Below are 111260 nucleotides of genomic sequence, written 5' to 3' on the forward strand. Positions count from 1 at the left end.
CTCTACCTGCTGATCACGATGGCCCCCTTCGCCCTGCTCGCCCCGGTGATCGGCCCCCTGCTGGACCGGCTGCCGCACGGCCGCCGGGCCGCCATGGCGATGGCGATGCTCGCCCGCGCCGTCCTGGCCTGGACGATGGCCGGGGTGATCACCGGCGGCGGCCTCGCGCTCTACCCGGAGGCGCTGGGCGTGCTGGTCGCCTCCAAGGCGTACGGGGTGGTGCGCAGCGTGGTGGTGCCGCGGCTGCTGCCGAGCCGGCTGTCCCTGGTCAAGGCGAACTCCCGGGTCACCCTGGCCGGGCTGCTGGCCACCGGCGTGGCCGCCGGGGTGGGCGGGCTGCTGCACCTGATCGGGCCCGGCTGGCCGCTGCGCGGCGCGTTCCTGGTGTTCGTGGTCGGCACCCTGATGGCCTTCCACCTGCCGCACGAGGTCGACTCGGCGAAGGGCGAGCAGCGGGCCGTCCTGCACGCCGAGGTGCACGGCGAGGGCTCCCACCTCCTGCCCCACCGCACCCCGCCGGTCAAGGCCTCGCTGCGCACCGTCGGCCCGTCCGTGGTGCTGGCGCTGCGGGCCATGTCGGCGATGAAGTGGCTGGTCGGCTTCCTGGTGATGTTCCTGGCGTTCCTGCTGCGCACCGACCCGATCGGCGGACTGCGGCCGACCCTCGCCCTGGGCCTGGTGGCGCTGGCGGCGGGCACCGGCAACGCGCTGGGCTCGGTGCTGGGCTCCTGGCTGCGCACCCGGGGCCCGGAGGCGACGGTCACCGCGATGCTGCTGCTGGCCACCTGCGTGACGGCGGCGGCCGCGCTCTGGTACGGCGTGGTGACGGTGGTGCTGGTGGCGGGGGTGTCCGGGATGGCGGCCTCGCTGGGCAAGCTGGCCCTGGACGCGCTGATCCAGCGGGACGTCCCGGAGGCGGTGCGCACCTCGGCGTTCGCCCGCTCGGAGACGCTGATGCAGCTGTCCTGGGTGGCGGGCGGCGCGGTCGGCATCCTGCTGCCGCTGAACGGGGTGCTGGGCCTGTCGGTGGCCGCCGCGGTGGTCGGGCTGGTGCTGCTGTGGACGGCCCGCACCCTGCTGCGGGTGGGCCTGCGGCGGCGTCAGGCCGCGCCCCGGGTGGCCTGAGCGGCCGGTCGGGCCGCCCGCCCGGCAACACGCGGTGGCCACCCCCGCGTAGCGTGATCGCCCCGGCCCGGTAGATTCTGACCCATGAGCCTCAATCCCCGTGTCATCGCCGCCCTCGGCGCCGTCGTCGTGGTCGGCGCCGGCACGGTCGGCGGGTCCATCGCCGTCGCGTCCGACAAGCAGGAGATGAACGACCACCGCGTCACCCTGACGGTCGGCCGCTCCTCCTCGGCCCACGACCCGTTCTGCTACAACGACGGCAAGCCGCTGTCCGACGCCGACCAGGAGAAGTGCCTGGCGGACGCGAACAAGGCCTCCAAGGACGGCACCCTGCCGGGCTCCGACGTCAAGCTGAGCGACCGCGTCGGCATCGGCGTCTCCCCGCAGGTGGCGGACCAGGGCTGGATGGCGCTCAGCAACGGCGGCGGGGCGACCGGCAGCCGGCAGTTCCTGATCTCGGCCTACAGCAAGACCTCCACGTTCTCCGGCCTCCACCCGGCCGGCAGCGTGCTGAACAACAACGGGCAGCCGACGGTCATCACGGTGTTCGAGGGCGAGAAGGGCCTCGAGAACCCGACCGCCATCTGGTACTTCCAGCTGAACCCGCAGGACAGCTGACGGTCCTGCGATGACCGCGCAGACCGCGCCCGCCGTCACCGGCGCGCAGCACGAGCAGTCGGGCCCCGTACCGGCCCGGCTGCTCGTCGTCGTCGCGGTCCCGGCCGAGGCCGAGGCCGTCCTGCGCGGACTGCCCGGCCCCGCCGAGGCGCTGCCGCTGCCCGGCGGCGGGCTGTGGCGCTGCCCGGCGGCCGCCGTGGACGTGCTGGCGGCCGGCGTCGGCCCGGCGGCCGCCGCGGCCGGCGCCTCCGCCGCGCTGGCGGCGCGCCGCTACGCCCTGGCCGTCTCGGCCGGGATCGCCGGCGGCTTCGCCCCGCACGCCCCGGTCGGCGCCACCGTGCTGGCCGACGCGATCGTGGCCGCCGACCTCGGCGCCGAGACCGCGGAGGGCTTCGCCGACGTCGCCGAGCTGGGCTTCGGCACCGCCCGGCACACCCCGCCCCCGGCCGTCCTCGCGGCGGCCGTGAAGTCCCTGGACACGCCCGTCGTCGGCCCGGTGCTGACCGTCTCCACCGTCACCGGCAGCGCCGAGCGGGCCGCCGCGCTGGCCGCCCGTCACCCGGGCGCCGCGGCCGAGGCGATGGAGGGCTTCGGCGTGGCCGAGGCCGCCGCCCGGCACGGCGTGCCCGCCCTGGAACTGCGGACGGTGTCCAACCCCGTGGGCCCGCGCGACCGGGCCGCCTGGCGGATCGGCGAGGCCCTCGCCGCCCTGGAGCGGGCCTTCGCCGCGCTGCCCGTCCCCGTACTCATCGAGGAGGCCGGCCGTGGCTGAACGGCTGAGCATCGCGTACTCGCCCTGCCCGAACGACACCTTCGTCTTCCACGCCTGGGCGCACGGCCTGGTGCCCGGGGCGGACGCCCCCGAGGTGACCTTCGCCGACATCGACGTCACCAACGGCCTGGCCGAGCGCGGCGAACTCGACGTGCTGAAGATCAGCTACGGCGCGCTGCCGTGGGTCCTCGACGAGTACGCCCTGCTGCCCTGCGGCGGCGCGCTCGGGCGCGGCTGCGGCCCGCTGGTGCTCACCCTGCCGGGCGTCGACTCCCCCGAGGCACTGGCCGGCAGGACCGTCGCCGTCCCCTCCGAGCGCTCCACCGCCTACCTGCTGTTCCGGCTCTGGGCCGCGAAGGCCGTGCCGGGCGGCTTCGGCGAGATCGTCGTCCTGCCGTTCCACGAGATCATGCCCGCCGTCCGGGACGGCCGGGTGGACGCCGGCCTGGTCATCCACGAGGCCCGCTTCACCTACCAGCAGTACGGGCTGCACAGCCTCGCCGACATGGGCGAGGCCTGGGAGCGGGAGACCGGCCACCCGATCCCGCTCGGCGCGATCGTCGCCAGGCGTTCGCTCGGCGCCGAGCGGCTGCACGCCCTCGCCGAGACCGTCCGGGCCTCCGTCCGGCAGGCGTGGGCGGACCCCGCCGCCAGCCGGGAGTACGTGCTGGCGCACGCCCAGGAGATGGACCCGGACGTCGCCGACCAGCACATCGGGCTGTACGTCACCGAGTTCACCGAGGACCTCGGCGACGAGGGCTACGAGGCCGTCCGCGCGCTGCTCACCCGGGCCGCGGCGGAGGGGCTGGTGCCCCCGCTCGACCCGGGTGCGCTCGCGTTCCGGCCGTCCTGACCGGCCCCGGTCCTCGGACCGCCCGCACGTCTCACACCACTCGCACGGCTCGCACCGCGCGCACGGCTCGTACGCCTCACACGTCGAACTGGTCGGCCACCGCGCGCAGCAGGCCGGCCAGCTTCTGGCCGGTCGGCTTGGCCGGGTAGCGGCCGTGCTGGAGGCCCGGCAGCACCGCGTCCAGCGTGGTGATCAGGTCCTGGACGATCGGCGCCATGTCGTCGGCGCTGCGGCGCTGGGCGGCGGCCACCGAGGGCATCGCCTCCAGCAGCTGCACGGCCATCGCCTGGTCGCCGCGGTGGCCGGCGACCACGCCGAACTCGACCCGCTGGCCCGGCTTCAGCGACGTGATGCCGGCGGGCAGCGCCTTGGTGTGCACGAAGACGTCGCCGCCGTCGTCGCGCGACAGGAAGCCGAAGCCCTTCGTCTCGTTGAACCACTTGACCTGGCCGGTGGGCATCTCGAACAGTCCTCGAATGGGTGTGAGGGATTCCCGGCCCGGGCCGGGGATCACGGGGTGATGGGGAAACTGCGGCCGATCTCGACTCGGCGCCCGCGGGCGCTCACGGTCGGCACGCTGTCGGGAGCAGACTAACGGTCCGTCACGGCCTCATCCGCGTACCGCGAGGGATCGGCGGTCCAGGATCCGCTCGGGGCGGTGCGGACGCGGGGATCTCGCGCACACGGGCGACCCGGTCCTGGCACGGCCGGGGCGCGGCTCTGCACTGTCCATCGGCTCACACCCCCGGATCAGAGGACACGGGGCGCACCAGTCGCACCCCTCGGCATCCCGGGCATACCCCCGCTCAGCAGGGATCAAAACGCATCGCTGCCGGAAAACTGCGCAACGTGACCGGTCCGCTCCGGCGGACCGGCCCGGCGGCCGCTCTGCGAGACTGGTGGCAGCACAGCCCACCCCGAGGAGCGAGCAGTCGTGAGCAGCCAGAGCGCCGACCCCGGCGACGCGTACGTCAAGGCCGGGACGATCGTCTTCGGCGTCGGCGCGCTCGTCACGCTGGCCACCTTCGTGCCGCTGTTCCTGCACCTGACACGGCTGCCGACCGCCGCGTACTGGCTCAGCATGCTGATGCCGGCCGGCTTCCTGTGCGCGCTCGTCGGGCTGCTCCTGAACGCCCGGGCCCAGCGCCGCCGGGTACAGCCGTAGCGGTCCCTCAGCCCAGGTGCCCGGCGAGCCAGGCCGGGAAGGCGGTGAGGTCCGCCAGCACCACGTCGGCGCCCGCCGCGCGCAGCTCGTCCGCGCCGAACGGGCCGGTGGCCACCGCCACGGCGACGGCGTCCGCGTGCCTGGCGCCGCGGATGTCGCCGAGGTGGTCGCCGACGTAGACGCTCGCGCCGTGCGCGCGCAGCGCCTCCCCCTTGGTCTCCGCCCACAGGTCGCCGACCACCGCGTCCGCCGTCAGCCCGGCGTGCTCCAGGTGGAGGACGGCGTTCGGCTCGTACTTGCCGGTGATGACCGCGACCCGGCCGCCGTGCCCGCGCACCGCCTCGACGGCCTCGTGCGCGCCGGGCAGGGCCACGGTCGGGGCGAAGGCGTGGTCGCGGTAGAGCGTGCGGTAGCGGGTCGCGATCTCGTCCAGGTGCTCGGCCGGGAACCAGTTGCGCAGCTCGTCCAGCAGCGGCGGGCCGAGCCGGGTGACCACCAGGTCGGCGTCGATGAAGGCGCCGGTCTCGGCGGCGAGCGCCAGGTAGGTGGCGTGGATACCCGGCCGGGTGTCCAGCAGCGTCATGTCGAGGTCGAAGCCGACGGTGAGCGGGGCGGGCGCGGACGAGGTATCGGGCATGCCGCCAGGCTATCCAACCGATCGCCGCACCCGCCCCGGGCGCCGATCGGGCACTTAGCGGAAATCCACCCACCAATCCGGACATAATCGACGCACCCCGAAGCCCCGGCCGCCCGAGGACCCCGCCGATGCACCGCACCGCCCGCCGCACCCAGCTCACCCGTCGCGCCCTGCTCACCGGCCTCGGCGCGGCCGCCCTGGCCGGGTGCACCGGACGGCATCCGGCCGCGCCGACCACGGACGGCGTGGAGACGGCGGCGCAGCCCTCCCCCGCCCCGCTGCCGCAGGTCACCGTGACCGCCGCGACCGGCCCGGTCCTGGTCCCGGGCGCGCCGATGCGGGTGGTCGTGCTGGACACCGACGCCCTGGACTCGGCGCTGACCCTCGGCATCACGCCGGTCGGCGCCGCGCTCCCGGCCGGGGACACCGGCTTCCCGGACTACTGGCCGGCCTCCCGGGTGGCCGGCATCCGCCTGGTCGGCCCGGCCGGCGCCCCCGACCTGGCCGCCGTCCGCGCGCTGCGGCCGGACCTGCTGCTCTCCAACCAGACCCGCGACGGCGACCGGTACGAGCAACTGCGGGAGATCGCCCCGACCGTGCTCAGCCAGACCACCGGGGCGCCGTGGAAGGCCGACTTCCAGCTGCACGCGCAGGCGTTGAGCCGGGAGGCGGCCGCGGCGGCCTTCGTCGCCGCGTACCAGAAGCACGCGGGCCAGGTGGCGCAGGCGCTGTCGGCGGCCAAGCTGTCGGGGCGCAAGGTGAGCCTGGTGCGGTTCACGGCGGGCGGCGGGGTGCGGATGTTCGGGCGGCAGAGCTTCCCGGGGATCGTGCTCGCGGACGCGGGGGTGGCGCGGCCGGACGCGCAGAACACCGACCAGTCCGACGTCGAGCTGCCGCTGGACCAGCTCGCGCGCGCGGACGGCGACCTGCTGCTCTACGCCACGTACGGCGATCCGGCCGCGGCGGGCACCGCGGCGGTGCTGGCGAGCCCGGGCTGGCAGGCGCTGGGGGCGGTGCGGGCGCACCGGGCGTTCCCGGTGGACGACCAGCTGTGGTTCCAGGGCATGGGGTACACGGCCGCCAACTTCGTGCTGGACGAGCTGCAGCGCCTGCTCGGGGCCTGAGCCGGCCGGCGCCTCAGCGTGAACCCGCGTAGCGGGCCGGGGAGATGCCGACCGCGGCGGTGAAGTCCCTGGTGAGGTGGGCCTGGTCGGCGTACCCGAGCTCGGCGGCGAGCGCGGCCAGGTCCAACTCGCCGCCGGAAACCGCCCGTTGCGAGGCCTCGTGCAGCCGGGCGCGGCGCAGCACCCACTTCGGGGAGGCGCCGACGTACTCGGCGAACAGGCGCTGGAGGCGGCGCACGGGCAGGCCCGACTCCCGGGCCAGTTCGTCGACCCGGCGCAGGTCCGGCGAGCGGGTGATCCGGTCGACCAGGGCGGCGGCCTCCTCGGCGAGGGGGTCGGGCGCGGGCAGCCGGGGGCGGAGGAAGGCGTCGACGCGCCCGGCGTCCGGCGCGCCGTCGACCAACTCCTCGTTGAGCCGGTCGACTTCGGGCCCGAAGTAGTCGGCGGCGGGGACGGACCGGTCGGCGAGGTCGCTCACCGGGTGCCCGGCGAGGCCGCGGAACGCGCCGGGGAGGAACCGGACGCCCAGCACGTGCCCGGCGCCCTCCAGCCGGCGGACGAACAGCGAGCGGTCCACCCCGTACACCCGGGCCCGGGGCGCCTCCAGGACCAGGTGGACGTTGGGGTGGGAGAGCACCTTCTGCTCGTACGGGGCACGGCCGTTCAGGTCCCAGCGCACCAGCCAGTAGTACTCGACGAACCGCGCCACCTCGGGGTGCGGGGCGAGCCGCTCGACGGTGATCAGTTCGGCGGCCCGGGCGGGGTGGAGCACGCCGCGGCCGAGCTCGGGTGAGTCCATGACCGCCAGCGTAGGACGTGTCGCGTTTCTTCAAGACCGGGCGGCACCGGCCCGCGCAGGATCGGGGGCATGACCGTTCACCCGATGCACCCCTTCCTGGCCCGCGCCGCCGCCCTCGCCGCCGGAGCGGCCGCCGCCGTCCCGGCCGGGCAGCCGCTGGACGCGCCGACTCCCTGCACGGAGTTCGACACCCGGGCGCTGATCAACCACTGGGTGCTGTACACCGGGCACGGCCTGGAGCACCGGGCCCGGCGCACCGAGCTGCCCGGGGAGCTGATCGCCCGCGACTTCGCCGCCGACGCCGACTGGCGCGCGGCGTACGCGGCGCAGCTGGAGCGGGCCGTCGCGGCCTGGGAGGCGCCGGCCGCGTGGGAGGGCGAGGTCGACCTCGGCGGGTCGCCGGTGCCGGCGGTGGGGATCGCCCGGATGCTGCTCCTGGAGCTGGTGCTGCACGCCTGGGACGTCGCCGTGGCGACCGGCGGGCAGGTCGCGGTCGACGACGAACTCGCCGCGCTGGTGCGGGAGATCGCCGAGGAGAACGCCGAACTGTACCGCCAGTACGCGGGCTTCGCCGGGGCGGTCGCGCTGCCGGAGGGCGCCTGCGCGTGGGAGCACGCGCTGGCCGCCTCCGGCCGCGACCCGCGCTGGAAGGCCTAGCCCGGGGAGGCCTCGCCGGGCTCCTGCGAGGTGGTGTGCACGACCCGGTCGCAGACGTGGCACACGGCGGGGCCGCCCTGCCGCCACCAGCGGCAGGTCGGGCGGACGGCGCACGGCGGCAGCGGGCCGCCCCGGCCGTCCGCGCCGGCCTCCTGCGCGGCGCCCGCCAGCGCGTCGCCGATCGAGCACCGCTCCGCCACCCACTGACCGCAGGCCGCCCCGACGCAGGGCCCGGCGAAGCGGAATCGCGCCTCCGGCGGACGCAGGCCGGGGGCGGCGGCCCGGGCCGCGAACTCGGCGTCCACCGTCAGCGGCCGACGCAGCGCGGCGACGGTCCCGTCCGGCCGGACGATGCCGAGCAGCAGGTGGCCCGGCGCGCAGAGACTGCTCGGGCACGTCACCCCTGCCCCGGCCGCCCCGGCCTCGGCGTCGCCCACTACTTCTCCGGCGCCATGACGATCCCGATCGGACCCGGCCGCTTGATCACCGCCTCCACCGCGTCGCGCAGGCCTCCGTGCTCGCCGAACGGCACCTCGTGCAGCGGGTGCGCGAGGTCGAGCGACGCGACCTCGCTGAGGACGGCCCTGCGCACCGCCTCACCGATCCGCTCCAGCACCTCGTGCGGCAGATCCCCCTGGACGGTGACCCGCAGTCCTTCCTTGGCCATGGCGTTTCCTTCCCTCGGGGCGGTCGGCCGGCGGCCCGACGGCGCCGGCTCACCGACGACGCTGTCACCGGGCCCCGGGCCGGGCGAGCGCTGCTGGCCGATTGGAGTGAGCCGGCTACGGCCTCGCGGCGCGCTCGGCCTCGGGGGCCCGAACGGCTTCGGGAACACCCGCCGTCCGGGCTCCCGGCCGCAGGGCGAGGACCAGGACGGCCAGCCCCGCGAAGATCGCCGCCGCGACGAGGCCGGTGACGTGCAGGCTCGCGGTGAACGCCGCCCGCGCGCCGCGCAGCAGCTCCGCGCCCCGGTCGGCGGGCAGGTGCTCGGCGGCGGCGAGCGCGCCGGCCAGCGAGTCCGAGCCGCCACCCGCCCGGTCCCGGTAGACCACCGCGGCGAGCACCCCGAGCAGCGCGAAGCCGAGCGAGCCGCCGAAGTAGTTGCCGGTCTCCGACATCGACGCGGCCGAGCCGGCCCGCTCGGGCGGCACGGACCCCATGACCAGCCCGGTGCCCAGCGCGAACAGCGGCCCGGTGCCCAGCGCCAGGACGGCGATGCCGGCCATCACCAGCGGCAGCGAGCCCGGCCCGTCGACGCCGACCAGCAGCAGGGCGCCGAGCGCCGACACCGCGAGGCCGCCCGCGATCGCGGTGGTCTGCGGCACCCGCCCGGCGAGGGCCGGCGCCGTCATCGTCCCGACCGCGACGCCCAGGCCCATCGGGGCGAACAGCAGCGCCGACACGACCGGGGAGTGGCCCAGTACGCCCTGCAGGTACTGGGTCACCAGCAGGCCCGTCCCGGCCATCGCGACACCGGCGAGGACCAGCGAGACCAGCACCGCCGCGAACGGGCGGCCGCGCAGCAGGCGCAGGTCCAGCAGCGGGGTCTCCAGCCGCAGTTGCCGCCGGACGAAGACGGCGCCGACCGCCGCGCCCAGGACCAGCGCCGCCGCCGGGACGACCGCCCCGCCCGAAGTGCCCCGCACGGCCAGCTGCTTGATGCCGTAGACCGTCGGCAGCACCGCGGCGAGCGACAGCGCGACGCTGGTCGGGTCGAGCCGTCCGGCCGCGCCGCCCCGGAACTCCGGCAGCACGAACGGCCCGGCGAGCAGCAGCACCGCCATCGGCGGGACGGCGGCCAGGAAGACCGACCCCCACCAGAAGTGCTGCAGCAGCAGTCCGGCCAGCACCGGCCCGGCCGCGCCGCCGGCGAACTGGCAGGTGGCCCACAGCGCGATGGCCCGGCCGCGCTCGCGGTCGTCCCGGAACAGGTTGGTGATCAGCGCGAGGGTGGACGGGGCGAGGGTCGCCCCGGCGACGCCCAGCAGCGCCCGGACGACGATCAGCATCAGCGGCCCGGTCGCGAAGGCCGCGACGACGGACAGCGCCGCGAACGCCGCCGCGCCGCCCAGCAGCAGCCGGCGGCGGCCGATCCGGTCGCCGAGCGTGCCCATGGTGATGACCAGGCCGGCCACCATCAGCCCGTAGCCGTCGCTGATCCACAGCTGCTGGACGTTGTCGGCCCCCAGGTCGGCGCTCAGCCGGGGCAGCGCGAGGAGCAGTGCCGTCGTGTCCATCGCGACGATCAGGGTCGGCAGCATGAGGACGGCCAGTCCCAGCCGTGCCCGGGTGACTCGCATCTCGGGAACTCCGTGTTCTCTCGGGTCGTGGAGCGTTCGGACCGGGGTCGGAGCGGCCGGGCGTTTCTTGACACCGGCGCGGCCGTTCGCGGTGGCCGGAAAAGTCGTGGGAGATTTCCGCCGCGGGACGTCAAGAAGGCGGCGGCCGCTCCGACCACCCGTCGAAGGGCCCCGCCGGGGCCCGCGCACCCGAGGGAGTCCCGAGATGAAGTTCCTGATCAGCCTGCACATCAACCCGGCCGTGCTGGAGGCGCTGACCGACGAGGAGAAGGCCGCGATCGGCGCCGGCCACGGCGCGTTCATCGAGGACCTGAAGGCGTCCGGTGAGCTGATCACCACGCAGGCCCTGGTCGACCCGGCGCAGGCGGCCGTGGTGACCGTCCGCGGCGGGCAGCCGGTCGTCACCGACGGCCCGTTCCTGGAGGCCAAGGAGTTCCTCGGCGGCTTCTACCTGGTCGACTGCGAGGACCGGGAGCGCGCGATCGAGCTGGCCGCGCGCATCCCGGACGCCGCCGTCGAGGGCCTGGGTGTCGAGGTGCGGCAGGTGATGTTCTCCGACGGACACTTGGAGGCATGACAGCACCGGACTTCGAGGGCCTGCTGCGCGAGCTCGCGCCGCAGGTCCTCGGCACCTTGGTACGCCGCTACGGGCAGTTCGAGGGCTGCGAGGACGCCGTGCAGGAGGCCGTCCTCGCCGCGACCGTCCAGTGGCCCGAGGAGGGGGTGCCGGGCAGTCCGCGCGGCTGGCTGGTGACGGTCGCCTCCCGGCGGTACGTCGACCAGCTGCGCAGCGACCACGCGCGCCGCGCACGCGAGGCGGCGACGGCCGCCGAACCCGCACCGCCCGAGGACGTGCCGGACACCGACGACACGCTGCTCCTGCTGTTCCTGTGCTGCCACCCCACGCTGACCGCCGCCTCCCGGACGGCGCTCACCCTGCGGGCGGTCGGCGGGCTGACCACGGCCGAGATCGCCCGCGCGTTCCTGGTGCCGGAGGCGACGATGGCGGCCCGGATCAGCCGGGCCAAGCAGCGGATCCGGGCGGCCGGCAGCAGGTTCGAGCTGCCGGCCGGCCCGGAGCGGGAGGAGCGGCTGCGGGTCGTCCTCCAGGTGCTCTACCTGATCTTCAACGAGGGCTACACCGCCTCCTCGGGGACCGACCTCACCCGCCCGGACCTCGCGGGCGAGGCGATCCGCCTCACCCGCCTGGTGCACGCGCAGCTGCCCGAGGACGGCGAGGTCTCCGGGCTGCTCGCGCTGATGCTGCTCACCCACGCCCGCCGGGCGGCCCGGACGACGGCCGCCGGGGACCTGGTGCCGTTGGCCGAGCAGGACCGCACGGCGTGGGACGGCGCGATGGTCGAGGAGGGCACCGCCCTGGTGAAGGCCTCGCTGGCGGGCCCGGTGCTCGGCCCGTACCAGCTGCAGGCCGCGATCGCGGCCACCCACGCCGACGCGGCCGAGGCCGAGGAGACCGACTGGCGGCAGGTGCACGCGCTCTACCTGATCCTGGAGCGCATCGCGCCCAACCCGATGGTCACGCTCAACCGGGCGATCGCCCTGGCCGAGGTGGCGGGCCCGGACGCCGGGCTGGCCCTGCTGGCGGCCCTGGACGGCGACGCGCGGATGGCCGGGCACCACCGGCTGCTCTCCGTCCGGGCGCACCTGCTGGAGCGCACCGGCGACACCGCCGGGGCGTACGAGCACTACCTGCGCGCCGCGAAGGCCACGGCCAGTCTCGCCGAGCGCCGGCACCTGGAAGCCCGGGCCGGGCGGGTACGGCCGGGCCAACTGCCGTGAGAGCATCGGCGGATGCGCGGAATCGAGGTCCTGGGGACGTGCGGTGCCTGGCCGGAGGCCGGGCGGGCCGCCAGCGGCTTCCTGCTGGAGTACGACGGGTTCCGGCTGGTGCTGGACCTCGGCTACGCGACGTTCCCGCGGCTGCTGGAGCACGGCGCGGGCGGACGGGTGGACGCGGTGGTGGTCACCCATGAGCACCCCGACCACTGCGCCGACCTCAGCGCGCTGAGCCGTGCGCTGTACTTCGCGCCGGAGCGGGGCCCCCGCGTGCCGCTGTACTGCCCGCCGGGGGTGGTCGGGCGGGTGCAGGCGATGGAGCCGACCGAGGACCTGGCCGAGGTCTTCGACGTGCACGCGCTTCCGTCGAGCCACCGGGTGGGGCCGTTCCGGCTGGACGCGGCACTGCTGCCGCACCACGTGCCGCACGCGGGCGTGCGGTTGACGGCTCCGGGGCTCGCCCTCGCGTACAGCGGCGACGCGGGGCCGGGCCCGGCCCTGGCCGAACTGGCCGCGGGGGCGGACCTGTTCATCGCCGGAGCCACCCTCCAGGGCCCGTCCGACGACCCCCGGCTGATGAGCGCCGAGGACGCCGGGGCCTGGGCGGAGCGCTGCGGGGTCGGGCGCCTGCTGCTCACGCACTTCTGGCCCGGCGCCGACCGCGCCCGCTCGATCGCCGAGGCCCGGAGCCGCTTCCCGGGCGAGGTGCTCGCGGCCGAGGAGGGCATGGCCCTCCCGCTCTAACAACCCCCCAGTGCGGCAACGAGCTTGGCGTGCAGCAGGCGGACGGCCGGGGAGTGCTGGTCCGGGCGGGCGACCAGGCCGAGGCGGGAGTGCACGGCGGCGTCGGCGATCGGGACGGTCCGCAGGCCGGGGTTCTCGACCGAGGACGTGCTGAGGACGGCGACGCCCGCGCCGCGCTCGGCCAGGCGCAGGAGGGTGGCCGGGGAGCTGGCGTCGATGTCCACCCGGGCGGCGAGGCCGAGTTGGGCGCAGGAGCGCTCGTAGGCGGCGCGCAGGCCCGTCCCCGGGGAGAGGCAGAGGACCTTCTCGCCGTACAGGTCGGCGAGCCGCAGCTCCGGCCGGTCGAGGCGGTGGCCGGGCTGGACGACGGCGGCGATCGGCTCGTCGATGACGACGGTGGCCTCCAGACCGGGGCCGACCTCTCCCGCGTAGCCGATCAGTGCCAAGTCGAGCGATCCGGCCAGGACTCGGGACTGGAGCAGGTCGGAGTGGCCCTCGTGCAGGCTCAGTTCGACGCCGGGGTGGGTACGGCCCAGGTCGGCGACGGCGTCCAGGAACGGTGGGATCGAGCAGCCCATGATCATGCCGAGCCGGACCCGGCCGCGCACCGCGTCGGCGAACTCGGCGGCCGTGTACCGGATGGCGTCGAGCGTGGCCAGGGCGCTCTTGGCCAGCGGCAGGACGGCCTCGCCCGCGGGCGTGAGCCGCACCCCGCCCCGGCCGGGCCGGTCCAGCAGCTGCTGGCCCAACTCGCGCTCCAGCTTGGCCACCTGGGTGCTGATGCCGGACTGGCTCACGTGCAGCCGCGCGGCCGCGGCGGTGAAGGAACCCTCGTCGACCACGGCGGCGAAGTAGCGCAGCTGGTGCATCTCCATGACCGCTGACGATAGGCGACGGGCGGCCGCGCCCCCGCGCGGGGCAGGGGCGCGGCCGCAGCTCCTCGCCGGGCTCCTCACCGGCGAGGGGTCTCCTTCCCCCGGATCCCTTCCTTCCCGCCGGGGAGGTCGGCCTCGATGCGCTCCTTGCGCACCTGGCCGGTGACGGTCTGCTGCTCGACGCGCTCCTCGGTCACCAGCCGCACGCGCTCGACCGGGACGGCCTCGGTGCGCACGACCGCGCGCTCGGCGTGCAGGGTGACCTCGTGCTCGGCCTCCGCGATCGGCTCGCCGGACATCGCGGCGCCCCGGTTGGCGTCGGTGATGGGCTCGTGCTCGACGCGGACCTCCTCGTGCCGCACCGGCACGGTCTGCCGCTCCTCCTCGGTGACGACGTACTTGTGCAGCTTGGCGTGGCCGCTCTCGTAGCGTTCGACGCCGACGCTCATCCGCTCCTCGGACCGGGTCATCGCGCCGTCCCACCCCCGGCGATCGCCCGACCGCGCGGCGGCGGGCGTGGGGGTCACGAGGGGGGATCCGGCCGGCGCCACGGCGGGAGCAGTGGTCCCGCCACCGGCGGCGGTCCGCTCGGCGGCCCTGCCGCCGTTGCCCGTCGCGATGCCGTAGTGCTGGTAGAGGCGACGCTCCTCCCGCCGGGCCAGGTGCCCGCCCTCCTCCAGGGCGACCATCGGCGCGGCCTTGACCTTCTCCTTCGGGTACGGCACCTGCAAGTGGTCGTCGACGACCTTCGCGTCGCCGATCGGCACGAACGACTCGCTCGATCCGAACCAACCGGTCCTGACGCTGACCCACTGCGGCTTGCCAGTGGCGTCGTCGAGGTACACGTGGTCCGCCTTGCCGATCCTGACGCCCTCGGCGTCGTGAACCGGGTGGTTCAGCATGGAACGGGCCTGCTGTTGGGTGATCATCGATTCCCGCCTCCTTCGCATTCCAGCTGAGGAGCGCCTTACCTGGTCGGAGCGGGCGAAACCGGTCCAGCTGACATTCACTCAGCGTGAGGGCGGCAACGATGCGTCACTTCCGGGGGCCCGCAGATATCACTGATAGTGATGTTCAGCATCCGATCCATCTGTTGGACGGATGGACGGGCAGCCGGGAGCATGGAGACATGACGACGACGAAGACTGCACGCGAGCTGGCCGAGACCTACTTCACCGCCTGGGAGGCGGGCGACTTCGACACCATCCGGGGGCTGCTGGCCGACGACGTGGACTTCGTCGGCGCGCTCGGCACGGCCTCGGGGGTCGAGGAGGCCCTGGGCGGGCTGCGGGGGCTCGGGCAGGTGCTGGAGAAGATCGACGTGAAGGTCCGGGTGGCGGAAGGCGACGAGGTGATCACCTGGTTCGAGCTGCGCACCAGCATCGCCCCGCCGGCGCCGACCGCGAACTGGATGCACGTGGAGAACGGGAAGATCGTCCGGATCCGGGTGACCTTCGACCCGCGCGGACTGCTGGCGGGGTTCGAGAAGAAGAACTGAGCCGGCCGGCGGGGCCGCAGCCGCCACGGGGGCGGCTGCGACCTGGTCCGGTTCGACGGGCTGGGGCGAAGAACGGGGAAGGCACCCGTCCCGTACGGGTGCTGACCTTGCGCGGGAGCGGAGACCCCCGGTCGTTTCAGGTGAAGTTCCGGGCGCGGCGATCCTCGGTGTCCGGCGCCCCGGGAAGCCTCTGGCGTGACGGCCGCTCGCTCGGAGCGGCCGCACGCCACCCCAGAGGATCCCCATGCGCATCGCCGCGCTCGCAGCCGCCGCCCTGGCCGTCACCGCACTGGCCGGCCCGGCCCCGGCCACTGCCTCCCCCGCCGTCCACGGCGCCCCGCAGGCCCCGGCCGGCCGGTACCTCAACCTGCACCAGTGCGTCTACAACAGCCCGCTCGGGCGGGCCAACTTCGATCTCATGACCACCCTGGTCCCGAGCCTGGACGGCCGGTTCATCGCCGGCACGGACATCTCCGACACCCCCGCCTCCGCCGCCGTGTGCGGCCCCGGGGACGGCACCTACGAGCTCAACGTCTACACGGGCGCCGAAGGCTACGACCTCACCGCCGGGCGCTACCTGAACCTGCACCAGTGCATCTTCTGGAGCGACTACGACCAGGACCACCTCACCACGGTGGTGGGGGCCACCGACCCCAAGTTCTACACCGCCACCAATGTCTCCAACTCGCCCGACAGCCAGGTCGTTTGCGGCGGCGGGGGCGCCGACCTCCCCATTCCCCTGCTGTCGAGCGCCACACCCCTGGACCTGACCGCCGGGCACTACCTGAACCTGCACCAGTGCATGTACTACTTCGACCGTTACCACGACCACATGACGACCTTCGCCCCGAGCCAGGACGGGCGGTTCAAGGCCGGGACGAACATCTCCAACACCCCCGACACGCAGCCCTCCTGCGGTCAGGGCGACGGGCAGTACCAGTTCGTCCCGATCCTCTCGGGCGTCAAGTCCTTCCGCATCGCCTGACGCCCCCGGCGCACCCGGCCTCGCACCGGCCCCGTCGACGCGGGGCCGGTCTCACCCGGCCCCGGGCCCCCCGAACAGCTCGTCCAGGTGGTGCCGGAGGATCGCCAGCGCCTGCTCGCCGTCCCGCTGCCCGCCCAGCACGCTCGACCCCAGCCCGTTCACCATCGCCAGCAGCCCGGCCGCCGCCATCTCGACGTCCCGCTCCGGCGCGATCTCCCCGGCCTCCCGCGCCGCCCTCAACTGCTTGGCCAGGAAGCCCTCCAGGACGGCCGGCGGCTGCGCGGCCTGCTTCGCCAGCACCTCCGGGTCGTTCAGCACCAGCGTGTAGTACGCCGCGTACGTCCGCGTGATCCGGCGGCTCTCGGCATCGGTCGGCAGGATGCAGGACAGGACCGCCGTCACCACCGCCCGGGGGGCGCGCGCCTCGCCGATCCACCGTTCCATCCGGGCCTGCAGCTGCGCGCCGAGCCGGGCCAGGGCGTCCAGCAGCAGGCCCTCCTTCGTCGTGAAGTAGTACTGCACGAGCCGCAGCGAGACGCCCGCCTCGGTCGCGACGGCCCGCATGCTGGCCGACTGCAGGCCCTCGGTGTCGGCGATGCGCAGCAGGGCCTCGGCGATCTGCCGCCGCCGCTCCTCGTGGTCGGCCTTCCCGGTCATCCTCACCCTCCACGATCCGATCCTGGTACACCCGTATCATGCATGTGATACACATGTACCATGCGAATCAGCGAGTTCAGGAACAGCAAGGCCGAAGCCCGCTACCGCACCGCCTACGAGCGTGCCCTCGCCCGGCTCTGGCGCGGCGAACGGACCTCGGTCGACATCACCACCGGCTTCGGCACCACCCGCGTCCACCGCGCCGGGACCGCCCACGGCGAGCCGATCGTGCTGCTCCCCGGCTCCGGCGGCAACTCCCTGATGTGGCACGCCTACATCGAGCCCCTCGCCGCCCGACACCCCGTCATCGCCGTCGACACCCTCGGCGAACCGGGCGCCGGGGTGCAGACCTCCCCCGTCCGCGACGCCCACGACGCCGCCGACTGGCTCGAAGAACTCCTCGCCGCCCTCGACGTCCCCGCCGCCCACCTCGTCGGCTGCTCCTACGGCGGCTGGATCGCCCTCCACCACCAGATCCGCCACCCCGGCCGCACCGCCACCCTCACCCTGGTCGACTCGGCCGGCCTCGCCGACCTCCGCCCCGGCTTCTACCGCTGGCTCGTCCTCGGCGGCATGGCCGCCATGGCCCCGCGGCGCCTGCGCCACCGCCTCGCCCACCGGCTCGGCAACAGCGCCCTGCTGGACGACGAGCTGATGACCCTGCTCCGCGCCTCCACCGGCTTCCGCCGTCGTCTCCCCCTCGCCACCACCCTCACCGACGACGAACTCCGCGCCGTCAGCGCCCCCGTCCTCGCCCTCCTCGGTGAACGCAGCGCCCTCCACGACGCCCCCAGCACCGCCGAACGCCTCCACCGCCTGCTCCCGGCCGCCGAGATCCACACCGTCCCCGGCGCCGGCCACTCCCTCACCACCGACGACCCGGCCGCCGTCCTCGCCGCCGTCCTCAGCGCGGCCTCCCGCCGGGCGAGTTGACCGCCGCCGGACGCGGTTTCGGCCAGCGCCTCACACCGATGGCGCGCGAGGCACCCTTGCCCCGCCCGGACGCGCGCCGCTTCCATGGCCGCATGGGCCGACGAGACCTCGTTCTTCTGACCGATCACAGCTCGACCGAGGGCACTCGGGACGCGATGGCCGCGGCCGTCCGGCGACTGACCGGCCGCGAGCCCGTCCACCTGGACGCGCGGCACTTCATGACGGACGGCACCGGCACCGGCACCGGCCGGATCGAGGCGGACGGCGACGGCCTCGCCCGGCTGGAGGCCGAAGGGCGCGTGGTCACCACGGACACGGTGGTCGTCTACGAGATCCCGCCCCACCGGCGCCCCGCGTTCGCCCACTGCCAGCGGCGGCTGCGGGCGTCCGGCGTCCGCTCGCTCGGCACCGACGCCGAGGCCTGGCGCGCGGCGACCGAGAAGGACCGTACGGTCGCCTGCTTCGACCGGGACGGCGTCCCGCACATGCCCACGATCACGCTCCCCTCCCGGCCGAGCCCGGAAGCCGCCGCGGCCGCCTTCGAACGGCTCGGCGGCGACGTCTGGGCCAGGCCGTGCGTCGGGATGGGCGGCGACGACGTCTTCCACGTCACCACACACGCCCAACTCGCCGCCGCCGCGCGGCACTACGCCGGCCTCGACACGGCCTGGCTGATCGCCCGGGACGCCCGGAACTTCACCCCGGACGGGCAGCGCCACCAGTACCGGGTGGTCGTCCTCGGCGGCCGGGTCGTCCGCGCGGTGGAGCACGTCCAGGCGGACCCGGACGCGCCGTGCAACGAGTGCCAGGGCGCCGTCTCCACTCTGCTGGAGGTCGACGAACTCCCGCCCGGCCTCGCGGAGTTGGCAGTCTCGGCGACCAAGTCCATCGGTCTCCCGCTGGCCGGCGTCGACCTCGCCGCCGAGAGCGGCGGGGTGGTCTTCGAGGTCAACGTCCACCCGGCGTTCGGCCACGACCGCGGAGTGGAACAGATCGCCGTCCCCTACGTGGCCGCGCACCTGCGGCCCTGAACCCGGCCCTGCTACGACGGGCGGCGGCGCAGGCTCAGCAGCAGCAGGACGACGGCCGTGATCACGGCCGAGGTGCGCAGGACGCCCGGGGCCATCGACCAGCTGAACTGGCCCAGCGGGGCGCCCGTCTGCACGCCCGCGCCGCCGCCCGCGCCACCGGCACCGCCGGCCTGCTTGGCGTGCTGCATCGCGAACAGCGTGCTCGCGCTCATCGTGGCCAGCGGGATCCCGATGATGACGAACTTGCGCATCAGGTCCGAGAGTTGGCGGGACAGGTAGCCGAGGCCCCAGCCCGCCAGCATGGCCGGGAAGAAGCCGGAGACCGCGCCGCCGACCAGCAGGCCGCAGGAGAGCAGGATCAGCGGGGACGGCTTGCGGGCACCCTTGGCCGGGCCCGGCTTCGCCTTCGCCGCGGGCGCGACCCTGGCCGCCGTCTGCTTCCGCTGCTTCTTCCCCGCCCCCGCCACCGGCGCGGCCTCGACCGGTGGGGCCTCCTCGCCGGCGCGCTGCTCGGGGATCGGCCTCGGCGCGGGCTCCGGCGCGTCCGAGAAGTCGAAGACGGTCATGCTCCACGGGCCGTGGCTCTGCACACCGGAGGGCGGCAGCGCGTCGGCCGCCCGGTCCTGCGGCCCGGCGACGCCCGGCAGGTCCAGCGACACCTGCCGCAGGCCGCCCGCGCTCGCCGCCGGCGGGTCGTACACGCTGTCGTCAGCGGCGGCAGCCGGCGGAGCAACCGGAGGAGCCGGAGGAACAGCCGGGACGGCCGGCACGCCCTCGCCCGCCCCCGAAGCGCCGGAACGGCCACTCCACGGCCCGCTCTTGCGCCACCACTCGCCGTCCGTCATCACCGACACCCCGCCTCGCCCGGCTCGCCCCTGACAGCGCGGCCGCCCACCGAACCGCCCTCGGCGTGACGCTACCCACCCTGCCCCCGACCACGCGAGTCCGGCCGGTCCGGTACGGTCCCGGCCGCACGAGGACACCCCGCCGTCCGCCCGCCCGACTAACCTAGGTCGAATGACCACACAGCAGGGCCCTCGACGCCAGGGCAGGTCCGCCCCCGGCCCCCGCACCCTCGCCGAGGAGCTGCGCGCCCGCCCCGACGACGCGCTCGCCGCCCTGCTGCGCTCCCGGCCCGACCTGCTGAACCCCGTCCCCGGCGACCTCACCCAGCTGTCCGCCCGGCTCTCCTCCCGCGCCTCCGCGCTGCGCGCCCTGGAGCGGCTGGACCGCTTCACCCTGCAGGTCGCCGAGGCGCTGGCGACCGCCCCGGACGGCACCGGCCTGGCCACCGTCCGCACCCTGCTGACCGGCCCGGCCAAGGTCAAGCCGCACCCCGGCGCCACCCCGCTCACCCCCGCCGACCGCTCGGCCGTCGCCGCCGCCCTGCCCCGCGCGATCGCCACCCTGCGCGACCGGGCGCTGCTGTGGGGCCCGGACAACGGCCTGCGGCTGGTCCTCGCCGTCCGCGAGGCGCTGGCCCCGACCGCCGCCAACCCCGGCCGCACCGGCCTCGGCCCGACCTTCGGCGAGGCCACCGCGGGCATGTCCCCGGCCCGGCTGCAGCAGTTGCTCGCCTCCGCCGGGCAGCCCGCCACCCCCGACCCGGTCACCGCCGTCGCCGCGCTCACCGACCTCCTCACCGACCGCGCCCGCTGCGCCGCGCTGCTGGAGACCGCCCCCGAGCCGGCGCTGCGGCTGCTGGAGCGCCTGGTCTGGGGCCCGCCCACCGGCACCGTCCCGGACGCCACCCGCCCGGTCACCGCCGAGGACGCGCAGAGCCCGGTCGAGTGGCTGCTCGCCCGCGGCCTGCTGCTGCCGAGCAGCCCCGGCAGCGTCGTGCTGCCGCGCGAACTCGCCCTGCACCTGCGCGGCGGCCGCACCCACCGCACCGTCGAGCCCGTCCAGCCGGAGCCCGCACCCGCCGCGCCGCCGCGCGACCCGCACACCGTGGACGCCGCCGCGGCCGGCCAGGCGCACACCGCCGTGCGGACCGTCGAGGAGCTGCTGGAGGCCTGGGGCCTGACCCCGCCGCCCACCCTGCGCGCCGGCGGCCTCGGCGTGCGCGACCTCAAGCGCACCGCCCAGACCCTGGAGACCACCGAGCAGCTGGCCGCGTTCTGGCTCGAACTCGCCTACACCGCGGGCCTGCTGGCCCCGGACGGCGAGGCCGACGAGTGCTGGGCGCCCACCCCGGGCTACGACGCCTGGCTGCAGCTGGACACCGCCGAGCGCTGGTCCGTCCTGGCCGGCGCCTGGCTCGCCGCCACCCGCGTGCCCGCCCTCACCGGCACCCCGGACGGCAAGGGCAAGCCGCGCGCCGCCCTCGGCCCCGAACTGGACCGCACCCTGGCGCCGTCCGTGCGCCGCGCCGCCCTCGCCCTGCTCGCCGAACTGCCGCCCGGCACCCCCGCCACCGCCGCCGAGCTGCTGCCCACCCTGCGCTGGCAGCGCCCGCTGCGCGGCGGCCCGACCGGCCCGGACGGCCACGAGCTGCGCGACAGCCTCACCGCCTGGACGCTCGCCGAGGCCGAACTCCTCGGCATCACCGGCCGCGGCGCCCTCGCCGCCCCCGCCCGCGCCCTGCTCACCGCCGAGTCCGACCCGGCCGAGGTGCTGGCCCCGCTGCTGCCGCAGCCGCTGGACCACGTGATCCTCCAGCCGGACCTCACCGCGATCGCCCCCGGCCCGCTGCTCACCCCGCTCGCCCAGGCGCTGGCGCTGTGCGCCGACGTCGAGTCCAAGGGCGGCGCCACCGTCTACCGCTTCACCCCGGCGTCCGTGCGCCGCGCCCTCGACGCCGGACGCACCGCCGCCGATCTGCAGGGCTTCCTGGCGCAGCACAGCCGCACGCCCGTCCCGCAGCCGCTCGGCTACCTGATCGACGACGTGGCCCGCCGCCACGGCATCCTGCGGGTCGGCGCCGCCTCCTCGTACCTGCGCTGCGACGACCCCTCGCTGCTGAACGAGGTCCTCGCCGACCGCCGGGCCGCCGAGCTGCGGCTGCGCCTGCTCGCCCCGACCGTCCTCGCCGCCCAGGCCGCCCCCGACGTCCTGCTCGCCACGCTGCGCGCGATGGGCTACGCGCCCGCCGCCGAGTCCGCCGAGGGAGACGTGCTGATCACCCGCCCGGACAGCCACCGCACCCCGCCCCGCGCGGCGCCGGTGCCCGTCCCGGACGGCCCGCCCACCCCGGACGACACCCTGCTCGCCGCCGCCGTCAAGGCCGTCCGGGCCGGCGACCGCGCCGCCACCGCCACCCGCCGCGAGCCCGTCCCCGACCCGCGCGCGCTGCCCCGCACCGCCGCCGCCGAGACCCTGGCCGCCCTGCAGACCGCCGTCCTGCTCGGCGAGCGGATGTGGATCGGCTACCTCAACGCCGAGGGCATCGCCAGCCAGCGCATCATCGACCCGGTCAAGGTCGAAGGCGGCTTCGTCACCGCCTTCGACCACCACGCGGACGAGCTGCGCACCTTCGCCCTGCACCGCATCACGGGCGTCGCGGAGCTCGACGAATAGCGGCTCAGTGCGCGGTCGCCTCCTTGAACTTCTCCTTGACCGCCTGGTCCGCCACGCTGCCGATCTGCCCCTGCCCGACCGGCAGCTCGCCGCCGCCGACCTGGTCGGCGATCAGGAACCCGGGCGCCGCCAGCAGCCCGCCGGGGCCCTCGCCGATGCCCGCGAGGGCGTGGGCGGAGCCGGCCGAGGAGGCGGTGGCCGCGAAGGCCGTGCCCGCGAGGGCGAGGGCGGTGAGAACACGCTTCGAAGTCTTCATGGCCTGCTCAACGAGCGGGTACGGACCGTGGTCACTCGGAGCGGTTGACGGGCGGGCGCACCCGGCGTAGTCCGGGAACAGGGGGTTCGCGAGAAGGAGGATCCACCATGCTCGGCGAACTGATCGGCGAATTCCAGGGCGAGGACACCGGCCGGCGGGTCATCGGCTCGGCCGAGGGGCACCCGATCGTCGAGGTGTCCTTCCGGGGCACCGGCAGCTACTACGGCATCACCGTCAACACGCTCGGCACCTACGAGTCCGAGCTCCGCGCCGACGGCTCCCTCTACGGCGAGGGCCAGGGCGTCGACATGACCGCCGACGGCCAGGGCGTCACCTGGCACGGCAGCGGCGTCGGCCACTTCACCGCGGACGGCGGCACCAGCTTCCGCGGCGCGCTGTTCTTCTCCACCGTGTCGCCCCAGCTCGAACGCCTCAACGGCGTCGTCGGCATGTTCGAGTACGAGACCGACGCGGGCGGCAAGTCCACCGGCAAGTTCTACGAGTGGAAGTAGCCCGTACGCGCTTCCCGCGGAATGCGCGACACTGGAGGGTCTGCGCCAATCCAGACTGTCAGCCAGTGGAGGGCTCCCCCGCGTGAACGACGGACCGCTCATCGTCCAGAGCGACAAAACTCTTCTCCTGGAGATCGACCACCCCAGGGCCGCCGACTGCCGTCGCGCCATCGCGCCGTTCGCCGAGTTGGAGCGGGCGCCCGAGCACGTGCACACGTACCGGGTGACGCCGCTCGGGCTGTGGAACGCGCGGGCGGCCGGGCACGACGCCGAGCAGGTGGTGGACGCCCTGGTGACGTACTCGCGCTACCCGGTGCCGCACGCGCTGCTGGTGGACGTGGCCGACACCATGGGCCGGTACGGGCGGCTCCAGCTGCTCAAGCACCCGACGCACGGCCTGGTGCTCACCACCACCGACCGGCCGGTGCTGGAGGAGGTGCTGCGCTCCAAGAAGATCGTCCCGCTGGTCGGCGCCCGGGTCGATCCGGACACCGTGGTCGTGCACCCCTCCGAGCGCGGCCAGATCAAGCAGGTGCTGCTCAAACTCGGCTGGCCCGCCGAGGACTTCGCCGGGTACGTGGACGGCGAGGCGCACCCCATCCGCCTGGAGGAGGACGGCTGGCAGCTGCGCCCGTACCAGGCGCAGGCCGTCGAGGGCTTCTGGCACGGCGGCTCGGGCGTCGTCGTGCTGCCCTGCGGCGCCGGCAAGACGCTGGTCGGCGCGGCCGCGATGGCGCACGCCAAGTCGACCACGCTGATCCTGGTCACCAACACCGTCTCGGCCCGCCAGTGGAAGCACGAGCTGGTCAAGCGCACCTCGCTCACCGAGGACGAGATCGGCGAGTACAGCGGCACCCGCAAGGAGATCCGCCCGGTCACCATCGCCACCTACCAGGTGATGACCACCAAGCGGAAGGGCGTGTACGCGCACCTGGAGCTGTTCGACGCCCGCAACTGGGGCCTGGTCGTCTACGACGAGGTGCACCTGCTGCCCGCGCCGGTGTTCAAGTTCACCGCCGACCTGCAGGCCCGCCGCCGGCTCGGCCTGACCGCCACGCTGGTGCGCGAGGACGGCCGCGAGGGCGACGTGTTCAGCCTGATCGGCCCCAAGCGCTTCGACGCGCCGTGGAAGGAGATCGAGGCGCAGGGCTACATCGCGCCCGCCGACTGCTGCGAGGTGCGGGTCACCCTGACCGACTCCGAGCGGCTCGCCTACGCGACCGCCGAGCCGGAGGAGCGCTACCGCTTCTGCGCCACCACCGCGACCAAGCGGCGGGTGGTGGAGGCGCTGGTCAAGAAGCACGAGAAGGACCAGACGCTGATCATCGGCCAGTACATCGACCAGCTGGACGAGCTCGGCGAGGCCCTGGACGCCCCGGTGATCAAGGGCGAGACCAGCAACGCCCAGCGCGAGAAGCTCTTCGACGCGTTCCGGAACAAGGAGATCGGCGTCCTGGTGGTCTCCAAGGTCGCGAACTTCTCCATCGACCTGCCCGAGGCGACGGTCGCCATCCAGGTCTCCGGGACCTTCGGCTCCCGTCAGGAGGAGGCCCAGCGCCTCGGCCGCGTGCTGCGCCCCAAGGCGGACGGCCACGCGGCCCACTTCTACTCGGTGGTCGCCCGGGACACCGTGGACCAGGACTTCGCCGCCCACCGGCAGCGCTTCCTGGCCGAGCAGGGCTACGCGTACCGCATCATCGACGCGGACGACGTCCTGTAGGACGACCCGTCAGAGGTCTCAGTAGACACCGTCGCGCCCGAGGAAGATCACGCGCGCGGCGGTGTCCAGGGCGATCCCGACGTTGCGGACGGCGGTGCTCAGCGGGTTGCGGCGGCGGCCCGGCAGGGCGGTGGCGCCGGCCGGGGCGGTGCGGGTTTCGTTTCGGCTGCTCATGTCTTCCACGGTAGGCACCCGACCGGCCCACGGCATCACTCCAAAGGCCGCATCCACCGAGGCGTCCGTCCTCCTCCAGGTGTACGGACGGCCCCGAGACCTGCGGGGCTGGAACCCTGAGACGGACGGGTCTAAGATCGTCCGCCTGCCCCCTCCCGCACCGTGGTACCTGCTGAAGTCCCGCAGGCAGCCGGGGGAGGTCCCGACCGCTCGGCAACCGGTCGGCCGTCCCCACTGTGAGCTCCATCGATCCGCTGCGCCCGCCACCGGGGCAGCCGGGAAGGTTCGCTGTGCCCGCCACCCCCACCACCGACCCCCTCCAGCGCGAACGCGACCACCTGGCCGCGTCCCGGTCCGCGCTGCGGGCGATGCGCGAGGACGTCCAGTCGCTCGACATCCGCGACGTGACCGGCACCTGGGTCACCGCCGTCGTCCTCCAGAACCAGATCGAGGCCAGGATCGCCGCCCTGGCCGACCTCGCCGACACCCCGCTGTTCTTCGGCCGGCTCGACTACCTGCACGCGATCAGCGAGGAGCTCAGCGAGGGCGGCGGCGGGGAGAGCTTCTACATCGGCCGCCGGCACGTCCACGACGCGGACGGCGACCCGATGGTGATCGACTGGCGCGCGCCGGTCTCCCAGCCCTTCTACCGGGCCAGCCGCACCGACCCGCAGGACGTCGAGCGCCGCCGCCGCTTCGGCTACACCGGCGGCGAGCTCACCGCGTACGAGGACGAGCACCTCTCCGACCCGGAGGAGTCGGACACCGCCTCCGCCCTGCTCGCCGCCGAGATCGAGAAGCCCCGCGTCGGCCCGATGCGCGACATCGTCGCCACCATCCAGCCCGAGCAGGACGAGATCGTCCGCTCCGACGTGACGGGCACCATCTGCGTCCAGGGGGCGCCCGGCACCGGGAAGACGGCCGTCGGCCTGCACCGCGTCGCCTACCTGCTGTACGCCCACCGCGAGCGCCTGGCCCGCACCGGCACCCTGGTGATCGGGCCGAACAACGCCTTCCTCTCCTACATCGAGCAGGTGCTGCCCGCCCTCGGCGAGCTCGACGTCGCCCAGGCCACCGTGCAGCAGCTGGTCGGCCACGTCGAGGTGCGCGGCGAGGACACCCCGCAGGCGGCCCGGCTGAAGGGCGACGCCCGGATGGCCGAGGTGCTGCGCCGGGCCGTCCGGTCCGGCATCACGCTGCCCACCGAGCCCTGCGTGGTGGTCCGCGGCTCCCGCCGCTGGCGCGTCCCGGCGTACGAACTGGCCGAGATCATCGAGGAGTTGAAGGGCCGCGAGACCCGCTACGGCGCCGCCCGGGACGCCCTGGCGCAGCGCATCGCGCACGCCGTGCTGGTGAAGATGGAGCAGGGCGGCGAGGCCCCGGACGACCGGGTGCAGGACGCGGTGGCCCGCAACAGCGCGGTCAAGGCCGTGGTCAAGGAGTGCTGGCCGGCCGTCGACCCGGCCAAGCTGGTGCTGCGGCTGCTCTCCGACCCGGAGTTCCTGGCCGGGTGCGCCGAGGGCGTGCTCACCCCCGAGGAGCAGCAGGCGGTGCTGTGGCCCAAGCCCGGCCGCTCGGTGAAGACCGCCCGCTGGACGCAGGCCGACGCCGTCCTGGTGGACGAGGCGACGGACCTGGTGCAGCGCACCCCCTCGCTCGGGCACGTGGTGCTGGACGAGGCCCAGGACCTCTCCCCGATGCAGTACCGCGCGGTCGGCCGCCGCTGCACCACCGGCTCGGCGACCGTCCTCGGCGACCTCGCCCAGGGCACCACCCCGTGGGCGACGGCGAGTTGGCCCGACGCGCTGCGCCACCTGGGCAAGCCGGAGGCGCACGTCGAGGAGCTGACCAAGGGCTTCCGGGTGCCGGAGGAGGTCATCGCCTACGCCTCCCGACTGCTCCCGGCGATCGCCCCGGGCCTGGCCCCGGCCACCTCCGTCCGTGACGCCCCGGGGTCGCTGACGGTCCGCCGGGTGTCCGAGGACGAGCGGACGCGGGCCGTCCTGGCCGCCTGCCGGGAGGCCCTGGAGCACGAGGGCTCGATCGGCCTGATCGCCGCCGACGCCCGCGTCCCGCTGCTCGGCGAGGCGCTGGCCGCGGCCGGCCTGCCGTACCTGTCCCCGGGGACGGAGACCAGTGCCGAGGCCCGGCTCACCCTGGTGCCGGCCTCGCTCGCGAAGGGCCTGGAGTACGACTACGTGGTGCTGGACGAGCCGGCCGCGGTGATCGCGGGCGAGCCGGACGAGCGGACCGGCCTGCGCCGGCTGTACGTGGCGCTGACCCGTGCCGTCTCCGGCCTGACGGTGCTGCACGCCGAGCCGCTGCCGGAGCAGCTGCGGTAGCCGAGGAGGGGCCGGCCCCGGAGGACCGGCCCCGTGCTCAGCCGTCGATCAGCGCCCGCCACTCGGCGACCTTGGCCGCGTCCACCGGCGTGTGCCAGCCGTCCGCCCGGACCGCGCCGCCGACGTGGAAGGCGTCGAAGCCCTCCGCCCGCAGCTCCTTCAGGTGCTCGGCCCGCAGGCCGCCGCCGATCAGGATCCGCGGGGTGTAGCCGGGCTCGCCCTTGCGGGCCAGCTCGGCCGACAGCACCTCGCGCCCGGCGTCCACCCCGGCGGCCGCGCCGGAGGTGAGGAAGGTGTCCAGGCCGGACAGCGCGGGCAGCGCGGCCACGGCGGCGCGCAGGGCGGCCCGGTCGGCGCTGTGGTCGATCGCCCGGTGGAAGGTCCAGCGGCAGCCGGCCACCGCCTCGGCGACGGCCGTGGTGGCGGCCAGGTCGACGCCGCCCCGGGCGTCGAGGAAGCCGAAGACGAACTCCTCGGCGCCCTCGGCCCGCAGCGCGGCGGCGCGGGCGCGCAGCTCGTCCAGGTCGCCGGGGGCGAAGCCGTCCCGGACGCGGAGCATGACGCGCAGCGGGATCGCGACGGCGGCCCGGATCCGGGCGAAGTCCTCGACGGACGGGGTGAGCCCGTCCGCGGCCATGTCGGTGACCAGTTCGAGCCGGTCGGCGCCGCCCGACTCGGCGGCCTGGGCGTCCTGGGGCGTCAGCGCGATGACTTCGAAAATTGGTCTAGACATATCGGATAGCCTGCCACATCGCACCGAACGCGGCGAGCCCCCGGCACCCGGCCGGGGGCTCGCCCGCTCATCCGACGATCAGACGCTCATACGCTTCACGCGCCCACCCACTTCACGCGCCCACCCGCTCGGGCCGCCGCCGCCCCAGCCCGTACGCCACCAGCGCCACCATCGCCAGCACGATCACCACCGGCGCCGCCGTCTGCGCCAGGTGCGAGATCCCGCGCGACTCGCGCCAGATGTTGAACAGGCTGCCCGGCGCCGTCACCGCCAGCACCGCCACGCCCACCGCGGCCGGCACCCGCCGCCCGCGCAGCGCGGTCAGGGCCAGCACCAGCGGGGCGGCCAGCATCAGCACGAACCACTGCCGGTCCACCGGGAAGTTCGTGTCGTCCCAGCGCTGGGCCGTCTCCAGCAGCGCGCCCGCGACCACCGAGGCCACCACCAGGCCGCCCGACCGCAGCGAGGGCCGGGGCAGCAGGTCGGCGGGCGCCGCGAGCAGCAGCAGCGCGGCGAACACGAACGGCAGCGTGGCCATCCCGATGTAGCCCGGCCACCAGAGGTCCGCGAACCGCGAGTCGACGAAGGCCCCGCCCAGCTCACCCAGTGCCAGCACGCCGAGGAACAGCGCGAGCCCGCGCGCCGCCGTCCACCGCCCCAGCGCGGCCGCCACCACGAGCAGCATGGCGCCCACCGGCTGGAGGAACACCTCCGCGTACGCGGAGAGCGAGTCGTTCCAGGTGAGCAGGAAGGTCACCCGGTCCGGATCGGCCAGCCACGGCACCAGCGCCGCCCCGGCCACCGCACCGGCGATCATCGGCGCGACCAGCGCCAGCAGCCGGCCCGCCGCCGTGGAGCCCGTCAGCCCGGCCCGCACCCGCAGGCCGTACAGCGCCAGGTCGAACACCTCGCGGGCGACGGCCGAGCGCCCGGCGTGCGCCGTGGTGTCCGCGAACACCGCGGCCAGTTCCTCCCCGCGCTCGCGGCGGTAGCCGGCCGGGTACAGCTGGAGCACGGCCCGCAGTGCGGCCGAGGGTGCGGCGGGCGCACCGATCGTCGGCGTGGTCATGTGGAGCTCCCCCCTGCCGCGGCGCGGCCCTGCGGCCCCGCGTTCCCCCGCAGCATCGATCGGACCTTGGAGAGGCGGCGCTCCGCCTCGGTGGCGACCGCCCGCAGCCGCTCGGCCTCGGTGGTCAGCGCGACCCGCCCGGCGTCGGTCAGCGCGTAGCTGCGGCGGGCGCGGCCGTCCACGATCTCCTCCGCGGCGACCTCGATCAGGCCCTGCTGGAGCAGCCGGTCGAGCGCGCCGTACAGGGTGCCGGTGCGCATCTTCACCCGGCCGTCCGAGATCGCGGCGATCTCCTGGATGAGCGCGTAGCCGTGTCTGGGGGCATCGGCCAGGGCGGTGAGCAGCAGCAGCGTCGGCTCCTGCATGGAGCGTTCTGTCATACGACTACATATATCGCCGAACGGCATATCTGTCCAGGGGCGCCCGCCCGACACAATGGGCCCATGCCGACCGACGAACCCGAGCGCGCCCCCGCCGCCACCGACGACCTGCTCGCCGCCTGGACCGCCCTGCTGCACCGCTGCGCCGCCACCGTCGACCCCGAGCCGTACGGGCGGGAGCTGCTGCGCCGCTGGTCCGAGCCGCAGCGCCGCTACCACACCGCCGACCACCTGCGCGCGGTGCTCCGGCACGTCGACGACCTCGCCGACCACGCCGCCGACCCGGACGCCGTCCGCCTCGCCGCCTGGTTCCACGACGCCGTCTACCGGCCCGACCGCAGCGAGAACGAGGAGCGCAGCGCCGCCCTGGCCGTCCGCGCGCTGACCGCCGCCGGCCTGCCCGCCGAACGCGTCGCCGAGGTCGAGCGGCTGGTCCTACTGACCGTCACCCACGACCCGGCCCCCGGCGACCGCGACGGCGAGGTGCTGTGCGACGCCGACCTCGCCGTCCTCGGCGGCCCCGCCGAGGCGTACGCCGGCTACGCGGCCGCCGTCCGCGAGGAGTACGGCTTCGTCCCCGCACCGGACTTCCGGGCCGGCCGGGCCGCCGTGCTGCGCCACCTGCTGGCGCTCCCGGCCCTGTTCCGCACCCCGGCCGCCCACGCCCGCTTCACGGCCGCCGCCCGCGCCAATCTCACGGCCGAGCTCGGAACCCTCTAGCTCAGCTCCCCCACCGGGGCCACCACCGCGCCCCGCTTGCCGCACACCCAGTGCGGCTCGGGGCCCAGCTCGGGCTCGACGCTCAGCGCGTGCGGGTCGCCGTCGTCCGCGCAGTCGGTGCACAGCGGCCACCGCCCGTACGCCTCCAGCAGCGCGTCCTGGACGTCCTGGGCGACCAGCCCGAGCACGTACTCGGTGCCGGCCGGCCACTGCTCCAGCCACCAGCGGCGATGGGTGACGGCCTGTTCCACCAGCGAGACGACGGCGGCGTCCGCCACGTCCCGCGCGGTGAGGTCGGCCAGGATCCGGGCCCGCGCGTGGTGCAGGGCGGTCTCGATGTCGTCGGAAGCCATCCGTCCATTCTCCGTGAGACCGGGAAACGCCGCGTGGGCGGCTCCCCGAAGGGAACCGCCCACGCGGACGAGGAACCAGCCGATCCGATCGGAACCGATCAGGATCAGAAGTCCATGTCACCGCCCGGCATGCCGCCGCCGGCGGCCGCGGCGGCCTTCTCCGGCTTGTCGGCGATGACGGCCTCGGTGGTGAGGAACAGCGCCGCGATGGAGGCGGCGTTCTGCAGCGCGGAGCGGGTGACCTTGGCCGGGTCGATGATGCCCGCGGCGACCAGGTCGACGTACTCGTTGGTGGCGGCGTTCAGGCCGTGACCGGCGGGGAGGTTGCGCACCTTCTCCACCACGACGCCACCCTCGAGGCCGGCGTTGGTCGCGATCTGCTTGATCGGGGCCTCGAGCGCGACCTTGACGATGTTGGCACCGGTGGCCTCGTCGCCGTCCAGCTCCAGCTTGTCGAAGGCGACACCGGCCTGCAGCAGGGCGACGCCACCACCGGCGACGATGCCCTCCTCGACGGCGGCCTTGGCGTTGCGGACGGCGTCCTCGATGCGGTGCTTGCGCTCCTTGAGCTCCACCTCGGTGGCCGCGCCGGCCTTGATGACGGCCACGCCGCCGGCCAGCTTGGCGAGGCGCTCCTGGAGCTTCTCGCGGTCGTAGTCCGAGTCGCTGTTCTCGATCTCGGCGCGGATCTGGTTCACGCGGCCCGCGACCTGCTCGCTGTCGCCGCCACCGTCGACGATGGTGGTCTCGTCCTTGGTGATGACCACCTTGCGGGCGGTGCCCAGCAGGTCGATGCCGGCGTTCTCCAGCTTGAGGCCGACCTCCTCGGAGATCACGGTGCCACCGGTGAGGATGGCGATGTCGCCGAGCATGGCCTTGCGGCGGTCGCCGAAGCCCGGGGCCTTGACGGCGACGGACTTGAAGGTGCCGCGGATCTTGTTCACGACCAGGGTCGACAGGGCCTCGCCCTCGACGTCCTCGGCGATGATGACGAGCGGCTTGCCGCTCTGCATGACCTTCTCCAGCAGCGGGAGCAGGTCCTTGACCGAGCCGATCTTGGAGTTGGCGATGAGGATGTACGGGTCCTCGAAGGTCGCCTCCATGCGCTCCAGGTCGGTGGCGAAGTAGGCGGAGATGTAGCCCTTGTCGAAGCGCATGCCCTCGGTGAGCTCGAGCTCCAGGCCGAAGGTGTTGCTCTCCTCGACGGTGATGACGCCTTCCTTGCCGACCTTGTCCATGGCCTCGGCGATGAGCTCGCCGATCTGGGTGTCGGCGGCGGAGATGGAGGCGGTGGAGGCGATCTGCTCCTTGGTCTCCACGTCCTTGGCCTGGGCCAGCAGCTGGTCCGAGACGGCGGCGACGGCCTTCTCGATGCCGCGCTTCAGGGCCATCGGGTTGGCGCCGGCGGCGACGTTGCGCAGACCCTCGCGAACCAGGGCCTGGGCGAGCACGGTGGCGGTGGTGGTGCCGTCACCCGCGACGTCGTCCGTCTTCTTGGCGACCTCCTTGACGAGCTCCGCGCCGATCTTCTCGTACGGGTCCTCGAGCTCGATCTCCTTGGCGATGGAGACACCGTCGTTGGTGATCGTGGGGGCGCCCCACTTCTTCTCCAGCACGACGTTGCGGCCCTTGGGGCCGAGCGTGACCTTCACCGCGTCGGCGAGCTGGTTCATGCCACGCTCAAGGCCGCGGCGAGCTTCCTCATCAAAGGCGATGATCTTGGCCATCAGAAGTGGTCCTCCGGGACACGGTCGACTGCTCGGACCAAGGGGTGCCCGCGACGGACGGCCCTGGTGCGCGGAGGTCCATTCCCTGCCGCTCCCGGGGGCCTCACCGACCCGGTCCGCTGTCACTCTCACACTGTGAGTGCTAACGCCAATGATTAGCACTCCGGGTGGTCGAGTGCAAGCCCAATCGGCAAGCCCGCGAGCCGCCGCCCCGGCTCCCGCGCCCCCGCCGCGAACACGCCGACGGGCCCGTACGACGCGTGTCGTACGGGCCCGTCGAGAAGCGAGTGGTCACCAGCCGTGGGCCGTGCCGAGCTCCTGGGGGTCGGAAGGGGTCAGCCCTCCACCGCAGCGCGGACCATGTCCGCCTGCGGGCCCTTCTGTCCCTGAGAGATCTCGAACTCGACCCGCTGGCCCTCCTCGAGGGTGCGGTAGCCGTCCATCTGGATCGCGCTGTAGTGGACGAAGACGTCCGCACCACCGTCGACCGCGATGAAGCCGTAGCCCTTCTCCGCGTTGAACCACTTGACGGTGCCCTGAGCCATTCCGAACTCCCCTAGTGCTGTGCTGGCCCTTCACGCGCCCGCAGGTAGCGGGCCCGGGTCTGGAGGCCGGCCCGGGGAACCCCCCCTGGGCGCAGCCGTGGACGCGCCATCCCGGCCCGGTTCGCCGGGCGCGGTGATGAACGTCGACCGCGGCTGAATGTATCCGGATCGACGCCCTCTGCAACAGGGCCAAAGGCCGGGAATTCCGGCGGTCCGTCAAGGGACAAGGTCGAACGAATCGGGAGGAAATCGGAATATCGCGCCGGACAGAGCGGACGAATTACCCCAGAACGCTGCCGGAATTCTGACATCTGCCTGACATGTTTCACGGCCCCGAAGCGGGCCGGCCCCTCGGCCGGGCCCCGCCCCGGCGAATCGTGGGGGGAACCCCCGGTTCCCAGCCGAGGCACACTCTACTCCCACTCGGGGCGGAAATATTCCCGCCGAAATGCAGCCGGCCGCCCGCGCGCACGGAGAACGGAATTCCGTACGCGCGAACGGCCGGTCGAGGGCCTTTCCGGGCCCGGGGCGGGTGGAAAGGGCGGCTCGGAAGCGTGGCTTGAATGCGTTGCTCGAAAGCGCGGCTCAGCAGCCGCCGGCCACCGCCGGAATGATCGAGACGCTGGCGCCGTCCCCGACCTCGGTCGCCAGGCCCTCGGCGAAGCGCACGTCGTCGTCGTTCACGTAGACGTTCACGAACCGGCGCAGCTTGCCGGTGTCGTCCAGGACGCGCGCGGCGATGCCCGCGTGGTTCTTCTCCAGGTCGGCGATCACCTCGCCCAGGGTGGCGCCCTCGGCGGTCACCTCGGCGGCGCCGCCGGTGTAGGTGCGCAGGATGGTGGGGATGCGGACGTTGGCGCTCATGGCTCTCCTATCGGGGTGGTTCAGGCGGACGCGAGGCCGGCGTCGCGGAAGGACTCCAGCGTCGGGCGGATGACGGCGGTCATCCCGGCGTCGGAGACGGCGTCCAGCGTCTTCAGGCCGTCGCCGGTGTTGATCGCGACGGTCTCCTTGGCCGGGTCCAGTCGACCCGTCTCGACCAACTTCTTCAGCACGCCCACGGTCACCCCGCCCGCGGTCTCGGCGAAGATGCCCTCGGTCCGCGCCAGCAGCCGGATCGCCGCCACGACCTCGGCGTCGGTGACGTCCTCGACCGCGCCGCCGGTGCGGCGGGCGATGTCCAGCACGTACGGGCCGTCCGCCGGGTTGCCGATCGCCAGCGACTTGGCGATGGTGTCCGGCTTCACCGGCCTGATCACGTCCCGGCCGTCCTTGAACGCGGTCGACACCGGCGAACAGCCCTCGGCCTGGGCGCCGAAGATCCGGTACGGCCGGTCCTCGACCAGGCCGAGCTTGATCAGCTCCTGCAGCCCCTTGTCGATCTTGGTCAGCTGCGAGCCCGAGGCGACCGGGATCACGATCTGCTCCGGCAGCCGCCAGCCGAGCTGCTCGCAGATCTCGTACGCCAGCGTCTTCGAGCCCTCGCCGTAGTACGGCCGCAGGTTGACGTTGACGAAGCCCCAGCCCTCGCCGGCCGGGTCCCCGATCAGCTCCGAGCAGAAGCGGTTCACGTCGTCGTAGTTGCCCTCGATGCCCACCAGTTCGCCGCCGTACACGCCGGCCATCACGACCTTGCCCTGCTCCAGGTCGTGCGGGATGAACACGCAGGAACGGAAGCCGGCCCTGGCCGCCGCCGCGCCCACCGCCCCGGCCAGGTTGCCGGTCGACGAGCAGGACAGCGTGGTGTAGCCGAACGCCCGCGCCGCCTCGATCGCGCAGGCCACCACCCGGTCCTTGAACGAGTGCGTCGGGTTCCCCGAGTCGTCCTTGACGTGCAGCGGCGCCGTGAAACCGAGCTCCCGGCCCAGGTTGTCGGCCTTCACCAGCGGGGTCCAGCCGGGGTTCAGGTTGGGCTTCTCGGCCACGTCGGCCGGCACCGGCAGCAGCGGCGCGTAACGCCAGATCGAGGCGGGCCCGGCCTCGATCCGCTTGCGCAGCTCCTCGGCGGCGGCACTGCCGAAGTCGTACGCGATCTCCAGCGGCCCGAAGCACTCCAGGCAGGCGAAGCTCGGACCGAGCGGGAAGCGGGTGCCGCACTCCCGACAGGACAGCGCTGCGGCGGGGCCGAGGTCCACGGAAAGGGGTACGGCGGTGTCGATAGCCATGATGGCGAGGCCTCTCTCCTCATCTTCCCCGCGGCGCGGTCGCGCCACAGGCCGGAATTGGCACCTGTCCCGCCGGGGCCTGTCGACGACAGCCGCGCGAGAAGGTTGCCGGGACGTCAACGGGCCGTTCCCTCAGTCCCTCTGGATGAGCTTGTGAAATTGTGGTGGTGCGTGGGCGGCGACCCCGACGTGCGATGGTCCGACCGCTGTACGAAGACTGTATCCGAAGGCGACAAACCCGAAAGGGACTGTCCGCCACGCGAGATGACGCGTCCCACCCGACCCCGCCGAGGAGATTGCCGTGCCCGCCGAACCGACTCCCGAGCTCCTCCCGCCGGTGGCGTCCTGGCTGCGCCGCCGCTCGTGGAGCGCGGCCGACCGGCCGGTCCGCACCCTCCTCCAGGCCAAGGAGCGCACCGGCCAGACCGTCAGCGTCGTCCTGCCCGCGCTCGACGAGGAGGCCACCGTCGGCGACATCGTCCGCACCGTCCGGCGCGAACTGATGGAACGCCTCCCGCTGGTCGACGAACTCGTGGTGGTCGACTCCGGCTCCACCGACGCCACCGCCGCCGTCGCCGCCGAGGCCGGCGCCCGGGTGGAGCACCGCGACGCCGTCCTCCCCCGGCTGCCCGCCGTCCCCGGCAAGGGCGAGGTGCTCTGGCGCTCCCTCCTGGTCACCCGCGGCAGCATCGTCTGCTTCGTCGACGCCGACCTGCGCGAGTTCGACCCCGCCTTCGTCTCCGGCATCCTCGGCCCGCTGCTCACCGAACCGGACATCCAGCTGGTCAAGGCCATGTACGACCGCCCCCTCGAGACGGACTCCGGGGCGGTCGTGCCGGCCGGCGGCGGCCGGGTCACCGAACTCGTGGCCCGCCCGCTGCTCAACCTGCACTGGCCGGAACTCGCCGGTTTCGTCCAGCCCCTCGGCGGCGAGTACGCGGCCCGCCGCTCACTGCTCGAACGGCTGCCCTTCCCCACCGGCTACGGCGTCGAACTCGGCCTGCTGGTCGACGCGTTGGAGCTGGTCGGGCTGGACGCCCTGGCCCAGGTCGACGTCGGCGTCCGGCACCACCGCCACCAGGACGGCCAGGCCCTCGGCCGGATGGCCGCCACCATCTACCGCACCGCCCTGGAACGCCTCGACCGCACCCACCGGCTCAAGGCCTCCGCCGACCTCGTCCACCCCCTGCTCACCCAGTTCACCCGCGACCCGGAGACCCGCGGCTTCACCGCCCACACCCACCCCGTCACCGCCCTCGAACGCCCCCCGATGCACACCGTCCCCGAGTACGCGACCCGGCGTTGAAGGGTTTGCGGAATCCGAACGACGGCAACATCCCAACCATGGGCGATCTCACGACCGAACGTTCGAGTACGACCGGAACCGCCCCCGTCCTGGTGGCCTCCAATCGGGGACCGGTGTCCTTCGGCACCGCCGACGACGGCTCGCTGACCCTGCGCCGCGGCGGCGGCGGCCTGGTCTCCGGCCTCTCCGCCATCGGCGACCCGAACGCCGTCTGGGTCTGCGCCGCCCTCGGCGACGCCGACCGCAGAGCCGCCCGCGAAGCCCCCCACGGCCGCCTCGACCTGGCCGGCCACGACGTCGGCGGCCAGGCCGTCCGGATGCTCGACATCGACCCCGAGACCTTCTCCCGCGCCTACAACGGCGTCGCCAACTCCACCCTCTGGTTCGTCCACCACCTGCTCTACGCCACGCCCACCGCGCCCTCCTTCGACGCCGGCTTCCGCACCGAGTGGGCGGCCTACGAGGCCTACAACGCGGCCTTCGCCGACGCCCTGGCCGCCGAAGCCGCCGGGAACGCCGCCGTCCTGGTGCAGGACTACCACCTCTCGCTGGCCCCCGCCCTGCTCCGCGCCCGGCGCCCCGACCTGCGGATCGGCCACTTCTCGCACACCCCCTGGGCCCCGCCCGAGTACTACCGGCTGCTGCCCGACGACGTCGCCCGGGCCGTGCTCACCGGCATCCTCGGCGCCGACCGGGCCGGCTTCCTCACCGAGCGCTGGGCCCGCGCCTTCGCCGCCTGCTGCGAGGCCGTCCTCGGCGCCACCGTCGACCACGACGCGCTCACCGTCACCCACGAGGGCCGCACCACCCGCCTCGGCGTGCACGCGCTCGGCGCCGACGCCGACTTCCTGCGCGAACGCGCCCACCGCCCCGACGTCGACGAGCGCCTCGCCGCCCTGCGCGCGGCCGTGGGCGAGCGCCGCACCGTCGTCCGGGTCGACCGCACCGAGCTGAGCAAGAACATCGTCCGCGGCCTCCAGGCCTACCGGCACCTGCTGCGCACCCGCCCCGAGTGGCACGACCGGGTGGTGCACATCGCCTTCGCCTACCCCTCGCGCACCGACCTCGCCGAGTACCGCGCGTACACGGCCGCCGTCCGGCGGCTCGCCGAGGAGATCGACGCCGAGTTCGCCACCCCCGGCTGGCAGCCGCTGATCCTGCACGTCGACGACGACTTCCCGCGCTCGCTGGCCGCCTACCGGCTGGCCGACGTCGCCCTGGTCAACCCCATCCGGGACGGCATGAACCTGGTCGCCAAGGAGGTGCCGGTCGTCTCCGACCACGGCTGCGCCCTGGTGCTCTCCCGCGAGGCCGGCGCCCACGCCGAACTCGCCGAGGACGCGCTGAGCGTCAACCCGTACGACGTCATCGCCACCGCCGACGCCCTGCACGCCGGCCTCACCATGCCCGCCGGGGAGCGCGCCGACCGCACCAAGCGCCTGGCCGCGGCGGCCACCGCGCTGCCCCCGCAGCAGTGGTTCCTCGACCAGCTCAACGCGCTCTGACCGCCTCCCCCAGGGCGCTCAGCAGCTCCACCACGCCCTCGGGCCCGTCGACCACCACGTCCGCCCGGTCGGCGAGCTCGCGCACCGGCGCGTCCCCGACCGCCCCGGCGCACACCAGCACGCCGGCCAGGCCCTGCGCGCGCAGTTCCTCCACCGCCGCGAAGGCCGCCAGGTCCCCGAGGTCGTCCCCCGCGTAGAGCACCGAACGGGCGCCGCGCTCCCGCAGGAAGTCGGTCAGCGCGGCCCCCTTGTCCACCCCCGGCGGCCGCAGCTCCAGCACCAGCCGCCCCGGCTCCACCACCAGCCCGTGCGCGGCGGCCAGTTCGCCCACCGGCGCGCGCAACAGCTCCAGCGCCCGCTCCGGCGCCGCCGTCCGCCGGGTGTGCACGGCCAGCGAGCGGCCCTTGTCCTCCACCCAGGTCCCCTCGGGCGCCCCCGCCGCGGCCAGGACGTCCGGCAGGGCCGCCCGCGCCCGGGCCACCCCGGGGTGCACCTGCGGCGCCGACAGCTCGCCGCCCTCCCAGCGCTCGGCGCCGTAGTGCCCCAGCACCACCACGCCCGGCACCCCGGCCAGGCCCCCGTACTCCACCGCCAGCCCGGCCGGCCGGCCGGTCACCACCGCCACGGCCCCCACCGCCGAGGCCAGGCCGCGCAGGGCGTCCAGCACCCCGGGGTGCGCCCGCGCCGCGCTCGGATCGGCCACGATCGGCGCCAGCGTCCCGTCGAAGTCCAGCGCGATGACGGCGTCCCCCGGCGCCGCCAGGATGGCCCGCACCCCGTCCCGCCCGGCCTCGGTGGCCGGCGTCCACGTCTCCTCGAATCCCATGCCCAGGCCATACCCCGCGGCCCGCGGCGGCTACCGCGCGGCCCGGCGGGCCTCCCGGACCCGGCGCAGCCGGTTCACCAGGACCGGCGCGTGGGCCAGCGCCTCCTGGCGGTCCAGCAGCGCGTTCAGCAGCTGGTAGTAGCGGGTCGACGAGAGCCCCAGCTCCTCCCGGATCGCCCGCTCCTTCGCCCCCGCCGTGCGCCACTGCCGCCCTTCCAGCGCCAGCACCGCCCGGTCCCGCTCGGTCAGCTCGCCCACCGCAGCCCTCCTCCGTCCTCGGCCCGCGGTGCCATTCTCGCGCCGACCGCCGACCGCCGACCGCTGCCCGCTGCCCGCTGCCCGGCCCGCGCTACTGCTTCCGGACCCGGGCCGCCTCCTTGACCGCCGCCTCCTGGAGCTCGGTGAGGACCTGCTTCGCGTCCCCGGTCACCGCCTGCCCGATCCCGGCCTTGATCCGGTTGCTGACGTCGCCCCAGGCCGGGTCCCCGAACGGGTAGAAGCTCGCGTTGGTCAGCCCGGACGCGAACTGCTTGAGGTCCTCGTGCTTCGGGTCGGTGGTCATCTGGTTGAACGCGTCCTGGGTGACGGGCAGCAGGTTGTACTGCTCGTCGAACTTCAGCTGGTTGTCCTTGTTGTAGACGAAGCTGATGAACTTCTTGATCTCGTTCTTGTGCCCGTTGGCCTTGAACGCCATCATCCAGTCCGCGACGCCGAGGCTGCCGGTCTTGCCGACGCCGTCCTTCCTGGGGATCGGCGCGGTGCCGAAGTCGATCTTCCCGGCGGTGGCCATCCGCAGCAGCGTCGGGTGCCCGTTCAGCATCGCGACCTTCCCGGCCGCGAAGTCCTGGAACACCGGTGTGCGGTTCATCTTGCCGGGCTCGGGGTAGGTCAGTCCGGTGCTCACCAGGTTGCTCTTCAGCCAGCTGAAGGTCGCCTGGTTCTGCGTGCTGTCGATGGTGTAGTTGCCGACGTCGTCGGAGAGGCTTCCGCCGCCGCTGAGCGTCCACAGCATCGACTCGGCGGGCGCCTCCTCCGGGCCGAGCGGCAGCCCGTACGGGGTCACGCCGGGCACCTTGGCCTTGATCTTCTCGGCCGCCTGCCGCAGTTCGTTCCAGGTGGTCGGCGGCTGCGTGATGCCGGCCTGGCGGAAGACGTTCTTGTTGTAGAACAGCACGCGCGAGGAGGACACGAACGGGATGCCGTACTGCGTGCCGAGGACCTGGCCGGCGTGCGCGAAGTTGTCGAGGAACTTGGCCTGGGTGTCCATCGAGAGCACGTCCGCCGCCGGGTACAGCCGCTCCGCGGCGACCTGGTCGGCGAAGCCGCCGGTCTGCAGCAGGTCCGGGGACTTCCCGGCCGCGATCATGTCGTCGACCTTCTTGCCGATGTCCGTCCAGCTGTCGACCTCGACGTCGACCTTGATGCCGGGGTTGGCGGCCGTGAAGGCCTTGGCGACCTCGTCCCAGTAGTGCTTGGAGCTGGTCTCGACGTTCTCCCCGTAGTCGGCGGCGACCAGCTTGAGGGTCACCGGGCCGTCGCCCTGCCCACCGCAGGCGCTGACCGCGGTGAGCACCAGTGCTCCGGCCAGCGCGGTGCCGAGCACACGAACGGAAACGTGGGCGCGCCTGTTCAACGCGGGTACCGCCTTCGGGGGGAGGAACGCGGCCGGACCGGGAAGACCGGGGAATCCGACAGGGGGGAGGCGCAACACTGCCAAATCCACCGCGCAGTGGTCCACACCACTCAGGGGTACCCGCCGAGTAGTTATCGAAGTGCGGAGGGTCATTGCACGATGCGCAACAGCGGGTGAACACCGGGCGACCCCGGCGCCCTCCGGAGCCCCCGCCACAAAGCCGCACAGACCCGCCGCAGCTGCGACAAAGCTCACCCATGATGGACCAGACCAATCCGACAACTGGACTAGACCTCTTCGACCCGGCCAAGGGAAACTGTCCCCGTGAAGCACGTCATCGCACTCGATGTAGGCGGCACCGGCATGAAGGCCGCGCTGCTCGCCCAGGACGGCTCCGTGCTGTTCGAGGCACGCCGACCGACCGGGCGGGAGCACGGCACGGACGCCGTCGTCGCCGCCATCCTCGACTTCGCCGCCGACCTCGCGGACGAGGGCCGGGCCCGCTTCGGCGTCGCCCCGCTCGCCGCCGGCGTCGCCGTCCCGGGCACGATCGACGAGAAGAACGGCATCGCGGTCTACTCGGCGAACCTCGGCTGGCGCGACCTCCCGCTGCGCAAGCTGCTCGGCGAGCGCCTGGCCGGCCCCGGCGGCTCCGCGATCCCGGTGGCGCTCGGCCACGACGTGCGCTCCGGCGGCCTCGCCGAGGGCCGGCTCGGCGCCGGCCGGGGCGTGGGCCGCTTCCTGTTCATCGCCCTCGGCACCGGCATCGCCGGCGCCATCGGCATCGACGGCCGGATCGAGGCCGGCGCGCACGGCTACGGCGGCGAGATCGGCCACGTCGTGGTCCGCCCCGGCGGCCCCCGGTGCGGCTGCGGCGCCCGCGGCTGCCTGGAGACCCTGGCCTCCGCCTCCGCCGTCTCCCGCGCCTGGGCCGAGGCCACCGGCGACCCCGACGCCGACGCGGCATCCTGCGCCGCCGCGGTGGACGCCGGGGACGACCGCGCGCTCGCGGTCTGGCAACGGGCCGTCGACGCCCTGGCGGACGGCATCGTGCTGGCCCAGAGCCTGCTCGACCCGTCCACCGTGATCGTCGGCGGCGGGCTGGCCGAGGCCGGGGACACGCTCTTCACCCCGCTGCGCGCGGCGGTCACCGAGCGCCTGACCTTCCAGATGCCCCCTGAGGTCGTACCCGCCATGCTCAAAGACACCGCCGCATCCCTCGGCGCGGGCCTGCTCGCCTGGGATCTGCTCACCTTGGAGGTGACCGCGTGACCACCGCGGACCGTGACCGTACCGCCCTGGCCGGCGCCCGCCTGGTCCTGCCCGGCGGCGTCGTCGAGGGCGACCGCATCAGCGTCGAGGGCGACCGCATCGCGGGCCTCGGCGGCGCGAGCGAGCCCGGCGACCTCGACCTGACCGGGTACACCGTCGTGCCCGGCTTCGTCGACCTGCACGTCCACGGCGGCGGCGGCGCCTCCTACGCCTCCGGCATCGCCGAGGAGGCCCTGCGTGCCGCCCGCACCCACCTCGAACACGGCACCACCACCACGATCGCCTCCACCGTCACCGGCGAGATCGACGAGGTCGCCCGCCAGGCCGCCGTCCTCTCCGAACTCGTCGAGGACGGCATCCTGGCCGGCATCCACTTCGAGGGCCCGTTCATCTCCCACAACCGCTGCGGCGCCCACCGCCCCGACCTGCTGCGCGACCCCGACCCGACCCTGGTGCGCAAGCTCGTCGACGCCGCCCGCGGCCACGCCAGGATGGTCACCCTCGCCCCCGAACTCCCCGGCGGCCTCGACTCGGTGCGCATGCTCGCCGACCTCGGCATCATCGCCGCGGTCGGCCACACCGACTCCGACTACGCCACCACCCTGGAGGCGATCGACGCCGGCGCCACCGTCGCCACCCACCTGTTCAACGCCATGCCCGCCATCGCCCACCGCGCACCGGGCCCCATCGTCGCCCTGCTCGAGGACGAGCGGGTCACCGTCGAGCTGATCAACGACGGCGTGCACCTGCACCCCTCCGTCCTCGACCTCGCCTACGGCACCGCCGGCGCCGACCGGGTCGCCCTGATCACCGACGCGATGGGCGCCGCCGGCATGGGCGACGGCCTCTACCCCCTCGGCCCGCTCCAGGTCGAGGTCAAGGACGGCGTCGCCCGGCTGGTCGAGGGCGGCTCCATCGCCGGCTCCACCCTCACCCTGGACGTGGCCTTCAAGCGCTCGGTGACGGTCAACCGGCTGAGCCTGAACCAGGCCGTCGAGTCGCTCTGCGCCACCCCGGCCCGGCTGCTCGGCCTCGCCGACTCGATCGGCTCGCTGGAGACCGGCAAGCTCGCCGACCTGGTCGTGGTCGACTCCGAGAGCTACGACCTGGTCGCCGTCATGCGCCGCGGCCGGTGGATCCGCGGCGGCGACGCCTTCGCCACCGTCAAGCCGGCCTGACGAACGGCACCGGCCGCCCGTCCCCACCGGGGAAGGGCGGCCGTCGTCGTGTCCGGGGGCCGGATCGGGCGTCAGCTGCTCGGCTCGACGGTGATCTGGTCGATCAGCACCGAGGCGCCGCCCGGCGCCGCCAGGGTGACGCTGTTCTGGCCCGCCTGCAGCTGCGGGAGTATGTACGTGCTGAACCACGAGGACGCCGGGTCCTTGCCCGGGACGTAGTTCCGGTACGTGACGCCGCTCGGCCAGTCCTTGCCGTTGACCGACGCCGCGCCCTTCACGTCCCCGCCGGGGTTGTTGTAGTGGATCGTCAGCTTGTACGTCCCGGCCGCCGCGACCTGGCCGTTCCAGGTCACCGTGCCGCCCTGCTGCAGCGTCAGGTAGCTGCCGTCCGCCGACTTCGCGCCCTTCACGCTGTTGCCGGACGGCGCGTTCTGCGCCTGCAGCTGGCCCGCGTCCACGGTCGACGGCCCGGAGGTCGCGCTCGCCGAGGGCGAGGCGGACGGCGTGCCGGTGGCGGTCGGCGCCGCGCTGGTCGGGGCCGGCGGCGCGGCGGTCGTGGTGCCGCCCTTGGCGCTCTTGTCGCCGTCCCCGGTGGACAGCGCGATCCCGGCCCCGATCGCGATCGCCGCGACCACGGCGACCGCGCCGATCACCGCGCCCCGGCTGCGCCCGCTGCTGCTCGGCCGCTCGTCCCCCGGCTGCGGCCGGGAGTGCTCGGCGTAGCGGTTCTGCGTCTGGGTCGGCGCGGCACCGTACTCGGGCTGCTGCGGCGGGTACTGCTGCGGCTGCCCGCCCGGACCGCCCTGGTGCTGGTACGGGGCCTGCTGCTGGTACGGCGGCTGCTGCCCGCGCGGCTGGCCGCCCTGCTGGTACGGCTGGCCGTACTGTGCGCGGCCGACCTCCATCGGGCGGTTGTACGACGTCCGGGGCACGCCCTGCTGCGGCTCGCCGGGCTGCGCGGGCGCACCCTCGGCCGGGCGGTACAGGTAGCCGAACGGGTCGTCGTCCTGCGGGGCACCGCCCCCCTGGCCCTCGGGCACTCCGTTGCTGCCGGCGGTCGTCACGGTGCTCTACTCCCCCATCCGGTGCGCACCGCCGGGCTTCGGGCCGGCCGTGCGGATCGTGGACGCTGTCGTTCCCGCGAACCCTACCTGCCGCACCTGACGACCGGGAAAGAACCCTTGACAACTCGCGGGTAACCTGCGCGCCCCCGACGCAACCCCGGCCCGCGGCAGCGCCCGCGCGCCAGCCCGCTCGCTAGCCCGCGCGCCGGTGCGAGCGCTCGCCCCGCGCCCCGCGCACCGCCCCGCCGCGCGCCCGCTTCTCGTCGTACATCCGCTCGTCCGCGGTGTGCAGCACCTCCTCGATGCTCATCCCGCAGCCGGCCCAGCCGATCCCGAGGCTCACCCCGACCCGCATCCCCCTCCCGTCGATCCGCATCGGCGGGATGATCGCGTTGCGCAGCCGGTGGGCCAGGTCCTTGGCCTCCTCGCGCCCGATGCCGTCCGCGAGCACCACGAACTCGTCGCCGCCGAGCCTGGCCACCGTGTCGCCGTCCCGGACGGCCCCGCTGAGCCGCCGGGCGACCTCGACCAGCACCGAGTCGCCCGCGTTGTGCCCGAACCGGTCGTTGATCGACTTGAAGCCGTCCAGGTCGCAGAAGATCACCGCGAGGCCCTTGTCGGCCGGCACCGCGGCCCCCCGGAACGGCGCCGACCAGGCCTCGCCGCCCGGCCCGTGGTCGTCCGGGACGACCGCGTGCACGTGCTCCCCGTAGCCCGGCGGCAGGTCGGCGAGCGGCCGCCCGTCCGCCGAGCCGTAGTCGTGGCCCGCGCCGCCGTACGGGTCCGCGCCCTCGAGCCCGTCGTAGGCCGGGTGCGCGCCGTACGGGTCGGCCGGGTAGTCCGTCCGGTAGCCGTACGCCGGCTGGTACGCCGGCTCGACCGGGCCGCCGGCGGCGCCGACCGGCGCGCCCGAGGGCACCTCGGCGCACAGCCGGCGGGCCAGCCGGGCCTTGAGCTCGGCGCCGTTGGGCAGGCCGGTGAGCGCGTCGTGGCTGGCCCGGTGGGCGAGCTGCAGCTCGTGCCGCTTGCGGTCCTCGATGTCCTCGACGTGGGTGAGCAGGAAGCTCGGGCCCTCGGCCGCGTCCGCCACGATCGAGTTGCGCAGGCAGACCCACTGGTAGCCGCCGTCCCGCCGGGACAGCCGCAGCTCCGCCCGGCCGCTCTCGGCGCTGGTGCGCTCCAGCAGGGCCCGGTCGTCCGGGTGCACGAGGTCGGCGAAGCTCTGCTGGCGCAGCACCGCGCGCGGGCGGCCGAGGAGCCGGCAGAGCGCGTCGTTGACCCTGGTCAGCTGGCCGCGCCCGGCGCCGTGCAGCTCGGTGATGGCCATCCCGCTGGGCGCGTACTCGAAGGCCTGGCGGAAGCTCTCCTCGCTGGCCCGCAGCGCCTGCTGCTCCTTCTCCAGCCGGGCCAGCGCGCGCTGCATCTCGGCCCGCAGCCGGGCGTTGCCGATCGCGATGGAGGCCTGCAGGGAGAACATCTCCAGCGCCTCGCGGGTCCACGCGCCGGGCCGCTTGCCGCTGCGCGGGCGGTCCACCGAGAGCACGCCGAGCAGGTCGCCGCCGGCGCTGTACATCGGGGCGAGCAGGCCGTCCGCGGGGTGCCAGTCGTTGGCGTAGACGGGCATCGGCCCGTCCCCGATCCAGCGCGGGATGTCGCTGGCGACGGCCCAGCCGCGGTCGTACGGGAGGAAGCGCAGGGTGCCCCAGTGGTCGCTGACGCCGAGCAGCCGGTCCCAGGACTCCCGGGAGCCGACCTGGCCGAGCAGCACGGACGGGCCGCCCATGGTGCTCTCCTCCAGCTCCCAGACGGCCGCCACCACCAGGTCGCCGTCCGGCCGCACCAGGCTCACCGCGGCGGCGTCGAATCCGAGTCCGTGCACCGCGCCCTCGACGACGGCCTGCAGCGTGCCCGCCAGGCTGCGGGCAGCGTTGAGGTCCGCCACGACCCGGTGCAAGGTGCGGAGGGTCGCGAGACGGACGTACGGCTCCGACTCGGCTTCCATGCGGGGGCTCCCCGGCTGCTTCGGATAGTTCTTGATTGGTTATCGTCCGATTGCCAGAAGAACTGAATCACAGGGAGCACAGCGTTCGGCACGCTCGGTCAGCAATAGGCCACTACTTGTGACTTAAATCACACGACACTAATGCACCCTTAATCAGTTCATCCGCCCCATAGCGGGCATCAAGCGCTATCGGAACATTTCCGGTGGTCGACCGCATGGGCCGCGCCCTGAAGCCCACTGCCGCCCGGCAGGCCCCTCCCTTCACTCCTGAGAGTGAGCTCGGCCACCCGGCGTGACCGCGCGACTGCGCCGGTGGTCCTACGACCAGGGCCCGATACCGCCCCACCGGAGCGACGACTACCGTGCGGTACGTGTACCCGTCCCCGCAGCCCGAAGCTGCCTCCCACGCCACGCCCGACGAGTTCCGGGCAGCACTCTCCCAGCTCGCCGCCGGCGTGAGCCTGGTGACCGTCCACGACCCGGAGGACGGCGAGGACGTCGGCATGACCGCGACGTCCTTCCTCTCCGTGTCGCTGGAGCCGCCGCTGGTGCTGATCTCGGTGCGCGAGGACTCCCGGATGGACGAGGTGCTCTCCCGGACGGACGGCTGGGCGGTCTCGGTGCTCACCGAGGGGCAGAAGACGATCGGTTCCCGCTTCGCCATGAAGGGCCGGCTCAGCGACCGGCTGCTCTTCGCGGACACCCCGCACCGCCGCGGCCCGCACACCGGTGCCCCGCTGATCGAGGGCGCGCTCGCCACCGTCGAGTGCCGCACCGAGCAGCGGATACCCGCTGGCGACCACACGCTGCTGGTCGGCCGCGTCCTGGAAGCCACCGTCCCCGACCCCGGCGGCCGCCCGCTGCTCTACTTCCGCGGCGGCTACCGCACCCTCGGCTGAGCCCGCGCGCCGCTACTCGCCGCGCGGCGCCTGGCGCCCCTGCTTCAGCTCGGAGCGGTGCCGCTTGTTGAACAGCCGCCGCTCGACCATCCCCCGGCTCGGCCTGGTCGCCCGCCGGGTCTTCGGCGGAGGCGCGCACGCCTCGCCCAGCACCGCCGCCAGCCGGGCCGCGGCCGCCTCCCGGTTGCGCCACTGCGAGCGGAACTCCGAGGCGTGGATCACCAGCACCCGGCCGTCCACCAGCCGGCCGGCCAGCCGCTCCAGGGCACGCTCGCGCCACACCTCGGGCAGCGCCTTCGAGGACGCCAGGTCGAAGCGCAGCTCGACCTTGGAGTCGGAGGTGTTGACGTGCTGGCCACCGGGGCCGGAGGAACGCGAGAAGCGCCAGACGAGCTCGGCGTCGGGGACGACCACCGACCCCCGTACGCGGATGGGCTCGGGCATGCGCCCATCATCCCAAGCCCGCCCCCGCCAGGTCACCCGGTTATCCGGTTATCCGGTACTCGCCCGCTCGCCTCCGGCTCGGGGCGGGGCGGTTACCCGCACGGTCCCCGAGCCCCGACAATGGCCTACGTGATCGAGCTCGGCTACTCCCTCTCCAACCGCTTCCCCGACCCCCCGCAGACGGACTACCGCACCGCCTCCGTCCACGCGCTGCGGTACGACCTGTTCTGCGGCGACGTCTACCTGGACGCCGAGGGCGCCGAACTGTCCACCGCCTGGGGCTGGGTGCCCGTCCTGGACTTCGCCTGGGCGCTGTGCGACATCGCCGAGCAACTGGACCAGGACCCGGCCGGCAGCCGCGCCGCCCGGGTGCAGACCGCCGACCTCGACTTCACCCAGAACACCGAGCTGCTGCGCTTCGCCCGCCGCTTCAACTGGGTGGAGATCAGCGCGACCTGGCTGCCGGACGAGCCGCCCGCCGTCGTCCGGCACGACGAACTGCGGCGCGAGGCCCGGGACTTCCTCCAGGACACCCTCGCCGACCTGTTCGACATGCACCCGGACCTGGCCGACAATCCGGCCATCTGGTCGCTGCAGGGCCGGTTCCGCCGGATCTGACCTGCGCATTGCCCGGACTTTGCCCGTCGTTGACTCCCGGCCCGGCGGCCCGGAGATTCCGCCCTGCGGAGAATCGGCGGCCGGCGCGGAACCAAGCCACCGGAGATCCGCGTTGTCCCGGAAAACCGCGACATGCGATCGAAGGGACTGCAACCGTCATGCCTGTGAGCCTCACCAAGGGTGGCAACGTCTCGCTGACCAAGGAGGCCCCGGGCCTGTCCGCGGTCCGCGTCGGCCTGGGCTGGGACGTCCGCACCACGACCGGCGCCGAATTCGACCTCGACGCCAGCGCGATCGTGCTGAACGCGGACGGCAAGGTGCTCACCAACGCGCACTTCGTGTTCTTCAACAACACCAGCACCCCGGACAACACCGTCGTGCACACCGGCGACAACCGCACCGGTGAGGGCGTGGGCGACGACGAGTCGATCGACGTCGACCTGGCCGGCCTGCCCGCCGAGGCCGTCAAGATCACCTTCCCGGTGACCATCTACGACGGCACCGCCCGCGGCCAGAACTTCGGCCAGGTCCGCAACGCCTACATCCGCGTGGTGAACGCCGCCGGCGGCGCCGAGATCGCCCGCTACGACCTCTCCGAGGACGCCGCCACCGAGACCGCGATGATCTTCGGCGAGCTGTACCGCAACGGCGGCGAGTGGAAGTTCCGCGCGGTCGGCCAGGGCTACGCCTCCGGCCTGGCCGGCATCGCCCAGGACTTCGGCGTCCAGATCTGACCCACCCCGGTCGGACGGACCCGGCACGACTCCGAGCACCCGTCCGACGCACCCCCGGGACCACGACGGCGCGGGAGGCCCCGGGCCTCCCGCGCCGTCTCCGTCTCCGTCCCTGCCCGAGCCTCCGGTCAGCGCGAGGCGCGCAGCTCCGGCAGCTGGATCAGCTCGGTCTCGTCCTCCGGCGTCAGGTCGACCACCTCGGGCACGCCCGCCGGCCGCCCGTCCGGCTCCGGGGCCGCCACCGGTCGCCCGGCGGCCTCGGCCTTCGCCTTCGCGGCGACCGCCTCGTCGCCCACCACGTCCGCCAGGTCGGCCCGCTCGCCCAGCTCGGCGACGCTGCCCACCGCCGGCACCGGGGCCGCGGCCCGGACGGCCGCGCCGGGGGTGCGGCCGAAGAAGCTGAAGCCCTGCCCGCGCCCCTGCCCGGCCTGCGCCGGGCGCGGACGCTGCCGCTCCACCGGCGCGAGCACCGCCTTGGCCGGGACGGTCGACGCGGCGGTGTTGGCCGGCCCGCCGAGCTGCCCGACCGTCGCGGTCAGCGCCGGGCGCACCGGCGCGGGCGGCACCGGCGCGAGCCCCTCCGGAGCCTCGGCCACCGGCGCCTGCGCCGGGGTGGGCACCGTGGGCGCCACCGGCGCCGGCACGGCCACCGGCGCGGGAGCCGCGGGAGCCGGCACGGCCGGAGCCACTCGCGCGGCCGGGGCCACCGGCACGGCCGGGGCGATCCGCGACTCGGGCGCGGGCGCCCGCAGCGCGACCTCCGCGCCCGCGGTCCGCGCCCACTGCGCCTCCCGCTCCGCCGCCCGCCGCGCCAGCAGCCGCAGCACGGCCCCGGCCCGGACGAACGCGGCCGGGCTGGCCGGGTACTTGGGCCGGCTCGCGGCCAGCGCCCGCTGGGCCGCCTCGGCCTCCTTCAGCGCCTGCTCGGCCACCATCACGGCGCGCTCCCGCAGCAGCCGGGCGGTCTCCGTCTCGGCCTTCGCCAGCCGCGACTTCTCCGCCGTCAGCCGGCGCCCGAAGCGGGTGGCCCGCTCCTCGGCGACCTCCGCCGCGTACTCGGCCTCGGCCAGCTGCTCCTCGAACCGCTCCTCGGCCCGCAGCCGCTGCGCGGCGGACACCTCGGCGGCCGCCCGGGCCGTCTTGTCCCGCTGGCGCAGCAGCAGCGCGAAGCCGAGCGTCGCGATCACGGCCGCGACGCCCACCGAACGCACCAGGACGGTGTCCTGACTGAAAAGCAGGGCCGCCAGCGCGGCGACGAGAAGCACGCCGGCGGCGGTGGGGGGAAAGATCCGGCCGAGGACGGAGGAATGACGGTGGCGTCCGCGAGACATGCCAAGAAACTAGCGTGCGAATTGGGGCTCTGTCAGCCCAGGGTCCGCTTCGGCCCTTGACAGTGCGCAAGTTTTACCGCACGTGCCCGGCCTTTCACCCAAGATCACCGCGAAAGCCCTGCTCAGCGGTGGGTGGCCGCCGGGCCGCCCGGATCGTCGTGGTTCTCCGGGAGCTTGCACACGTGCTGGATCCACAGCGCCGCCGCGATCACCGCGGCCCCCGCCAGCACCGCGAGCCCGGCCGTGACCGCCTGGTCCTTGCGGGCCGACACGTCCAGCTCGCCGAGCAGGTAGATCCCGGCGCCCGCGTAGATGCCGGTGACCACCGCCGAGACCAGTGCGCTGGCCTGCCCCAGCACCACCGCCCGGGCGGCCAGCAGCGGGTCGACGCCCTTCGCGCCGGGCTGCCGCTCGCGCACCGACTTCAGCCGCGAGCGCAGCGAGAGCGCGGTCGCCAGCAGGATCACCGCCACCGCCGCCAGCACCGCCGGCGCCGCGGCCGGCACGGCCGGCAGCGTGTCCAGGGAGGCCCACAGCTTGGAGCCGGCCCAGGACAGCGCCGTCGTGGCGGCGGTGATGCCGATCAGCAGGCGGAGGCGAAGCAGCTTCACTCGGAGCGGGTCCTTCCCAAGGTCGCGGACGGAGTCCGCCGGCCGTCCGGTGGCCCGGCGCGGCGGCGCCCAGCCACCGTACCGGGCCCGGCCGGTCACTCATCTACTCGTACGGCCGGGCCCCCTGGCCGAGTTCCCCGCCCGGACCGCGAGGGGCTACTCCGGCAGCGTCAGCCGGATGTCCTCGCGCCGCTTGACGCCCTGCGCGGCCGGGCCGCCGAGCGCCTCCAGCAGTGCGTCCACCCGCCCGTGCCCCGGCACCTCGGCCTCCGGCTGGGCGTCCAGCCAGGGCGCGAGCACGAAGGCCCGCTCGTGCGAGCGCGGGTGGGGCAGCAGCAGCTGCGGGTCGTCGCTCAGGACGCCCTCGTAGGCCAGGATGTCGACGTCCAGGGTGCGCGGGCCCCAGCGGACCTCCCGGACCCGCCCGAACGCGTCCTCGATCGCGTTGCCGCGCTCCAGCAGGTCCCGCGGCGGCAGCGAGGTGCGCAGCACGACGACCGCGTTGTAGTAGTTCGGCTGCTCCTCCGGCCCGCCGACGGCCTCGGTCTCGTAGACCGAGGAGACGGCCTTGATCCGCAGCCCGGGGGTGTCGGCGAGCGCGTCGACGGCACCCTGCAGGGTGTCCAGCCGGTTGCCCAGGTTGCTGCCGAGCGCGATCACCGCGCAGTGCTGGCGGTGCAGCGTGGTGTCGGCGGAGTCCACCCGGCTCTCCAGGTCGAACGCGTTCGGCTCGGCGGTCGGGTCACTGCTGCTCATCGAAGAATTCCCTCTGCATCGGTGACCGGGCGCGCGGTGGCGGTCATGCGCGGCCCCGGTGGATGGTCACGGTCACGTCGTCGAACGGCACGGTGATCGGGGCGTCCGGCTTGTGCACGGTGACCTCGACCTCCTCGACCGCCTCGTGCTTCAGGCACTGGTCGGCGATCCGCTGCGCCAGGGTCTCGATCAGGTCGACCGGCTCCCCGGAGATGATCGCGGTGACCTCCTCGGCCACGATGCCGTAGTGCGCCGTGCGGGTGAGGTCGTCTCCGGACGCGGCGGGGCGGGTGTCCAGGTACAGCACGAGGTCGACCACGAAGGTCTGGCCCTCGATGCGCTCCCGCTCGAAGACACCGTGGTGGCCCCGGGCACGCAGCCCCCGCAGGGTGACGCGGTCCAGCAAACGAATCACTGCTCCCAGTCGGACGGGCCCCGCCCGGAGGAACGAAGCACGGACGGGCAGGGCGAAAGGCGGGCGGCGGACCCGCCACTCCGTTTCGAATCTACCCGCGAGCGCGGACAACACCCGACCGTCCTACCCGGCACGAACCGTCGCCACGCGCACCGGAATGGCGATTGACGTGAACGTTCGGTGACCACTCGGGAATTCCCCGGCGACGCCGCGGCGCGGATTCCCCGGCGCGCCCGGAACAGCCCGGGAATGCCCCCGGAATCAGTCCTCGTCCTCCTCGTCCCCGCTGGTCAGGACGGGTGAACCGTGGTGCGACCAGAGCTTCCACCCGGCCGGCGTACGGCGGAACAGATTCGTCGACACGACCTTTCCGCCGACCAGCGGTCCGAGTTCCCCCTCCTCCTCGGCCTCGCCCCCCGAGAGGATGTTCTCGGTGCACGTGACAAGGGCCACATCCCCGTGCACCTCGGCCTCGACATCGGTCAGGAAGAACTGGATGTACTCCGTGTTCATCATGATCAGCATGTACGACCGGGTCACCTGGGCCCGCCCGCGCAGCACCGGCCAGCCGGGGTGCACGCACACCACGCCGCCCTTGTCGTCGGCGTCGGCGGCGCCCAGCCAGACCTCCTCGACCGCCTCCAGGTCCCCGCGCTCCAGCGCCTCGTAGAGCGCCCGGTTCGCCGCGAGCACCGCCTCCAGGTCCGCCTCGCGGGCCCGTCCCGCGGTCCCGCCGCTCAACCTGCCGTCACCTGTCACAGACCCTCCCTCACCCCAGCCGCACGCTGCCAGGCCGCGACCACGCGGACGGCGTCCGCCGTGCCGGACACGTCGTGCACCCGTACCGCCCAGGCGCCGGCCCGCGCCGAGAGCACCGAGACGGCCGCGGTCGCGTCGTCGCGCTCCCGGGCCGGGCGCAGTTCCCCGGTTTCCGGGTCGGCGAGCAGCGTACCCAGGAACCGCTTGCGCGAAGCGGCGACGAGGACGGGGCGGCCGAGCGCGGTGAGCTCGTCCAGCCTGCCGAGCAGCGCCCAGTTGTGCTCGGCGGTCTTGGCGAAGCCGAGCCCCGGGTCGAGGATCAGCTGGTCCTCCTTGACGCCGGCCGCCAGCAGCGCGTCCATCCGCGCGGTCAGCTCGGCGACCACGTCGGCCACCACGTCCCGGTAGACGGCCAGCCGGTCCATGTCCGCGGACTGCCCGCGCCAGTGCATCACCACGAAGGGCGCGCCGGTCTCGGCGACCACCCGGGCCATCGCCGGGTCGGCGAGCCCGCCGGAGACGTCGTTGACGACCACCGCGCCGGCCTCGACGGCCCGCTCGGCGACGGAGGCCCGCATGGTGTCCACGGACACCGCCACCCCGGCGGCGGACAGCTCCCGCACCACCGGCAGCACCCGGCGCAGCTCCTCCTCCTCGGGCACCCGCTGCGAGCCGGGCCGGGTGGACTCGCCGCCGACGTCCACCAGGTCCGCGCCGCGGGCCCGCAGCGCGAGCCCGTGCGCGATCGCCTTGGCGGGGTCGTGCCAGAGCCCGCCGTCCGAGAAGGAGTCGGGCGTCACGTTGACCACGCCCATCACGGCGCAGCGGCCGAGCCGCGGCAGTCCGGCCGGCAGGGTGTACGACGGCGAATCGTTCATGACCCCATTATCGAACGGGGCCCCCGCCGAGGATTCTCGGCGGGGGCCCCGGGGCGACGCGGGCGCGGCTCAGGCGGCCTCGCCGACCTCGCGGGTCGACGGCACCGGCATCAGTCCCTCGCGCTGGCGCTTGCGGCCGAAGCGCGGCATGCCGAGGGTGATGAAGGCCTCGGCCTGCATCGCGGCGAAGCCGATCCGCGGCAGGTCCCGGGTGTTCGGGAAGACCAGGAAGCGCGGCTCCCACTCGGGCTGGAACTTGGCGTTGAACTTGTACAGCGACTCGATCTGGAACCACCGGGAGAGGAACACCAGCAGCCCGCGCCAGGCCCGCAGCACCGGCCCGGCGCCGATCCGCTCGCCGCGGGCGAGCGCCGAGCGGAACATCGCGAAGTTGAGCGACACCCGGCGGATGCCCATGGCGCCCACGGCCTGCAGGGCGGCGACGATCAGCAGCTCGTTCAGGCCGGGGTCGGCGGCGCGGTCGCGGCGCATCAGCTCCAGCGAGATGCCGTCCGGCCCCCAGGGCACGAAGTGCAGCACGGCCTTCAGGTCGTCGCCGCTCTCGCCCTCCTCCGGGGCCTTGTGGGCGGTGACGACCACGCAGTCGTCGTCCAGCGGGTCGCCGAAGCGGCCGAGGGCCATCGAGAAGCCGCGCTCGGTGTCGGTGCCGCGCCAGCGGGCGGCGGCGTCGGCGATCCGGTACTTCTCCTCGACGCTCAGCTCGGAGACCCGGCGGACCTTGCACGAGTAGCCGTTGCGCTCGATCCGCTTGACCATCTGGCGGACGTTGCGCATGGCCCGGCCGGCCAGCGAGAAGGTGGCGGTGTCGACGATCGCCTCGTCGCCCAGCTCCAGCGCGTCCAGGCCCGCCTCGCGGGTCCAGACCTCGCCGCCGACCTCGCTGCAGCCCATCACGGCCGGCACCCAGGCGTGCTCGCGGGCCTCGGCCATGAACACCTTGATCGCGCCCGGCCAGGCCTCCACGTCGCCCACCGGGTCGCCGGAGGCCAGCATCACGCCGGAGACGACGCGGTAGGAGATCGCCGCCTTGCCGGTGGGCGAGAACAGCACGCTCTTGTCGCGGCGCAGGGCGAAGTAGCCGAGCGAGTCGCGCTCGCCGTGCCGCTTCAGCAGCTCGCGGACCTTCTCCTCGTCCTCCACCGTCAGCACCGGCTTCGGCTTGCTCGGGCGCAGCGCCAGGTAGGCGGTGGTGAAGGCGGTCAGCAGGCCGAGGCCGCCGAGCAGCATGGAGACCAGGTCGAACATCCGGTCGTTGCTGTAGCGCAGGGGCCCCTCGAAGCCGACCAGCCCGTACCCCACGTGCTGCAGCCGCTCGCTGAAGCCGGGGTGGCCGAGCTCGTACTTGGTGCGGGTCCAGACGATCACCAGGCCGAGCAGGACGCTGAGGGCGCCCATCACCACCAGGTTGACCACCGCGCTCCGGCGGGTGCGCGGGTCGGCCTTGGCGTAGAACTCGCGCTGGTGCACCAGCATCACCGCGAGGACGACCAGCGAGACGACCGCCGGGCCGATCTGGTGCCAGCGCACGATGTGCAGCGAGGCGCTGACCGGCAGCAGCACGCAGACCGCTCGCCAGGCCCGCCGCTTGCGCCGGCGCAGCGCGTGCGCGAGCGGCACCAGCAGGATGCCGACCATCATCGTGCCGACCGCGGCCAGGCTGGTGGTGCCGCCCGGCAGCTGCCCGGCGAAGGTGTGCATCCTGGTGTGCCGGAGCTTGGGGAACACCGCGCTCGCGATGTTCACCAGCCCGATCAGCAGGCAGGCGTAGCCGACCGCGCTGGGGAGCCAGGACCTCGGGACGGCGGCCGCCTGGTTGCGCAGCGTCTGCAGGCCGCGGCGACGGCGCGGCGGCTGCTCGGGGCTCGGCTCAACGGACACGGGGACGCTCATGGGAGTTCAGCGTAGAGGCTGCGGGGAGGTGCCCGGTCGCCCTGGTGGGCGACGCGTGATGGACCTTCATGCCTATTCCTTCATCAGGCAATGCGCATACCAAGGACCCGGAAACGGTCGGTAAACCGGGGCCGTGGTCGCGCTGCGGGTTGAGCCGGTGGCGGGAGTGGAGCGCTCGTCGCCGCGTGGCGCGACGAAGCCCTCCGGGACGCGTTACGTACGGTGGACGCCGCATTCTAGGGCGCCGGTTGCCGGCGATTCCCCCCGCCCTCCCCGGTCCGCCCGGGCGTCCGGACAGCCTAGCTGCGGTGGCCCGGCCTGACGGGCCGCCAGACGATGAAGCCTGCACCGACAGTGTCCCACCGGAAGGCCGACGGCATGGAACTGACCAGCGACGCGCTGGTGAACTCGCTGCTCGCCCTCGGCGCTGCGGCCCTCGTCACCACCCTGTGGATCTGGCCCCGGCTGGCGCGGCAGCGGCCGCTGCCGGTGCTCGGCCGGATCGGCCTGCTGACGGTCACTCAGGCGTCCGTCCTGGCCGTGCTGGCGCTGTCGGTCAACAACTCCTTCGGGTTCTACACGTCCTGGGACGACCTGCTGAACCCCGGCGGCACGCAGCTCGCGCTGACCAGCAACGAGAACCACAAGGGCGGCGCCCCGGCCGGCGACGCCCTGATCCAGCCGACCACCGAGGGCGGCCTGGAGACCGTCACCGACCTGCCCAAGGGCCCGCCCGAGGAGGTCGGCAAGGTCGAGTCGGTCCGGGTGTCCGGCAAGGAGACCGGCCTGTCCGACCAGATGTTCGTGTACCTGCCGCCCGAGTACTTCGACCCTAAGTTCGCCCTGGTCCGCTTCCCGGTGCTGGTCTCCATCGCCGGCTTCCCCGGCACGACGCTCAACCTGATGAAGGAGCTGCCGGTCGTCCGGACCGCCGCCGAGCTGCAGAAGACCGGCAAGATGCCGCCCACCATCGTGGTGCTGGCCCGGCCGACCGTCGCGCCGCCGCGCAACACCGAGTGCGTGGACGTCCCGGGCGGCCCGCGCGCCGAGACCTGGTTCGTCAAGGACGTCCCGGAGGCGCTGCGCACCACCTACCGGATCGGCCGCTCGGCCGGCTCCTGGGGCGTCTTCGGCTACTCCACCGGCGGCAGCTGCGCGATGCGCCTGGCGATGCGCTTCCCGAACGTCTACGGCAGCGCGGTGGGCCTGCACGGCGACTTCTCGGTGCACGAGGACCAGTTCACCGGCGGCAGCCTGTTCAACGGCGACAAGGCGCTGGCCCAGCAGAGCGACCTCTCCTGGCGGCTGCAGAACCTGCCGGCCCCGCAGCTGGCGATGCTGGTGGTCTCCACCCGCAAGGAGGCGGACTACCCGCAGACCGTCCGCTTCGTCGAGCAGGCCCAGCAGGTGGCCGCGGCCAACCCGCAGTTCTCCGTCGAGTCGCTGTACCTGGACGACGGCGGGCACAACTTCGACAGCTGGGTCCGGGAGCTGCCCGCCTCGCTCGAATGGGCGGGCGCGCACCTCGGCTGACGCGTGCGAGTGACTACCCGCCGGTCGGCCCGTCCGTCCGGCGGCCGGGGGGAACGTATCGCGACCGCCCGCCCGCTCCCCGCGGGCGTCGCCCCGTCCGCGCAGGAGGCACCGTGCTGAGCACCAGATCGCTGTTCGACGAGATCTACCGGAACGACCAGGCCTACCAGCTGTTCTGCAGCATCGCGGCCGGCGGCGAGGACCAGGGCGGCTGGGAGAACGAGCGGATCACCGCCCTCACCCGGGACCCGGTCCTCGCCCCGAAGGTCGCCCGGCACGGCGCCGACGAGCGCAAGCACGGCCGGATCTTCACCCAACTGCTGAACAAGCGCGGCCTGCCCAAGGTGCCCGTCCCGGACGAGGCCGACTACTGCATGCTGCTGGAGCGCCAGGGCGTCGGCCTCTCGCACGAGCGGCTGAACAGCGACGTCCCGCTGAGCGAGCGCGAGATCATCACCTACCTCGCGCACAGCCGGGTCACCGAGCAGCGCGCCGCCGAGCAGATGCGCCAGCTGGTGAAGGCCTACGCCGACAACCCGGACCTCGACCGGGCGATGCGGATGATCTCCTCGGACGAGGACGACCACCTGGCGTACTGCCACGAGGAGCTGCTGCGGCTGGTCGCGGCCGGCCACGGCCCGTACGTCCGGCACGCCCTGGAGACCTGCGCCCGGGGCGAGATCCGCACCCACCGGGACGTCGGCCTGGCGGTCACGTCCCGGATGGCGGAGATCCTGCGCTGGCCGCGCTGGCAGCTCGCCCTGGTCACCCTCGGGGTGCACGCGCTCTACCTGTACGACCGCGCCTTCGGGTGGCGCCGGATGGTCTCGCTGCGGATGCCGGAGCGCCGCAACGCGCTCGGCACCCCGGCTCCGCCGCACGCGGAGCACGGGGTGCTCTGAGGAACGGCCTACCGGCCGATGATGAGGCTCATCGCCTCGGCCCGGGTGGCGGGGTCGCGCAGCTGGCCGCGCACGCACGAGGTGATGGTCTTCGCGCCGGGCTTGCGGATGCCGCGCATCGACATGCACATGTGCTCGCACTCGACGACGACGATCGCCCCGCGCGGCTCCAGGATGCGCATCAGCGCGTCGGCCACCTGGCTGGTCAGCCGCTCCTGCACCTGCGGGCGGCGGGCGTAAACGTCGACCAGCCGGGCCAGCTTGGACAGGCCGGTGATCTTGCCGCTGGTGGACGGGATGTACCCGACGTGCGCCACGCCGCGGAACGGCACCAGGTGGTGCTCGCAGACGGACGTCAGCTCGATGTCCTTGACCAGCACCATCTCGTCGTGCCCGAGGTCGAAGGTGGTGGTGAGGACGTCCTCGGGCTCCTGCCACAGGCCCGCGAATATCTCCTTGTAGGCGCGCGCGACGCGGGCCGGGGTCTCCAGCAGACCCTCGCGGTCCGGGTCCTCACCCACGGCGAGCAGCAGCTCGCGGATGGCGTTCTCGGCCCGCTTCTGGTCGAAGGTCCCGACGGCGGGCGGACCGTCGAGCGTCACCGGGTCGATCATGCGGGCCTCGCTTAGGTGTGGGACGACTTGGGCTGGACAGCACGGATGCCGCGCCTCCAGGGTACAAACCCTGATGACGCGGCATCCATTCCGTACCGGGAGCGGTCAGCTCTCGGTCGGGCGCTCCGGGGCCTGCAGCGGCGGGAGCTTGACGATGTCGACCGGCGCGCTCTCCACGGCGGCGGCACCGTTGGTGACCGCCAGCTCCTTCGGCGACTGCACCGGCGGCCGGGTGGACGGCGTCCGCCGGGCCGAGCCGGTCCACGCCGCGCGGTGCGGGCGCTTGACGATCGGCGCGAAGATCTCGGCGATCTGCTCCTTGTTCAGGGTCTCCTTCTCCAGGAGCTCCAGGACCAGGTTGTCGAGCACGTCGCGGTTCTCGACCAGGATCTCCCAGGCCTCGTTGTGCGCGGCGTCGATGAGCTTCTTGACCTCTTCGTCCACCAGCCCGGCGACCTCTTCCGAGTAGTCGCGCTGGTGGCCCATCTCGCGGCCCAGGAACGGCTCCGAGTTGTCCGAGCCGAACTTGATCGCGCCGAGGCGCTCGGTCATGCCGTACTGGGTGACCATGGCCCGGGCCGTCGCGGTGGCCTTCTCGATGTCGTTCGAGGCACCGGTGGTCGGGTCGTGGAAGACCAGCTCCTCCGCCGCGCGCCCGCCCATCATGTAGGCCAGCTGGTCGAGCATCTCGTTGCGGGTGGTGGAGTACTTGTCCTCGTCCGGCAGCACCATGGTGTAGCCGAGGGCCCGGCCGCGGGACAGGATGGTGATCTTGTGCACCGGGTCGCTGTACTGGCAGGCCGCCGCGACCAGGGCGTGGCCGCCCTCGTGGTACGCGGTGATCTTCTTCTCCTTGTCGGACATGATCCGCGTGCGCTTCTGCGGACCGGCCACGACGCGGTCGATCGCCTCGTCCAGGATGCCGTTGTCGATCAGCTTCTTGTCCGAGCGGGCGGTCAGCAGGGCCGCCTCGTTCAGCACGTTCGACAGGTCGGCGCCGGTGAAGCCGGGGGTGCGCTTGGCGACGGCCGAGAGGTCGACGTCGGGCGCGATCGGCTTGCCCTTCTGGTGCACCTTGAGGATGTCCAGGCGGCCCTGCAGGTCGGGGCGCTCCACCGCGATCTGGCGGTCGAAGCGGCCCGGGCGCAGCAGCGCCGGGTCCAGGATGTCCGGGCGGTTGGTGGCGGCGATCAGGATCACGCCGCCCTTGACGTCGAAGCCGTCCATCTCGACCAGCAGCTGGTTGAGGGTCTGCTCGCGCTCGTCGTGGCCGCCGCCGAGGCCCGCGCCGCGGTGCCGGCCGACGGCGTCGATCTCGTCGACGAAGACGATCGCCGGGGCGTTCGCCTTGGCCTGCTCGAACAGGTCGCGGACGCGGCTGGCGCCGACGCCGACGAACATCTCGACGAAGTCCGAGCCGGAGATGGAGTAGAACGGCACCCCGGCCTCGCCCGCGACGGCGCGCGCCAGCAGGGTCTTGCCGGTGCCGGGCGGGCCGTAGAGCAGCACGCCCTTGGGGATCTTGGCGCCGACGGCCTGGAACTTGGCCGGCTCCTGCAGGAACTCCTTGATCTCGTGGAGCTCCTCGACCGCCTCGTCGGCGCCCGCGACGTCCGCGAAGGTCGTCTTCGGGGTGTCCTTGGTGAGCAGCTTGGCCTTCGACTTGCCGAACTGCATGACGCGGGAGCCGCCGCCCTGCATCTGGTTCATCAGGAAGAGGAAGACCAGGACGATGATCACGATGGGCAGCATCGACAGCATCAGGCTGACGAGGGTGCTCTGCTTCTCCGGGCTGACGGTGTAGCCCTCGGACAGCGTGTTCGGGTCCTTGTCGTTCATCTGGATCTGCAGCTTGTCGGCGATCGCCACGCCCTGGTCGCCGATGTACGACGCCTGGAACTTGCTGCCGGACGGGGCCTTGCCCGACCCGGCGGCGGGCAGCTTCGCGCCGTCCTTCAGCTGGATCTTGATCGTGTTCGAGTCACCCGTGGTGAGCTGCGCTGACTTGACATCGTGCGCGTCGATCGCCGAGATCACCTGACCGGTGTCCACCGTCTTGTAGCCGTTCGAATCCGAAACGACCTGCATCAGAACGATGACGGCGAGGACGGCCAGCACGATCCACATGATCGGCGCACGGAAGTATCGCTTGACGTCCATCCATGCGGGGCGTTGCCGCCCCGTCCCTCCTGCCACTCAACGGCGCCGTGTGGCTGTGGGCCGCGGCGCATCCGGTCGGTGCTCATGTGAAGAGCGGTTTATTGGACCGTACCGCAGTCGCGCCCGTCCATGACGGGAGCGCGGCGGCACGGCTGTGCTTCTTCCCCACCGGACAACGGGCGGGAACCACCTGCTGTTCCCACCCGTAGCCCGAACGGGGCTCTCAGCCGCCGTAGACGTGCGGGGCGAGGGTCCCGATGAAGGGGAGGTTACGCAGCTTCTCGGCGTAGTCCAGGCCGTAGCCCACCACGAACTCGTTCGGGATGTCGAAGCCGACGTACTTCACGTCGATCTCGACCTTGGCCGCGTCCGGCTTGCGCAGCAGGGTGCAGACCTCCAGCGACGCCGGGCCGCGCGAGCCCAGGTTGCCCAGCAGCCAGGACAGCGTCAGGCCCGAGTCGATGATGTCCTCGACGATCAGCACGTCCCGGCCCGCGATGTCGGTGTCGAGGTCCTTGAGGATGCGCACCACACCGGAGGACTTGGTCCCCATGCCGTACGAGGAGACGGCCATCCAGTCCATCGTGACCTGCGAGTGCAGGGCCCGGGCGAGGTCCGCCATGACCATCACGGCCCCCTTGAGGACGCCGACGATCAGCAGGTCCTTGCCTGCGTAGTCCCGGTCGATGCGCTCGGCCAGCTCCTGGAGCTTGGCGTCGATCTCGTCCTTGCTGATGAGCACCTTCGCGAGGTCAGCGCCCATGTCGTTCTGGTCCACCGGGGATACGTCCTCAAACGTTCGGGGTCTGTGTGGCCGGCGGCCGGCCACCCCTGGGCATGCCGCGCCCGTCAGTCACCCTGCCGCCGAAAGACCAGCGTGCCACACCTGCGGGTGGCCTCGACTCCCCCGGGTAGGTGCAGCGGGCCCTGGCCGCGCCATCCGGTGACCAGCAGGTCGATCGTCTCCAGGTGCCGCGCGAACAGGTCCCCGGCCGGGCAGCCCGCCCGCAGCGCGGCCCGGCGCAGCACCCGACGGCGCACCGCCGGCGGCAGCTCGGCCAGTTTCACCGCGTCCAGGGCGCCTTCGCCGGTGCGGAGGTCGCGCTCGGCCAGCGCGGCCCACTGGTCGAGGGCGTCGGCGTCGTCGCGGAACAGCCGCGCGGTGCGGGCCAGCGCCTCCACCACTCCGCCGCCCAGGTGCTTCTCCAGCACCGGCAGCACCTCGTGGCGGACCCGGGAGCGGGTGTAGGCGGGATCACAGTTGTGCGGGTCGTCCCAGACCGGGATCGACTGCGCCGAACAGGCCTGCCGGGTGGCCGCCCGGTCCAGCTCCAGCAGCGGGCGGCGGTAGCGGCCCTTCTGGGCCGGCATCCCGGCCAGCGAGCGGGCGCCCGAGCCGCGGGCCAGGCCCAGCAGCACCGTCTCGGCCTGGTCGTCGCGGGTGTGGCCGAGCAGCACCGCGATCGCGCGGTGCCGGTCGGCGGCCTCGTCCAGGGCGGCGTAGCGGGCGTCCCGGGCGGCGGCCTCCGGGCCGCCGGCCCGGCCGACCCGCACCGGGACGGCCTCGACCGGGTCCAGGCCCAGCGAGCGCAGCCGCTCGGCCACCTGGGCGGCGCGCTCGGCGGAGCCGGCCTGCAGACCGTGGTCGACGGTGACGGCGCCGACCCGCAGACCGATCTTCGGGGCCTCGAACGCGGCGGCGATGGCCAGCGCCATGGAGTCCGCGCCGCCGCTCACGGCGACCAGCACCAGCGGCGAGCCGGGGGCCGCCGGGGTGCGGGGCAGGCCGGACGGGTGCCGGGCGGCGTTGCCGATCAGCGTGGTGCCGAGCGCGGCGCCCACCAGCGGGGCGCCGGCCGGGCGCTCGCGGGGCGCACGGGCGGGCGGCGTGAAGGTGGAGCCGGCTTCGGCGGCCAGCTCGGTGAGCGAACGGCGGACGGCCAGGCGTATCGCGGCGACGGCGGGGTGAGGGCCCACGGACGACTCCTCGGCGGGAGGTGCGGACAGGACGGCGACGAGCGCGGTGGTGCCGCGCGGCCGCATGAGCGCCGCGTTACCGGGCGCTCACAGATGGTGGCAGATAGTGGCTACCCGCTACGCCACCCGCGCCCCCGGTACGACCACCGTCCCACGTTCGGGTGAATGGAGAAACGTATCTTCACGAGCGGTCTGCCCGATTGGACCACTCGTACGAGCGGGTTTGACCACCGCACGCCCCTTTTGCCGCCCGGCTCGGGGCGGCCGCGGCCCTCCGCTACCGGGCCACCCGGGCCACCCACGCGGCCGGATCGTGGATCTCGTCCTTGGTCGGCAGGGTGTTCGGGGAGGTCCACACCCGGTTGAACCCCTCCATCCCGACCCGCTCGACCACCCCGCGCACGAACACCGCGCCGTCCTGGTACTGGCGCAGCTTGGCGTCCATGCCGAGCAGCCTGCGCAGCATCAGGTCGAGCCGGTTCGCACCGCGGTCGCGGCGCTGCTGGAACTTCTCCCGGATCTCCGCGACGGTCGGCACCACGGCCGGGCCGACACCGTCCATCACCACGTCCGCGTGGCCCTCCAGCAGCGACATCACCGCCGTCAGCCGGCCCAGGATCTCCCGCTGCGCGGGCGACTGGACGATCTCCAGCAGGTTCGACGAACCGGAGCCCGAGCCGGAGCCCTCCTTGCCGCCGGTCCGCGGCAGGCCGCCGCCCAGCGCGCCGGCCGCGTCGCGCAGCCGCTCCAGCAGCGCGCCCGGATCGACGTCCGTCTCGGCCAGGAAGGACTGCACCTCGGACTGGATGTGGTCGCGCAGCCACGGCACCGCCGTGAACTGCGTCCGGTGCGTCTCCTCGTGCAGGCAGACCCAGAGCCGGAAGTCGGCCGGGTCGACGTCCAGTTCGCGCTCCACGTGGACGATGTTCGGCGCCACCAGCAGCAGCCGGCCCGGCCCGGGGCCCTCCGGGCCCGTGCGCGGCTTGTCGAACAGCGCCGCCGGGCTGTCCGGCGCCTCCAGCGAGGGCTCCGCCGGGGCGAAGGTCTCGTACTGGCCCAGCACCTTGGTGGCCAGGAACGCCAGCAGCGCCCCCACCTCGATCCCGGTGGCCTTCTCCCCCACCGAGCCGAACACCCCGGCCGCGGCGCCGCCCGTCCGGCGCGCCTGCAGCTTCTCCACCAGCGGCTGGACGACCGTCCGGAAGCCCGCCACGTTCGCCCGCACCCAGCCCGGGCGGTCCACCACCAGCACCGGCGTCGCGGTGGCGGCCGTCAGGCTGCTCGACCGCATCCCGGTGAACGCCCGGACGTGCTCCTCCGCCTCCAGGGCGTGCCGGCGCAGCTCGGCGACAACCGCCGCCGCCTCCGCCCGGCTGACCTCCGGCCCCGGCCGCACCAACCTGGTCGCGGTTGCGACCGCGAGGTTCCAGTCGACCATCTCAGCCCCGCCACTCGCGCTCGTCATGTCCTCACCGTACGTGCTCGCCTCCGCCAACGGCAGCCACCCGTCCCCCAACACCTACCCGGGGCCGGCCCCGCCCTCACCCGCCCGACGCCCGCACCCGGACCACCGTGCCCGGGCCCGCCGGGAAGCGGCCCGGTCCGGCACCCCGTCGCCCGCGGACGGTCCGCCGAGGCCGGACGGCGCCCGGGCACGCCCCGAGCCCCGTTGCCGGGCGGCGGCCACGGCCCGGCCGTCCGAAGCCCTCGTGCCACACGTCGGAACACGGGTACGGAACCCCGGCGGAGGAACCGGACCGGCTCACGTGCCCCGCCCGAAACCTCCGCCCGAACCCGCACCGGTACCGGCGGTCCCACCCCGTCGCCGGGCGACCGGGGGCCACGCCCGGGTCCGGACGGGATTCGGCCGCCCGCCGCGCGGGCAGCGCCTCGCCGTCCGGTCGGCGCCCGGCGAGGGCCCGCCGCTCGGGCGGTCAGTGGCAGCCGCAGGTGGCGAGGCGGGCGGCGATGCGGTCCATGGCGGCACGGGTGGAGTCGGCGAGGGCGGGGCTGCGGGTCATGACGGCGAAGACGAGGAGGCGGCCGTCCGCGTCGACGACGGTGCCGGCGAGGGTGTTGACCCCGCTGAGGCTGCCGGTCTTGGCGCGGATCAGTCCGGCCGCGTCGGCGGCGCCGGAGGCGGAGCCGTAGCGCTTGGCGAGGGTGCCGGTGAAGCCGGCGACCGGGAGGCCGGTGAGGACCGGGCGCAGCGCGGGGTGCTGGTCGGAGGCGGCCAGGGCGAGCAACCGGACCAGGACGGCCGGCGGGATGCCGTTGCCGGTGTGCAGGCCGCTGCCGTCGTTGAGGGTGACGCCCGCCATCGGCACGCCGAGCTTGCTGAGCTCCTGGGTGACGGCGGCGGCCGCGCCCTCGAAGCTCGCCGGCTGGTGGGCGGCGAGCGCGGCCCGGCGGGCGACCGCCTCGGCGAGCTGGTTGTCGGAGGTGGTGAGCAGCCGCTCGACCAGCCGGGCGATGGTCGGCGAGTCGACCCGGCCGAGCAGCGGCGCGTCGGCGGCGGCCGGGGCGGCGGCGGGCTTGGCCCGGCCCTCGACGGTGACGCCCTGGGCCCTGAGCAGGCCGGTGAAGGCCTCGGCGGCGGAGGCGGCCGGGTCGGCGACCCGCTTGGGCGCCTCCTCGCGGCTCTTCGGGTCGACCCTGCCCTCGTCGACCATCAGCGGCACGACCGGGGCGATGTTCGTGTCGTCGTCGTGGAACTTGTGCAGCGGGTTGCCGCTGTACAGCGAGACGTCGTAGTCGAGCGTGACGGTGGTCGTACCGGCGGCCTTGAGGGCGGCGGCGGTCTGCCGGGCGAGCGCGTCGAGGGAGGCGGGGGCGGTGTCCGGGTCGGTGGGCTGCCCGCCGATCTGCACCTGGTCGGCGGGCAGCGCGGTGAGCGTCGGGTCGCCGCCGCCGACGAGGGTGATGCTGCCGGGGGTGGTGCCCTTGACGACCCGGGTGGTCAGCCGGGTGTCGCCGGGGACGAGGGACAGGGCCGCGACGCACGTGGCCAGCTTGGTCGTGGAGGCGGGGGTGGCGGCGGTGTTCTCGCCGGAGCCGTACAGGAGTTGACCGCCGGCGGCGTCCGCGACGGCGAGGGTGACGGTGCCGAGGTTCCGGTCGGCGAGGGCGGCGGCGAGCGCCTGCTGGAGGCCCTGGGTGGTGGGGAGGGCGGCCTCGGGGCCGGTCTGCGCGGTGGCCAGGACGGCGGCCGCGGCGGGCGCGGGGCGCGCGGCGGTCGGGTCGCCCCCGCCGGGGGCGGGCGGCTCGGCCCGGCGGGTCGGGCTCGCGCCCGGGCGGGGCCTGCCCTTGTCCTTGTCCCTGTCCTGGTCGCCCTTCCTGCCGTCGTGCTCGCCCTGGCCGCCCTGGTCGTCCCGGCCCTGGTCGTCCCGGTCGCCCTGGTCCCCGCCGGCGCGCGCGGTGCTGTGGCCGCCCGGGGTCGGCGCGGGCTGCGCGTACGCACCGCCCGAGGTCAGGACCGTGCCGGCGACGAGCAGCGCCGTCCCGAACAGTCCGGCGGCCGTCCCCCTGCGGCGGCGCGCCGCCCCCACCCCTGCTCCCACCGACCGGCCCCTTTCCCGAGCACTCACTCCCGTAGGAGACACTTGGATTCTGTCAGTCCCTACCTTGGAGGAACCGTTGGAGTTCGACGTCCTTATCGAAATCCCGAAGGGCTCTCGTAACAAGTACGAGGTCGACCACGAGACCGGCCGTCTGCGGCTCGACCGGATGCTCTTCACCTCGACCCGCTACCCGGCCGACTACGGCTACGTCGAGGGCACCCTGGCGGACGACGGTGACCCGCTGGACGCCCTGGTCATCCTGGACGAGCCGACCTTCCCCGGTTGCCTGATCAAGTGCCGCGCCATCGGCATGTTCAAGATGACGGACGAGGCCGGCGGCGACGACAAGCTGCTCTGCGTCCCGGCGACGGACCCGCGCTGGGAGCACCTGCGCGACATCCACCACGTGTCGGAGTTCGACCGCCTGGAGATCCAGCACTTCTTCGAGGTCTACAAGGACCTGGAGCCGGGCAAGTCCGTCGAGGGCGCCGACTGGGTCGGCCGCGCCGAGGCCGAGGCCGAGGTCGCCGCTTCGATCAAGCGTCTGGCGGACCAGGGCGGTCACTGAGCCGTCGTTCCGACCGTTCGAGGACAGTTTCGAGGTAGGTCGGGACAGCCGGAGGCCGGGGTTCGCGGATTCGTCCGCGAACCCCGGCCTCCGCCGTTTCCGGGAGCGGGCCGCCGGCACCGCCCCGGGCGCGCCCGGGGCGGGTCAGTCGTCCAGGCGGAAGCCGACCTTCATGCACACCTGGTAGTGCTTGATCCGGCCGTCCTCCAGGTGGCCCCGGACCTGCGAGACCTCGAACCAGTCGAGGTTGCGCAGGGTCTGCGCGGCCCGGTCCACGCCGTTGCGGATCGCGGCGTCGACGCTCTCGGACGAGGATCCGACGATCTCGGTCACCCGGTACACGTGGTCACTCATGGCGGACTCCCTCAGCTGTGCGACGGCCCCCGGTCCACCGTGCACCGCCGTCCGCCCGGCCGCACCCCGGCACCGCCCGCACGGGCGTGCCCCGGAGGGCTCAGAACGCCGCCCGCACCCCGCCGACCGGGCGGCCGCCGCCGAGCAGCGGGGCCGCGCCGATCCGTTCGAGCGTGTCGTCCGCGCCGGTCACGCCGAGTCGGCGCAGCGCGGCCGCCAGCACCGGGCCGCGGGCCCGCTCGCCGCCGTCGTCGATCTTGAAGGCGAGCGCCCGTCCGTCCGGCAGGGCGACCACCTGGACGGCCTCGGCGCCCATCTTGGAGAGCGCGCCGGGGACGGCCCGCATCAGCCAGGTGTCGGCGCGGCGGGTGCCGGCCACGTACTCGGGGTGGGCGCGCATCGCGTCGGCCACCCGGCGCTGCGCGGTGCCCTCCGCGGCCAGCACCAGGGCCCGGTAGCCGCGGGCCAGGGCGGTGAGCGGGACGGCGAGCAGCGGCGCGCCGCAGCCGTCCACCCCGGCGTGCGCGGGGGCCGCGCCGGTGCTCTCCTCCAGGGCCTCGCGGGCCAGCCGCTGGATCGGGTGGGCCGGGTCGAGGTAGCTCTCGGTGTCCCAGCCGTTGGCGACGCAGGCGGCCAGCCAGCCGGCGTGCTTGCCGGAGCAGTCCATCAGGACGGGGGCGCGGCGGCCGCCGGCGGCGAGCAGCAGCTCCGCCTCGGTCTCGTCGAGCGGGAGGTCCGCCGGGGTGCGCAGGGCGCTCTCGTCCAGCCCGGCGGAGCCGAGTATCGCTCGTACACCGTCGAGGTGAAACGATTCTGCCGAGTGGCTGGACGCCGCCAGCGCCAGCAGCTCGCCCTCGATCGCCAGCCCGGCCCGCAGCGTCGCCATCGCCTGGAACGGCTTGGCGGTGGACCGGGGGAAGACCGGCGCGTCGGGGTCACCGAGCGCGAACTCGACCGAGCCGTCGGCGGCGAGCAGCACCAGCGAGCCGTGGTGACGGCCCTCGGTGAAACCCGAACGGACGACCTCGGCGAGGACGGGCGGGGTGGCGGACTGGGGCATGGCAGGGAGCCTTCCGGGGGGCGAGGGTGGGACCGGGGGCGAGCCGGGCCCCCGCCCGCAGTGCCTCAACCGATCAGAGCGGGCCGCCCGCGAGCAGGTCGTCGACCCGTGCTTCCCCATCACGGTACCTGCGGGTGATCTCGGCATTGCAACCGTCCGCCGTGCGCAGCAGCCGCTGACGCCGTCCGGACACCTCCCGCTCGTGGGCGCGCAGGCGCTCCAGCGCGGCCAGCAGCTCCTCCGCCGGGTGCGCGGCCAGGTCGGCGAGCTGGACGTCGCCCATCAGCTCGTCCGCCTCCAGCCGGGACTCCCGGGTGCGCGGCGGGCCGAGCGTGACGTGCCGGGCCGAGCGCCGCACGGTGGAGGGGGCGTCGGTGAGGATGGCCGCCAGGCGGCCCAGCAGGTCGCCGGGGGGCTGCTCGCCGACCGCCGCCGCGGCCCGGGCCGGGCCGCCGCCGGGGCGCCGGTCGAGCTCGGCGCGCAGGATGTCCATCCGGCCGTGCAGCAGCCGCCGCAGGTAGGAGAGGTCGGCCTCCTGCTCCAGGGTCTCGCGGCGCAGGATCCGCAGCTGGTCCAGGCCCAGCCGCTCCAACTCGGGCTCGCCGTCCGCGCCGGCCGGATCCGCCAGGTCCACCAGGTCCGCCGGGTACCCGGGGGCCCCGGGGGCCGGGGCCGACCGATCGGAGCGCTCCGGTGCCGCGCTGCTCGCGTCCATCATCCAACCACCTGCCGTCGTCCGATCCCGCCCGCTCACGGCACCCCGTCCCTGCCGCCGGTCCGGCCCGTCGGTCGACGGGCTCGCGCGTCCCGTACGTCGGCACGCCCTGGCGTCGCCGGCGGTTCCGCCTCCCGGCGGGAACCACCCGCCGGGGCGACCCCGCCGGAACGCCTGACCCACCGGCACGACCGCCCGGCCGAACCCCGGCCCGGCGCGGCGGACCATGTGACGCCCCGGACCCTTCGTGTGGTCCACCAGCGTGCCACCCCGCCCGGCGCGCGCGCACCGCCCGTGCACCCGAACGGCCCCCTGGCGAACGGGGGTGGCTGATATGACCGGGCCTTTCCGCAGGAAGAACGGCGCCCGCCCCCGCGCAGGCGCCCAGTACACGGCGTGCGCCACCCGTGCGCGCGCCCCTGCTCTGCGCCCCCGCAGGCCCCTCCGGGGCTTCCGGGGGCCTTCCGGGCGCGGTTCGGGGCTCCGGCACAATGGCGGCATGCGAGCAGTGGTGCAGCGAGTGACCGAGGCCCGGGTGACCGTGGCCGGAGAGACCGTCGGCGCGATCGAGGGGCCCGGGCTCTGCGTCCTGGTCGGCGTGACCCACGAGGACACCCCGGCCAAGGCGGCCCAACTGGCCCGCAAGCTCTGGACGCTGCGGCTGCTGCCGCCCGGCGAGGACGGCGTGGAGCGCAGCTGCTCGGACATCGGCGGACCGCTGCTGGTGATCAGCCAGTTCACCCTCTACGGCGACGCCCGCAAGGGCCGCCGCCCCACCTGGAACGCCGCCGCCCCGGGCCCGGTCGCCGAGCCGCTGGTGGACGAGGTGGTCGCCCAGCTGCGCGCGCTCGGCGCCAAGGTGGAGACGGGCCGGTTCGGCGCCGACATGCGGGTGGCGCTGGTGAACGACGGCCCGTTCACCGTCCTCGTCGAGGTCTGAGGGCCCCCGGTCCGGGGGCTCCCGGTCCGGGGGTTCGGGCCCGAGGCCCTACTGCGGGACGATCACGTCCTGGGTGCCCGGCACCGTCCCGGCCAGCAGCACCGCGTCCACCGGGACGTTCCGCTTGACGAGCGCCAGCGCGATCGGCCCCAGCTCGTGGTGCCGCGCCGAGGACGTGACGAAGCCGAGCGCCCGCCCGTCGGGGTCCGAGGCGAGCCGCACCTCGGTGCCGTGCGGGGGCAGCACCTCCTCGGTGCCGTCCAGGTGCAGGAAGACCAGCCGGCGCGGCGGGCGGCCCAGGTTGTGCACCCGGGCGACGGTCTCCTGGCCGCGGTAGCAGCCCTTCTGCAGGTGGACGGCGGTGCGCAGCCAGTCCACCTCGTGCGGGATGGTCCGGTGGTCGGTCTCGAAGCCCAGCCGGGGGCGGTGGCCCTCGATCCGCAGCGCCTCGTACGCCCAGACGCCGGCCGCCGGCCCGTACCCGGCGGTGAGCTTCTCCAGTTCGGCGCGCGGCACGAACAGGTCGCGCCCGTACGGGAGTTCGCGGACGGCGGCGGCGCCCTCGGCGGAGCCGTCGGAGCCGGCCGGCAGGTGCACCACGGCGTAGTCGGCGGTCGCGTCGGCGACCTCCACCCGGTAGAAGAACTTCATGCTCTCCAGGTAGGCGACCAGCGCGCCCTGGGTGCCGGGTTCGACGTGCGCCCAGGTGGTGGTGCCGTCGTCGACGAGGGAGAGCGCGTGCTCGACGTGCCCGTTCGCGGAGAGCACCAGCGCCTCGACGGCCCGCTGCGGCGGGAGTTCGCTGACGTGCTGGGTGAGCAGCAGGTGCAGCCAGCCGAGCCGGTCCGGGCCGGTGACGGTGACCACGCCGCGGTGCGAGAGGTCGACGAAGCCCTCTCCCCGGGAGAGGCGGCGTTGCTCGCCGAACAGCTCGCCGTAGTGGGCGGCGACGCCCTCGTCGGGCCCCTCGGCGGGGACGGCTCCGGGCAGGGCAAGCAGCGGGCTCTTCAGACCGGTCATACCGGCCAGCTTACGACCGGCCGTCCGCGAGCTTGCCGGTGCAGTCGGCGCAGCGGCCGAAGATGGCGAAGTGCTTGAGGTCGGTGTCGAAGCCGTGCTGCTCGCGCAGGCGGTCGATCAGCGGCTGGGCGATCTCGGTGCCGGTCTCGGTGACCTTCTCGCAGTCCCGGCAGACCAGGTGCAGGTGGTGGTGGCGGCCGGCCAGGTGGTAGGTCGGGGCGCCGTGACCGAGGTGGGCGTGCGAGACCAGGCCCAGTTCCTCCAGCAGCTCCAGGGTCCGGTAGACGGTGGAGATGTTGACGCCGCTGGCGGTCCGCCGGACGTGGCCGAGGATGTCGTCCGGGGTGGCGTGGTCCAGCGCGTCGACGGCCTCCAGCACGAGCTGGCGCTGCGGGGTGAGCCGGTAGCCGCGCTCGCGCAGGTCCGCCTTCCAGTCGTCGGAGAGGTGCCGGTCGCCGGAGAGCTGCCAGTCGGTGGTGCCGGTGTCCGCCATGCTGCTGTCCCTGCCGAGGTCGGGGTCCTGAGGCAAGTGTAGGGACCGGCTGCGGGCCGGTCCCTACCTCCTGCGCGATGCCGAGCGCGGTGCGGAAGCCGCACGGCGCCCGCGTGCGGGGCCTACTTGAAGAAGGCGATGCCGTCGTCCGGCAGGTCGTTGATGTCCTTGACCAGCTGGGCCGGGCTGAGCACCTTCTTCAGCTGCGCGGACATGTACGGGCGCAGCGGCACGTTCGGGGCGGCCTTCTCGCCGACCCAGAGCAGCTCGCCGTTGACGAAGCCGTACAGCCGCTTGCCGCCGGAGTACTCCGGGGAGCCCTCGATCCGGGCCACCGCGTCCGTGGAGACGTCGATCTGGGGCTTGCCGTCCGCCAGCTCGCCGTACCAGATCTCCACGGTGCCGTCGTCACGGACGGAGGAGATCTCGATCCCACGGGCACCGCTGGTGCCGTCGTGGTTGCTGGTGATGCGCCAGAACGCGTGCTCGCTCTCCAGCGGCCGGACCTTCTCGCCCTGCTCGTTCAGCACCCAGGTGCGGGAGCGGAACTCCAGGAAGGGGCGGCCGTCGTGCCGGATCACGATCTCCTGGCCGAAGTTGCACTTCTCCGTGCCCGGGAAGTCGAAGACGCCCGCGCCCTCCCAGGTACCGAGGAGGAAGGCGAGCGGGACGACGTCCTTGTGGAGGTCAGAGGGGATCTCGATCATGTTCCTGGTCGCTGTCGTCGGTGTGCGGATGCCTCAACCGTACGGCAGGCTCAGCGCTGGCCCTGGTACAGCTTCATCACCGAGAAGATGGCGAACCAGGTGATCAGCACGGCCATGAGGGCCAGCAGACCGTCGAAGAAGATTTCCAGACCGGACACGGGGGGCTCCCAGGCGGCGACAGTGTGGTGGATTTTGCTGGCGCTCACTCTATCCGTCGAGCTGGGAGCCTTCACGGCGAGCCCCACCCCCTCGGGCCGGGCGCGCCACGCGGGCGGGCCGGCACCGGTCGCCGGGCCGCCGGGCCCCCGGGCCGCCGTCCAAGATTCGCCCAAGGGATCCGGGGATGACGGCGGGCGGCGGGCGGCGGGCCAATAAGGTGGCGCCATGTCGAAGAAGCTCGTCATCAAGGTCACTGCCGGGGCGGACGCGCCGGAGCGGTGTTCGCAGGCGTTCACGGTCGCGGCGGTGGCCGTGGCCAGCGGGATCGAGGTCTCGCTCTGGCTGACCGGGGAGTCCTCCTGGTTCGCCCTGCCGGGGCGGGCGGCGGAGTTCGAGCTGCCGCACGCGGCGCCGCTGCCGGACCTGCTGGAGTCGATCCTGGCGGCGGGCTCGGTGACGCTGTGCACCCAGTGCGCGGCCCGGCGCGGGATCGAGCAGAAGGACACCGTCGAGGGTGTCCGGATCGCGGGCGCTCAGGTCTTCGTCAGCGAGATCATGGCGGACGGCGTCCAGGCGCTCGTCTACTGACGGCCGGGCCCCGGCGGCCTACGGGCGGTCGCGCGGCTCGTGGTCGGGCCGGTCCCGGTCGTGGCCGGGGTCGTCCCACTTCGGGTCCTCCCAGCGCGGGTCGTTCCACCAGTCGTCGTCCGGGTCCCGCTTGTTGGCGAACACCGCGGCGGCCGGCGGGATGACCATCGCCACCAGGCACAGGCCGATCGCCGCGCCCACCGAGAAGAACCGCACCACGCCCCAGGCCAGCACGAAGAGGCCGAGGCAGACGCCCATCATGGCGTAGTAGTAGCGACGCCGCCGCCTTGCCTGCACGTCTCCACGGTACGGCCGATCGGCGGCACGGAGGAGGGCCCCCGCCGGGCGGGGGCCCTCCTCCGTGCCGTTCGGAGGCGGATCAGACCGCGATCGCGACCTCGACGGCGGCGCCCTGGGAGGCCACCACCTGACGGTCCACGGTCTGGCCCGGCACCAGCGCGCGCAGGGTCCACTTGCCCGGGCGGGCGAAGAACCGGAACTGCCCGGTCGCCGAGGTGGGCACCTCGGCCGTGAACTCGTTGTTCTCGTCCAGCAGACGGACGTAGCCGTTCACCGGCTCACCGTCGCGGGTCACCGAACCCTGGATGATCGTCTCGTTCGCCACGTCTACTCCTGCCAGGTCCGGGCCGCCGGCCTTCGCACCGCACATGTCTGTGTTTCCCTTCTGCCTTGCGCGCGAGCCGGGGGCTCAGTTGCTGCCGAGCTCGATCGGAACGCCGACCAGGCTGCCGTACTCGGTCCACGAACCGTCGTAGTTCTTGACGTTCGCCTGGCCGAGCAGCTCGTGCAGCACGAACCAGGTCAGCGCGGAGCGCTCGCCGATGCGGCAGTAGGCGATGGTGTCCTTCGCCAGGTCGATGCCCTCGGCCTCGTACAGGGCCTTGAGCTCGTCGTCGCTCTTGAAGGTGCCGTCGTCGTTGGCGTTCTTCGCCCACGGGATGTTGCGGGCGCTCGGCACGTGGCCGGGGCGCTGCGACTGCTCCTGCGGGAGGTGGGCCGGGGCGAGCAGCTTGCCGGAGAACTCGTCGGGCGAGCGCACGTCGACCAGGTTGAGGTTGCCGATGGCGGCGATCACGTCGTCGCGGAAGGCGCGGATCGAGGAGTCGGCGGCCTGCGCGGTGTACTCGGTGGCCGGGCGGGCCGGGACCTCGGTGACCAGGTCGCGGGAGTCCAGCTCCCACTTCTTGCGGCCGCCGTCCAGCAGGCGGACGTCGCCGTGGCCGTACAGCTTGAAGTACCAGTAGGCGTAGGAGGCGAACCAGTTGTTGTTGCCGCCGTAGAGGACGACGGTGTCGTCGTTGGCGATGCCCTTGGCGCTGAGCAGCGCCTCGAACCCGGCCTGGTCGATGAAGTCGCGGCGGACCGGGTCCTGGAGGTCCTGCTTCCAGTCGATCCGGACGGCGTTGCGGATGTGGTTCTTCTCGTAGGCGGAGGTGTCCTCGTCGACCTCGACGATGACGACCTTCGGGTCGTCCAGGTGGGCCTGGACCCAGTCGGCGTCGACCAGGACGTCGCTGCGGCTCATGGTGGTGTTCTCCATCCGAGGGCGGTTGGCGGAAGGTACTGCTCAGGGGAGGCCGTGCACGGGTGCCCGGACGACAGAGGGTCCGAAAATCCGTCCGAATATCGAGACGGAGCGGGGGTCCGGTACGACCGGGCGGGAACTGCGGGGCACGACGGCGACCAGCGGCCCGTACGGCCGGGCGAGGTCACCGGGGAGATCGGCAGGAGAATCGGCAATGGGCGTCAACTGCCCTGCCGGGGTGCCGAGTTAGCGCATTCGACACAGACAGGCGGCCACGCGGCACAGGTCGACCGCCCGCCGCTTCGTGAGATCCGTCTGTCGCTTCATGCTGACGATGCTAGGGACACCCGAGGGCCGCTGTCATCAGCGTACCGAATTCTGAGACCCGACCGCCCGAATGCCGGGATTCGCCCTCGGCGCGGCCGGACCCGGCCCGCCCCACGCCGCGACGGGGCCCCGGCCGCGGGGCACAACGGGCGGAAACGGCACCGCTCCGCGGTCCGCGCCGGACAGCGCGTCTCGCGGAGCGGAACGTCGGGCAGGGGCGGCGGGAGGCCTGCGGGCGCGGCCGGGGCGGTCAGCCGAGGAGCTTGACGCCCTTGCCGTCGAAGGTCAGCTTCAGCCCGTCCTCCTGCGGCGTCGCGCCGTCCTTGTCGGCCAGGCTCAGCCCGGCCGGCAGCGAGTCCAGGGTGAAGCTCATCGGCTCCAGGCGCTGACCGGTCGCCCCGGCCAGCATCCCGGCCAGGCCGTCCAGCTGGAAGCCGTCCACGGTGATGGTGTTCCCCTGGTTGTGCACGGAGCCCTCCCCGACCGGGATCGGCCCCAGCGAGGCCTTCACCTTGCCCGGCCCGGCGTAGGACAGGCTGAACCGCGAGGAGCCGCCCACCGGGAGCTTGCCGTGCACCAACTGGCTCGCCGGCGGCAGCAGTTGCGCGAGGTCCGCGTAGGTGATCACCCCGCTGCCGTTGGCGCTGTCCACGGTGGCGCTGTTCAGCCCGCCGCTCACCGCGACGCCGGACAGCTCGGCCTTGAACGAGTGCAGCGCCACCTGCTGGCGGCCGTCACCGACCGCCAGGCCGTCCGAGGAGATCCGGACGTCGTCCAGCTTCCTCGACAGCGCCTGGGTGAGGAACGGGAAGCCGTCGATCGACACGTCCGGCCGCTGGCTCATCCGACCGCTCTGCACCAGCTTGTCGGCCGCCTCGTCCTCGGCCACCCCGACCGCTATCCGGTCGGCGCCCGCCAGCAGGCCGCAGAGCACCGCCAGGCCGATCGTCGCCTTCAGCCATCCGCGCATCGCACTCCCCCGTCGTCGCCGGTCGCGGCCGTCGTCCGTCGTCGTTCACCGTCTCGTGGCGGCCGCTCGGCACGGCCACGCCCGCACGACCGTACGACGAACCGCCCCGGAGCATGGTTCCGGGGCGGTTCCTGGTGCGCAACGGTCTCGAAACCGCGGCGCGGGTCAGACCAGCAGGTCGGTGGCGATCCAGATCAGCGGCGCGGCCACCGCCAGCGGCAGCGCCACGCCCGCCGTCATGTGCACGAAGCGGGACGGGAAGTCGTACGCCGCGACCCGGCGCCCGATCAGCGAGCCCAGCCCGGCGAGCGCACCCAGCGCGAGCGGCGCGCCCACCAGCAGGCCCAGCAGCACCGCGGCCGCCAGGCCCAGCACCGGGCCCAGCTGCTTCGGGCCGGGCAGCGGCGCCGCGGCCAGCACGGTGGCCAGGGCCACCGCGCCCACGCCGGCCGGCACCCAGTCGGCCAGCAGCAGCATGGTGCACAGCGCCGTCACCACGGTGGCCGAGCCCAGCACCGTCAGGGCGTAGAAGCGCTCCTTCGGGTCCGAGGGGCGGAACGTCTGCAGCACCAGGACCAGCAGGAAGAACCCGCCCAGCGTGCCGACCACGGCGGCCGCCGAGCCCTCCGAGTCCGCCAGCAGCACGGCCGCGTCCGCGGTCAGCCCGGCCAGCGCGGCCAGCAGGATGCCCTGCCGGGCCGGCCACATGCCGTTCAGCCGGAACCAGCCGGCCGCCGTCAGCAGCTGCAGCGCCGCCACCACCAGGGCGAGCGCCACCTGCCCGAGCGCGGCCCCGCCGGCCAGCAGCGCGGCGACGGCGGCGGTGATCAGCGCGGGCTGCAGGCCGGGGTCGATGATCGGCGAACCGGTCCGCCCGGCCGGGCCCTGCGGCAGCGGCTGGGGCTGGGCCTGGGCCCGGGCCTGCGGCTGCTGCGACGGGACGCCCGGGTACGGCGGGCCGGCGGGCACGTCCGGGCGCTTGAGCGCCATGGTCGGCGGGTCGAAAACCGGCACCGCCGGCTGCGGCGGCATCCCCGCCGGCGCCACCGGCTGCTGGGCGACGGGCTGCGGCGCCGCGGCCCGGGCGGGCGCGGCGTGCCGCCCGGGCCGCGGCTGCGGCTGGAACGGCGGCTGGGGCTGGGGCTGCGGCTGGACCGGCGCCTGCGGCGTGAAGGGGGCCTGTACCTGCGGCGGGTACGGCGCCGACTGCTGGAACGGCGCCTGCGGCTGGAACGACGGCGGGGCGACCGGCAGCGCGCCGGAGACCGTCACCGGCGGCAGCAGCGTGGTCGCCGCGTCGTCCAGCGGCGGAACGGGCGGCAGCAGCGCCGTCGCGGCCTCGTCCACGGCCGGGACCGGCGGCAGCAGCGTGGTCGCCGCCGCGTCGTCCAGCGCCGGCACGGGCGGGAGCAGCGCCGTCGCGGCCGCGTCGTCCACCGGGTAGCCGTACGGCGGCTGCTGCCCCTGCGGCGGGTACGGCGGCAGCCCCTGCGGCGGGTGCGGCTGCCGCGGGGGGACCTGCTGCGGCCACTGCCCGTAGCCGCCGTCGTTCGGGTTGTTCATGTCCGTCACGCCGCTCAGCCTCCCGCGAACGGCGGAAGGACCTCGACCGTCCCGCCCTCGGTCAGGGCGACGGTGCCGTGCTCCCGGCCGCCCACCTGCACACCGTCGACCAGGTACGAGCAGTGCCCGAGCAACTGGACGAACTTCGGCCGGTCGGCGTGCCGCTCCTTGGCCGCCGCCAGCGCCTCCGCCAGGGTCGCCGCCTCGTACGGCTCCTCGGCGAGCCCGGCCTCGGACTTCGCCGCCGCCCAGTAGCGGATCGTCCCGCGCACCCGGGCGCCGCTCGCGGGCTCGGTGGTCGCGCCCATCGGGCCACCCCTTCTCGTCGTCCTCGCCCGGCCCGGGTGCCCCGGTCCGGCTCGCCACCGCGACGGCCGCCGAAACCACCCGAACGATGGACCCGAGCTGCGCCGCCGGTGTGCGTCCCCATGATGGCCGGTCGGCCACCGCGAGGGGCAATCGCCCTGGCCGGAGGGGCCGCGGCGATCGTCCGAAGCTGTGTCCAGGCTCACCCGGGCCGCGGCCGAATTGAGCGAAGTGCCGGTTTCGGCACCTCCCGGCCCGGCCGGGGGTCGGCTATCCTCGTCCACCAAGAGAGGGACCCGGGCAGAGTCGCCCCCGGGTCCTTTCGTGCTTACAGGACGCCAGTACGGACGTCCGTGCGATTCGTCGGCCCACCCCCGGCGCGTCGCAGGGACCGCCCCCGCCGATCGCGGCACGACGACGTGCCCGGCCGCCAGGGGTGTCGCCACCGGGGCCCGGGCCGCCGCCCGGTACCGGACCAGACCGGAGGGTTCGCGGGATGAGCAGGGCCGAGACGGTGCGCCAGGGGTCGCCGACCCCCGGGCGCGCGCGCCGCCGCGCCCGGCACCGCCCGCACGCCCCCGGCACGTCCCGGGCGCCCGTCGTCCACTCCCCCACCTCAGCACGTGCGCCATCCGGCTGTGGCGGCAGCCGAACAGCGACCGCGACGACCCGGAAAGGGGACCACCGGGTATGAGTTCTCTCCTCCTCCTCACCAACGCACTGCAGCCCTCCGCCGAGGTGCTGCCCGCCCTCGGCCTGCTCCTGCACAACGTCCGGGTGGCCCCCGCCGAGGGCTCGGCCCTGGTGGACACCCCCAGCGCGGACGTCATCCTGGTCGACGGCCGGCGCGACCTGCCGCAGATCCGCAGCCTCTGCCAGCTGCTGCGCTCCACCGGCATCGCCTGTCCGCTGATCCTCGTGGTCACCGAGGGCGGGCTGGCCGCCGTGACCGCCGAGTGGGGCATCGACGACGTCCTGCTGGACACCGCCGGCCCGGCCGAGGTCGAGGCCCGGCTGCGGCTCGCGCTCGGCCGGCTGCAGGTCGCCGTCGACGACAGCCCGATGGAGATCCGCAACGGCGACCTCTCGGTCGACGAGGCCACCTACTCCGCCAAGCTCAAGGGCCGGGCGCTCGACCTCACCTTCAAGGAGTTCGAGCTGCTCAAGTACCTCGCCCAGCACCCCGGCCGGGTCTTCACCCGGGCGCAGCTGCTGCAGGAGGTCTGGGGCTACGACTACTTCGGCGGCACCCGGACGGTGGACGTGCACGTGCGACGGCTGCGCGCCAAGCTCGGCGTCGAGCACGAGCAGCTGATCGGCACCGTGCGCAACGTCGGCTACCGCTTCGTCGTCCCGGAGAAGCCCGAGAAGGGCGAGCGCCCGGAGCCCGTCCAGCGCTCCACCGCCGCACTGGAGGCCTGACGGAAGTCGGGCGGGCCGCACCCCGCCCGACTCGTCCGCATTGCTCCCGGTGCGCCCTGCGGCGGTCCCAGATCACACTGCCGCCCCGGAGGCCACACGCGTAGACTCCCTCCGTGGCCAAGGTGACGCGCGACGATGTAGCCCGACTGGCTGGGACCTCGACCGCGGTCGTCAGCTACGTGATCAACAACGGGCCGCGCCCGGTCGCGCCCGCGACCCGGGAGAAGGTCCTCGCGGCGATCGAGCAGCTCGGCTACCGGCCGAACAGCGTCGCCCAGGCGATGGCCTCCCGCCGCACCAACCTGATCGGCATGGTCGTCCCGGACGCCCGCCAGCCCTTCTTCGCCGAGATGGCGCACGCCGTGGAACGCGCCGCCTCCGAGCGCGGCAAGCTCGTGCTGATCGGCAACTCCGACTACGTCGACGACCGCGAGGTCCACTACGTCCGCGCCTTCCTCGGCATGCGCGTCTCCGGCCTGATCCTGGTCAGCCAGGGCCCCTCGCAGCGCGCCGCCGAGGAGTTCGCCGCGATGGAGGGCGCCAAGGTCGTGCTGCTGCACCGCCGCCCCGAGGCGATCGACGACGTCGCGGTGGTCACCGACGACGTGGGCGGCGCCGAGGCCGTCGTCCGCCACCTGCTGGAGGAGCACGGACACCCGTACGTGGCCTGCTTCGGCGGCCCGGTCGACTCCCCCGCCCCCGGCGACCCGGTCATCGACCACGTCGAGGGCTGGCAGCGGGCCATGGACGCGCACGGCGTCCCCACCGAACCGCACCTGATCGACGCGCCGTTCCACCGCTACGGCGCGTACGAGGTCGCGCTCGGCGTGCTGCGCTCCCCGGACCGGCCGCGGGCGATCTTCTGCTCCACCGACGACCAGGCCATCGGCGTGCTGAGGGCCGCCCGCGAGGTCGGCCTGCGGGTCCCCGAGGACCTCGCCGTGGCCGGCTTCGACGACGTGCCGGAGGCCGCCCTCGCCGACCCGCCGCTGACCACCGTCGCCTCCGACCGCGACGCGATGGCCCGCGCCGCCGTCGAGCTGGTGCTGGACGACTCGCTGATGGTCCCCGGCTCGGACACCGAACGGGTCCGCAAGTTCCCGGCCCGCCTGGTCATCCGCCGCTCCTGCGGCTGCGACGGGACCGCCCCCGGCCGGGCCGCGGCGGAATAGCCGGTTCCGCTCCACGGGCGGCCTGACCAGGCTTTATGAGAAGCCGACGGGCTTCTCGGACCGTTCTGAGCCGCTTCTCATCCGCTCCTCATCCACCGGGCGGAGCTTGGTCGGCATGAGCGAACAGCACCGGCACCCCAGCGACCCGTACGGCCCCCCGCAGGACGCCTACGGCCCCCACGGCGAGCAGCAGAACGGCCCGTACGGCCCGTACCGGCAGCCCCGCGTGCTCGAAGGCACCGTCGTCACCGGCGGCCACGCCCCCCACGCCCACCGCGAGGACCACTCCGCCGGCGGCTTCGACGGACCGCCCCCGCCGCCGCCCGTACCGCCCGAGCCGCCCACCATCCTCGGCCCCGGCGGCGGGCCCGAGGGCGAGGGCGGCCGCGGCGGCCGGGCCCGGCGCGGCCTGCTGCGCGGCCGGCTGGCCCTGGTGACCGCCGTCGCCGCCGTCGCCGCCGCCCTCGGCGGGGTCGCCGGCGGGCTGGTCACCGCCGACCGGCAGGGCGCCGACACCCGCACCGGCACCATCGCCAGCCCGGTCTCCGCCCGCTCGGACGGCGGCGCCGACGTGCCGGCCATCGCCGCCGCCGTCTCGCCCAGCGTCGTCGAGATCACCGTGAAGAGCGCGGGCGGCACCGCCACCGGCACCGGCGTCGTGCTCGACAAGGACGGCCGGATCCTGACCAACTACCACGTGATCGACACCGCGGCCGGCGGCGGCCGGATCACGGTCACCTTCCACGACGGCTCCACCGCCCAGGCCACCGTCACCGGCACCGACAAGGCCCTGGACGCCGCCGTCATCACCGCGAACGGCGCCCGCGACCTCACCCCCGCCGTCCTCGGCGACTCCTCCGCCGTCGCGGTCGGCGACCCGGTCGTCGCCATCGGCAACCCGGACGGCCTGACCGGCACCGTCACCTCCGGCATCATCAGCGCCGAGAACCGCACCGTCACCGTCCAGCTCGACGAGGGCAGCACCAGCGCCAACGGCGGCTTCGGCCTCCCCCACCTGCCCGGCCAGAACGGCCGGCAGTCCGGCGGCGGCAACACCACCACCTACAAGGCCTTCCAGACCGACGCCGCCCTCAACCCCGGCAACTCCGGCGGCCCGCTGATCAACGCGAGCGGCCAGGTCATCGCCGTCAACTCGGCGATGTACGCGCCGAACGGCTCCGGCTCGTCCGGAAACAGCTCGGCCGGCAGCGTCGGCCTCGGCTTCGCCATCCCGATCAACGACATCAAGCAGGTCCTGCCGAAACTCGAAGCGGGCCAGACCCTGTAGCCCACCACCGCCACCCGTCCGCACGACGGACAATGGCTCCCAGCAGGCCCTCCACCCCAGCAGAAAGGGCAGCCGCCCATGACCGCGTCCGCCGACGACCGCACCCCCGCCGAGCCCGGCCAGCCCGCCGCCCGGCTCCTCGTGGTCGACGACGAACCCGCCCTCCGGGACGCCCTGGAGAGCAGCCTCGCCTTCGAGGGCTACGAGGTCGCCACCGCCACCGACGGCTACGAGGCCCTGGAGTCCGTCGAACGCGACAAGCCCGACCTCGTTCTGCTGGACATCATGATGCCCCGGATGGACGGCCTCACCGCCGTCCGCCGGATGCGCTCGCGCGGCGACACCGTCCCCGTCCTGATGCTCACCGCCCGCGACGCCGTCGGCGACCGCGTCACCGGCCTCGACGTCGGCGCCGACGACTACCTCGCCAAGCCCTTCGAACTCGACGAGCTGCTCGCCCGCGTCCGCGCCCTGCTGCGCCGCAACGCCCTCGCCGTCGAGGCCGCCGCCGCCCGCGCCGCCGCCGCGGACGACAGCGAGGTGCTCTCCTTCGCCGACCTGCGGATGAACACCGCCACCCGCGAGGTCGAGCGGGCCGGCAAGCCGGTCGAACTCACCCGCACCGAGTTCATGCTGCTCGAGATGTTCCTCTCCCACCCGCGCCAGGTCCTCACCCGCGAGCAGATCCTCAAGGCGGTCTGGGGCTTCGACTTCGAGCCGTCCTCCAACTCCCTGGACGTGTACGTGATGTACCTGCGCCGCAAGACCGAGCAGGGCGGCCTGCCCCGCCTCATCCAGACCGTCCGTGGCGTCGGCTACGCCCTGCGCCCGGCGGCCGGCGCGAACGCGTGAGTACGGTTCCGCCCCCGCCGCTGGCCCCGCCGCGCACCGCCAAGCGCAGTCGGCGGCTCGCCCGCTGGTTCCGGTCCCAATCGCTGCGCAGCCGCCTCACCTTCCTGAGCGCGGCCGCGGTGGCGGTCGCCATCGCGATGTCGGCGCTCGCGTGCTGGTTCATCGTGCACAAGCAGCTGTACGACCAGGTGAAGTCGGATCTGGCGGGCGCGCCTCCGGCCCTGCCCGGCAAGCTGATCTGCTACCCCACTCCGGAGGACGCGCTGGAACACCAGCGCGGCGGCGCCATGCCGGAGATCAGCGGTGCCGTGCCCCGCGACACCCAGTTCCTCTCGCAGGCGGGAGTCTGCCTGCCCCCGGGAGCGACCAAGGCGATCGTGACCAAGCCCGAGGACACCGCCGCCCTCCGGCTCCCGCCCGGACAGTCGGTCATCCGGGAGGGGAAGTACACCAACGGCTCCCCCGCGATCGTCCGGTTGACCTCCAGCCACAAGTTCTCGGTGCCCACCGTCGTCATGGTCGCCACCCCCACCCAGCCCGTCGAGGAGTCCCTCCAGGGCCTCGCCATCCTGCTCGGCGCCGTCTCCCTCGGCGGCATCCTGCTCGCCGCCGTCGCCGGGCGCCTGGTGGCCCACTCGGCCCTCAAGCCGGTCGACCGACTCACCGACGCCGTCGAGCACATCGCCCGCACCGAGGAGGTCGGCACCACCATCCCCGTCCACGGGGACGACGAGATCGCCCGGCTCTCCACCTCCTTCAACTCCATGAGCACCGCCCTCGCCAACTCCCGCGACCGGCAGACCCGGCTGATCGCCGACGCCGGGCACGAGCTGCGCACCCCGCTCACCTCGCTGCGCACCAACGTCGACCTGCTGATCCGCAGCAACGACACCGGCCGCCCGCTGCCGGCCGCCACCAAGACCAAGCTGCTCGGCAACATGAAGGCCCAGATGCAGGAACTCACCGTCCTGATCGGCGACCTGCTCCAGCTCTCCCGCCCCGACTCCCCCAAGCCGGTGCGCAACCTCGCCGTCGTCGCCCTGCACGAGATCGCCGGCCGGGCCGTCGAACGGGCCAAGCTGCGCGGGCCCGGGCTGACCTTCGACACCGTCGCCGAGCCCTGGTACGTGCACGGCGACGCCGCGTCGCTGGAGCGGGCCGTCATCAACCTGCTCGACAACGCGGTCAAGTACAGCCCGCCCGGCGGCACCATCGACGTCCGGCTCCAGCAGGGCGTGCTGACCGTCCGGGACCACGGCCCCGGCATCCCGCCGGACGAGCTCCAGTACGTCTTCGACCGGTTCTGGCGCTCCCCCTCCTCGCGCCAACTGCCGGGCTCCGGCCTCGGGTTGTCGATCGTGGCGCAGAGCGTCCGGGAGGCGGGCGGCGAGGTCACCCTGGGCCCGGCCGAGGACGGCGGCCCGGGCGCGCTGGCCACCCTCCGGCTGCCCGGCGGGCCGGCCCCCGAATAGCCCGGGAAAGCAGGACGGGCGGGGCGCCCCGACAGCGCCCCGCCCGTCCTCATGTCCGGCTCACGGTCAGTCGATGTCGCTGCCCGGGCCGAGGACCTTGATCCGGTCCTGCGCCGGAGCCTTCAGCGGCGCGGCCGCCGAGCTGTGGGCGCTCAGGTAGGCCGTGAAGACGTCCAGGTCGGAGGCGCCGACGAGCTTGTCGGTGCCGGCAGCGAAGGCCGGGAAGCCGTCGCCGCCGCCGGCCAGGAACTCGTTGGCCGCGACGCGGTACTTGCCGGCCGGGTCGATCGGCGCGCCGTTCAGCCGGATCGAATCGGCGACCACCCGGTCCGCGCCGGTCTTGCGCATGTCCAGGGTGTAGTGCAGGTTCGCGGAGTTCTGGAGGATCTTCGGCGCCGCGTCGTTGGGGCCGCTCACCTGCTGCTGGAGCAGCTGGACCAGCTGGGCGCCGGTGAGCGTCTTGACCTGCATCATGTTGGTGAACGGCTGGACGGTGAACGCCTCGCCGTAGGTCACCACGCCGTCGCCCTCGCTGCCCGACGCCTTGTAGACCAGGTCGGAGCGGATCCCGCCCGGGTTCATGAAGGCGACCTGCGCCCCGCCCTTGCCGGCCGGGGAGAGCCCTTCCAGCTGCGCGTCGGCGATCACGTCACCGAGCGGCTTCTCCAGGTCGCTGCTGCCACGGCCGTTGATGTCCGAGCCGATGTAGCCCACCGGGCGGTTGGCGATCGGAGCGGCCAGCTTCTGGTAGTGCTGGACCAGCTCGGTCATGTCCGGCGCCTTCTCGACCGTACGGCGCACCACGTGGTTCTCGGCCTTGACCGAGGGACGCACGATCTCGCCGGTGGTCTTGTCCAGCTTCATGTCGATCTCGGTGAACAGCCGGCCGAAGGACGCGGCGCTGGTCACCGAGCGCGGCACGCCGTTCGGGTCCGGGATGCTGCACGCGTACGCGTTGTGGGTGTGGCCGGTGACGATGGCGCCGACCGCCGGGTCGATCTTCTTCGCGATGTCGACGATCGGGCCGGAGATGCCCTGGCCGGCCGCGCCGCAGTCGTAGTTGTAGACGTTGCTGGCCGGGTAGCCGCCCTCGTGGATCAGCGCGACGATCGAGTTGACGCCCTTGGACTTCAGCTCCGCGGCGTACTTGTTGATCGTGGTGACCTCGTTGGCGAACTTCAGGCCCTTGACGCCCTCGGCGGTCACGATGTTCGGCGTGCCCTCCAGGGTGACGCCGATGAAGCCGATCTTCACGCCCTGCGACTTGGTCACCCAGTACGGGGGCAGCAGCGTCTTGCCGGTTTTCTCGTCGGTGACGTTCGCCGACAGGTAGTTGAAGTTGGCGCCCTTGAACGTACGGCCGGGCTCGTAACAGCCGTCGGTCGGGTGGCAGCCGCCCTCCTGCATCCGCAGCAGCTCCGCCGCGCCCTCGTCGAACTCGTGGTTGCCCACCGAGGTGACGTCCAGGCCGAGCTTGTCCATCGCCTCGATGGTCGGTTCGTCGTGGAACAGCGCCGAGGTCAGCGGGCTGGCACCGACGATGTCACCGGCCGCGACGGTGATCGAGTCGTCGGCCGGGATCCGGGCCTGGCGCAGTTCGGTGGCCAGGTACTCGATGCCGCCGGCCGGCGTCGAGACGACCTGGCCGGTGGCCGGGTCGATCTCCTTGACCGTGCCGGACGAGCCGGCCGGGGGCTCCAGGTTCCCGTGGAAGTCGTTGATCGCCAGCAGCTGGAGGTTGACGGTCTTGTGACGCTTCGCGTTGGCGTCGGCGGCCTGCGCGGCCGTCGGCACGGCCACCGTGCCGAACAGACCTGCGGCGGCGACGACGGCGAGCGCCGCACGTCGGGATCTGACGGTGAGCATGAGGGTCCTCTGCACCTTGGGGGAGCGCCGGCTGTGGACCAGGACCGGACGTTCGGGCGGAGCGGAACACGGGAAAAGCAGGTGTTCCGCCCGTGCAGCCTAGGGTCAACGCGCGTAGCTGTCAGGGGGTCGGACGTAACAAGAGGATTACCTACTGACGAACCATCGCCGTCCGGCCGGTGCGAGAGCCGTGTGCGAGCCGCCCGCACGCCGTCTGCGGGCCGGCCTCAGACCCCCGGCTCGGCGGCCAACTGCCGCTCCGCACGCACCCGTTCGGCCACCGCGTCCTCGGTCATCGCGCGGTCGGTGTACACCAGCGGTCGCTCCGCCTCGGTGATGATGTGCTTCACCACCTGCACGTTGCCGTTGACGTCCCACACCGCGATGCCCGGCGACAGCGTCGGGATGATCTCCACCGCCCAGCGCGGCAGACCCAGCACCCGGCCGGTGGCCCGCGCCTCCTCGGCCTTCTGCATGTAGATCGTCCGGGTGGAGGCCATCTTCAGGATCGCCGACGCCTCCTTGGCCGCCGCGCCGTCCACCACGTCCGACAGGTGGTGCACCACCGCCACGAACGAGAGCCCCAGCCGCCGGCCGAACTTCAGCAGCCGCTGGAACAGCTGGGCCACGAACGGGCTGTTGATGATGTGCCAGGCCTCCTCGACCAGGAAGATGCGCTTCTTCCGGTCCGGCCGGATCCAGGTGTGCTCCAGCCACACCCCGACGATCGCCATCAGGATCGGCATCGCGATCGAGTTGCGGTCGATGTGCGAGAGGTCGAAGACGATCAGCGGCGCGTCCAGGTCGATGCCCTCGGTGGTCGACCCGTCGAACATGCCGCGCAGGTCACCGTCGACCAGCCGGTCCAGCACCAGCGCCACGTCCAGGCCCCAGGACTGCACCTCCTCCACCGCCACGCCCAGCGACTCCACCGACGACAGGTCGGGATTGCGCAGGGTGTCGATGATGTCGTCCAGCACCGGCTGGCGGCCCTTCACCGACGCCGCGACGTGCGCGTGCGCGGCCTTCAGCGCGAACCCGGCCCGCTCCTCCAGCCCGCGCCCCATCGCCACCTCGACGATGGTGCGCAGCAGCGACAGCTGCCCGGTCTGGGTGATCGCCGGGTCCAGCGGGTTGAGCTTCACCCCGCCGTCCCGGGCCGCCATCGGGTCCAGCCGGATCGACTTTATGCCCAGCGCGTTCGCGATCAGGTTCCACTCGCCGACGCCGTCCTCGCCCTGCGCGTCCAGCACCACGACCTGCCGGTCGCGGAACCTCAACTGCCGCAGCACGTACGTCTTCTCCAGCGCCGACTTGCCGTTGCCGGACTCGCCGAGCACCAGCCAGTGCGGGGCCGGCAGCTGCTGCCCGTACAGCTGGAACGGGTCGTAGACGTAGCCCTTGCCGCTGTACACCTCGCGCCCGATGATCACTCCGGAGTCGCCCAACCCCGGTGCGGCGGTGGGCAGGTAGACCGCCTGCGCCTGCCCCGTGGAGGTGCGCACCGGCAGCCGGGTGGTCTCCACCTTGCCGAACATCAGGCTGGTGAACGCCTCGGTGAGGTTGCCGAGTGCCATGGGCGGCCTCCTGGGGTGTCAGCGGTGGACGGACGGCGGTGGGACGGGTGCGCGCGTGCTCAGCGGCGGATGCCGGTGGCGAACGGCAGGGTGTTGACGAACGCCCGGTGGTGCTCGCGGTCGCACCACTCCAGCTTGAGGTAGCTCTTGCCGGCCGAGGCACGGATGGTCCGCTTGTCGCGGGCCAGCGCGTCCGGATTGCGCGCGGAGACCGTGATGTAGCCGACCAGGTTCACCCCGGCCGCGCCGGAGGCCAGGTCGTCACCGCGCTGGTCCACCCGGCCGGTGTGGGCCAGGTCGCGCGGGTCGACCGTCCGGTTCATCTTGGCCGCGCGGCTCGCCTCGGCCTCGTCGTTGGTCTTCTCGGTCAGCATCCGCTCGATCGCGACGTCGGTGGGCTCCAGGTCCATCGTCACCGCGACCGTCCGGATCACGTCCGGGGTGTGCACCAGCAGCGGCGCCAGGAAGTTGACGCCCACCGGGGTCAGCGGCCACTCCTTGATCCACGCGGTGGCGTGGCACCACGGCTCCCGGGTCGCCGACTCCCGGGTCTTCGCCCGCAGGAACTGCGCGTGCGTCGCGTCCAGTTCGGCCGGCCAGGCGTTGCGCCGGGACATCGCCTGGATGTGGTCGATCGGGTGGTCCGGGTCGTACATCGAGTGCAGCAGCGAGGACAGCCGGGCCTGGCCCAGCGGCTGGCGCACCCGGATGTCCGCCTCCGCCAGCCGGGCGCAGATGTCGGTCAGCTCGCGCGCCATCACGGCCGCCAGCCCGTCGTCGTCCCGGGCCCGCCGGCCGGCCGAGGGCTGGTCGTAGGCGCTGCGGCCCATCGCGTGCGCCTCCGCCGCCAGGTCACGGGTGTAGTGCATGCAGGCCACCAGGTACGCCCGGTGCTGCTCCGAGGATGTCGACACCATCGACTGCAGCTGGTCGTACGAGTCCTGCAACCAGCGCGGCGCGTCCGGATCGCCCCGCCGCTCGACGTCCTTGGCGTGCGCGTCCGGGTCGGCCGGCAGCGTCCGGGCCAGGATCTGCAGCCGGGTCACGAAGCCGTCCCCGTTGGCCACGTGCTTCAGCAGCGTGCCGAACCGGTCGACCAGTGCCTCCTGGTCCTCCGAGTCGCGCAGCCCGACGCCCGGGCCCTCGATCTCGATCGCCGCCGTCACCGTCCGCCGCTCCAGGTGCATCAGCACCCCGACCTCGTCCGGCCCGAACGGCGCGGTCAGCCAGCGCAGCCGCCCCACCCCCGGCGGCGGGCCGACCTCCACCTCCCGGCCGTCCAGCCGGGTGCCGGCGTCCATCGCGTCGGACCGCCACACCGCCCGCCCGCTGCGGACCGTCCGCCGGTACGTCCGGTTGATCTCCACCCACTTGTAGAACGTCCGCTTGCGGTACGGCACGTACACCGCCGCGATCGCCAGCAGCGGAAGGCCGACCAGACCGGCGATCCGCAGCGGCAGGACCGGCATCAGCAGACCCCAGAGCATGCCGAGGAACGCCCCGAAGATGATCAGCACGATCTCGCCGGACTCCCGGTTCCGGCCGATCGGCGCGTTCGGGCGGGCCTTGCCGATCAGGTAGGTGCGGCGCTGGTGCACGTACGGCTGGGCGTACTGGGCGCCGTACTGGCCGAGCGGTTCGCTGCTCACTTACCCGTCACCCTCCCTTCGCTGGATTGCTGTCACGGATCGGAACCGGCGTCTGCGGCGGCCCGGCCTGCTGCGGCGGGGCCGGCGTCCGGCCGGCGTGCGCGGCGATGCCCGGCGCGACCGACCCGCCGCCGGCGCCCCCGCCGCCACCCCCGCCGACCGGACCGCGGTCGCCGTGGGTGGTGATGCCCTGCTTCATCAGGTTCGCGGTGCCGTTGATCATCGCCGAACCGGCCTGCACCGCGCTCGCCCGGGCCCGGCGCATGTTCAGCATCTCGTCGCCGAAGCCCGGCACGAAGCGGTACACCGCGGCACTCGCGAAGATCGACAGGAACAGGATCGCCAGCCCCGACAGCACCCGCGAGAACGTGTCGTCCGCCCCGCTCCCGCCGGCCACGGCACCCGCCAGGCCCAGGATGATCACGATGATCGGCTTCGCCAGATCGACCGCCACCATCATCCCCGCCCACCGGCGCACGTGCTTCCACAGCTGCTTGTCCACCAGCCCCGCGTACACCGCCGTCCCCAGCAGCGCGCCCACGTACAGCATCGCCGCGCGGATCAGCAGCTCGATCCACAGCACCGCCGCGGCCAGCACCGCCACCAGCGACACCATCACCAGGATCAGCGGCCCACCGCCGACGTCCCCCTTCTCCAACGTGTCGGCGAACCCGCCCAGGTACGTCCCGGTGTCCGACTTCGTCCCCACCGCGATCGCCTTGGTCAGCCCGTCCGTCACGCTCACCACGGTGTACAGGATCAACGGCGTGAACGCCGAGGCCACCACCGTCAGCCACAGGAAGCCGATCGCCTCCGTGAACGCCGTCGTCAACGGCGCCCCGCGCACCGCCCGCTTCGTCACCGCCAGCAGCCACAGCACCAGCGTGATCACCGTCGACACGGCGAACACCACCGCGTACTGCTGCAGGAACGACGCATTGGTGAAGTCCACCTTCGTCGTCCCGTCGATCGCCCCCGACAGGTTCCGCACCACCCAAGCCGCCGCCTGCGCACACCCCTTGGCCAACGACCCGAGCGGATCGGTCACACTGCCGACAGCACCGCCACCGGGGATCGAGCCGCCTCCGCTACCCGGCGGAGCACAGTAGACGTCGTTCCCGGGCAGGGGGATGCCGGGACAACTCGTGTTGGTTGCCGCAGGGCTGGGAGTGGGCGAGGGCGCGGCCAGTGCGCGGTTGGCCGACAGCGCGACCGCGAGGGCGCCGAACAGAGCCGTTCCTGCCACTCGGCCCATAGTCCGTCGAACGACGCCCGGATTATCGTCAACGGGCATAGCGGAAGCCTCCGAACTGCTCGACGGCACCAGTGATCTCCTCGGCGGTCGCGGCCTGCTGGTCCGGCGGGACGGGCGCCGGGCCCGACGCCCGGCTGAAGTCGGTGAGCTTCCAGTCCGTTCCGGTCCACCTCAGGCTGAGACCGAGCGTGAACCACTCCTCGGAGACCGGCCGAACCGAACGCTCACCGGCCAATCCGTACAGACCCGTGCACCACACGTCGACCTTGACGCTCTCCGCGCTGTAGCCACTGCTCTTGGTCCCGACCGGGATCGTCCGACTGACGAAGGTCATGCCGGCGGGCGGCCGCCCCTGAGAGTCGACCCCGAACTTGGCGGCCGTCTCCGGAGAGAAGCCCTGGTCCAGGCGGCTCTGCAGCGTCGCCGCCGCGCCCGGGTCGGCGATGGTGGCGACGATGGTGTGGCGGCTGTCGGTGCGGAACATGTCCGCGGAGCCGATCGCCACCGCGTAGTTGGCGGCGGCCGACTGGGCGCCCTGGTCGCTGTGCGGGAAGCCGGAGGCGATGCCGTTGGCGGTGGTGGTGACGGGCTGGTCGCCGCTGGGTGCGGGGCCGGCGCCGGAGGCGGCGCTGGGGGCGGCGCGGTCGGCGGAGTGGCCGGAGTCGCCCGGGTCGGGCTTGCCGCGGTTGGCGATGGAGATGGCGATCACGAGCAGGGTGACGACCACGAGGATGGTCAGCAGGGTGCGTAGCGGCCTGGACTGACGCTGGTTCGACTGGGAGGAGGGCTGTTCGCCGACCGGCAGCCGCGTACGGGTGTGCGGCTGGTCGTCGGACAACGGCACGGCGGCCCTCCTGGTGCGGGGAGCCGGGCGGCTCCGGGGGCCCTCCGCCCGGGGGCGGGCGCGGACGGAGGGTGGGTACGGGGTGGGTTCCTGGCGGGGCCGGCCGGGGCGGTCCGGTCGGGGGACCTGGCCTCGGACGTTCCGGACTAAGACTGCCCGATCGTCAGATCGCCATACCGTAGACAATGGTGAACAGAGTGCCGAGCGATCCGATGATGAACACGCCGGTCAGGCCGGCGACGATCAGCCCCTTGCCCTGTTCGGCGCCGAAGCTGTCCCGCAGCGCGGTCGCACCGATCCGCTGCTTGGCCGCACCCCAGACGGCGAGGCCGAGGCAGATGAGGATGGCCACGGCCATGACTACCTCGACCATCACCCGCGCCTCCGACCCGAGGCTGGCGAACGGCCCCCAGTCGGGGGCGATGCCCCCGATGATGGTGTCGATATTCGCCTTCTTTGGAGGGTCCTCGGCCAGGTGGCCGACCGCGTAGGTGTGCACGCTGCTCAGGTTCATTTCCATCTCACCGCCCGATCAGGCAAATTCAAGGGCCCTGACCCCGCCCGCGCGAAGGGTCGGTGCCTATTCTTGGCCAGATCTGATGTCGACTTGGCTACTTCTCGCGGATTGGTCGTGAGGCATCGGACACGTACGCGAGGATGTCCACCGTACGAAGGATAGCGCTCACTCTTTGTATCTCTGATGATTGCGGTGAGCAACGCCTTCCGGGACACTTCGACTGACGATTCGTCGGGATGGTGCTGATGGTACTCCGGAAGGGCGGTACAGCCGCCGCTGCAGCGGGAGTTGTCGCGTTCGGCTTCATCGGCCTGGTGACGATCGGGACGTATGCGGCGAGTGGGACGCCGCAGCAGTCGGCGAATCGCTCCGCCCTCGCCCCCGGAACGGTCCCGGCGGTCTACCAGGACACCATCCAGAAGTGGGGATCGCTCTGCCCCGAGATCTCCCCGCCGATGCTCGCGGCGCAGCTGTACCAGGAAAGCGGTTTCGACCCGAAGGCCCGCTCCGGTGTCGGCGCCGAGGGAATGGCGCAGTTCATGCCGGGCACCTGGGCGTCGTACGCCACGGACGGTGACGGGGACGGCAAGAAGGACGTCTGGAACCCCTTCGACGCGATCGCCTCGGCGGCGGTCTTCGACTGCGCGCTCGCCAAGGACGTCGCCAACGTTCCGGGCGACCGGCAGGCCAACATGCTGGCCGCGTACAACGCCGGCCCGTACGCGGTGACGAGCAACAAGGGGATCCCGCCGTACAAGGAGACCCAGGGCTACGTGCGGAACATCCAGGCGATGGCCCGCAGTTTCACCGCGCCGACCGCGCCGGTGGAGGTGTCCGCGCAGTCGGCCGCGGCGATCTACTTCGCGCAGACCAAGCTCGGCACGCTGTACCTGTGGGGCGGGGAGGGCCTGGCCTCGCAGGGCGGCCGGTTCGACTGCTCCGGACTGACGAGGGCCGCGTACGAGAGCGTGGGCATCGAGCTGCCCCGGGTGGCGAACGACCAGTGGTACGCCGGGCCGCATCCGTCGCGGGATCAGTTGCGGCCGGGGGACCTGGTGTTCTTCGCGACCGACCTGAGCGACCCGCGCAGCATCCACCACGTCGGGATCTACGTCGGCGGCGGCTACATGATCAACGCGCCGCACACCAACGCGGTGATCCGCTACGACAAGATCGACACCCGGGAGTACATCGGCGCGACCCGGGTCACCTCGGACGGCGCCCAGGCCCTGCCGACTCGCGACAACAACGGCAACGGCACGGTCAACGCCCCCAGCCGCCCCGGCACCACGACGGCGCCCACGACGGCCGCCAGGCCGGCCGTGGCGGCCCCGCCCGCACCGACCGCGGCGGCCCAGACCTCACCGCTCGCCGCACCGGCCCGGTCCGCCCCCGCCGCCCCCGCCGTCCCCACCACTCCCGCCGCCGCCCCCGGCCGAGCGAGCCGGAACGGCTGAGGCGGAGCGTGATCTGTGTGCGCGGTGTGGACGCTGAGTCAAGTTTCGATAACCGCGCGTTTCGAGTGGAACGGCCCGTCCCGACGATGACGTTTGGTCTGGTGGCCCCCCGTCAGCTTTCCGCGTGCCGGGCGGGCCCCGGCGGTAACGACCAGGTGTAGCGGACCAGAAGGAGGTGCGGCGTGTCGACGCCGCTTGCCGACACGACCAACCCCGACCTCGGCCTGCTCTACGCCGTCAACGGCCTGGCCAAACGCTCCCCGCAATGGCTGGACCACCTGGTCTCGTGGATCGGCGAGTACGGCATCCTGATCGGCCTCGCCATGCTCGGCCTGGTCGCCTGGCTGCAGGCCAGACGCCGCCCGGACGCGCCGGTGGCGGTGGCCGGGCTGCTCTGGGTGCCGCTGTCGGTGGCGATCGCCGAGCTGGCCAACCTGCCGATCGCCGCGATCGTGGACCGGCCCCGCCCCTTCGTGGACCACTCCGGGCTGCTGGTGCTGGTGGACGGCAAGGCCGGCACCCACTCCTTCGTCAGCGACCACTCGACGATGACCATGGGCGTCGCGGTGGCGCTGTTCCTGGTGAACCGACGGCTCGGCTGGATCGCCGGCGGGCTGGCCCTGCTGCAGGGCTTCTGCCGGATGTTCATGGGCGTGCACTACCCGACCGACGTGATCGGCGGCTTCGCGCTGGCCGTCGCCGTGGTGCTGCTGCTGGCGCCGATCGCGATGGCGGTGCTGGTGCCGTTCTGCCACGCGCTGACCCGCACCGCCGTCGCCCCGCTGATCCGGGCGCCGGAGCGCGGCGGGGCCGCCCGCGGCGAGGCCGGGCCGCGCGGGCGCGGACGCCGGCGCGGTCGGGGGCCGGTGCGGGCCGAGGAGCAGCCGCCGGAGTCCGACCTCGCGGCCTGAGCCGGCCAGGGTCCGCAGGAGAGGGCCTAGGCCGTGTCTCATAATTGATCTTGTGGTGGGTCGAGGAGAGATAACGGATGCTGCGTGGGCTCGTATAGAGCCGTTGTTGCCGCAGCGGGACGGGGCCGGGCGTCCTTGGCGGGACCATCGCCAGGTGGTGAACGGGGTGCTGTGGCGGCTGCGTACGGGTGCCCCGTGGCGTGATCTGCCCGAACGGTACGGTCCGTGGCAGACCGTCTACCGGCGCTTCGCCCAGTGGGAGAAGGACGGCACCTGGGCCGCGCTCCTGCGCGAGGTCCAGGTCCGCAACGACGCGGTGGGGACCGTGGAGTGGACGGTCTCGATCGACTCCACCGTCGCCAGGGCTCACCAGCACGCCGCCGGCGCCCGCAAAAAGGGGGCCAGTCCGAGGACGAACCGGATGATCCGGCAGCAGTTGCGCGCCGCGAGGCGCTCGGCCGGTCCCGCGGCGGGCTGACCACCAAGATCCACCTGGCGGTCGACGGTCGGGGCCTGCCGCTGTCGATCGTACTGAGCACGGGTAACACGGCCGACTGCACGATGCTGCCCGACGTCCTCGACGCGATCCGTGTTCCACGCGTCGGGACCGGGCGCCCGAGGACCAGGCCCGACCGGGTCGTGGCCGACAAGGCGTACTCCTCCCGGAAGATCCGCCGGCTGCTACGGCGCCGGCGGATCAAGGCGACCATCCCCGAACGCCGGGACCAGATCGCCGGCCGCGCCCGCCGCGCAAACCGCGGCGGGCGCCCACCTGTCTTCGACAAGGCCGCCTACAAGGGGCGGAACGTCGTTGAGCGCTGCTTCGCCAAGCTGAAGCAATTCCGGGCAGTGGGTGAGGTCGACTCGGGGCGCCCTGCTGGTGTCTCCACCAGTGGGTTTCCCCAAGCCGCCTCCCGAACCCGGCGTGCCCGTCTCCGGGCACCGGGCTCTCCACAAGCCCGTTCGGTGTCATTCAGATACTCATACCGCAGTGGGCCACGGGCTCGGGATGATCGTTCCCCGGTATCGGTATCGGGTCGTGCTTACCTTCGCCGGATTGAACAGTTCTCCCTCCTCCGTGGTGGGCCACCAGCCGCCGTCGCAGAAGCGGCGGCGGAGCTGCTTCCATGTGATCCTGGGGTGCTTGCGCCGTATCCATCGAACTACCCGCATCCACGTGTAGTGGCCGAGGTAGCAGAAGGCGACGTTCGAAACCCCTGGACGGAAGTACGCGCACCAGCCCCGCAGCACCTGGTTCAGCCGGTGCAGCAGGGCCGTCAGCGGCAGGCCGACGTTCTGTCGACCGGTCAGTTCCTTCACCTTGGCCGTCACGGAGTGCAATGACTTCCGCGCCGGGTAGGTGTAGATGTACTGCCGGTCCGTGCCCCGCTTCCGGTGGCGCTGGATGCGCCATCCGAGGAAGTCGAAGCCCTCGTCGATGTGGGTGATCCTCGTCTTCTCGACCGATAGGCGAAGACCCATCGGTTTCAGCACCTCTGCGACGTCCCCTCGCAGTTCCTCGGCGTGCTCACGGCTGCCCGAGACGAGTACGAGGAAGTCGTCCGCATACCGGACCAGCCGGTAGTTGGGCAGTCCTCGCCGCCGTCTGCGGCGCCGTTCCTCGGAGGTAGCGCCTGCTCCTCCGGGGGCCTGGGCGATGTGCTCGTCCAGGACCGAGAGTGCGATGTTGGCCAGCAGGGGCGAGAGGATCCCGCCTTGCGGGGTGCCGGTGCGGGTGTCGGTGAGGGCTCCGTCCCGGGAGAGGATCCCGGACTTGAGGAACGCCTTCACCAAGGCCAGGATCCGCTTGTCCCCGATCCGGTCCCGGACCCGGTCCATCAGGGCCGTGTGCGAGATCTCGTCGAAGCACGCCGTGATGTCGCCCTCCACCACCCACTCGTAGGAGTGACTGGTGAGGTAGCGGGTCTCGGCGACAGCGTCCTGAGCCCGGCGGTTCGGGCGGAATCCGTACGAGTACGGAAGGAAGTCCGCTTCGAACACCGGCTCCAGCACCAGTTTCAAGGATGCTTGGACCACCCGGTCCGCCACGGTCGGAATACCGAGACGACGGAGTTTGCCGTTCGCCTTCGGGATCATCCGCTCGCGTACTGGAACCGGTCGGAAGCTGCCGTCCCTCAGCTGAGATCGCAGCCCGTCGAGGAAGACCTCGACTCCCTGCCCGGCCTCGACGGAACGGGCGGTCCTCCCGTCCACTCCGGCCGTGCGGGCACCCTTGTTCCCCCGGACCCGATTCCACGCCATCAGGAGGAGGGCGGGGTCGGTCACGAGGTTGAACAGATCGTCGAACCTGCGATGAGGATCATCGTTTGCCCAACGGTGCAGCTTGGTCTGGATCTTCAGTACCCGCAGCTCCGCCCCGAACAGGGCAGACTCCAGTTCGTCGGTATTCACCGGCGACAACCTCCTGACATTCCAGCGTCCTCACTGCCGACTTGCTTGCCCCCTTCCCCATGTGGCCGGCTCTCCCGGCCTCCGAGTACTACGGAGCCTCCGCCCTGCCCGACGGCCATCAGCCGGCGATGGGCCTGCCCTCGGCCGGACTGGAGGCCCGGTGCGGAGGGCGACCGCGGACAGTTCCCACGTTCACCACGGAGTCGATCGACGGGTGAGGTGCCCAGCTCTACCCCGGCAGCATCGCCACACCTACGCCGCAGACATTCGGCGTGGCCTCCCCACCGATAGGTTGATTCGGCTTCGGAGTCGACCACCAGCCCACCGGCAGTCGTGCACTGCATCCGGCCCAGATCCGCCAGGTTGGAGCCGGTGTCGAAATTACGGGGCGTCAAGCACTGGTTCCTCGCGTACACCTTCCCGTCTCGCTAGCCGGACCCGAACCGTCTGGCAGTGCCAGTCCGTCCCGACGTCGTCAGGGCTGCTTACCGTCCGCCTCGGCATCCCCCGAGACGAACTGCCCCCAGCTTCAGCCGGTTTGCTGCGACAACCCGGCGGTGAAGGTCTCTCACCTCACTCGACTTCATGGCGCCTCGTGGCGCACCAACCAGGTTCGACAAACTGGCCAAGCGCTACCGAGCCGGCGTCATCCTCGCATCACTGATCTTGTGGCTGCGGGCGGAGGAGCAATGACCCCGCCAAGATCAATTACGAGACACGGCCTAGTCCGGCCCCGCGCCGCTCTCGGCGAGGTGCTCGGCCCCCTCGCGGCGGGCCAGGTCGCGGGAGCGGCGGGCCGGGGCGTACCAGCCGCAGCTGCAGCTCGCGAAGGCGAAGGAACCGCGTTCGCTGATCGCGACGTGGTGCTCGGGCATGCGGGTGCCGGGCGTGGCCGGCAGCTCACTGTGCACGTGGTTCACCGTAACGCGCCGACCGGCCCGGGCGCGACGCGCTTCGTGAGCCGGTACCCGTAACCCTTCGCCGCTCAACTCGTTTGCCCGGAAAGAGCTCTGCCCGGCCGGTGGTGTCCGGTGGGCAGTCGGGCCCGAGGGGGTTGTCGCGAGGATGAAGATGACCGACCAGCAGTGCGGTGCGCGGCCGGCAGGCCGCCGGGTGCCGCGCCTGCGTCCGGCGGCCGGGGCCGCCCTGCTCGCAGCCGTCCTGGCCGCGGGTGCGGCCGGCTGCTCGGGCGGCTCCGGCGGCGGCTCCTCCGACCAGCAGTCGAGCGTGCCCGACAAGCTGGCCGCCGACCCGCTGACGGCCGTGCGCGGCGCCGCCGACATCACCGGCCGCACCGGCTCAGCGCACACCGCGACCGAGCTGGTCACCGAGTCCGCCGAGAAGAAGGCCTCGTTCAGCGGGTCCGGCGGCTACGACTACGTGAAGCGGATCGGTCGGCTGGAGGTCCAGGTGCCGCCGGGCGCGGCGACCACCGGGAAGATCGTCGAGGTGGTCCTGCCGGGCACCGTCTACCTGCAGAACAGCGGCGCCAAGGTGCCCGAGGGCAAGTGGGTGAAGCTGGACGTGCGCCAGCTGCCGGACGGCAACCTGGTCAGCAGCGGCGCGACGGACCCGGCCTCGGCGGCGGGGGCGCTGCGCGGGGCGCAGAAGGCGGAGGCGGTCGGCACCGAGACGGTGGACGGGGTCGCGCTGCACCACTACCGGGGCACCCTGGACCTTTCGAAGGCGGCCGACGCGACCGGCGGGCGGGGCGGGGACGGCCTGCGGATGGGGGCGCAGACCTTCACCGTCAAGGAGGTCCCGTACGACGCCTGGCTGGACGACCAGGGCCGGCTGCACAAGGTGGTCGAGGTGTTCACCTTCGCCGGGGTGGCCGGTTCGAAGGAGCCCAAGGACCAGGTGAAGGTGACTTCGACGACCACGCTGAGCGACTTCGGCAAGGCGGTCGAGGCGGCCGAGCCGCCGGCCGCGGACATCTACCAGATGAAGCCCTCGGAGAGCCCGAAGTAGGGCCCGGAGCGGGACGCGCCCGGCCGCGGGGCGGTGCTCCGGCGGCCGGGGCGAGACGGGGCGCCGCCGGGGCGGGTGGCCGTCCGGGGAGCGGCGGCCACCCGTTTCGGCGGCGCGGAGATGGCCCGTCCGTGCCATGTGGACGGGCCCCGGAGTGCCTAGGCTGGACGTCGGGTGGCTGCCGCCCGGGCTGGCGAGGCACTGAAGGGGTGGTGCAGGTGGTGTCGTCCACGGGCGGCCGCAGCGGCGGCCACGACGACGCGGCCCTCGACGAGATCGAGCTGGCCGGCGAGCTGATGATCGCCGCGACGGCCAGCCCCGGGGAGCGGCTGCCGACCGAGCGGATCGACGAGGTGCTGCTCGACCGGGTGGTGCCCAGGCCGCCGGACCGGCCCTCGGACCGGGCGGCGGAGGAGCAACGGCCGGGGCACTGACGGGACGCGGCCTCAGCTGCGCAGCAGGCGGCTGATCGCGGCCGTGGCCTCGGCCACCTTGGCGTCCAGCTCGGCGCCGCCCTCCTCGGCGGCGGCGGCCACGCAGTGCCGCAGGTGCTCCTCCAGCAGGGAGAGCGCGAAGGACTGCAGCGCCTTGGTGCTGGCCGAGACCTGGGTGAGCACGTCGATGCAGTAGACGTCCTCGTCGACCATCCGCTGGAGGCCGCGGATCTGGCCCTCGATCCGGCGCAGCCGCTTGAGGTGGGCGTCCTTCTGGGCGCTGTAGCCGTGCGGGCCGTGGGCGGGCGCGGCGGCGTGGCCGGCGTGCGGGTCGGTCCCGGGCACGTCGTCCTGCTCGGTGCGCGCTTGCGTCGTGGTCATCGGCCCGCCTTCGTCCTGGGTGCCTGCTGGCTGCGTCGGGTTCCAGTGTCCAACACCCGGACCGTCCGTGGTGTTCCGCCGGCCGACCCGGCACGTGCCATCGGGTGCGGGCGGGCGGTGCCGGGATTGCGCCGTCTGAGCGGCGCCCCGGTCTTCCGGGCCCACGACGGGGGCAATCCGTGCGAGGTTCCGTCAGACTGAGGAACCGCGTCCGCGCCTGGAGGCGCGGTCCTGGTCAGTCGGCACGGCAGTCGAACGGAACGGGAGGTTCCGCCTCCTGTCTCACCACCCCGTTTGCGCGATCGCGCTTGGTTGCACCTAGCATCGTTCAGTCCCTACCCCGCACATCGGAGATTTCCGTGCGTTTTAGCCTGACCCCGAAGGAGACGAGCTTCTACGACATGTTCGCCGCCGCGGCGGAGAACCTCGTCGTCGGTTCGAAGCTCCTGCTCGAACTGCTGGGATCAGACGTGTCGGCCCGCGCGGAGATCGTCGAGCGCATGCGCGCCGCCGAGCACGCCGGGGACGACACCACCCATGCGGTGTTCCACCAGCTGAACTCCTCCTTCATCACGCCCTTCGACCGCGAGGACATCTACAGCCTCGCCTCGTCGCTGGACGACATCATGGACTTCATGGAGGAGGCCGTCGACCTGGTCGTCCTCTACGACATCCAGACCCTGCCGAAGGGCATCGAGCAGCAGATCGAGGTGCTCGCGCGGGCAGCCGAGCTCACCGCCGAGGCGATGCCGAACCTCCGCAGCATGTCGAACCTCACCGAGTACTGGATCGAGGTCAACCGGCTGGAGAACCAGGCGGACCAGATCCACCGCAAGCTGCTCGCCCACCTGTTCTCCGGTCAGTACGACGCGATCGAGGTGCTCAAGCTCAAGCAGGTCGTGGACGTCCTCGAAGAGGCCGCGGACGCGTTCGAGCACGTCGCGAACACGGTGGAGACCATCGCGGTCAAGGAGTCCTGACCCTCGTGGACATGGCAGCACTCATCGCCGTCATCGGCGTTGCGTTCTTCTTCACCTACACCAACGGCTTCCACGACTCGGCGAACGCCATCGCCACCTCGGTCTCCACCCGGGCGCTGACGCCCAAGGCCGCGCTCGCGATGGCCGCGGTGATGAACCTGGCCGGCGCCTTCCTGGGCAGCGGGGTGGCGCACACCGTCTCCAAGGGGATCATCGAGACCCCCACCGGCAACCAGGGCATGGCGATCCTGTTCGCCGCCCTGATCGGTGCGATCGCCTGGAACCTGGTCACCTGGTACTTCGGCCTGCCGTCCTCCTCCTCGCACGCCCTGTTCGGCGGCATGGTGGGCGCGGCGCTGGCCGGCGGGATCGACGTGATCTGGAGCGGCGTGATCGACAAGATCATCGTCCCGATGATCCTCTCGCCGGTGGTCGGCCTGGTCGGCGGCTTCCTGGTGATGCTCGCGATCCTGTGGATCTTCCGCCGGGCCAACCCGCACCGCGCGAAGCGCAACTTCCGGGTCGCCCAGACCGCCTCGGCCGCCGCGATGGCGCTGGCGCACGGTCTGCAGGACGCGCAGAAGACCATGGGCATCGTGGTGATGGCGCTCACCATCTCCGGCCACCAGAGCACCGGGGACATCCCGGTCTGGGTGAAGATCTCCTGCGCGACGATGCTCTCGCTCGGCACCTACGCGGGCGGCTGGCGGATCATGCGGACCCTCGGCCGCAAGATCATCGAGCTGGACCCGCCGCAGGGCTTCGCCGCCGAGGCGACCGCCTCGACGGTCATGTACATCACCTCGTTCGTCTTCAAGGCGCCGATCTCCACCACCCACGTGATCACCGCGGCGATCATGGGCGCGGGCGCCACCAAGCGCATCCGCGCGGTGCGCTGGGGCGTCGCGAAGAACATCGTGCTCGGCTGGTTCATCACGATGCCGGCGGCCGCCCTCGTCGCGGCGCTGGTGTACTGGTTCGTCCACCTGTTCTGGGGCTGACGGCCCCGGGACGCCGCACCAGCGAGCGGACGAACGACAGAAAGCAGGGCCCGCCCCCACATCTCGGGGGCGGGCCCTGCTCGTGCTCCGCGGCGGCACCGCCATGCAGCACCGAGGAGCAGCTGGGATCCGGCCTAGCCGAAGCGGCCGGAGATGTAGTCCTCGGTCGCCTGGACCGACGGGTTGGAGAAGATCCGCTGGGTGTCGTCCAGCTCGATCAGCTTGCCGGGCTGCCCGACGCCGGCCAGGTTGAAGAAGGCAGTACGGTCGCTGACGCGGGCCGCCTGCTGCATGTTGTGGGTCACGATGACGATGGTGAACTGCGACTTCAGCTCGCCGATCAGGTCCTCGATGGCCAGGGTGGAGATCGGGTCGAGCGCGGAGCAGGGCTCGTCCATCAGCAGGACCTGCGGCTCGACCGCGATGGCGCGGGCGATGCACAGGCGCTGCTGCTGACCGCCGGAGAGGCCGGCCCCCGGCTTGTTCAGCCGGTTGTGGACCTCCTTCCAGAGGTTGGCGCCCTTCAGCGAGCGCTCCACCACCTCGTCCAGGACGGCCTTCTTCTTCACGCCGGCGAGCTTGAGCCCGGCGACCACGTTGTCGTAGATCGACATGGTCGGGAACGGGTTCGGGCGCTGGAAGACCATGCCGATGGAGCGGCGCACGGCGACCGGGTCGACGTTGGAGGCGTACAGGTTCTCGTCGTCCAGGAGGACCTTGCCCTCGACCCGGGCGCCGGGGATCACCTCGTGCATCCGGTTCAGGGTGCGCAGGAAGGTGGACTTGCCGCAGCCGGAGGGGCCGATGAAGGCGGTCACCGAGCGGGGTTCGATGCTCATCGAGATGTCCTCGATGGCCTTGGTGGTGCCGTAGTAGGCCGACAGTCCGCTGACGTCGATGCGCTTGGCCATGATCGTTGCTTCTCTCGTCTTCTTCGTACGTCAGTCGGTCGCTCAGTGTCCGCCCTTGGGCGAGCGCCAGCGTGCGATGCCCCGGGCGATGAGGTTGAGCCCCATCACGAAGGCGATCAGCACCAGCGCCGCACCCCAGGCACGGGCGTAACCGTTGTCGTTGTTGACCACCGAGTACTGCTGCCAGATGTACATCGGCAGGGACTGCTGCGGTCCGTCGAACGGGTTGCTGTTGATGTAGTCGGCGCCGAACACCAGCATCAACACCGGGGCGGTCTCGCCCGTGATGCGGGCGACCGCGAGCATCACGCCGGTGGTGATGCCGCCGATCGCGGTGGGGAGGACGATCCGCAGGATCGTCTTCCACTTCGGCACGCCGAGGGCGTACGAGGCCTCGCGCAGCTCGTTCGGGACGAGCTTGAGCATCTCCTCGGTGGAGCGGACCACGACCGGGATCATCAGGATCGCCAGCGCGAGGCTGCCCGAGAAGCCGGAGTAGTTGAAGCCGAGGGCGAGGTTCCACAACGAGAAGACGAACAGGCCGGCGACGATCGACGGGATGCCCGTCATGACGTCGACGAAGAAGGTCACGGCCTTGGCGAGCCCGCCGCGGCCGTACTCGACCAGGTAGACGGCGGTCAGCAGGCCGATCGGGGCGGCCATCACGGTGGCCAGGCCGACCTGCTGCAGGGTGCCGAGCAGCGCGTGGTAGATGCCGCCGCCCTTGCCGGTCTGGATGACGCCCTTCATCGAGTGGCTCAGGAAGTTCCCGTCCACCACGCCGATGCCCTGCTGGATCGTGTACACGGTGAGCGAGACCAGCGGGACCACGGCCAGGATGAAGGCGACCCAGACCACCGAGGTGGCGAGCCGGTCCTTGGCCTGGCGCCGGCCCTCGACCCGGGCCGAGATCAGGTAGCCGCCCAGCAGGAACAGCAGCGCCGAGATCAGGCCCCACTGTAGGTGGCTCTCCAGCCCGCCCGCGGCACCGATCCCGCAGCCGAGCGCGATCGCGCCGGCCGCCACGGCGGGCGGGGTCCAGCGGGGCAGGCGGTTGGCGGTGAGCTTCGGGCCGGTCTGCGGCCGGGCGTCCTCGGGGACGGTGGTGACGACACTCATGCGTTGGCCCCCGAGTACTCCTTGCGGCGGGCGATGATCAGTCGCGCGGCACCGTTCACCAGCAGGGTGATGACGAACAGGACGAGGCCGGAGGCCATCAGCGCGTTGCGGCCGTTCTCGCCGGCCTCGGCGAACTTCAGCGCGATGTTCTGCGCGAAGGTGCCGCCGCCCGCGTCGAGGATGTGCAGCGACAGGACGCTGTTGGAGGAGAGCACCACCGCGACCGCGATGGTCTCGCCGAGCGCACGGCCGAGGCCGAGCATGGAGGCCGAGATGACGCCGGGGCGGCCGAACGGCAGCACCGCGGTGCGGATCATCTCCCAGCGGGTCGCGCCGAGCGCGAGCGCCGCCTCCTCGTGCATCCGCGGCACCTGGCGGAACACCTCGCGGGAGACCGCGGTGATGATCGGCAGGATCATGATCGCCAGCAGGATGCCGACGGTGAACAGGTTGCGCGGGGTGCCGGACTGGGTCTGGTCGAAGAGGTACGTCCAGCCGAGGTACTGGTTGAGCCAGCTGGTCAGGCCGTCCAGGTGCGGCACCAGGAAGAGCGCGCCCCACAGGCCGTAGACGATGCTGGGCACCGCGGCGAGCAGGTCGACGAGGTAGGCGAACGGCTGGGCGATCCGCCGCGGCGCGTAGTGCGAGATGAACAGCGCGATCCCGATGGCCACCGGGACGGCGATCACCATCGCGATGAGGGCGCTGACGATGGTGCCGAAGACCAGGACGGCGATGCCGAAGACCGGCTTCGGGGCGTCCGGCGTCCACTCGAAGGTGGTGAAGAAGTTGCCGTCGTTCTTGCTGAGGGCCAGGCCCGAGCGCCAGGCCAGGAATCCGGCGATCGCGGCCATGATGACCAGCAGCAGGATGCCCGCGCCGCGGGCGAGGTTCATGAAGATCTTGTCGCCGACGCGGCTGTCGCGCGCTCGGCGTTCCCTGCCTCGCGGGGCGGCAGGGGGGGATGAAGTCATTGGTCTACTCCGGTCTGGTGGCGCCGCCCCGGCGGGGGGACGGCACCATGGCGGCGGTGCCCCGGACGTTGGTGCTGGGTTCGTGCGTTCCGGTGGGACGGCCCCTGCCCCCCTCGCTCACGGGGCCGTCCCACCGGTGGTCCTGTCGGGTCAGGCCAGGGCGCCGACGGCGGCCTTGACCTTGTCGCCGATGGCGGCGGGCATCGGGACGTAGCCCTTGTCGCCGATCGACTTCTGGGCGGCGTCGCTGATCGTGTAGTTCAGGAAGGACTTGAGGGTGTCCAGGGTCTCGGCCTTGTTGCCCTTGTCGCAGGCGATCTCGTAGGTCACCAGGACGATCGGGTAGGCGTTGTCGGCCTTGGTGCCGTAGTCCAGGGTGAGGGCGAGGTCGCCGTCGGTGCCCGAGATGGTGGAGGAGGCCAGGGTGAGCGCGGCGTTGGCGGCGGTCGCCTCGACCGGCTGGGCGGCACCGGTGGAGATCTTGGCGCTCTTCAGGTTGTTCAGCTGGGCGAAGGACAGCTCGGCGTAGCCGATCGAGTTCTTGACCTGCTTGATCTGGGCGGAGACGCCGGCGCTGCCGTTGGCGGACTGGCCGTTCTTGCCCTTCCACGCCTTGCTCGGCTCGGCGGTCCAGGCGCCGCCGGAGGTCTTGGCGAAGTAGGAGGTCAGGTTGTAGGTGGTGCCGGAGTCGTCCGAACGGTGGAACGAGGCGATGTCGGCGTCCGGGAGCTTGGCGCCCGGGTTCAGGGCGACGATGGCCGGGTCGTTCCACTTGGTGATCTGCGAGTCGAAGATCTTGGCGGCGGTCGGGCCGTCCAGGACCAGGTTGTCGACGCCGTCGATGTTGTAGACCAGCGAGACCAGGCCGGCCACCATCGGCAGGTCGATCGCCTTGCCACCGGTGCAGACGGCCTTGGAGGCGTCGACGTCGGCGGGCTTCAGGGCGAAGTCGGTGCCGGCGAAGGCGACCTTGCCCTGGTTGAACTGCTGGACACCCGCGCCGGAGCCGCCACCGCTGTAGTTGACGGTGATGCCGGAGCAGGCGGCGCCGAAGCTGGCCTTCCACACGTCCATGGCGTTGGCCTGGGCGGTCGAACCGGCGCCGAGCAGCGTTCCGTTCTTGCCACAGTTGACCGCGGCGCTGGCCGCGGCGGAGCCGCTGGAGCCACCGGACGCCTTGGTGTCACTGTTGTCGTCCGAACCGCAGGCGGCGAGCGACAGCGAGCTGACGAGCGCCATGGCACCGATGGCGAGGGCCTTGGAGCGGCCGTTCCGCTGGAGCTTCACTGGGGTGTCCCTTTCTGTGGCATTGCCCGTCGCGCGGGCCGTACAGGTACGGCGGAGCACGGGTTTTGCTGTGGTCCGGGGCCCGTTCGGCCCTCCGGTAGTCCCGAAGTTAGGCCGGGTAAGTGACACGACAGCCGGTCGCAAGTGAACGGGGAGTGAACCTCGGAGGGATGACAGGAAACTACGTCAGGTAGTAACGGTTGCGTCACGGCAAGGGCTCGGGAAGATCACTTCCACCGTTCCGCCACCGGCGGCTCCCCGTTCGTCCGCACGGGCCGCGCCCCCAGGATCACCAACAGGGCATCGATCAGCAACCGGTCGCGCTCGTGCGTCAGCCGGGCGCGGGCCTTCCCGGCCGGCAGCCACTCCAGCCGGTCCACCTCCCGGTTCGGCCGGAACGCCCCGCCGGCTGGCACCGCCGCCCAGTACCGCACCTCCTTCGGCCGGCCCTGCGCCAGGTAGTGCTGGGCGGGCAGCTCCGGGCCGAGCACGCAGGCGTAGCCGGTCTCCTCCCGGACCTCGCGCAGCGCCGCCTCGACCACGCCCTCGCCCGGGTCGAGCTTGCCCTTGGGCAGGCTCCAGTCGTCGTACTTCGGACGGTGGATCACCGCGATCCGCGGCCGGCCCAGCCGACCGCTCTTCTTCGGCCGGCCCGGCAGCCACAGCACCGCGCCCGCCGCGAGGACCACCCGGGCGGACGCCGGACCGGCGGCGGTGACGTCCACCGTCCGCCGCCCGGTCCACGGCTGCCCGGTCCTCGATTGTTCGTGCACACTCAAGCCATTCGTGGTGCGGGGGGATTCCCCCAGCCCTCGGCAGGGGGCAGTTCCAACCAGCCGTCCAGGCCGGGCGGGAGGTCGGGCCACCGGCGGCCGAAGGCGTACCGTGCCGCCTCCACCTCCAGTCGCTGATCAGCATGCACCACGCCCAGCACGTAGGCGGTCGCCGGGGTGATCCGGGGCGTGCGCGCCGCGGTGGCGACGGTCACCGCCGCGTCCGCCGCCTCCTGGTGGCGGCCCAGCACCGCGTCCAGCTCGTCCAGCTCGCTGGACGGGCGGCCGCACACCTCCAGCGCGTACCGGGCCCGCTTCAGCAGGATCCGCATCCGGGACCAGGGCGCGTCGTCCGCGGCCAGCGCCGTGTCCGCGTCCGCACCACCGCGGGCCGCCGGCACCGCGCCCAGCCGGCGCAGCACGTCCCCGCCGTACGGCGTCGCGGCCCGCTGCAGCGGCAGCTGCTGGGCGCTCGCGGACAGCGCGGTGAACGCGGCGGCCGCCTGCGGCAGCAGCACCGCCGACGCCCGGCCGCCCGCCGACTCCAGCAGCGGCGCCTCGCCGACCAGCAGCGTCATCCGATCCGCGAGCGCGTGCAGCCGGGCCGAGCGCAGCTCCTGCAGCACCGTGGAGTGCGCCCTGGTCCGGGCCAGCGTCAGCTGGCGGTCCAGCAGGGCCCGCGCCTTCGGGGCGCCCGCGTGCCCGACCAGCATGCCGGTGCCCTCCGGGTCGGTGCCGCTCAGCGAGTCCAGCGCGCCGAGCAACCGGGCCGAGCGGCGGACGTAGCCCGGTTCCAGCGCCAGCAGGTTCAGCAGCCAGCGCAGCTCGGTGCGCGACTCCTGCGCCCAGGTCTGTTCGAACAGCGCGCCGAAGGTGTGCAGCAGCCCCCCGACCCGCCGGACGGACCGCAGCAGGTCGGCCGTACCGGCCGCCGGGACGGTCGAGGCGGTCCCCGGTCTGGCGCCGACCTCGCCCACGGCCAGCGGCAGGGCGCGCAGGAACGCTCCGGCCTGGGCGGTGAGCCGGCCGGAAAGGATGTCCCCGGCGGTCGCGGTGGAGGCCGCCTGGGCCGTCATCGGCGCATCGGTCATGGCGTGGTAGATCCCCGTTCCCCCAGGGGCCGTCCCCCCGGGGCTGGTGGCCGACCGCCGGAGCGGGCCCCGGTTCCCCCGGGGGCCTGCTCGGGCGGCTCGCATCAGTGGTCGCGTCAGCGCGAGGTGGCGGCCCGGCGGCGCTGGCGCGAGTCGATGAGCAGGTCCTGGACGTGCCGCAGCGGCTTGCCCTCGGCGTCCTGCGAGTGGCGGGTCCACGCGCCGTCCGGCCCCAGGTGCCAGGACTCGGTCTCGTCCGACACCCCGAGGTCGATCAGCCCGGACAGCTCGGCGCGGTGCGCCGGGTCGGTGATCCGCATGAGCGCCTCGATCCGGCGGTCCAGGTTGCGGTGCATCATGTCGGCGCTGCCGATCCAGACCTCGGGATCGCCGTTGTTGCCGAACACGAAGATCCGGGAGTGCTCCAGGAAGCGGCCCAGGATGCTGCGGACCCGGACGTTCTCGCTCAGACCCGCCACCCCCGGGCGGATCGCGCAGATCCCGCGCACCCAGACGTCCACCGGCACCCCGGCCTGCGAGGCCCGGTAGAGCGCGTCGATCACGGCCTCGTCGACGATCGAGTTGACCTTGAGCTTCACGTGGGCCGGCCGGCCCGCCCGGTGGTTGGCGATCTCGTTGTGGATCCGGGAGACCAGCCCGTCCCGCAGGCCGCGCGGGGCGGTCAGCAGGCGGCGGTAGGACTCGCGGCGGGAGTAGCCGGACAGCCGGTTGAAGAGGTCCGAGAGGTCCGCGCCGACCTGCGGGTCGGAGGTGAGCAGACCGAGGTCCTCGTACAGCCGGGCGGTCTTCGGGTGGTAGTTGCCGGTGCCGACGTGCGAGTAGCGGCGCAGGGTGTCGCCCTCCTGGCGGACCACCAGCGACAGCTTGCAGTGGGTCTTCAGCCCGACCAGGCCGTAGACCACGTGGCAGCCGGCTTCCTCCAGCTTGCGGGCCCACTTGATGTTGGCCTGCTCGTCGAAGCGCGCCTTGATCTCGACCAGCACCAGCACCTGCTTGCCGGACTCGGCCGCGTCGATCAGCGCGTCCACGATCGGCGAGTCGCCCGAGGTGCGGTACAGCGTCTGCTTGATCGCCAGCACGTCCGGGTCCGCGGCCGCCTGCTCCAGGAAGGCCTGCACGGAGGTGGAGAAGCTGTCGTACGGGTGGTGCAGCAGGACGTCCCGCTCGCGCATCGCGGCGAAGATGTCCGGCTGCGAGGCCGACTCGACGTCGGTCAGCCCGCGGGCCGTCCCGGCCACGAACTTCGGGTACTTCAGCTCCGGGCGGTCCAGCTCGGCGATCCCGAACAGGCCGGTCAGGTCCAGCGGCCCGGGCAGCGGGAAGACCTCCGCCTCGGTGATGTTCAGCTCCCGCACCAGCAGGTCCAGGATGTAGGGGTCGATCGACTCCTCGACCTCCAGCCGGACCGGCGGGCCGAAGCGCCGCCGCATCAGCTCCTTCTCCAGGGCCTTGAGGATGTTCTCGGTGTCGTCCTCCTCCACCTCCAGGTCCTCGTTGCGGGTGACGCGGAAGGCGTGGTGGGCCAGCACCTCCATCCCCGGGAAGAGCTCCTCCAGGTGCGCGCCCATCACGTCCTCCAGCGGGACGTACCGCTGGGGCGAGGCCTCCAGGAAGCGGGCCAGCGACTGCGGGACCTTGACCCGGGCGAAGTGCTTGTGGCCGGACACCGGGTTGCGGACGACCACGGCCAGGTTGAGCGAGAGCCCGGATATGTACGGGAAGGGGTGGGCCGGGTCGACCGCCAGCGGCGTCAGCACCGGGAAGATCTTCTGCCGGAACAGCGTGTGCAGCCGGGCCTGCTCCTTCTCGGCGAGCTCCGGCCAGCGGACCACCTCGATGCCCTCGGCGGCGAGGTCCGGCAGCACCTCCTGCTGGAAGGCCGCGGCATGGCGGGCCATCAGCTCGCGCGAGCGGGTCCAGATCAGGTCCAGCACCTCACGCGGCTGGAGGCCCGACGCGCTGCGCTGGGCGACACCGGTGGCGATCCGGCGCTTCAGGCCGGCCACCCGGACCATGAAGAACTCGTCCAGGTTGCTCGCGAAGATCGCGAGGAACTTGGCCCGCTCCAGCAGTGGGATCTCCGGGTCCTCGGCCAGCTCCAGGACGCGTTCGTTGAAGGCGAGCCAGCTGCGCTCGCGGTCCAGGAATCGCCCCTGCGGCAGGGCGTCGAGTTCCTGCTCGTCCGTGGCCGGCAGCTCCGGCGGTGTCCCCAGCGCACCGGACATCCGGGCCGGTGGCGACAGCGGGGCAGAGACGGGGCGGGGGATGCTCATGGGTTCCAGCTCCTCCAGCAGCAGGACGGCGTCCGGACGCGAATGGCTCTGCGGGCCGTCGTCCTCGCCCGGGGCGGAGCCCAGGAGCAGCGCCCACCCGCCGGGCGCGGTCCCTACAGGACCGACCGGCGCGTGGCGGTCGACTCTGCACGAGCGAGACACTACGGACTTCATCCTGTGATCTTCGCGGCAGCAATTGAATCCACGGTAAACACCGCATGGCCAGGAGGAAAGCTGAGTCGGTCGGGGCAAGGGATCCGGGCGATTCGCACCCCTTGCCCGTCCCGCTCGGCTCGCCCGTCCGGCCGCCCGGTGTCAGGGCCGTACCGGTCGGCGGTCGGCCCGCTGTCAGGCCGACCGGTACCGGGCCCGGTACATGAGGTCCACCTCGTGGACGGTGAAGCCCAGGCGCTCGTACACCCGGACGGCCGCCGGGTTGTCGGCGTCGACGTAGAGCAGGACGGCCTCCAGGCCGCGCTCGCCCTCGCCGGAGCCGGTCAGGTGACGCAGGCCGGCGGCGGTGAGCGCGCGGCCGAGGCCGCTGCCCTGCTCGGCCGGGTCGACCCCCACCACGTAGACCTCGCCGAGCGCCGGCTCGGTGGCGGTGGCCGGGTGCACCTTCGTCCAGTGGTAGCCGACCACCTCGCCGTCGCGGGTCGCGAGGAAGAAGCCGGCCGGGTCGAACCAGGGCTCGGCCAGCCGGTCGGCCAAGTCCTGCTCCGTCCAGGAGCCCTGCTCGGGGTGGTGGGCGAAGGCCAGCGCGTTCAGCCGCAGCCAGGCGGCGTCGTCCTCCCCCGGGCGGAAGGTTCGCAGCTCGATGCCGGCCGGCAGCGGGACGGCCTCGGTCTGCGGGCCCGTACGGCGCATCTGCCGCAGTTCCCGGACCAGTTCGGCGCCGTACGCCCCGGCCAGGTGCCGGGCCGCCGGGTGGCCGCCGTGCACCCAGAAGTCCACCGCGTCGCGGCCCTCCTGGTGGGCCCGCGCCAGCACCGCGTCGACCAGGGGACGGGCCAGGCCACGACCGCGGGCCGCCGGGTCCACCACCAACTCGGCCGCGGGGTTGGCGGTTCGGCCCTCCGGGACCTCGAGCTGGCCGTAGCCGAGGACGGTGTCGCCCGGGGTGTCGCCTTCGCCCTCGCCCTCACCCTCGCCCTCGATGAAGTGGGTGATGCCCGGGCGAGGAGTCTCGGAGGAGCGGAGCCGGAGCCGGCCCTGCTCGGACACGGCGGCCCGGCCGTCGACCGCCTGGGCCTCCGCCAGCACACGGAGGGCGCCGTCGCGCTGCTCGGGGCGGAGCACGTTGTTCGCAATGACCGCTGTCTGATCGTCCATGCGTTGACGATACGTCACGGGAGATCATCGCCGGAGGTCATCGGAAACGCGAAAAACCCCCAGCCGGGTTTCCCTGGCTGGGGGTTCTTCTGAAGAATTGTTCGGCGGCGTCCTACTCTCCCACAGGGTCCCCCCTGCAGTACCATCGGCGCTGTGAGGCTTAGCTTCCGGGTTCGGAATGTAACCGGGCGTTTCCCTCACGCTATGACCACCGAAACACTATGAAACTGTCGACCCGCCGGCAAGGCGGTCGTTGTTTCAGAACAACACAGTGGACGCGAGCAACTGAGGACAAGCCCTCGGCCTATTAGTACCGGTCAACTCCACCCCTCACAGGGCTTCCATACCCGGCCTATCAACCCAGTCGTCTACTGGGAGCCTTACCCTCTCAAGGAGGTGGGAGTGCTCATCTCGAAGCAGGCTTCCCGCTTAGATGCTTTCAGCGGTTATCCCTCCCGAACGTAGCCAACCAGCCATGCCCTTGGCAGAACAACTGGCACACCAGAGGTTCGTCCGTCCCGGTCCTCTCGTACTAGGGACAGCCCTTCTCAACACTCCTACGCGCACAGCGGATAGGGACCGAACTGTCTCACGACGTTCTAAACCCAGCTCGCGTACCGCTTTAATGGGCGAACAGCCCAACCCTTGGGACCTACTCCAGCCCCAGGATGCGACGAGCCGACATCGAGGTGCCAAACCATCCCGTCGATATGGACTCTTGGGGAAGATCAGCCTGTTATCCCCGGGGTACCTTTTATCCGTTGAGCGACGGCGCTTCCACAAGCCACCGCCGGATCACTAGTCCCTACTTTCGTACCTGCTCGACCCGTCAGTCTCACAGTCAAGCTCCCTTGTGCACTTACACTCAACACCTGATTGCCAACCAGGCTGAGGGAACCTTTGGGCGCCTCCGTTACCCTTTAGGAGGCAACCGCCCCAGTTAAACTACCCACCAGACACTGTCCCTGATCCGGATCACGGACCCAGGTTAGACATCCAGCACGACCAGAGTGGTATTTCAACGACGAC

General features: G+C 73.1%; 111 protein-coding genes, 2 rRNA genes, 1 pseudogene and 1 riboswitch (2 of these 115 cut by a window edge). Of the genes and pseudogenes, 43 read left to right on the forward strand and 71 right to left on the reverse strand.

Annotation, left to right across the window (positions count from 1 at the left end; all coding sequences use genetic code 11):
- From AB2U05_RS14325 to AB2U05_RS14340, 4 genes are all read left to right on the forward strand, one after another.
- Positions 1-1125, forward strand: the 3' portion of a protein-coding gene (locus AB2U05_RS14325) for an MFS transporter (protein ID WP_107072838.1). It extends 186 nt beyond the left edge of the window; only the last 1125 of its 1311 coding nucleotides appear in the window; its start codon lies beyond the left edge, outside the window; the stop codon is at positions 1123-1125.
- A gap of 84 nt (positions 1126-1209) precedes the next feature.
- The gene (locus tag AB2U05_RS14330) at positions 1210-1743 is read left to right on the forward strand and encodes a hypothetical protein (protein WP_045692349.1); all 534 of its coding nucleotides are present in this window, start codon (positions 1210-1212) and stop codon (positions 1741-1743) included.
- 10 nt (positions 1744-1753) lie between these two features.
- Positions 1754-2515, forward strand: a complete 762-nt coding sequence (locus tag AB2U05_RS14335; RefSeq protein WP_052707102.1) for a futalosine hydrolase — start codon at positions 1754-1756, stop codon at positions 2513-2515.
- On the forward strand, positions 2508-3368 hold the full coding sequence (locus tag AB2U05_RS14340; RefSeq protein ID WP_045692348.1) for a 1,4-dihydroxy-6-naphthoate synthase: 861 nt from the start codon (positions 2508-2510) through the stop codon (positions 3366-3368). The genes AB2U05_RS14335 and AB2U05_RS14340 overlap by 8 nt, the downstream gene beginning before the upstream one ends.
- A 76-nt stretch (positions 3369-3444) precedes the next feature.
- Here AB2U05_RS14340 and AB2U05_RS14345 read toward each other — a convergent pair whose 3' ends face one another.
- On the reverse strand, positions 3445-3828 hold the full coding sequence (locus tag AB2U05_RS14345) for a cold-shock protein (protein ID WP_045692347.1): 384 nt from the start codon (positions 3826-3828) through the stop codon (positions 3445-3447).
- A 474-nt stretch (positions 3829-4302) separates the two neighbouring features.
- Here AB2U05_RS14345 and AB2U05_RS14350 point away from each other — a divergent pair, with 474 nt between their 5' ends.
- Complete coding sequence (locus tag AB2U05_RS14350; protein ID WP_045692346.1) at positions 4303-4533, forward strand: hypothetical protein; 231 nt, start codon at positions 4303-4305, stop codon at positions 4531-4533.
- A gap of 7 nt (positions 4534-4540) precedes the next feature.
- On the opposite strand, the gene AB2U05_RS14355 is transcribed toward AB2U05_RS14350, so the two are convergent.
- Positions 4541-5170 carry an HAD family hydrolase gene (locus tag AB2U05_RS14355; RefSeq protein ID WP_369183403.1) on the reverse strand — a complete coding sequence of 210 codons (630 nt, stop codon included), beginning with the start codon at positions 5168-5170 and terminating at the stop codon, positions 4541-4543.
- Between the two features lie 128 nt (positions 5171-5298).
- On the opposite strand from AB2U05_RS14355, the gene AB2U05_RS14360 reads away from it, so the two are divergent.
- Complete coding sequence (locus AB2U05_RS14360) at positions 5299-6294, forward strand: ABC transporter substrate-binding protein (RefSeq protein WP_369183404.1); 996 nt, start codon at positions 5299-5301, stop codon at positions 6292-6294.
- Between the two features lie 13 nt (positions 6295-6307).
- On the opposite strand, the gene AB2U05_RS14365 is transcribed toward AB2U05_RS14360, so the two are convergent.
- A complete protein-coding gene (locus AB2U05_RS14365; RefSeq protein WP_045692343.1) occupies positions 6308-7093 on the reverse strand; it encodes an AraC family transcriptional regulator in 786 nt (261 codons plus the stop codon).
- A gap of 69 nt (positions 7094-7162) precedes the next feature.
- Between AB2U05_RS14365 and AB2U05_RS14370 the strand changes: the two genes are divergently transcribed.
- On the forward strand, positions 7163-7750 hold the full coding sequence (locus tag AB2U05_RS14370; protein WP_369183405.1) for a TIGR03086 family metal-binding protein: 588 nt from the start codon (positions 7163-7165) through the stop codon (positions 7748-7750).
- Here AB2U05_RS14370 and AB2U05_RS14375 read toward each other — a convergent pair.
- The 3 genes from AB2U05_RS14375 to AB2U05_RS14385 form a co-directional block, all read right to left on the reverse strand.
- Complete coding sequence (locus AB2U05_RS14375) at positions 7747-8187, reverse strand: hypothetical protein (RefSeq protein ID WP_369183406.1); 441 nt, start codon at positions 8185-8187, stop codon at positions 7747-7749. The two genes, AB2U05_RS14370 and AB2U05_RS14375, sit on opposite strands and share 4 nt — an antisense overlap.
- A complete protein-coding gene (locus AB2U05_RS14380; protein ID WP_045709903.1) occupies positions 8187-8417 on the reverse strand; it encodes a hypothetical protein in 231 nt (76 codons plus the stop codon). The genes AB2U05_RS14375 and AB2U05_RS14380 overlap by 1 nt, the downstream gene beginning before the upstream one ends.
- 115 nt (positions 8418-8532) lie before the next feature.
- Complete coding sequence (locus AB2U05_RS14385) at positions 8533-10050, reverse strand: MFS transporter (protein WP_369183407.1); 1518 nt, start codon at positions 10048-10050, stop codon at positions 8533-8535.
- 205 nt (positions 10051-10255) lie between these two features.
- Here AB2U05_RS14385 and AB2U05_RS14390 point away from each other — a divergent pair, with 205 nt between their 5' ends.
- From AB2U05_RS14390 to AB2U05_RS14400, 3 genes are read left to right on the forward strand one after another with little or no spacing between them, the layout of a single operon-like run.
- Positions 10256-10627, forward strand: a complete 372-nt coding sequence (locus AB2U05_RS14390; RefSeq protein ID WP_045692338.1) for a YciI family protein — start codon at positions 10256-10258, stop codon at positions 10625-10627.
- On the forward strand, positions 10624-11850 hold the full coding sequence (locus AB2U05_RS14395; protein WP_369183408.1) for an RNA polymerase sigma factor: 1227 nt from the start codon (positions 10624-10626) through the stop codon (positions 11848-11850). Before AB2U05_RS14390 ends, AB2U05_RS14395 begins: the two co-directional genes overlap by 4 nt.
- A gap of 12 nt (positions 11851-11862) precedes the next feature.
- Positions 11863-12591: an MBL fold metallo-hydrolase gene (locus AB2U05_RS14400; protein ID WP_045709900.1), complete on the forward strand. Its 729-nt coding sequence runs from the start codon at positions 11863-11865 to the stop codon at positions 12589-12591.
- On the opposite strand, the gene AB2U05_RS14405 is transcribed toward AB2U05_RS14400, so the two are convergent.
- Together AB2U05_RS14405 and AB2U05_RS14410 are read right to left on the reverse strand one after the other, a co-directional pair.
- The gene (locus AB2U05_RS14405; protein WP_369183409.1) at positions 12588-13466 is read right to left on the reverse strand and encodes a LysR family transcriptional regulator; all 879 of its coding nucleotides are present in this window, start codon (positions 13464-13466) and stop codon (positions 12588-12590) included. The genes AB2U05_RS14400 and AB2U05_RS14405 overlap by 4 nt on opposite strands.
- 77 nt (positions 13467-13543) lie before the next feature.
- Positions 13544-14395 (reverse strand): PRC and DUF2382 domain-containing protein, encoded by an 852-nt coding sequence (locus AB2U05_RS14410; protein ID WP_369183410.1) that lies wholly within the window; start codon positions 14393-14395, stop codon positions 13544-13546.
- Between the two features lie 200 nt (positions 14396-14595).
- On the opposite strand from AB2U05_RS14410, the gene AB2U05_RS14415 reads away from it, so the two are divergent.
- A complete protein-coding gene (locus tag AB2U05_RS14415; RefSeq protein WP_045692333.1) occupies positions 14596-14964 on the forward strand; it encodes a nuclear transport factor 2 family protein in 369 nt (122 codons plus the stop codon).
- Between the two features lie 244 nt (positions 14965-15208).
- Positions 15209-15949, forward strand: coding sequence for a hypothetical protein (locus AB2U05_RS14420; protein ID WP_045692332.1), 741 nt, complete (start codon positions 15209-15211; stop codon positions 15947-15949).
- Between the two features lie 51 nt (positions 15950-16000).
- Here the strand turns inward: AB2U05_RS14420 and AB2U05_RS14425 are convergent, their stop codons facing one another.
- Positions 16001-16606 carry a TetR/AcrR family transcriptional regulator gene (locus AB2U05_RS14425; protein ID WP_369183411.1) on the reverse strand — a complete coding sequence of 202 codons (606 nt, stop codon included), beginning with the start codon at positions 16604-16606 and terminating at the stop codon, positions 16001-16003.
- A gap of 60 nt (positions 16607-16666) precedes the next feature.
- Here AB2U05_RS14425 and AB2U05_RS14430 point away from each other — a divergent pair, with 60 nt between their 5' ends.
- Positions 16667-17539 (forward strand): alpha/beta fold hydrolase, encoded by an 873-nt coding sequence (locus AB2U05_RS14430; RefSeq protein ID WP_369183412.1) that lies wholly within the window; start codon positions 16667-16669, stop codon positions 17537-17539.
- A 92-nt stretch (positions 17540-17631) separates the two neighbouring features.
- Positions 17632-18570: a RimK family alpha-L-glutamate ligase gene (locus AB2U05_RS14435; protein WP_369183413.1), complete on the forward strand. Its 939-nt coding sequence runs from the start codon at positions 17632-17634 to the stop codon at positions 18568-18570.
- A gap of 11 nt (positions 18571-18581) precedes the next feature.
- Here AB2U05_RS14435 and AB2U05_RS14440 read toward each other — a convergent pair whose 3' ends face one another.
- The gene (locus AB2U05_RS14440; RefSeq protein WP_369183414.1) at positions 18582-19271 is read right to left on the reverse strand and encodes a hypothetical protein; all 690 of its coding nucleotides are present in this window, start codon (positions 19269-19271) and stop codon (positions 18582-18584) included.
- 316 nt (positions 19272-19587) lie between these two features.
- On the opposite strand from AB2U05_RS14440, the gene AB2U05_RS14445 reads away from it, so the two are divergent.
- A complete protein-coding gene (locus AB2U05_RS14445) occupies positions 19588-22089 on the forward strand; it encodes a helicase-associated domain-containing protein (protein ID WP_369183415.1) in 2502 nt (833 codons plus the stop codon).
- A gap of 4 nt (positions 22090-22093) precedes the next feature.
- Here the strand turns inward: AB2U05_RS14445 and AB2U05_RS14450 are convergent, their stop codons facing one another.
- A complete protein-coding gene (locus tag AB2U05_RS14450) occupies positions 22094-22345 on the reverse strand; it encodes a hypothetical protein (protein WP_045692326.1) in 252 nt (83 codons plus the stop codon).
- Positions 22346-22452: 107 nt separating this feature from the next.
- Here AB2U05_RS14450 and AB2U05_RS14455 point away from each other — a divergent pair, with 107 nt between their 5' ends.
- Both AB2U05_RS14455 and AB2U05_RS14460 read left to right on the forward strand, forming a co-directional pair.
- Positions 22453-22857, forward strand: a complete 405-nt coding sequence (locus tag AB2U05_RS14455) for a hypothetical protein (RefSeq protein ID WP_045692325.1) — start codon at positions 22453-22455, stop codon at positions 22855-22857.
- Positions 22858-22939: 82 nt separating this feature from the next.
- Positions 22940-24577 (forward strand): DNA repair helicase XPB, encoded by a 1638-nt coding sequence (locus AB2U05_RS14460; RefSeq protein ID WP_369183416.1) that lies wholly within the window; start codon positions 22940-22942, stop codon positions 24575-24577.
- An 18-nt stretch (positions 24578-24595) separates the two neighbouring features.
- On the opposite strand, the gene AB2U05_RS14465 is transcribed toward AB2U05_RS14460, so the two are convergent.
- Complete coding sequence (locus AB2U05_RS14465) at positions 24596-24751, reverse strand: hypothetical protein (RefSeq protein ID WP_157881977.1); 156 nt, start codon at positions 24749-24751, stop codon at positions 24596-24598.
- A gap of 368 nt (positions 24752-25119) precedes the next feature.
- On the opposite strand from AB2U05_RS14465, the gene AB2U05_RS14470 reads away from it, so the two are divergent.
- A complete protein-coding gene (locus tag AB2U05_RS14470) occupies positions 25120-27093 on the forward strand; it encodes an AAA family ATPase (RefSeq protein WP_369185954.1) in 1974 nt (657 codons plus the stop codon).
- A 37-nt stretch (positions 27094-27130) separates the two neighbouring features.
- Here the strand turns inward: AB2U05_RS14470 and AB2U05_RS14475 are convergent, their stop codons facing one another.
- From AB2U05_RS14475 to AB2U05_RS14485, 3 genes are all read right to left on the reverse strand, one after another.
- Positions 27131-27826, reverse strand: coding sequence for a copper homeostasis protein CutC (locus tag AB2U05_RS14475; RefSeq protein WP_045692323.1), 696 nt, complete (start codon positions 27824-27826; stop codon positions 27131-27133).
- A gap of 112 nt (positions 27827-27938) precedes the next feature.
- A complete protein-coding gene (locus AB2U05_RS14480; RefSeq protein ID WP_045692322.1) occupies positions 27939-28895 on the reverse strand; it encodes a hypothetical protein in 957 nt (318 codons plus the stop codon).
- On the reverse strand, positions 28892-29275 hold the full coding sequence (locus AB2U05_RS14485; protein WP_045692321.1) for a PadR family transcriptional regulator: 384 nt from the start codon (positions 29273-29275) through the stop codon (positions 28892-28894). The genes AB2U05_RS14480 and AB2U05_RS14485 overlap by 4 nt, the downstream gene beginning before the upstream one ends.
- Before the next feature lie 63 nt (positions 29276-29338).
- On the opposite strand from AB2U05_RS14485, the gene AB2U05_RS14490 reads away from it, so the two are divergent.
- Complete coding sequence (locus tag AB2U05_RS14490) at positions 29339-29995, forward strand: hypothetical protein (RefSeq protein WP_045692320.1); 657 nt, start codon at positions 29339-29341, stop codon at positions 29993-29995.
- On the opposite strand, the gene AB2U05_RS14495 is transcribed toward AB2U05_RS14490, so the two are convergent.
- The 5 genes from AB2U05_RS14495 to thrC form a co-directional block, all read right to left on the reverse strand.
- Entirely contained in the window at positions 29992-30348 is a 357-nt protein-coding gene (locus AB2U05_RS14495) for a hypothetical protein (protein WP_045692319.1), read from the reverse strand. The two genes, AB2U05_RS14490 and AB2U05_RS14495, sit on opposite strands and share 4 nt — an antisense overlap.
- 104 nt (positions 30349-30452) lie before the next feature.
- Positions 30453-32075 (reverse strand): chaperonin GroEL, encoded by a 1623-nt coding sequence (gene groL, locus AB2U05_RS14500; protein ID WP_045692318.1) that lies wholly within the window; start codon positions 32073-32075, stop codon positions 30453-30455.
- 335 nt (positions 32076-32410) lie between these two features.
- Positions 32411-32620 carry a cold-shock protein gene (locus AB2U05_RS14505; protein WP_045692317.1) on the reverse strand — a complete coding sequence of 70 codons (210 nt, stop codon included), beginning with the start codon at positions 32618-32620 and terminating at the stop codon, positions 32411-32413.
- 585 nt (positions 32621-33205) lie between these two features.
- Positions 33206-33484 (reverse strand): ubiquitin-like small modifier protein 1, encoded by a 279-nt coding sequence (locus AB2U05_RS14510; RefSeq protein WP_045692316.1) that lies wholly within the window; start codon positions 33482-33484, stop codon positions 33206-33208.
- A 20-nt stretch (positions 33485-33504) separates the two neighbouring features.
- Entirely contained in the window at positions 33505-34785 is a 1281-nt protein-coding gene (thrC, locus tag AB2U05_RS14515; RefSeq protein ID WP_045708791.1) for a threonine synthase, read from the reverse strand.
- 16 nt (positions 34786-34801) lie between these two features.
- Positions 34802-34937: riboswitch (SAM riboswitch) on the reverse strand.
- A gap of 185 nt (positions 34938-35122) precedes the next feature.
- On the opposite strand from thrC, the gene AB2U05_RS14520 reads away from it, so the two are divergent.
- Both AB2U05_RS14520 and AB2U05_RS14525 read left to right on the forward strand, forming a co-directional pair.
- Positions 35123-36091: a glucosyl-3-phosphoglycerate synthase gene (locus AB2U05_RS14520; RefSeq protein WP_107072837.1), complete on the forward strand. Its 969-nt coding sequence runs from the start codon at positions 35123-35125 to the stop codon at positions 36089-36091.
- 38 nt (positions 36092-36129) lie between these two features.
- A complete protein-coding gene (locus AB2U05_RS14525) occupies positions 36130-37596 on the forward strand; it encodes a trehalose-6-phosphate synthase (protein ID WP_045692313.1) in 1467 nt (488 codons plus the stop codon).
- Here AB2U05_RS14525 and otsB read toward each other — a convergent pair.
- The 3 genes from otsB to AB2U05_RS14540 all read right to left on the reverse strand — a co-directional run bounded on the left by otsB (position 37583) and on the right by AB2U05_RS14540 (position 40025).
- On the reverse strand, positions 37583-38422 hold the full coding sequence (gene otsB, locus AB2U05_RS14530) for a trehalose-phosphatase (protein ID WP_369183417.1): 840 nt from the start codon (positions 38420-38422) through the stop codon (positions 37583-37585). The two genes, AB2U05_RS14525 and otsB, sit on opposite strands and share 14 nt — an antisense overlap.
- A 30-nt stretch (positions 38423-38452) precedes the next feature.
- Positions 38453-38680: a DUF3263 domain-containing protein gene (locus tag AB2U05_RS14535; protein WP_045692311.1), complete on the reverse strand. Its 228-nt coding sequence runs from the start codon at positions 38678-38680 to the stop codon at positions 38453-38455.
- Between the two features lie 91 nt (positions 38681-38771).
- Positions 38772-40025 carry an extracellular solute-binding protein gene (locus tag AB2U05_RS14540; protein WP_369183418.1) on the reverse strand — a complete coding sequence of 418 codons (1254 nt, stop codon included), beginning with the start codon at positions 40023-40025 and terminating at the stop codon, positions 38772-38774.
- A 354-nt stretch (positions 40026-40379) separates the two neighbouring features.
- Between AB2U05_RS14540 and AB2U05_RS14545 the strand changes: the two genes are divergently transcribed.
- Both AB2U05_RS14545 and nagA read left to right on the forward strand, forming a co-directional pair.
- Positions 40380-41327, forward strand: a complete 948-nt coding sequence (locus AB2U05_RS14545; protein ID WP_045692309.1) for an ROK family protein — start codon at positions 40380-40382, stop codon at positions 41325-41327.
- On the forward strand, positions 41324-42505 hold the full coding sequence (gene nagA / locus AB2U05_RS14550) for an N-acetylglucosamine-6-phosphate deacetylase (protein WP_369183419.1): 1182 nt from the start codon (positions 41324-41326) through the stop codon (positions 42503-42505). Before AB2U05_RS14545 ends, nagA begins: the two co-directional genes overlap by 4 nt.
- A gap of 71 nt (positions 42506-42576) precedes the next feature.
- On the opposite strand, the gene AB2U05_RS14555 is transcribed toward nagA, so the two are convergent.
- Both AB2U05_RS14555 and AB2U05_RS14560 read right to left on the reverse strand, forming a co-directional pair.
- Positions 42577-43569, reverse strand: coding sequence for a hypothetical protein (locus AB2U05_RS14555; RefSeq protein ID WP_369183420.1), 993 nt, complete (start codon positions 43567-43569; stop codon positions 42577-42579).
- Between the two features lie 193 nt (positions 43570-43762).
- Positions 43763-45571 carry a diguanylate cyclase gene (locus tag AB2U05_RS14560; RefSeq protein WP_045692306.1) on the reverse strand — a complete coding sequence of 603 codons (1809 nt, stop codon included), beginning with the start codon at positions 45569-45571 and terminating at the stop codon, positions 43763-43765.
- A gap of 371 nt (positions 45572-45942) precedes the next feature.
- On the opposite strand from AB2U05_RS14560, the gene AB2U05_RS14565 reads away from it, so the two are divergent.
- Positions 45943-46470 (forward strand): flavin reductase family protein, encoded by a 528-nt coding sequence (locus AB2U05_RS14565; RefSeq protein WP_244178591.1) that lies wholly within the window; start codon positions 45943-45945, stop codon positions 46468-46470.
- A 12-nt stretch (positions 46471-46482) separates the two neighbouring features.
- Here the strand turns inward: AB2U05_RS14565 and arfB are convergent, their stop codons facing one another.
- Positions 46483-46914 carry an alternative ribosome rescue aminoacyl-tRNA hydrolase ArfB gene (gene arfB / locus AB2U05_RS14570; protein ID WP_369183421.1) on the reverse strand — a complete coding sequence of 144 codons (432 nt, stop codon included), beginning with the start codon at positions 46912-46914 and terminating at the stop codon, positions 46483-46485.
- A 129-nt stretch (positions 46915-47043) separates the two neighbouring features.
- Between arfB and AB2U05_RS14575 the strand changes: the two genes are divergently transcribed.
- Together AB2U05_RS14575 and AB2U05_RS14580 are read left to right on the forward strand one after the other, a co-directional pair.
- Complete coding sequence (locus tag AB2U05_RS14575) at positions 47044-47532, forward strand: hypothetical protein (protein ID WP_045692422.1); 489 nt, start codon at positions 47044-47046, stop codon at positions 47530-47532.
- Positions 47533-47690: 158 nt separating this feature from the next.
- Positions 47691-48266 (forward strand): TerD family protein, encoded by a 576-nt coding sequence (locus tag AB2U05_RS14580; RefSeq protein ID WP_045692303.1) that lies wholly within the window; start codon positions 47691-47693, stop codon positions 48264-48266.
- A 128-nt stretch (positions 48267-48394) separates the two neighbouring features.
- Here the strand turns inward: AB2U05_RS14580 and AB2U05_RS14585 are convergent, their stop codons facing one another.
- The 7 genes from AB2U05_RS14585 to AB2U05_RS14615 form a co-directional block, all read right to left on the reverse strand.
- Positions 48395-49531 (reverse strand): hypothetical protein, encoded by a 1137-nt coding sequence (locus AB2U05_RS14585; protein WP_052706269.1) that lies wholly within the window; start codon positions 49529-49531, stop codon positions 48395-48397.
- Positions 49532-49719: 188 nt separating this feature from the next.
- On the reverse strand, positions 49720-50208 hold the full coding sequence (locus AB2U05_RS14590) for a DUF3180 domain-containing protein (protein WP_045692419.1): 489 nt from the start codon (positions 50206-50208) through the stop codon (positions 49720-49722).
- Positions 50209-50364: 156 nt separating this feature from the next.
- Positions 50365-50964 carry a 2-amino-4-hydroxy-6-hydroxymethyldihydropteridine diphosphokinase gene (gene folK / locus AB2U05_RS14595; RefSeq protein ID WP_045692302.1) on the reverse strand — a complete coding sequence of 200 codons (600 nt, stop codon included), beginning with the start codon at positions 50962-50964 and terminating at the stop codon, positions 50365-50367.
- A 43-nt stretch (positions 50965-51007) separates the two neighbouring features.
- Positions 51008-51367: a dihydroneopterin aldolase gene (gene folB / locus AB2U05_RS14600; protein ID WP_045692418.1), complete on the reverse strand. Its 360-nt coding sequence runs from the start codon at positions 51365-51367 to the stop codon at positions 51008-51010.
- Positions 51368-51640: 273 nt separating this feature from the next.
- A complete protein-coding gene (locus AB2U05_RS14605; RefSeq protein WP_045692301.1) occupies positions 51641-52120 on the reverse strand; it encodes a nuclear transport factor 2 family protein in 480 nt (159 codons plus the stop codon).
- 14 nt (positions 52121-52134) lie between these two features.
- Positions 52135-53016 (reverse strand): dihydropteroate synthase, encoded by an 882-nt coding sequence (gene folP / locus AB2U05_RS14610; RefSeq protein ID WP_244178590.1) that lies wholly within the window; start codon positions 53014-53016, stop codon positions 52135-52137.
- A gap of 69 nt (positions 53017-53085) precedes the next feature.
- The gene (locus AB2U05_RS14615) at positions 53086-54927 is read right to left on the reverse strand and encodes a phosphatidylglycerol lysyltransferase domain-containing protein (protein ID WP_369183422.1); all 1842 of its coding nucleotides are present in this window, start codon (positions 54925-54927) and stop codon (positions 53086-53088) included.
- A gap of 378 nt (positions 54928-55305) precedes the next feature.
- On the opposite strand from AB2U05_RS14615, the gene AB2U05_RS14620 reads away from it, so the two are divergent.
- Positions 55306-56460, forward strand: a complete 1155-nt coding sequence (locus AB2U05_RS14620) for an esterase family protein (protein ID WP_045692415.1) — start codon at positions 55306-55308, stop codon at positions 56458-56460.
- A 113-nt stretch (positions 56461-56573) separates the two neighbouring features.
- The gene (locus tag AB2U05_RS14625) at positions 56574-57362 is read left to right on the forward strand and encodes a hypothetical protein (protein WP_045692300.1); all 789 of its coding nucleotides are present in this window, start codon (positions 56574-56576) and stop codon (positions 57360-57362) included.
- An 8-nt stretch (positions 57363-57370) separates the two neighbouring features.
- Here the strand turns inward: AB2U05_RS14625 and folE are convergent, their stop codons facing one another.
- The 6 genes from folE to dacB form a co-directional block, all read right to left on the reverse strand.
- On the reverse strand, positions 57371-57976 hold the full coding sequence (gene folE / locus AB2U05_RS14630) for a GTP cyclohydrolase I FolE (protein WP_030309924.1): 606 nt from the start codon (positions 57974-57976) through the stop codon (positions 57371-57373).
- Between the two features lie 105 nt (positions 57977-58081).
- Positions 58082-60136, reverse strand: a complete 2055-nt coding sequence (gene ftsH, locus AB2U05_RS14635; RefSeq protein WP_369183423.1) for an ATP-dependent zinc metalloprotease FtsH — start codon at positions 60134-60136, stop codon at positions 58082-58084.
- Between the two features lie 223 nt (positions 60137-60359).
- Positions 60360-60914: a hypoxanthine phosphoribosyltransferase gene (gene hpt, locus AB2U05_RS14640; RefSeq protein WP_045692298.1), complete on the reverse strand. Its 555-nt coding sequence runs from the start codon at positions 60912-60914 to the stop codon at positions 60360-60362.
- A 71-nt stretch (positions 60915-60985) separates the two neighbouring features.
- Entirely contained in the window at positions 60986-62113 is a 1128-nt protein-coding gene (gene tilS / locus AB2U05_RS14645; RefSeq protein WP_369183424.1) for a tRNA lysidine(34) synthetase TilS, read from the reverse strand.
- 277 nt (positions 62114-62390) lie between these two features.
- A complete protein-coding gene (locus AB2U05_RS14650) occupies positions 62391-63578 on the reverse strand; it encodes a zinc-dependent metalloprotease (protein WP_045708794.1) in 1188 nt (395 codons plus the stop codon).
- A gap of 469 nt (positions 63579-64047) precedes the next feature.
- Positions 64048-65673, reverse strand: a complete 1626-nt coding sequence (gene dacB, locus AB2U05_RS14655) for a D-alanyl-D-alanine carboxypeptidase/D-alanyl-D-alanine-endopeptidase (protein WP_369183425.1) — start codon at positions 65671-65673, stop codon at positions 64048-64050.
- A 76-nt stretch (positions 65674-65749) separates the two neighbouring features.
- Here dacB and AB2U05_RS14660 point away from each other — a divergent pair, with 76 nt between their 5' ends.
- Positions 65750-66241: an inorganic diphosphatase gene (locus AB2U05_RS14660; RefSeq protein ID WP_045692412.1), complete on the forward strand. Its 492-nt coding sequence runs from the start codon at positions 65750-65752 to the stop codon at positions 66239-66241.
- A 144-nt stretch (positions 66242-66385) separates the two neighbouring features.
- Here AB2U05_RS14660 and AB2U05_RS14665 read toward each other — a convergent pair whose 3' ends face one another.
- The 3 genes from AB2U05_RS14665 to AB2U05_RS14675 form a co-directional block, all read right to left on the reverse strand.
- Positions 66386-66595 carry a dodecin gene (locus tag AB2U05_RS14665; RefSeq protein ID WP_045692296.1) on the reverse strand — a complete coding sequence of 70 codons (210 nt, stop codon included), beginning with the start codon at positions 66593-66595 and terminating at the stop codon, positions 66386-66388.
- Between the two features lie 100 nt (positions 66596-66695).
- Entirely contained in the window at positions 66696-67655 is a 960-nt protein-coding gene (locus tag AB2U05_RS14670; RefSeq protein ID WP_045692295.1) for an asparaginase, read from the reverse strand.
- A gap of 73 nt (positions 67656-67728) precedes the next feature.
- Positions 67729-68370: an ABC transporter substrate-binding protein gene (locus tag AB2U05_RS14675; protein ID WP_244178589.1), complete on the reverse strand. Its 642-nt coding sequence runs from the start codon at positions 68368-68370 to the stop codon at positions 67729-67731.
- 499 nt (positions 68371-68869) lie between these two features.
- On the opposite strand from AB2U05_RS14675, the gene dtd reads away from it, so the two are divergent.
- Positions 68870-69310, forward strand: coding sequence for a D-aminoacyl-tRNA deacylase (dtd, locus tag AB2U05_RS14680; protein WP_369183426.1), 441 nt, complete (start codon positions 68870-68872; stop codon positions 69308-69310).
- A gap of 48 nt (positions 69311-69358) precedes the next feature.
- On the opposite strand, the gene AB2U05_RS14685 is transcribed toward dtd, so the two are convergent.
- From AB2U05_RS14685 to AB2U05_RS14695, 3 genes are all read right to left on the reverse strand, one after another.
- Positions 69359-70321, reverse strand: coding sequence for a folate-binding protein YgfZ (locus tag AB2U05_RS14685; RefSeq protein ID WP_045708813.1), 963 nt, complete (start codon positions 70319-70321; stop codon positions 69359-69361).
- Positions 70322-70340: 19 nt separating this feature from the next.
- Positions 70341-70823 carry a Fur family transcriptional regulator gene (locus AB2U05_RS14690; RefSeq protein ID WP_045692292.1) on the reverse strand — a complete coding sequence of 161 codons (483 nt, stop codon included), beginning with the start codon at positions 70821-70823 and terminating at the stop codon, positions 70341-70343.
- Positions 70824-70945: 122 nt separating this feature from the next.
- Positions 70946-71530 carry an FABP family protein gene (locus tag AB2U05_RS14695; RefSeq protein WP_045692291.1) on the reverse strand — a complete coding sequence of 195 codons (585 nt, stop codon included), beginning with the start codon at positions 71528-71530 and terminating at the stop codon, positions 70946-70948.
- A gap of 384 nt (positions 71531-71914) precedes the next feature.
- Between AB2U05_RS14695 and AB2U05_RS14700 the strand changes: the two genes are divergently transcribed.
- Positions 71915-72277: a DsrE family protein gene (locus AB2U05_RS14700; protein WP_030059603.1), complete on the forward strand. Its 363-nt coding sequence runs from the start codon at positions 71915-71917 to the stop codon at positions 72275-72277.
- A gap of 18 nt (positions 72278-72295) precedes the next feature.
- On the opposite strand, the gene AB2U05_RS14705 is transcribed toward AB2U05_RS14700, so the two are convergent.
- The 7 genes from AB2U05_RS14705 to AB2U05_RS14735 form a co-directional block, all read right to left on the reverse strand.
- Positions 72296-72574: a DUF3099 domain-containing protein gene (locus AB2U05_RS14705; protein WP_078859530.1), complete on the reverse strand. Its 279-nt coding sequence runs from the start codon at positions 72572-72574 to the stop codon at positions 72296-72298.
- A gap of 82 nt (positions 72575-72656) precedes the next feature.
- Positions 72657-72947 (reverse strand): DUF1416 domain-containing protein, encoded by a 291-nt coding sequence (locus tag AB2U05_RS14710; RefSeq protein WP_045692289.1) that lies wholly within the window; start codon positions 72945-72947, stop codon positions 72657-72659.
- A gap of 39 nt (positions 72948-72986) precedes the next feature.
- Positions 72987-73823: a sulfurtransferase gene (locus AB2U05_RS14715; RefSeq protein ID WP_045692410.1), complete on the reverse strand. Its 837-nt coding sequence runs from the start codon at positions 73821-73823 to the stop codon at positions 72987-72989.
- A 246-nt stretch (positions 73824-74069) separates the two neighbouring features.
- On the reverse strand, positions 74070-74150 hold the full coding sequence (locus AB2U05_RS14720) for an Ms5788A family Cys-rich leader peptide (RefSeq protein ID WP_350517234.1): 81 nt from the start codon (positions 74148-74150) through the stop codon (positions 74070-74072).
- Between the two features lie 250 nt (positions 74151-74400).
- A complete protein-coding gene (locus AB2U05_RS14725; protein WP_052706273.1) occupies positions 74401-75120 on the reverse strand; it encodes a DUF2993 domain-containing protein in 720 nt (239 codons plus the stop codon).
- Between the two features lie 165 nt (positions 75121-75285).
- Positions 75286-76692: a hypothetical protein gene (locus tag AB2U05_RS14730; RefSeq protein WP_369183427.1), complete on the reverse strand. Its 1407-nt coding sequence runs from the start codon at positions 76690-76692 to the stop codon at positions 75286-75288.
- 5 nt (positions 76693-76697) lie between these two features.
- On the reverse strand, positions 76698-76991 hold the full coding sequence (locus tag AB2U05_RS14735; RefSeq protein ID WP_045692288.1) for a MoaD/ThiS family protein: 294 nt from the start codon (positions 76989-76991) through the stop codon (positions 76698-76700).
- Between the two features lie 688 nt (positions 76992-77679).
- Here AB2U05_RS14735 and AB2U05_RS14740 point away from each other — a divergent pair.
- The 5 genes from AB2U05_RS14740 (at position 77680) to AB2U05_RS14760 (ending at position 83195) form a co-directional block, all read left to right on the forward strand.
- A complete protein-coding gene (locus AB2U05_RS14740; protein WP_045692287.1) occupies positions 77680-78411 on the forward strand; it encodes a response regulator transcription factor in 732 nt (243 codons plus the stop codon).
- 113 nt (positions 78412-78524) lie between these two features.
- Positions 78525-79583, forward strand: coding sequence for a LacI family DNA-binding transcriptional regulator (locus tag AB2U05_RS14745; protein ID WP_369183428.1), 1059 nt, complete (start codon positions 78525-78527; stop codon positions 79581-79583).
- Between the two features lie 115 nt (positions 79584-79698).
- The gene (locus AB2U05_RS14750; RefSeq protein WP_369183429.1) at positions 79699-80871 is read left to right on the forward strand and encodes a S1C family serine protease; all 1173 of its coding nucleotides are present in this window, start codon (positions 79699-79701) and stop codon (positions 80869-80871) included.
- Positions 80872-80949: 78 nt separating this feature from the next.
- Positions 80950-81723 (forward strand): response regulator transcription factor, encoded by a 774-nt coding sequence (locus tag AB2U05_RS14755; protein WP_045692284.1) that lies wholly within the window; start codon positions 80950-80952, stop codon positions 81721-81723.
- Positions 81720-83195 carry a sensor histidine kinase gene (locus AB2U05_RS14760; protein WP_369183430.1) on the forward strand — a complete coding sequence of 492 codons (1476 nt, stop codon included), beginning with the start codon at positions 81720-81722 and terminating at the stop codon, positions 83193-83195. The genes AB2U05_RS14755 and AB2U05_RS14760 overlap by 4 nt, the downstream gene beginning before the upstream one ends.
- A 66-nt stretch (positions 83196-83261) precedes the next feature.
- On the opposite strand, the gene AB2U05_RS14765 is transcribed toward AB2U05_RS14760, so the two are convergent.
- The 6 genes from AB2U05_RS14765 to AB2U05_RS14790 form a co-directional block, all read right to left on the reverse strand.
- Complete coding sequence (locus AB2U05_RS14765; RefSeq protein WP_045692283.1) at positions 83262-85061, reverse strand: bifunctional UDP-sugar hydrolase/5'-nucleotidase; 1800 nt, start codon at positions 85059-85061, stop codon at positions 83262-83264.
- Positions 85062-85288: 227 nt separating this feature from the next.
- Entirely contained in the window at positions 85289-86638 is a 1350-nt protein-coding gene (locus AB2U05_RS14770; RefSeq protein ID WP_045692282.1) for an ATP-binding protein, read from the reverse strand.
- Positions 86639-86697: 59 nt separating this feature from the next.
- On the reverse strand, positions 86698-88287 hold the full coding sequence (locus AB2U05_RS14775; RefSeq protein WP_369183431.1) for an SCO6880 family protein: 1590 nt from the start codon (positions 88285-88287) through the stop codon (positions 86698-86700).
- A gap of 7 nt (positions 88288-88294) precedes the next feature.
- Positions 88295-89542: a hypothetical protein gene (locus AB2U05_RS14780; protein ID WP_369185955.1), complete on the reverse strand. Its 1248-nt coding sequence runs from the start codon at positions 89540-89542 to the stop codon at positions 88295-88297.
- A gap of 28 nt (positions 89543-89570) precedes the next feature.
- A complete protein-coding gene (locus AB2U05_RS14785) occupies positions 89571-90386 on the reverse strand; it encodes a hypothetical protein (RefSeq protein WP_369183432.1) in 816 nt (271 codons plus the stop codon).
- Between the two features lie 163 nt (positions 90387-90549).
- The gene (locus AB2U05_RS14790) at positions 90550-90900 is read right to left on the reverse strand and encodes a hypothetical protein (protein WP_369183433.1); all 351 of its coding nucleotides are present in this window, start codon (positions 90898-90900) and stop codon (positions 90550-90552) included.
- A gap of 248 nt (positions 90901-91148) precedes the next feature.
- Here AB2U05_RS14790 and AB2U05_RS14795 point away from each other — a divergent pair, with 248 nt between their 5' ends.
- The 3 genes and pseudogenes from AB2U05_RS14795 to AB2U05_RS14805 all read left to right on the forward strand — a co-directional run.
- Positions 91149-92360 (forward strand): NlpC/P60 family protein, encoded by a 1212-nt coding sequence (locus AB2U05_RS14795; protein WP_369183434.1) that lies wholly within the window; start codon positions 91149-91151, stop codon positions 92358-92360.
- A gap of 182 nt (positions 92361-92542) precedes the next feature.
- Complete coding sequence (locus tag AB2U05_RS14800; RefSeq protein WP_045692277.1) at positions 92543-93271, forward strand: phosphatase PAP2 family protein; 729 nt, start codon at positions 92543-92545, stop codon at positions 93269-93271.
- Positions 93272-93323: 52 nt separating this feature from the next.
- Positions 93324-94123, forward strand: a pseudogene (locus AB2U05_RS14805) (IS5 family transposase); the annotation flags it as partial.
- A gap of 129 nt (positions 94124-94252) precedes the next feature.
- Here AB2U05_RS14805 and ltrA read toward each other — a convergent pair.
- Both ltrA and AB2U05_RS14815 read right to left on the reverse strand, forming a co-directional pair.
- The gene (gene ltrA / locus AB2U05_RS14810; RefSeq protein ID WP_369183435.1) at positions 94253-95683 is read right to left on the reverse strand and encodes a group II intron reverse transcriptase/maturase; all 1431 of its coding nucleotides are present in this window, start codon (positions 95681-95683) and stop codon (positions 94253-94255) included.
- 722 nt (positions 95684-96405) lie between these two features.
- Entirely contained in the window at positions 96406-96594 is a 189-nt protein-coding gene (locus tag AB2U05_RS14815; RefSeq protein ID WP_369183436.1) for a hypothetical protein, read from the reverse strand.
- 160 nt (positions 96595-96754) lie between these two features.
- On the opposite strand from AB2U05_RS14815, the gene AB2U05_RS14820 reads away from it, so the two are divergent.
- Together AB2U05_RS14820 and AB2U05_RS14825 are read left to right on the forward strand one after the other, a co-directional pair.
- Positions 96755-97654 carry a hypothetical protein gene (locus AB2U05_RS14820; protein WP_052706277.1) on the forward strand — a complete coding sequence of 300 codons (900 nt, stop codon included), beginning with the start codon at positions 96755-96757 and terminating at the stop codon, positions 97652-97654.
- Positions 97655-97872: 218 nt separating this feature from the next.
- On the forward strand, positions 97873-98088 hold the full coding sequence (locus AB2U05_RS14825) for a hypothetical protein (protein ID WP_063889684.1): 216 nt from the start codon (positions 97873-97875) through the stop codon (positions 98086-98088).
- A gap of 12 nt (positions 98089-98100) precedes the next feature.
- On the opposite strand, the gene AB2U05_RS14830 is transcribed toward AB2U05_RS14825, so the two are convergent.
- Positions 98101-98469 (reverse strand): metal-sensitive transcriptional regulator, encoded by a 369-nt coding sequence (locus AB2U05_RS14830; protein ID WP_078859528.1) that lies wholly within the window; start codon positions 98467-98469, stop codon positions 98101-98103.
- Positions 98470-98828: 359 nt separating this feature from the next.
- On the opposite strand from AB2U05_RS14830, the gene AB2U05_RS14835 reads away from it, so the two are divergent.
- Positions 98829-99449: a DUF47 domain-containing protein gene (locus AB2U05_RS14835; protein ID WP_030059626.1), complete on the forward strand. Its 621-nt coding sequence runs from the start codon at positions 98829-98831 to the stop codon at positions 99447-99449.
- Between the two features lie 5 nt (positions 99450-99454).
- Positions 99455-100450, forward strand: a complete 996-nt coding sequence (locus AB2U05_RS14840; protein WP_045692275.1) for an inorganic phosphate transporter — start codon at positions 99455-99457, stop codon at positions 100448-100450.
- 134 nt (positions 100451-100584) lie between these two features.
- Here the strand turns inward: AB2U05_RS14840 and pstB are convergent, their stop codons facing one another.
- The 10 genes from pstB to AB2U05_RS14890 form a co-directional block, all read right to left on the reverse strand.
- Positions 100585-101361: a phosphate ABC transporter ATP-binding protein PstB gene (gene pstB, locus AB2U05_RS14845; RefSeq protein WP_045692274.1), complete on the reverse strand. Its 777-nt coding sequence runs from the start codon at positions 101359-101361 to the stop codon at positions 100585-100587.
- Positions 101362-101403: 42 nt separating this feature from the next.
- The gene (gene pstA, locus AB2U05_RS14850; RefSeq protein WP_045692273.1) at positions 101404-102480 is read right to left on the reverse strand and encodes a phosphate ABC transporter permease PstA; all 1077 of its coding nucleotides are present in this window, start codon (positions 102478-102480) and stop codon (positions 101404-101406) included.
- On the reverse strand, positions 102477-103454 hold the full coding sequence (gene pstC / locus AB2U05_RS14855; protein WP_045708806.1) for a phosphate ABC transporter permease subunit PstC: 978 nt from the start codon (positions 103452-103454) through the stop codon (positions 102477-102479). Before pstC ends, pstA begins: the two co-directional genes overlap by 4 nt.
- A gap of 150 nt (positions 103455-103604) precedes the next feature.
- Positions 103605-104741, reverse strand: coding sequence for a phosphate ABC transporter substrate-binding protein PstS (pstS, locus tag AB2U05_RS14860; protein ID WP_045692271.1), 1137 nt, complete (start codon positions 104739-104741; stop codon positions 103605-103607).
- Between the two features lie 227 nt (positions 104742-104968).
- Positions 104969-105409: an NUDIX hydrolase gene (locus tag AB2U05_RS14865; protein WP_244178596.1), complete on the reverse strand. Its 441-nt coding sequence runs from the start codon at positions 105407-105409 to the stop codon at positions 104969-104971.
- A 107-nt stretch (positions 105410-105516) separates the two neighbouring features.
- On the reverse strand, positions 105517-106605 hold the full coding sequence (locus AB2U05_RS14870; RefSeq protein WP_052707095.1) for a CHAD domain-containing protein: 1089 nt from the start codon (positions 106603-106605) through the stop codon (positions 105517-105519).
- Positions 106606-106721: 116 nt separating this feature from the next.
- Entirely contained in the window at positions 106722-108899 is a 2178-nt protein-coding gene (locus tag AB2U05_RS14875; protein WP_045692270.1) for an RNA degradosome polyphosphate kinase, read from the reverse strand.
- A gap of 348 nt (positions 108900-109247) precedes the next feature.
- The gene (gene mshD / locus AB2U05_RS14880) at positions 109248-110231 is read right to left on the reverse strand and encodes a mycothiol synthase (RefSeq protein ID WP_369183437.1); all 984 of its coding nucleotides are present in this window, start codon (positions 110229-110231) and stop codon (positions 109248-109250) included.
- 99 nt (positions 110232-110330) lie between these two features.
- A 5S ribosomal RNA gene (gene rrf / locus AB2U05_RS14885) occupies positions 110331-110447 on the reverse strand.
- A 71-nt stretch (positions 110448-110518) separates the two neighbouring features.
- Positions 110519-111260, reverse strand: a 23S ribosomal RNA gene (locus tag AB2U05_RS14890); it runs 2379 nt beyond the window's last position.

Source organism: Streptomyces sp. Y1, assembly GCF_041053115.1.
GTDB classification, from domain to species: Bacteria; Actinomycetota; Actinomycetes; order Streptomycetales; family Streptomycetaceae; genus Kitasatospora; species Kitasatospora rubellomurina.

Bases quoted from the DNA above. Each gene is read 5' to 3' on its own strand.
- AB2U05_RS14330 (WP_045692349.1), top strand. From the start codon at position 1,210: ATGAGCCTCAATCCCCGTGTCATCGCCGCCCTCGGCGCCGTCGTCGTG.
- AB2U05_RS14335 (WP_052707102.1), top strand. From the start codon at position 1,754: ATGACCGCGCAGACCGCGCCCGCCGTCACCGGCGCGCAGCACGAGCAG.
- AB2U05_RS14345 (WP_045692347.1), bottom strand. From the start codon at position 3,828: ATGCCCACCGGCCAGGTCAAGTGGTTCAACGAGACGAAGGGCTTCGGC.
- AB2U05_RS14355 (WP_369183403.1), bottom strand. From the start codon at position 5,170: ATGCCCGATACCTCGTCCGCGCCCGCCCCGCTCACCGTCGGCTTCGAC.
- AB2U05_RS14360 (WP_369183404.1), top strand. From the start codon at position 5,299: ATGCACCGCACCGCCCGCCGCACCCAGCTCACCCGTCGCGCCCTGCTC.
- AB2U05_RS14365 (WP_045692343.1), bottom strand. From the start codon at position 7,093: ATGGACTCACCCGAGCTCGGCCGCGGCGTGCTCCACCCCGCCCGGGCC.
- AB2U05_RS14370 (WP_369183405.1), top strand. From the start codon at position 7,163: ATGACCGTTCACCCGATGCACCCCTTCCTGGCCCGCGCCGCCGCCCTC.
- AB2U05_RS14380 (WP_045709903.1), bottom strand. From the start codon at position 8,417: ATGGCCAAGGAAGGACTGCGGGTCACCGTCCAGGGGGATCTGCCGCAC.
- AB2U05_RS14385 (WP_369183407.1), bottom strand. From the start codon at position 10,050: ATGCGAGTCACCCGGGCACGGCTGGGACTGGCCGTCCTCATGCTGCCG.
- AB2U05_RS14390 (WP_045692338.1), top strand. From the start codon at position 10,256: ATGAAGTTCCTGATCAGCCTGCACATCAACCCGGCCGTGCTGGAGGCG.
- AB2U05_RS14395 (WP_369183408.1), top strand. From the start codon at position 10,624: ATGACAGCACCGGACTTCGAGGGCCTGCTGCGCGAGCTCGCGCCGCAG.
- AB2U05_RS14400 (WP_045709900.1), top strand. From the start codon at position 11,863: ATGCGCGGAATCGAGGTCCTGGGGACGTGCGGTGCCTGGCCGGAGGCC.
- AB2U05_RS14405 (WP_369183409.1), bottom strand. From the start codon at position 13,466: ATGGAGATGCACCAGCTGCGCTACTTCGCCGCCGTGGTCGACGAGGGT.
- AB2U05_RS14410 (WP_369183410.1), bottom strand. From the start codon at position 14,395: ATGATCACCCAACAGCAGGCCCGTTCCATGCTGAACCACCCGGTTCAC.
- AB2U05_RS14415 (WP_045692333.1), top strand. From the start codon at position 14,596: ATGACGACGACGAAGACTGCACGCGAGCTGGCCGAGACCTACTTCACC.
- AB2U05_RS14420 (WP_045692332.1), top strand. From the start codon at position 15,209: ATGCGCATCGCCGCGCTCGCAGCCGCCGCCCTGGCCGTCACCGCACTG.
- AB2U05_RS14425 (WP_369183411.1), bottom strand. From the start codon at position 16,606: ATGACCGGGAAGGCCGACCACGAGGAGCGGCGGCGGCAGATCGCCGAG.
- AB2U05_RS14430 (WP_369183412.1), top strand. From the start codon at position 16,667: ATGCGAATCAGCGAGTTCAGGAACAGCAAGGCCGAAGCCCGCTACCGC.
- AB2U05_RS14435 (WP_369183413.1), top strand. From the start codon at position 17,632: ATGGGCCGACGAGACCTCGTTCTTCTGACCGATCACAGCTCGACCGAG.
- AB2U05_RS14445 (WP_369183415.1), top strand. From the start codon at position 19,588: ATGACCACACAGCAGGGCCCTCGACGCCAGGGCAGGTCCGCCCCCGGC.
- AB2U05_RS14450 (WP_045692326.1), bottom strand. From the start codon at position 22,345: ATGAAGACTTCGAAGCGTGTTCTCACCGCCCTCGCCCTCGCGGGCACG.
- AB2U05_RS14455 (WP_045692325.1), top strand. From the start codon at position 22,453: ATGCTCGGCGAACTGATCGGCGAATTCCAGGGCGAGGACACCGGCCGG.
- AB2U05_RS14465 (WP_157881977.1), bottom strand. From the start codon at position 24,751: ATGAGCAGCCGAAACGAAACCCGCACCGCCCCGGCCGGCGCCACCGCC.
- AB2U05_RS14470 (WP_369185954.1), top strand. From the start codon at position 25,120: ATGCGCGAGGACGTCCAGTCGCTCGACATCCGCGACGTGACCGGCACC.
- AB2U05_RS14475 (WP_045692323.1), bottom strand. From the start codon at position 27,826: ATGTCTAGACCAATTTTCGAAGTCATCGCGCTGACGCCCCAGGACGCC.
- AB2U05_RS14480 (WP_045692322.1), bottom strand. From the start codon at position 28,895: ATGACCACGCCGACGATCGGTGCGCCCGCCGCACCCTCGGCCGCACTG.
- AB2U05_RS14485 (WP_045692321.1), bottom strand. From the start codon at position 29,275: ATGACAGAACGCTCCATGCAGGAGCCGACGCTGCTGCTGCTCACCGCC.
- AB2U05_RS14490 (WP_045692320.1), top strand. From the start codon at position 29,339: ATGCCGACCGACGAACCCGAGCGCGCCCCCGCCGCCACCGACGACCTG.
- AB2U05_RS14495 (WP_045692319.1), bottom strand. From the start codon at position 30,348: ATGGCTTCCGACGACATCGAGACCGCCCTGCACCACGCGCGGGCCCGG.
- groL (WP_045692318.1), bottom strand. From the start codon at position 32,075: ATGGCCAAGATCATCGCCTTTGATGAGGAAGCTCGCCGCGGCCTTGAG.
- AB2U05_RS14505 (WP_045692317.1), bottom strand. From the start codon at position 32,620: ATGGCTCAGGGCACCGTCAAGTGGTTCAACGCGGAGAAGGGCTACGGC.
- AB2U05_RS14510 (WP_045692316.1), bottom strand. From the start codon at position 33,484: ATGAGCGCCAACGTCCGCATCCCCACCATCCTGCGCACCTACACCGGC.
- thrC (WP_045708791.1), bottom strand. From the start codon at position 34,785: ATGGCTATCGACACCGCCGTACCCCTTTCCGTGGACCTCGGCCCCGCC.
- AB2U05_RS14525 (WP_045692313.1), top strand. From the start codon at position 36,130: ATGGGCGATCTCACGACCGAACGTTCGAGTACGACCGGAACCGCCCCC.
- otsB (WP_369183417.1), bottom strand. From the start codon at position 38,422: ATGGGATTCGAGGAGACGTGGACGCCGGCCACCGAGGCCGGGCGGGAC.
- AB2U05_RS14560 (WP_045692306.1), bottom strand. From the start codon at position 45,571: ATGGAAGCCGAGTCGGAGCCGTACGTCCGTCTCGCGACCCTCCGCACC.
- arfB (WP_369183421.1), bottom strand. From the start codon at position 46,914: ATGCCCGAGCCCATCCGCGTACGGGGGTCGGTGGTCGTCCCCGACGCC.
- AB2U05_RS14580 (WP_045692303.1), top strand. From the start codon at position 47,691: ATGCCTGTGAGCCTCACCAAGGGTGGCAACGTCTCGCTGACCAAGGAG.
- folK (WP_045692302.1), bottom strand. From the start codon at position 50,964: ATGAGCAGCAGTGACCCGACCGCCGAGCCGAACGCGTTCGACCTGGAG.
- folP (WP_244178590.1), bottom strand. From the start codon at position 53,016: ATGAACGATTCGCCGTCGTACACCCTGCCGGCCGGACTGCCGCGGCTC.
- AB2U05_RS14615 (WP_369183422.1), bottom strand. From the start codon at position 54,927: ATGAGCGTCCCCGTGTCCGTTGAGCCGAGCCCCGAGCAGCCGCCGCGC.
- AB2U05_RS14620 (WP_045692415.1), top strand. From the start codon at position 55,306: ATGGAACTGACCAGCGACGCGCTGGTGAACTCGCTGCTCGCCCTCGGC.
- folE (WP_030309924.1), bottom strand. From the start codon at position 57,976: ATGATCGACCCGGTGACGCTCGACGGTCCGCCCGCCGTCGGGACCTTC.
- ftsH (WP_369183423.1), bottom strand. From the start codon at position 60,136: ATGGACGTCAAGCGATACTTCCGTGCGCCGATCATGTGGATCGTGCTG.
- AB2U05_RS14650 (WP_045708794.1), bottom strand. From the start codon at position 63,578: ATGACGAGCGCGAGTGGCGGGGCTGAGATGGTCGACTGGAACCTCGCG.
- AB2U05_RS14665 (WP_045692296.1), bottom strand. From the start codon at position 66,595: ATGAGTGACCACGTGTACCGGGTGACCGAGATCGTCGGATCCTCGTCC.
- AB2U05_RS14670 (WP_045692295.1), bottom strand. From the start codon at position 67,655: ATGCCCCAGTCCGCCACCCCGCCCGTCCTCGCCGAGGTCGTCCGTTCG.
- AB2U05_RS14675 (WP_244178589.1), bottom strand. From the start codon at position 68,370: ATGGACGCGAGCAGCGCGGCACCGGAGCGCTCCGATCGGTCGGCCCCG.
- dtd (WP_369183426.1), top strand. From the start codon at position 68,870: ATGCGAGCAGTGGTGCAGCGAGTGACCGAGGCCCGGGTGACCGTGGCC.
- AB2U05_RS14690 (WP_045692292.1), bottom strand. From the start codon at position 70,823: ATGGCGGACACCGGCACCACCGACTGGCAGCTCTCCGGCGACCGGCAC.
- AB2U05_RS14695 (WP_045692291.1), bottom strand. From the start codon at position 71,530: ATGATCGAGATCCCCTCTGACCTCCACAAGGACGTCGTCCCGCTCGCC.
- AB2U05_RS14700 (WP_030059603.1), top strand. From the start codon at position 71,915: ATGTCGAAGAAGCTCGTCATCAAGGTCACTGCCGGGGCGGACGCGCCG.
- AB2U05_RS14710 (WP_045692289.1), bottom strand. From the start codon at position 72,947: ATGTGCGGTGCGAAGGCCGGCGGCCCGGACCTGGCAGGAGTAGACGTG.
- AB2U05_RS14715 (WP_045692410.1), bottom strand. From the start codon at position 73,823: ATGAGCCGCAGCGACGTCCTGGTCGACGCCGACTGGGTCCAGGCCCAC.
- AB2U05_RS14720 (WP_350517234.1), bottom strand. From the start codon at position 74,150: ATGAAGCGACAGACGGATCTCACGAAGCGGCGGGCGGTCGACCTGTGC.
- AB2U05_RS14725 (WP_052706273.1), bottom strand. From the start codon at position 75,120: ATGCGCGGATGGCTGAAGGCGACGATCGGCCTGGCGGTGCTCTGCGGC.
- AB2U05_RS14735 (WP_045692288.1), bottom strand. From the start codon at position 76,991: ATGGGCGCGACCACCGAGCCCGCGAGCGGCGCCCGGGTGCGCGGGACG.
- AB2U05_RS14740 (WP_045692287.1), top strand. From the start codon at position 77,680: ATGAGTTCTCTCCTCCTCCTCACCAACGCACTGCAGCCCTCCGCCGAG.
- AB2U05_RS14750 (WP_369183429.1), top strand. From the start codon at position 79,699: ATGAGCGAACAGCACCGGCACCCCAGCGACCCGTACGGCCCCCCGCAG.
- AB2U05_RS14755 (WP_045692284.1), top strand. From the start codon at position 80,950: ATGACCGCGTCCGCCGACGACCGCACCCCCGCCGAGCCCGGCCAGCCC.
- AB2U05_RS14765 (WP_045692283.1), bottom strand. From the start codon at position 85,061: ATGCTCACCGTCAGATCCCGACGTGCGGCGCTCGCCGTCGTCGCCGCC.
- AB2U05_RS14770 (WP_045692282.1), bottom strand. From the start codon at position 86,638: ATGGCACTCGGCAACCTCACCGAGGCGTTCACCAGCCTGATGTTCGGC.
- AB2U05_RS14780 (WP_369185955.1), bottom strand. From the start codon at position 89,542: ATGGGCCGAGTGGCAGGAACGGCTCTGTTCGGCGCCCTCGCGGTCGCG.
- AB2U05_RS14790 (WP_369183433.1), bottom strand. From the start codon at position 90,900: ATGAACCTGAGCAGCGTGCACACCTACGCGGTCGGCCACCTGGCCGAG.
- AB2U05_RS14795 (WP_369183434.1), top strand. From the start codon at position 91,149: ATGGTACTCCGGAAGGGCGGTACAGCCGCCGCTGCAGCGGGAGTTGTC.
- AB2U05_RS14820 (WP_052706277.1), top strand. From the start codon at position 96,755: ATGACCGACCAGCAGTGCGGTGCGCGGCCGGCAGGCCGCCGGGTGCCG.
- AB2U05_RS14830 (WP_078859528.1), bottom strand. From the start codon at position 98,469: ATGACCACGACGCAAGCGCGCACCGAGCAGGACGACGTGCCCGGGACC.
- pstB (WP_045692274.1), bottom strand. From the start codon at position 101,361: ATGGCCAAGCGCATCGACGTCAGCGGACTGTCGGCCTACTACGGCACC.
- pstA (WP_045692273.1), bottom strand. From the start codon at position 102,480: ATGAGTGTCGTCACCACCGTCCCCGAGGACGCCCGGCCGCAGACCGGC.
- pstC (WP_045708806.1), bottom strand. From the start codon at position 103,454: ATGACTTCATCCCCCCCTGCCGCCCCGCGAGGCAGGGAACGCCGAGCG.
- AB2U05_RS14870 (WP_052707095.1), bottom strand. From the start codon at position 106,605: ATGACCGATGCGCCGATGACGGCCCAGGCGGCCTCCACCGCGACCGCC.
- AB2U05_RS14875 (WP_045692270.1), bottom strand. From the start codon at position 108,899: ATGAGCATCCCCCGCCCCGTCTCTGCCCCGCTGTCGCCACCGGCCCGG.
- mshD (WP_369183437.1), bottom strand. From the start codon at position 110,231: ATGGACGATCAGACAGCGGTCATTGCGAACAACGTGCTCCGCCCCGAG.